Source organism: Mycobacterium sp. NGS49 (genome assembly GCF_059812565.1).
Genome location: NZ_JCALCX010000014.1, coordinates 57514 through 170023 on the forward strand (window position 1 = coordinate 57514; position 112510 = coordinate 170023).

At 67.2% G+C, this 112510-nt stretch carries 107 protein-coding genes, 4 tRNA genes and 2 pseudogenes (2 of these 113 running past the window's edge); 65 read left to right on the forward strand and 48 right to left on the reverse strand.

From position 1 onward, the window contains the following. On the forward strand, positions 1–564 hold the 3' portion of the coding sequence (locus tag AC5Y7D_RS16295; RefSeq protein ID WP_499925747.1) for a restriction endonuclease subunit S. 543 nt of this gene lie to the left of the window's left edge; the window shows 564 of its 1107 coding nt (coding positions 544–1107); the start codon falls outside the window, past its left edge; the stop codon is at positions 562–564. 235 nt (positions 565–799) lie between these two features. On the opposite strand, the gene AC5Y7D_RS16300 is transcribed toward AC5Y7D_RS16295, so the two are convergent. Continuing rightward, positions 800–3169 (reverse strand): PPE family protein, encoded by a 2370-nt coding sequence (locus AC5Y7D_RS16300; protein WP_499925749.1) that lies wholly within the window; start codon positions 3167–3169, stop codon positions 800–802. 366 nt (positions 3170–3535) lie between these two features. Between AC5Y7D_RS16300 and AC5Y7D_RS16305 the strand changes: the two genes are divergently transcribed. The 6 genes and pseudogenes from AC5Y7D_RS16305 to AC5Y7D_RS16330 all read left to right on the forward strand — a co-directional run bounded on the left by AC5Y7D_RS16305 (position 3536) and on the right by AC5Y7D_RS16330 (position 14394). Further along, positions 3536–8710, forward strand: coding sequence for a PE family protein (locus AC5Y7D_RS16305; RefSeq protein ID WP_499925751.1), 5175 nt, complete (start codon positions 3536–3538; stop codon positions 8708–8710). 117 nt (positions 8711–8827) lie between these two features. Continuing rightward, positions 8828–9054, forward strand: a pseudogene (locus AC5Y7D_RS16310) (ISNCY family transposase); the annotation flags it as partial. Between the two features lie 68 nt (positions 9055–9122). Then, complete coding sequence (locus AC5Y7D_RS16315; protein ID WP_499925753.1) at positions 9123–10742, forward strand: class I SAM-dependent DNA methyltransferase; 1620 nt, start codon at positions 9123–9125, stop codon at positions 10740–10742. 261 nt (positions 10743–11003) lie between these two features. Continuing rightward, complete coding sequence (gene thyX / locus AC5Y7D_RS16320) at positions 11004–11756, forward strand: FAD-dependent thymidylate synthase (RefSeq protein ID WP_499925755.1); 753 nt, start codon at positions 11004–11006, stop codon at positions 11754–11756. A 51-nt stretch (positions 11757–11807) separates the two neighbouring features. Further along, positions 11808–12710 (forward strand): 4-hydroxy-tetrahydrodipicolinate synthase, encoded by a 903-nt coding sequence (gene dapA / locus AC5Y7D_RS16325; protein WP_499925757.1) that lies wholly within the window; start codon positions 11808–11810, stop codon positions 12708–12710. A 7-nt stretch (positions 12711–12717) separates the two neighbouring features. Then, on the forward strand, positions 12718–14394 hold the full coding sequence (locus AC5Y7D_RS16330; protein ID WP_499925759.1) for a ribonuclease J: 1677 nt from the start codon (positions 12718–12720) through the stop codon (positions 14392–14394). Positions 14395–14476: 82 nt separating this feature from the next. On the opposite strand, the gene AC5Y7D_RS16335 is transcribed toward AC5Y7D_RS16330, so the two are convergent. Genes AC5Y7D_RS16335 through AC5Y7D_RS16345 form a run of 3 tightly spaced genes read right to left on the reverse strand, consistent with a single transcriptional unit; the run spans position 14477 to position 16490 of the window. Then, positions 14477–15349, reverse strand: a complete 873-nt coding sequence (locus AC5Y7D_RS16335) for an SAM-dependent methyltransferase (protein ID WP_499925761.1) — start codon at positions 15347–15349, stop codon at positions 14477–14479. Between the two features lie 8 nt (positions 15350–15357). Further along, positions 15358–16179, reverse strand: coding sequence for a mycofactocin-coupled SDR family oxidoreductase (locus AC5Y7D_RS16340; RefSeq protein ID WP_499925762.1), 822 nt, complete (start codon positions 16177–16179; stop codon positions 15358–15360). Further along, complete coding sequence (locus AC5Y7D_RS16345; protein WP_499925764.1) at positions 16176–16490, reverse strand: putative quinol monooxygenase; 315 nt, start codon at positions 16488–16490, stop codon at positions 16176–16178. The genes AC5Y7D_RS16340 and AC5Y7D_RS16345 overlap by 4 nt, the downstream gene beginning before the upstream one ends. A gap of 256 nt (positions 16491–16746) precedes the next feature. Between AC5Y7D_RS16345 and AC5Y7D_RS16350 the strand changes: the two genes are divergently transcribed. Continuing rightward, the gene (locus AC5Y7D_RS16350) at positions 16747–19305 is read left to right on the forward strand and encodes a DNA translocase FtsK (RefSeq protein WP_499925765.1); all 2559 of its coding nucleotides are present in this window, start codon (positions 16747–16749) and stop codon (positions 19303–19305) included. 125 nt (positions 19306–19430) lie between these two features. On the opposite strand, the gene AC5Y7D_RS16355 is transcribed toward AC5Y7D_RS16350, so the two are convergent. Next, positions 19431–19955, reverse strand: a complete 525-nt coding sequence (locus AC5Y7D_RS16355) for an amino-acid N-acetyltransferase (protein WP_499925767.1) — start codon at positions 19953–19955, stop codon at positions 19431–19433. Positions 19956–20013: 58 nt separating this feature from the next. Here AC5Y7D_RS16355 and pgsA point away from each other — a divergent pair, with 58 nt between their 5' ends. From pgsA to pspM, 4 genes are all read left to right on the forward strand, one after another. After that, positions 20014–20610: a CDP-diacylglycerol--glycerol-3-phosphate 3-phosphatidyltransferase gene (pgsA, locus tag AC5Y7D_RS16360; RefSeq protein ID WP_499925769.1), complete on the forward strand. Its 597-nt coding sequence runs from the start codon at positions 20014–20016 to the stop codon at positions 20608–20610. Between the two features lie 77 nt (positions 20611–20687). Then, the gene (gene clgR, locus AC5Y7D_RS16365) at positions 20688–21005 is read left to right on the forward strand and encodes a transcriptional regulator ClgR (protein ID WP_499925770.1); all 318 of its coding nucleotides are present in this window, start codon (positions 20688–20690) and stop codon (positions 21003–21005) included. A 133-nt stretch (positions 21006–21138) separates the two neighbouring features. Then, entirely contained in the window at positions 21139–21948 is an 810-nt protein-coding gene (gene pspA, locus AC5Y7D_RS16370; RefSeq protein WP_499925772.1) for a phage shock protein PspA, read from the forward strand. Between the two features lie 7 nt (positions 21949–21955). Beyond that, complete coding sequence (gene pspM, locus AC5Y7D_RS16375) at positions 21956–22777, forward strand: phage shock envelope stress response protein PspM (RefSeq protein ID WP_499925774.1); 822 nt, start codon at positions 21956–21958, stop codon at positions 22775–22777. Positions 22778–22781: 4 nt separating this feature from the next. On the opposite strand, the gene AC5Y7D_RS16380 is transcribed toward pspM, so the two are convergent. Continuing rightward, entirely contained in the window at positions 22782–23216 is a 435-nt protein-coding gene (locus AC5Y7D_RS16380) for a limonene-1,2-epoxide hydrolase family protein (RefSeq protein WP_499925776.1), read from the reverse strand. 43 nt (positions 23217–23259) lie between these two features. Here AC5Y7D_RS16380 and AC5Y7D_RS16385 point away from each other — a divergent pair, with 43 nt between their 5' ends. Both AC5Y7D_RS16385 and AC5Y7D_RS16390 read left to right on the forward strand, forming a co-directional pair. Continuing rightward, positions 23260–24426, forward strand: a complete 1167-nt coding sequence (locus tag AC5Y7D_RS16385) for a glycosyltransferase (protein ID WP_499925778.1) — start codon at positions 23260–23262, stop codon at positions 24424–24426. Positions 24427–24448: 22 nt separating this feature from the next. Beyond that, a complete protein-coding gene (locus AC5Y7D_RS16390; RefSeq protein ID WP_499925780.1) occupies positions 24449–24643 on the forward strand; it encodes a DUF3046 domain-containing protein in 195 nt (64 codons plus the stop codon). Between the two features lie 96 nt (positions 24644–24739). Here AC5Y7D_RS16390 and AC5Y7D_RS16395 read toward each other — a convergent pair whose 3' ends face one another. Beyond that, a complete protein-coding gene (locus AC5Y7D_RS16395) occupies positions 24740–25393 on the reverse strand; it encodes a (2Fe-2S)-binding protein (protein ID WP_499925782.1) in 654 nt (217 codons plus the stop codon). 169 nt (positions 25394–25562) lie between these two features. On the opposite strand from AC5Y7D_RS16395, the gene recA reads away from it, so the two are divergent. The 4 genes from recA to AC5Y7D_RS16415 all read left to right on the forward strand — a co-directional run bounded on the left by recA (position 25563) and on the right by AC5Y7D_RS16415 (position 29314). Next, a complete protein-coding gene (recA, locus tag AC5Y7D_RS16400) occupies positions 25563–26603 on the forward strand; it encodes a recombinase RecA (protein ID WP_499925784.1) in 1041 nt (346 codons plus the stop codon). Further along, positions 26569–27087 (forward strand): recombination regulator RecX, encoded by a 519-nt coding sequence (recX, locus tag AC5Y7D_RS16405; protein ID WP_499925786.1) that lies wholly within the window; start codon positions 26569–26571, stop codon positions 27085–27087. The genes recA and recX overlap by 35 nt, the downstream gene beginning before the upstream one ends. Before the next feature lie 82 nt (positions 27088–27169). Next, on the forward strand, positions 27170–28687 hold the full coding sequence (gene miaB / locus AC5Y7D_RS16410; protein WP_499925968.1) for a tRNA (N6-isopentenyl adenosine(37)-C2)-methylthiotransferase MiaB: 1518 nt from the start codon (positions 27170–27172) through the stop codon (positions 28685–28687). A 6-nt stretch (positions 28688–28693) separates the two neighbouring features. Further along, entirely contained in the window at positions 28694–29314 is a 621-nt protein-coding gene (locus AC5Y7D_RS16415; protein ID WP_499925970.1) for an Rv2732c family membrane protein, read from the forward strand. Here AC5Y7D_RS16415 and AC5Y7D_RS16420 read toward each other — a convergent pair. Together AC5Y7D_RS16420 and AC5Y7D_RS16425 are read right to left on the reverse strand one after the other, a co-directional pair. Beyond that, entirely contained in the window at positions 29311–30684 is a 1374-nt protein-coding gene (locus AC5Y7D_RS16420) for a DUF349 domain-containing protein (protein ID WP_499925788.1), read from the reverse strand. The two genes, AC5Y7D_RS16415 and AC5Y7D_RS16420, sit on opposite strands and share 4 nt — an antisense overlap. Positions 30685–30853: 169 nt before the next feature. Continuing rightward, on the reverse strand, positions 30854–32635 hold the full coding sequence (locus AC5Y7D_RS16425) for a serine/threonine-protein kinase (protein WP_499925790.1): 1782 nt from the start codon (positions 32633–32635) through the stop codon (positions 30854–30856). Positions 32636–32950: 315 nt separating this feature from the next. Here AC5Y7D_RS16425 and AC5Y7D_RS16430 point away from each other — a divergent pair, with 315 nt between their 5' ends. The 7 genes from AC5Y7D_RS16430 (at position 32951) to AC5Y7D_RS16460 (ending at position 40486) form a co-directional block, all read left to right on the forward strand. Beyond that, positions 32951–33868 (forward strand): DMT family transporter, encoded by a 918-nt coding sequence (locus tag AC5Y7D_RS16430; protein ID WP_499925792.1) that lies wholly within the window; start codon positions 32951–32953, stop codon positions 33866–33868. Positions 33869–34142: 274 nt separating this feature from the next. Then, positions 34143–35117, forward strand: a complete 975-nt coding sequence (locus AC5Y7D_RS16435; protein WP_499925794.1) for a DMT family transporter — start codon at positions 34143–34145, stop codon at positions 35115–35117. A gap of 50 nt (positions 35118–35167) precedes the next feature. Then, positions 35168–35857, forward strand: coding sequence for a class III extradiol ring-cleavage dioxygenase family protein (locus AC5Y7D_RS16440; protein WP_499925796.1), 690 nt, complete (start codon positions 35168–35170; stop codon positions 35855–35857). Then, positions 35854–36774: a tRNA (adenosine(37)-N6)-dimethylallyltransferase MiaA gene (gene miaA / locus AC5Y7D_RS16445; RefSeq protein WP_499925798.1), complete on the forward strand. Its 921-nt coding sequence runs from the start codon at positions 35854–35856 to the stop codon at positions 36772–36774. The genes AC5Y7D_RS16440 and miaA overlap by 4 nt, the downstream gene beginning before the upstream one ends. A gap of 4 nt (positions 36775–36778) precedes the next feature. Beyond that, complete coding sequence (dapF, locus tag AC5Y7D_RS16450) at positions 36779–37651, forward strand: diaminopimelate epimerase (protein WP_499925800.1); 873 nt, start codon at positions 36779–36781, stop codon at positions 37649–37651. A gap of 46 nt (positions 37652–37697) precedes the next feature. Beyond that, positions 37698–39131 (forward strand): GTPase HflX, encoded by a 1434-nt coding sequence (gene hflX, locus AC5Y7D_RS16455; protein WP_499925802.1) that lies wholly within the window; start codon positions 37698–37700, stop codon positions 39129–39131. Positions 39132–39325: 194 nt separating this feature from the next. Then, positions 39326–40486: an acyl-CoA dehydrogenase family protein gene (locus AC5Y7D_RS16460; RefSeq protein ID WP_499925804.1), complete on the forward strand. Its 1161-nt coding sequence runs from the start codon at positions 39326–39328 to the stop codon at positions 40484–40486. On the opposite strand, the gene AC5Y7D_RS16465 is transcribed toward AC5Y7D_RS16460, so the two are convergent. Further along, the gene (locus AC5Y7D_RS16465) at positions 40483–41664 is read right to left on the reverse strand and encodes a TerC/Alx family metal homeostasis membrane protein (protein ID WP_499925806.1); all 1182 of its coding nucleotides are present in this window, start codon (positions 41662–41664) and stop codon (positions 40483–40485) included. The two genes, AC5Y7D_RS16460 and AC5Y7D_RS16465, sit on opposite strands and share 4 nt — an antisense overlap. 302 nt (positions 41665–41966) lie before the next feature. Between AC5Y7D_RS16465 and AC5Y7D_RS16470 the strand changes: the two genes are divergently transcribed. Further along, positions 41967–44249 carry an LGFP repeat-containing protein gene (locus AC5Y7D_RS16470; RefSeq protein WP_499925808.1) on the forward strand — a complete coding sequence of 761 codons (2283 nt, stop codon included), beginning with the start codon at positions 41967–41969 and terminating at the stop codon, positions 44247–44249. A 26-nt stretch (positions 44250–44275) separates the two neighbouring features. Here AC5Y7D_RS16470 and lexA read toward each other — a convergent pair whose 3' ends face one another. Beyond that, on the reverse strand, positions 44276–44965 hold the full coding sequence (gene lexA / locus AC5Y7D_RS16475; protein WP_499925810.1) for a transcriptional repressor LexA: 690 nt from the start codon (positions 44963–44965) through the stop codon (positions 44276–44278). Between the two features lie 289 nt (positions 44966–45254). Between lexA and AC5Y7D_RS16480 the strand changes: the two genes are divergently transcribed. From AC5Y7D_RS16480 to AC5Y7D_RS16490, 3 genes are all read left to right on the forward strand, one after another. Continuing rightward, on the forward strand, positions 45255–45761 hold the full coding sequence (locus AC5Y7D_RS16480; protein ID WP_499925812.1) for a LysM peptidoglycan-binding domain-containing protein: 507 nt from the start codon (positions 45255–45257) through the stop codon (positions 45759–45761). Between the two features lie 159 nt (positions 45762–45920). Next, on the forward strand, positions 45921–46382 hold the full coding sequence (gene nrdR / locus AC5Y7D_RS16485; protein ID WP_499925971.1) for a transcriptional regulator NrdR: 462 nt from the start codon (positions 45921–45923) through the stop codon (positions 46380–46382). A gap of 21 nt (positions 46383–46403) precedes the next feature. Beyond that, entirely contained in the window at positions 46404–46889 is a 486-nt protein-coding gene (locus AC5Y7D_RS16490; RefSeq protein WP_499925814.1) for a peroxynitrite isomerase, read from the forward strand. Positions 46890–46898: 9 nt separating this feature from the next. Here the strand turns inward: AC5Y7D_RS16490 and AC5Y7D_RS16495 are convergent, their stop codons facing one another. The 4 genes from AC5Y7D_RS16495 to sthA all read right to left on the reverse strand — a co-directional run bounded on the left by AC5Y7D_RS16495 (position 46899) and on the right by sthA (position 51269). Next, positions 46899–47585 carry a PhzF family phenazine biosynthesis protein gene (locus AC5Y7D_RS16495; protein ID WP_499925816.1) on the reverse strand — a complete coding sequence of 229 codons (687 nt, stop codon included), beginning with the start codon at positions 47583–47585 and terminating at the stop codon, positions 46899–46901. 22 nt (positions 47586–47607) lie between these two features. Beyond that, positions 47608–48633 carry an alpha/beta fold hydrolase gene (locus AC5Y7D_RS16500; protein WP_499925818.1) on the reverse strand — a complete coding sequence of 342 codons (1026 nt, stop codon included), beginning with the start codon at positions 48631–48633 and terminating at the stop codon, positions 47608–47610. A gap of 40 nt (positions 48634–48673) precedes the next feature. Then, complete coding sequence (locus tag AC5Y7D_RS16505; RefSeq protein WP_499925820.1) at positions 48674–49651, reverse strand: proteasome assembly chaperone family protein; 978 nt, start codon at positions 49649–49651, stop codon at positions 48674–48676. A 211-nt stretch (positions 49652–49862) separates the two neighbouring features. Beyond that, entirely contained in the window at positions 49863–51269 is a 1407-nt protein-coding gene (gene sthA, locus AC5Y7D_RS16510) for a Si-specific NAD(P)(+) transhydrogenase (RefSeq protein WP_499925973.1), read from the reverse strand. 112 nt (positions 51270–51381) lie between these two features. Between sthA and AC5Y7D_RS16515 the strand changes: the two genes are divergently transcribed. Further along, positions 51382–52437: a DUF4192 domain-containing protein gene (locus AC5Y7D_RS16515; protein WP_499925822.1), complete on the forward strand. Its 1056-nt coding sequence runs from the start codon at positions 51382–51384 to the stop codon at positions 52435–52437. Between the two features lie 13 nt (positions 52438–52450). Here the strand turns inward: AC5Y7D_RS16515 and AC5Y7D_RS16520 are convergent, their stop codons facing one another. The 3 genes from AC5Y7D_RS16520 to AC5Y7D_RS16530 all read right to left on the reverse strand — a co-directional run bounded on the left by AC5Y7D_RS16520 (position 52451) and on the right by AC5Y7D_RS16530 (position 54817). After that, the gene (locus AC5Y7D_RS16520) at positions 52451–53143 is read right to left on the reverse strand and encodes an iron-dependent transcriptional repressor DtxR (RefSeq protein ID WP_499925824.1); all 693 of its coding nucleotides are present in this window, start codon (positions 53141–53143) and stop codon (positions 52451–52453) included. A gap of 147 nt (positions 53144–53290) precedes the next feature. Next, complete coding sequence (sigB, locus tag AC5Y7D_RS16525; RefSeq protein WP_499925974.1) at positions 53291–54262, reverse strand: sigma-70 family RNA polymerase sigma factor SigB; 972 nt, start codon at positions 54260–54262, stop codon at positions 53291–53293. A gap of 147 nt (positions 54263–54409) precedes the next feature. Beyond that, complete coding sequence (locus AC5Y7D_RS16530; protein ID WP_499925826.1) at positions 54410–54817, reverse strand: DUF3099 domain-containing protein; 408 nt, start codon at positions 54815–54817, stop codon at positions 54410–54412. 77 nt (positions 54818–54894) lie between these two features. Here AC5Y7D_RS16530 and AC5Y7D_RS16535 point away from each other — a divergent pair, with 77 nt between their 5' ends. Then, on the forward strand, positions 54895–55134 hold the full coding sequence (locus AC5Y7D_RS16535) for a DUF3039 domain-containing protein (RefSeq protein WP_055578417.1): 240 nt from the start codon (positions 54895–54897) through the stop codon (positions 55132–55134). Here the strand turns inward: AC5Y7D_RS16535 and AC5Y7D_RS16540 are convergent, their stop codons facing one another. Together AC5Y7D_RS16540 and AC5Y7D_RS16545 are read right to left on the reverse strand one after the other, a co-directional pair. Beyond that, a complete protein-coding gene (locus tag AC5Y7D_RS16540) occupies positions 55135–56130 on the reverse strand; it encodes a YihY/virulence factor BrkB family protein (RefSeq protein WP_499925828.1) in 996 nt (331 codons plus the stop codon). It lies immediately after the preceding gene. 65 nt (positions 56131–56195) lie between these two features. Further along, positions 56196–56381, reverse strand: a complete 186-nt coding sequence (locus tag AC5Y7D_RS16545; protein WP_499925830.1) for a DUF7455 domain-containing protein — start codon at positions 56379–56381, stop codon at positions 56196–56198. Between the two features lie 126 nt (positions 56382–56507). Here AC5Y7D_RS16545 and AC5Y7D_RS16550 point away from each other — a divergent pair, with 126 nt between their 5' ends. After that, positions 56508–56888 (forward strand): DUF952 domain-containing protein, encoded by a 381-nt coding sequence (locus tag AC5Y7D_RS16550; protein ID WP_499925832.1) that lies wholly within the window; start codon positions 56508–56510, stop codon positions 56886–56888. On the opposite strand, the gene AC5Y7D_RS16555 is transcribed toward AC5Y7D_RS16550, so the two are convergent. Further along, positions 56873–57244 carry a RidA family protein gene (locus AC5Y7D_RS16555; protein WP_499925834.1) on the reverse strand — a complete coding sequence of 124 codons (372 nt, stop codon included), beginning with the start codon at positions 57242–57244 and terminating at the stop codon, positions 56873–56875. The genes AC5Y7D_RS16550 and AC5Y7D_RS16555 overlap by 16 nt on opposite strands. Before the next feature lie 62 nt (positions 57245–57306). Here AC5Y7D_RS16555 and AC5Y7D_RS16560 point away from each other — a divergent pair, with 62 nt between their 5' ends. Then, complete coding sequence (locus AC5Y7D_RS16560) at positions 57307–57756, forward strand: DUF4352 domain-containing protein (RefSeq protein ID WP_499925836.1); 450 nt, start codon at positions 57307–57309, stop codon at positions 57754–57756. Between the two features lie 4 nt (positions 57757–57760). On the opposite strand, the gene AC5Y7D_RS16565 is transcribed toward AC5Y7D_RS16560, so the two are convergent. Both AC5Y7D_RS16565 and ppgK read right to left on the reverse strand, forming a co-directional pair. Continuing rightward, positions 57761–59239 carry an RNA polymerase sigma factor gene (locus tag AC5Y7D_RS16565; RefSeq protein ID WP_499925838.1) on the reverse strand — a complete coding sequence of 493 codons (1479 nt, stop codon included), beginning with the start codon at positions 59237–59239 and terminating at the stop codon, positions 57761–57763. A gap of 178 nt (positions 59240–59417) precedes the next feature. Further along, on the reverse strand, positions 59418–60212 hold the full coding sequence (ppgK, locus tag AC5Y7D_RS16570; RefSeq protein ID WP_499925840.1) for a polyphosphate--glucose phosphotransferase: 795 nt from the start codon (positions 60210–60212) through the stop codon (positions 59418–59420). Positions 60213–60328: 116 nt separating this feature from the next. Here ppgK and AC5Y7D_RS16575 point away from each other — a divergent pair, with 116 nt between their 5' ends. Further along, complete coding sequence (locus AC5Y7D_RS16575) at positions 60329–61192, forward strand: inositol monophosphatase family protein (protein WP_499925841.1); 864 nt, start codon at positions 60329–60331, stop codon at positions 61190–61192. Positions 61193–61197: 5 nt separating this feature from the next. Here the strand turns inward: AC5Y7D_RS16575 and cei are convergent, their stop codons facing one another. Further along, positions 61198–61851 carry an envelope integrity protein Cei gene (gene cei, locus AC5Y7D_RS16580; protein ID WP_499925843.1) on the reverse strand — a complete coding sequence of 218 codons (654 nt, stop codon included), beginning with the start codon at positions 61849–61851 and terminating at the stop codon, positions 61198–61200. A 191-nt stretch (positions 61852–62042) separates the two neighbouring features. Between cei and AC5Y7D_RS16585 the strand changes: the two genes are divergently transcribed. After that, positions 62043–62345, forward strand: coding sequence for a DUF4193 domain-containing protein (locus AC5Y7D_RS16585; protein WP_003919098.1), 303 nt, complete (start codon positions 62043–62045; stop codon positions 62343–62345). A gap of 9 nt (positions 62346–62354) precedes the next feature. Here AC5Y7D_RS16585 and AC5Y7D_RS16590 read toward each other — a convergent pair whose 3' ends face one another. Beyond that, complete coding sequence (locus tag AC5Y7D_RS16590) at positions 62355–62831, reverse strand: DUF3093 domain-containing protein (RefSeq protein ID WP_499925844.1); 477 nt, start codon at positions 62829–62831, stop codon at positions 62355–62357. Between the two features lie 25 nt (positions 62832–62856). Here AC5Y7D_RS16590 and dut point away from each other — a divergent pair, with 25 nt between their 5' ends. Then, positions 62857–63321: a dUTP diphosphatase gene (gene dut, locus AC5Y7D_RS16595; protein ID WP_499925846.1), complete on the forward strand. Its 465-nt coding sequence runs from the start codon at positions 62857–62859 to the stop codon at positions 63319–63321. 47 nt (positions 63322–63368) lie between these two features. Continuing rightward, positions 63369–64124, forward strand: a complete 756-nt coding sequence (locus AC5Y7D_RS16600; RefSeq protein ID WP_499925848.1) for a DUF3710 domain-containing protein — start codon at positions 63369–63371, stop codon at positions 64122–64124. On the opposite strand, the gene AC5Y7D_RS16605 is transcribed toward AC5Y7D_RS16600, so the two are convergent. Further along, positions 64121–64822 (reverse strand): alpha/beta hydrolase, encoded by a 702-nt coding sequence (locus AC5Y7D_RS16605; RefSeq protein WP_499925850.1) that lies wholly within the window; start codon positions 64820–64822, stop codon positions 64121–64123. The two genes, AC5Y7D_RS16600 and AC5Y7D_RS16605, sit on opposite strands and share 4 nt — an antisense overlap. A 155-nt stretch (positions 64823–64977) precedes the next feature. Between AC5Y7D_RS16605 and AC5Y7D_RS16610 the strand changes: the two genes are divergently transcribed. Both AC5Y7D_RS16610 and AC5Y7D_RS16615 read left to right on the forward strand, forming a co-directional pair. Beyond that, positions 64978–65346, forward strand: coding sequence for an OB-fold nucleic acid binding domain-containing protein (locus AC5Y7D_RS16610; protein ID WP_055578430.1), 369 nt, complete (start codon positions 64978–64980; stop codon positions 65344–65346). Between the two features lie 34 nt (positions 65347–65380). Further along, complete coding sequence (locus AC5Y7D_RS16615; protein ID WP_499925852.1) at positions 65381–66046, forward strand: DUF3159 domain-containing protein; 666 nt, start codon at positions 65381–65383, stop codon at positions 66044–66046. Between the two features lie 6 nt (positions 66047–66052). Here AC5Y7D_RS16615 and AC5Y7D_RS16620 read toward each other — a convergent pair whose 3' ends face one another. Together AC5Y7D_RS16620 and AC5Y7D_RS16625 are read right to left on the reverse strand one after the other, a co-directional pair. Next, positions 66053–66715 (reverse strand): potassium channel family protein, encoded by a 663-nt coding sequence (locus AC5Y7D_RS16620; RefSeq protein WP_499925854.1) that lies wholly within the window; start codon positions 66713–66715, stop codon positions 66053–66055. Positions 66716–66823: 108 nt separating this feature from the next. Further along, positions 66824–67495 (reverse strand): potassium channel family protein, encoded by a 672-nt coding sequence (locus tag AC5Y7D_RS16625; RefSeq protein ID WP_499925856.1) that lies wholly within the window; start codon positions 67493–67495, stop codon positions 66824–66826. Positions 67496–67609: 114 nt separating this feature from the next. Here AC5Y7D_RS16625 and AC5Y7D_RS16630 point away from each other — a divergent pair, with 114 nt between their 5' ends. From AC5Y7D_RS16630 to dxs, 4 genes are all read left to right on the forward strand, one after another. Beyond that, positions 67610–69601, forward strand: coding sequence for an APC family permease (locus AC5Y7D_RS16630; protein WP_499925858.1), 1992 nt, complete (start codon positions 67610–67612; stop codon positions 69599–69601). Then, on the forward strand, positions 69598–70824 hold the full coding sequence (locus AC5Y7D_RS16635) for a class I SAM-dependent RNA methyltransferase (RefSeq protein ID WP_499925860.1): 1227 nt from the start codon (positions 69598–69600) through the stop codon (positions 70822–70824). The genes AC5Y7D_RS16630 and AC5Y7D_RS16635 overlap by 4 nt, the downstream gene beginning before the upstream one ends. A 190-nt stretch (positions 70825–71014) precedes the next feature. After that, positions 71015–72478 (forward strand): cation:proton antiporter domain-containing protein, encoded by a 1464-nt coding sequence (locus tag AC5Y7D_RS16640; RefSeq protein ID WP_499925862.1) that lies wholly within the window; start codon positions 71015–71017, stop codon positions 72476–72478. Positions 72479–72527: 49 nt separating this feature from the next. Next, positions 72528–74444, forward strand: coding sequence for a 1-deoxy-D-xylulose-5-phosphate synthase (gene dxs, locus AC5Y7D_RS16645; RefSeq protein ID WP_499925864.1), 1917 nt, complete (start codon positions 72528–72530; stop codon positions 74442–74444). A gap of 337 nt (positions 74445–74781) precedes the next feature. Here dxs and AC5Y7D_RS16650 read toward each other — a convergent pair. From AC5Y7D_RS16650 to AC5Y7D_RS16665, 4 genes and pseudogenes are all read right to left on the reverse strand, one after another. Continuing rightward, positions 74782–75989, reverse strand: a pseudogene (locus AC5Y7D_RS16650) (IS110 family transposase). 124 nt (positions 75990–76113) lie between these two features. Beyond that, positions 76114–77421: an HRDC domain-containing protein gene (locus AC5Y7D_RS16655; protein WP_499925866.1), complete on the reverse strand. Its 1308-nt coding sequence runs from the start codon at positions 77419–77421 to the stop codon at positions 76114–76116. A gap of 1 nt (position 77422) precedes the next feature. Next, on the reverse strand, positions 77423–77959 hold the full coding sequence (locus AC5Y7D_RS16660) for a DUF3000 domain-containing protein (protein WP_499925976.1): 537 nt from the start codon (positions 77957–77959) through the stop codon (positions 77423–77425). A gap of 105 nt (positions 77960–78064) precedes the next feature. Beyond that, positions 78065–78871 (reverse strand): enoyl-CoA hydratase/isomerase family protein, encoded by an 807-nt coding sequence (locus AC5Y7D_RS16665; protein ID WP_499925868.1) that lies wholly within the window; start codon positions 78869–78871, stop codon positions 78065–78067. 58 nt (positions 78872–78929) lie between these two features. Between AC5Y7D_RS16665 and hemE the strand changes: the two genes are divergently transcribed. The 4 genes from hemE to AC5Y7D_RS16685 are packed head-to-tail and all read left to right on the forward strand — an operon-like array spanning position 78930 to position 82805. Further along, entirely contained in the window at positions 78930–79994 is a 1065-nt protein-coding gene (gene hemE, locus AC5Y7D_RS16670) for a uroporphyrinogen decarboxylase (RefSeq protein WP_499925870.1), read from the forward strand. After that, entirely contained in the window at positions 79991–81343 is a 1353-nt protein-coding gene (locus tag AC5Y7D_RS16675; protein WP_499925872.1) for a protoporphyrinogen oxidase, read from the forward strand. The genes hemE and AC5Y7D_RS16675 overlap by 4 nt, the downstream gene beginning before the upstream one ends. 5 nt (positions 81344–81348) lie before the next feature. Continuing rightward, positions 81349–82056 (forward strand): hydrogen peroxide-dependent heme synthase, encoded by a 708-nt coding sequence (gene hemQ / locus AC5Y7D_RS16680; protein ID WP_499925874.1) that lies wholly within the window; start codon positions 81349–81351, stop codon positions 82054–82056. Then, positions 82053–82805: a class I SAM-dependent methyltransferase gene (locus AC5Y7D_RS16685; RefSeq protein WP_499925876.1), complete on the forward strand. Its 753-nt coding sequence runs from the start codon at positions 82053–82055 to the stop codon at positions 82803–82805. The genes hemQ and AC5Y7D_RS16685 overlap by 4 nt, the downstream gene beginning before the upstream one ends. 90 nt (positions 82806–82895) lie before the next feature. Here the strand turns inward: AC5Y7D_RS16685 and msrB are convergent, their stop codons facing one another. The 4 genes from msrB to AC5Y7D_RS16705 are packed head-to-tail and all read right to left on the reverse strand — an operon-like array spanning position 82896 to position 87067. Continuing rightward, positions 82896–83315 carry a peptide-methionine (R)-S-oxide reductase MsrB gene (gene msrB, locus AC5Y7D_RS16690; protein ID WP_499925878.1) on the reverse strand — a complete coding sequence of 140 codons (420 nt, stop codon included), beginning with the start codon at positions 83313–83315 and terminating at the stop codon, positions 82896–82898. A 2-nt stretch (positions 83316–83317) separates the two neighbouring features. Continuing rightward, complete coding sequence (aftC, locus tag AC5Y7D_RS16695) at positions 83318–84634, reverse strand: arabinofuranan 3-O-arabinosyltransferase (protein WP_499925880.1); 1317 nt, start codon at positions 84632–84634, stop codon at positions 83318–83320. 39 nt (positions 84635–84673) lie between these two features. After that, positions 84674–86233, reverse strand: a complete 1560-nt coding sequence (locus AC5Y7D_RS16700; RefSeq protein WP_499925882.1) for an alpha/beta hydrolase — start codon at positions 86231–86233, stop codon at positions 84674–84676. 45 nt (positions 86234–86278) lie between these two features. Beyond that, positions 86279–87067 (reverse strand): pyrimidine reductase family protein, encoded by a 789-nt coding sequence (locus AC5Y7D_RS16705; protein ID WP_499925884.1) that lies wholly within the window; start codon positions 87065–87067, stop codon positions 86279–86281. Here AC5Y7D_RS16705 and zapE point away from each other — a divergent pair. Beyond that, the gene (gene zapE / locus AC5Y7D_RS16710) at positions 87066–88160 is read left to right on the forward strand and encodes a cell division protein ZapE (RefSeq protein WP_499925886.1); all 1095 of its coding nucleotides are present in this window, start codon (positions 87066–87068) and stop codon (positions 88158–88160) included. The two genes, AC5Y7D_RS16705 and zapE, sit on opposite strands and share 2 nt — an antisense overlap. Here the strand turns inward: zapE and AC5Y7D_RS16715 are convergent. From AC5Y7D_RS16715 to AC5Y7D_RS16725, 3 genes are all read right to left on the reverse strand, one after another. Next, positions 88138–88635 carry a GNAT family N-acetyltransferase gene (locus AC5Y7D_RS16715; RefSeq protein ID WP_499925978.1) on the reverse strand — a complete coding sequence of 166 codons (498 nt, stop codon included), beginning with the start codon at positions 88633–88635 and terminating at the stop codon, positions 88138–88140. The two genes, zapE and AC5Y7D_RS16715, sit on opposite strands and share 23 nt — an antisense overlap. 1 nt (position 88636) lies before the next feature. Next, the gene (locus AC5Y7D_RS16720) at positions 88637–89161 is read right to left on the reverse strand and encodes a hypothetical protein (RefSeq protein ID WP_499925888.1); all 525 of its coding nucleotides are present in this window, start codon (positions 89159–89161) and stop codon (positions 88637–88639) included. Positions 89162–89240: 79 nt separating this feature from the next. Beyond that, positions 89241–89972: a Clp protease N-terminal domain-containing protein gene (locus tag AC5Y7D_RS16725; RefSeq protein ID WP_499925890.1), complete on the reverse strand. Its 732-nt coding sequence runs from the start codon at positions 89970–89972 to the stop codon at positions 89241–89243. Between the two features lie 133 nt (positions 89973–90105). Here AC5Y7D_RS16725 and AC5Y7D_RS16730 point away from each other — a divergent pair, with 133 nt between their 5' ends. From AC5Y7D_RS16730 to AC5Y7D_RS16750, 5 genes are all read left to right on the forward strand, one after another. Continuing rightward, positions 90106–90435, forward strand: coding sequence for a DUF732 domain-containing protein (locus AC5Y7D_RS16730; protein ID WP_499925891.1), 330 nt, complete (start codon positions 90106–90108; stop codon positions 90433–90435). 557 nt (positions 90436–90992) lie between these two features. Beyond that, positions 90993–92465: a PE family protein gene (locus AC5Y7D_RS16735; protein ID WP_499925893.1), complete on the forward strand. Its 1473-nt coding sequence runs from the start codon at positions 90993–90995 to the stop codon at positions 92463–92465. A 580-nt stretch (positions 92466–93045) separates the two neighbouring features. Continuing rightward, a complete protein-coding gene (locus tag AC5Y7D_RS16740) occupies positions 93046–94284 on the forward strand; it encodes a tyrosine-type recombinase/integrase (protein ID WP_499925980.1) in 1239 nt (412 codons plus the stop codon). A 146-nt stretch (positions 94285–94430) separates the two neighbouring features. Then, positions 94431–94658, forward strand: coding sequence for a helix-turn-helix domain-containing protein (locus AC5Y7D_RS16745; protein ID WP_499925894.1), 228 nt, complete (start codon positions 94431–94433; stop codon positions 94656–94658). Between the two features lie 56 nt (positions 94659–94714). Then, on the forward strand, positions 94715–96235 hold the full coding sequence (locus AC5Y7D_RS16750) for a hypothetical protein (protein WP_499925896.1): 1521 nt from the start codon (positions 94715–94717) through the stop codon (positions 96233–96235). A 118-nt stretch (positions 96236–96353) separates the two neighbouring features. Here AC5Y7D_RS16750 and AC5Y7D_RS16755 read toward each other — a convergent pair whose 3' ends face one another. Then, positions 96354–96962, reverse strand: a complete 609-nt coding sequence (locus AC5Y7D_RS16755) for a recombinase family protein (RefSeq protein ID WP_499925898.1) — start codon at positions 96960–96962, stop codon at positions 96354–96356. Between the two features lie 244 nt (positions 96963–97206). Between AC5Y7D_RS16755 and AC5Y7D_RS16760 the strand changes: the two genes are divergently transcribed. Further along, positions 97207–98265: a hypothetical protein gene (locus AC5Y7D_RS16760; RefSeq protein ID WP_499925899.1), complete on the forward strand. Its 1059-nt coding sequence runs from the start codon at positions 97207–97209 to the stop codon at positions 98263–98265. A 30-nt stretch (positions 98266–98295) separates the two neighbouring features. Here the strand turns inward: AC5Y7D_RS16760 and AC5Y7D_RS16765 are convergent, their stop codons facing one another. The 4 genes from AC5Y7D_RS16765 to AC5Y7D_RS16780 all read right to left on the reverse strand — a co-directional run bounded on the left by AC5Y7D_RS16765 (position 98296) and on the right by AC5Y7D_RS16780 (position 99757). Further along, the gene (locus AC5Y7D_RS16765) at positions 98296–99399 is read right to left on the reverse strand and encodes a hypothetical protein (RefSeq protein WP_499925901.1); all 1104 of its coding nucleotides are present in this window, start codon (positions 99397–99399) and stop codon (positions 98296–98298) included. A 92-nt stretch (positions 99400–99491) separates the two neighbouring features. Further along, positions 99492–99566 (reverse strand) — tRNA-Val (locus tag AC5Y7D_RS16770). Positions 99567–99583: 17 nt separating this feature from the next. Continuing rightward, positions 99584–99654 (reverse strand) — tRNA-Cys (locus AC5Y7D_RS16775). Between the two features lie 30 nt (positions 99655–99684). Continuing rightward, positions 99685–99757: transfer RNA gene (locus AC5Y7D_RS16780), tRNA-Gly, on the reverse strand. A 170-nt stretch (positions 99758–99927) separates the two neighbouring features. Between AC5Y7D_RS16780 and AC5Y7D_RS16785 the strand changes: the two genes are divergently transcribed. The 7 genes from AC5Y7D_RS16785 (at position 99928) to AC5Y7D_RS16815 (ending at position 104174) form a co-directional block, all read left to right on the forward strand. After that, positions 99928–99999: transfer RNA gene (locus tag AC5Y7D_RS16785), tRNA-Val, on the forward strand. 277 nt (positions 100000–100276) lie between these two features. After that, positions 100277–101107, forward strand: a complete 831-nt coding sequence (locus AC5Y7D_RS16790) for a polysaccharide deacetylase family protein (RefSeq protein WP_499925903.1) — start codon at positions 100277–100279, stop codon at positions 101105–101107. A 25-nt stretch (positions 101108–101132) separates the two neighbouring features. Then, on the forward strand, positions 101133–101501 hold the full coding sequence (locus AC5Y7D_RS16795; RefSeq protein WP_499925904.1) for a SpoIIAA family protein: 369 nt from the start codon (positions 101133–101135) through the stop codon (positions 101499–101501). 64 nt (positions 101502–101565) lie between these two features. Then, positions 101566–101859, forward strand: a complete 294-nt coding sequence (locus AC5Y7D_RS16800) for a putative quinol monooxygenase (RefSeq protein ID WP_499925906.1) — start codon at positions 101566–101568, stop codon at positions 101857–101859. 39 nt (positions 101860–101898) lie between these two features. Beyond that, the gene (locus AC5Y7D_RS16805; protein ID WP_499925908.1) at positions 101899–102189 is read left to right on the forward strand and encodes a hypothetical protein; all 291 of its coding nucleotides are present in this window, start codon (positions 101899–101901) and stop codon (positions 102187–102189) included. Positions 102190–102393: 204 nt separating this feature from the next. Further along, positions 102394–103269: a hypothetical protein gene (locus AC5Y7D_RS16810; protein WP_499925911.1), complete on the forward strand. Its 876-nt coding sequence runs from the start codon at positions 102394–102396 to the stop codon at positions 103267–103269. A gap of 122 nt (positions 103270–103391) precedes the next feature. Continuing rightward, entirely contained in the window at positions 103392–104174 is a 783-nt protein-coding gene (locus AC5Y7D_RS16815; protein ID WP_499925913.1) for a sulfite exporter TauE/SafE family protein, read from the forward strand. A 36-nt stretch (positions 104175–104210) separates the two neighbouring features. Here AC5Y7D_RS16815 and AC5Y7D_RS16820 read toward each other — a convergent pair whose 3' ends face one another. Beyond that, positions 104211–105317, reverse strand: a complete 1107-nt coding sequence (locus AC5Y7D_RS16820; protein WP_499925914.1) for a carboxylate-amine ligase — start codon at positions 105315–105317, stop codon at positions 104211–104213. 209 nt (positions 105318–105526) lie between these two features. Here AC5Y7D_RS16820 and AC5Y7D_RS16825 point away from each other — a divergent pair, with 209 nt between their 5' ends. Continuing rightward, complete coding sequence (locus tag AC5Y7D_RS16825) at positions 105527–106186, forward strand: TetR/AcrR family transcriptional regulator (protein ID WP_499925916.1); 660 nt, start codon at positions 105527–105529, stop codon at positions 106184–106186. Between the two features lie 21 nt (positions 106187–106207). Here AC5Y7D_RS16825 and AC5Y7D_RS16830 read toward each other — a convergent pair whose 3' ends face one another. After that, on the reverse strand, positions 106208–106627 hold the full coding sequence (locus AC5Y7D_RS16830; protein WP_499925918.1) for an anti-sigma factor antagonist: 420 nt from the start codon (positions 106625–106627) through the stop codon (positions 106208–106210). A gap of 157 nt (positions 106628–106784) precedes the next feature. Here AC5Y7D_RS16830 and AC5Y7D_RS16835 point away from each other — a divergent pair, with 157 nt between their 5' ends. Further along, positions 106785–107417, forward strand: a complete 633-nt coding sequence (locus AC5Y7D_RS16835) for a TetR/AcrR family transcriptional regulator (protein WP_499925919.1) — start codon at positions 106785–106787, stop codon at positions 107415–107417. Between the two features lies 1 nt (position 107418). Here AC5Y7D_RS16835 and AC5Y7D_RS16840 read toward each other — a convergent pair whose 3' ends face one another. Then, positions 107419–108081: a DedA family protein gene (locus tag AC5Y7D_RS16840; protein WP_499925921.1), complete on the reverse strand. Its 663-nt coding sequence runs from the start codon at positions 108079–108081 to the stop codon at positions 107419–107421. 109 nt (positions 108082–108190) lie between these two features. On the opposite strand from AC5Y7D_RS16840, the gene AC5Y7D_RS16845 reads away from it, so the two are divergent. Continuing rightward, the gene (locus AC5Y7D_RS16845) at positions 108191–109828 is read left to right on the forward strand and encodes an acyl-CoA synthetase (protein WP_499925923.1); all 1638 of its coding nucleotides are present in this window, start codon (positions 108191–108193) and stop codon (positions 109826–109828) included. Positions 109829–109929: 101 nt separating this feature from the next. On the opposite strand, the gene AC5Y7D_RS16850 is transcribed toward AC5Y7D_RS16845, so the two are convergent. Then, positions 109930–110595, reverse strand: a complete 666-nt coding sequence (locus AC5Y7D_RS16850) for a phosphotransferase-like protein (RefSeq protein WP_499925925.1) — start codon at positions 110593–110595, stop codon at positions 109930–109932. A 262-nt stretch (positions 110596–110857) separates the two neighbouring features. Here AC5Y7D_RS16850 and AC5Y7D_RS16855 point away from each other — a divergent pair, with 262 nt between their 5' ends. Next, positions 110858–112510 carry the 5' portion of a PE family protein gene (locus AC5Y7D_RS16855; RefSeq protein ID WP_499925927.1) on the forward strand. The gene runs 705 nt beyond the window's last position, so only the first 1653 of its 2358 coding nucleotides appear in the window; the start codon lies at positions 110858–110860; its stop codon lies off the right edge, out of view.

A 112510-nucleotide genomic window follows, 5' to 3' on the forward strand; every position in this document is an offset into this window, starting at 1 on the left:
CCGCGTGGCATGCAGGGTGTTGTAGCCCATTACAGTCTCCCTGCATTCGATGCGGGTGTGCGGCCCACGCTGGTCAATGCCCCGACGATCAAAAGCACCAAGTTTCTGTTGACCGAGCCGTGCGTATTGTTCTCGCGAATGAATCCGAGAATCCCGCGGATCTGGAATGTCGCCACTCTTCCCGCCGAAACAGCCTTGGCGAGCACCGAGTTCGTCGTGCTGCGGCCGATCGGCGTCCACCCAACGGTGTTATGGGCGGCGTTGAGACAGCGGGGAGTCCTGGCCATGGCGCAACAGATGGTCGAGGGCGTGACGGGTAGCCGCCAGCGGATCCGGCCGCACGAGTTGCTCAGTGCTGGGGTGCGGGATGTTCGCAGGTTGAGCGCCGAGTCCGCGCGCTCGATTGCGACACTGGGAGAACAATGCGAGCGGCGTCGATTTGAATCGCAGAAGTTGGCGGCAGCGCGTGACGAGTTGCTATCGGTGGTGATATCCGGCGACGCAACTCTAGCGGCCGGCGAGCCGGGCAAATCGCTCACGGCGCGGGTGGGTGGGCGAACGTAGACCTCGGCGGCATGACCGTCCGGACGTCTTCGCCCCAACCTCGTCAAGATCAGCCATCTTGCCGTCGGCGAAACCACCCGACAAGCGAGCTGGTACCTCCGACACCCACCACCGCAGCCGGCCGCCGGTTCGGCAAACGAGTCTTTCAGAGACTAGGGCTACTCGCCCTAGGCGACCGAAACCCGTCCACTCAACTCAGTGCTGAAAAGAGATGTGACCGGCTCGGGCCGACAGTTCACAGCGGAATGGCGGGGACCAATGTGAAGCTCGGCAGGATGGTTTGCGTGAGGGTGATCGGTGGGATGACGACGGGGCCTGGCGTGCTGAACCCGCCGATCTGGATGCCGCTGATGTCCAGCTGCGGCAGGTCGAAGCCGCCTAGCCCACCCACGGTGGTGGGGGGCACGGTCAGTGCGGGAAGGGTGATCGCGCCCAGATTGATGGGGTTGGTCAGAATGTCGGTCAGCTGCACCGCCGGCCCGTTGAGCGCGAGGTTGAAAGCGTCGACCGAGATGGGTGGCACGCTCAACGCGCCCAGGTTTCCGTTGAACACGAAGCTGAACGGGTTCAGCGGGTTGGCACCGTTGACCAATGTCAACGGCGGGATCTGGGTCGCCGGAACCCCCAAGTGCACCTGGGTATTGAACGGGTTGGGGACGATGGTGATCCTCGACCCGGTCAGGTCGACGTATGCCCAGGTGTTGAGGTCCAGCCCGAAAGTGTTCACCGGATTGGCCGGGTTGTAGATCGATATGGCCGGTGTGGTGATCGTCGGCACGTTGACGGTGGGTAGGGCGAAGGCGCCCGTCGTGATCGTCGGAGTTGTGAACTGGCCCAACGAGATGCTGGGCAACTGCGGTGTGATGGTGACGTTCGGGATACTGATCGCTCCGACGTTGGCCCCGTTGATCTGGATGTTAGGTACAGATACCTGGCCCAGGCTGAACGGGGACACGCTGATCGGCGGCACGGACAAGGCGTTGAGATTGAACGGGGGGATGACGATCGGGGGGATCGTGATCTCGGGCGCATCGATGGAGACGGTGACTTGCGGTGTCTCCAGCGGGCCCAGGTAGGGGCCGGCGGGACCGGGGTTGATCAACCCCTCGAACGGGTTGGTCCAATCGATGCCGATGCGCGGGATCAAGTTGAGTAGGCCGATATCCAGGGAACCGGTGCCGGTGATGGGGCCGGGGGTGGTGAACGCGCCGACGTCGATGCCGCCGACACCGATGCTGGGTATCTGGAAGTCTGTGATGCCGATCGGCGGAATGGTGACCGGACCGACACTGAATCCCGACACGTCGATCGACCCGACATCAAGGGTCAGACCGGGATTGGTCAGGGTGATCTCCGGGGTCTGCCAAGCCGGAATCGAGATATCCGGGATGGTGAAGCCGGAGACGCTGATGGGCGGCAGGACGAACCCGGTACTCGAGGTGAAGCTTCCGGTGCCCAGGTTGAAGTCGCCGATATAGATACCAGGGGTGGCTGTGGGCCCCAATACTTGAACCGCCCAGTTGATGTAGATGGTGGACGGGATTCCGAGATCGATAGTGATGCCCAAAATTCCTGAATTGACACGAATGTTCGGCACACCGGACAGCACGACGCTGGCGTAGTTCAGAGACGGGACATTGCTCGTCAGCTGGGCCGGATTGCTGGCGATATTGGCGCCGCCGAAGGGAATCCAGAATCCACTGGCGGGAATCTGCAGCGAGGGCAGGACCAGAGGGGCCGTGGCCAGCTGGGGGGTGGAGAACCCGCCCAGGGTTACTCCCGGTATCGAGATCGCAGGAAACGAGAAAGAGGGAATCGTCAACGAATTCGCAGTAGCGGACACGGATATCGGTGGCATTTGGAAGTTGCCGGTGGAAATCTGCGGGATGTTGATCGCGGGCAGCGTGAAGTTCCCGACCGTCACATTCAGAATGTCGAGCGACGGCAGGAGGAACCGGGGAATGGTGAACGGCGGTATGGTCACCTCTGGCAGGCCGACTGCCAAAGCCGGAAGCGGCCCGAGGGGTGCGGGAACCACCGCCGCGACCAACGCGCCGGCCGCCTGAGCCGGCACGCCGGCGAGGTTGGTCAGCGGCGTGGCAAACGGCGCCAACGCCGATGCGATTTCCGAAGCCTCACCGTGGTAGCCCAACATCGCGGCAATATCCTGAGCCCACATCAACTCGTATTCGGACTCGGCAGCGGCGATGGCCGGGGCGTTGAACCCGAACAGGTTTGACAGCACCAGCGAGACCACCCGGTTGCGGTTGGCAGCGATCGCCCCCGGGTGAACGATGGCTGCCTGCGCCGCCTCGAAAGCGCTGGCCGCCGCCCGGGCCAGGGTCGCAGCACTGTCGGCTTGGGCGCTGGCCGCGCCCAGCCACGTCAGGTACGGTGCGGCCGCGGCCGTCATCGCCGATGCGGCCGCGCCCTGCCACGCACCTGCCACGAGCTCGGTGGTCACAGACTCGAATGACGTTGCTGCCGAGCCTAATTCGCTGGCCAGGTTGGTCCAGCCCCCCGCGGCCGACAACAGCGGTGCCGACCCCATGCCGCTGAACATCTGCATCGAGGTGATCTCGGGTGGCAGTATCTGGATGTTCATTGCACAAGCTCCTGGTGTTCATCGCGGGGCCATGCCGCTTCCGGCGGCAATGGACATCGCTGACTGACTAGGTGCCGAATGCTATGACACCTACGGCCGAGTTCGAGACGAATTGAAGCATTGACGCCTTTTCGTCCGGGGGCGGGGGCAGGCTCACCGCCGAATTCGTCGGTTGTCCCGCCGCCGTCGCACCATTGCCGGGGTGTGTTGTTACACCCGAATCCGGCTGCAGCCGTTGAGGATCAGCTCGGTGGCCAATTCCACACATGACGAATTGCGTCCTGATACGATCCGCTGACCGATCGGCCCCTGAGCATCACACGACCGTTGAGCGATCCGCACAGCACACTCTGCGAGAGGCAAGCTATGTCGTTCGTCCTTGTCACCCCGGACATGCTGTCGGCGGCTGCGACTGACCTCAACGCTATCGGGTCGGCGTTGAGAGCAGGGACCGCCGCGGCGGCACCGGCGACGACGGGTGTCATCGCGGCGGCCCAGGACGAAGTGTCGGTGGCTTTGGCGGCGTTGTTCGGCCGGCACGCGAACGACTATCAGGTACTGGCCGCGCAGGCCGAGGCAGTTCGTGACCGATTTGTTCGCACCTTGAGCGGCGCGGGGGGCGCGTATGTCGGGGCGGAGGCAGCGAGTGTGGGACCGCTGCAGGCATTGGAAGAGGGCGTGCTTGCGGTGGTGAACGCGCCCACGTTGGCTTTGCTGGGCCGCCCGCTGATCGGCAATGGCGCCAACGCGACCATACCGGGCGGCGCTGGCGGCGCCGGCGGGTTGCTGATCGGCAACGGCGGCAACGGAGCCGCCGGTGCGGCCGGTCAGGCCGGAGGTGCCGGCGGGAACGCGGGGCTGATAGGGATCGGCGGAAACGGTGGTGCCGGTGGGCCCGGTGTCGGGTTGGCTGGTGCAGCTGGCGGCGCCGGTGGTGCGGCCGGTTTGTTGTGGGGTAGCGGTGGAACGGGCGGCAATGGCGGTCACGGTGCCAACAACCTGGCCGGCGCCGGCTTTGCTGGCGGGACAGGCGGCGCCGGCGGCGTCGGCGGCTGGTTCACCAGCGGCGGTGCCGGTGGAACCGGCGGCATGGGAGGCCAGGGCGGGGTCGGTGTGAACGGCGCCGTCAACACGCAAGGCGGTATGGGCTTCACCGGTGGCGCCGGCGGCTCCGGCGGTTCTGGCGGCCACGCCGGACTGCTGTTCGGCCACGGCGGTTCCGGTGGGCACGGAGGGATCGGCGGCGTCGGCGGCACCGGCGGCGTTGGCGGCGACGGTGCGACCCCGGGTACCGGCGGCACCGGCGGCACCGGGGGTGCGGCGGGCCACGGCGGCGCCGGGGGCGCCGGTGGGTTCTTCACTTCCGGTGGCCAGGGGGGAGGCGAGGGCACCGGTGGCACTGGCGGCCTCGGTGGTAACGGAGGCAATGGAATTCAGGGCACCTCCGCCGGGGCCGGCACCGGCGGAGCCGGGGGCATCGGTGTCACCGGTGGCCAGGGCGGCCAGGGCGGTGCCGGCGGGGCTGCGCTGGCCGGCGGCTTCGGCGGAAGTGGTGGAAACGGCGGCAACGGCGGTATCGGTGGGACCGGCGGGGACGGCGGTTCCGGCGTGGTCGGCGGCGGAAACGGCGGTGCCGGCGGTACGGGCGGAACCGGCGGTGCACCCGGACTTGCCGGTATATCCGGCGGTTTCGGCGGTCACGCGGGCAACGCCGGCCTGGCCGGAAACGGCGGAACGGGTGGACAGGGTGGAGCGGCGTCGGCGGCTCCCAATGCCGCGTCCGGCACCGGGCTCGCGGGCGTCGACGGCTATCAGGGTGGTGCCGGTGGTACCGGCGGCAGCGGCGGCGGATTCGGCGGTAGCGGCGGCAATGGTGGTGCCGGTGGTGCCGGTGGTGCCGGGGGAGGTGGCTCTGACGCCGCGGGCCTGTTCGGCAGCGGTGAGGGAGGGAAGGGCGGACAGGGCGGCGCCGGGGGACAGGCCGGTCTCGCCGGTGGGGCGGGGGTCACCAACGGCATCGGCGGGCAGGGCGGTGTCGGCGGCCAGGGCGGACAAGGCGGACAAGGCGCATCAGGGACCAGCTCGTTGGCGCCTACCACTGGCGACCAGGGCGGTAAGGGGGGTTCCGGCGGTACCGGCGGTATCGGTGGTGCGGGTATCGGTGGCGTCGGCGGCGGTGACGGCGGTCAAGGCGGCGTCGGCGGGCAGGGCGGCACCGGCGGAACCGGTGGTGACGACACGGGACTCACCGGCGGTAGTGGAGCGCAAGGCGGGCGAGGGGGAACCGGCGGCGATGCCGGGTTGGGCGGATCCGGCACCGACGGGGGAACGAGCGGGGGTATCGGCACCGGCGGGGTGGGCGGTGATGGCGGCATCGGTGGGCGGGGCGGCCAGGGTGGGGCCGGCAGCAGCTCGGCCACGCCCACAGCGGGGATTCAGGGCGGTTTCGGCGGTGCCGGCGGCGACGGTGGCGCGGGTGGTGTGGGCGACGGCCTCGGAAAAGGCGGCGGCGCCGGCGGCCGGGGCGGCATCGGTGGCCAGGGTGGCACCGGCGGGACCGGCGGCGACAACACCGGTTTCACCGGCGGCAGTGGAGCGAAGGGCGGGCAGGGCGGTACCGGCGGCAACGCCGGTACCGGTGGCGCCGGTACCGACGGTGGCGCAGCTGGCGGCATCGGCACCGGCGGGGTGGGCGGTCAGGGTGGTGCCGGCGGTCAGGGCGGTCAGGGTGAAACCGGCAGCAGCTCGGCCTCGCCCACCGTGGGCATGCAGGGCGGTCAGGGCGGTGCGGGTGGAGCCGGTGGTGACGGCGGCGCGGGTAACGGCGTGACCAACGGCGGCGCCGGCGGTGTCGGAGGTGTTGGCGGCCAGGGCGGTCAGGGGGGGACCGGCGGTAACAACACCGGCGCCAGCGGTCTGGGCGGTAGCGGAGGCACCGGTGGTACCGGTGGTTCGGCGGGTGTGGCGGGCACCGGGACGGACGGCGGCGCCGGCGGCGCCATCGGCACCGGCGGTAAGGGCGGTACCGGCGGCACCGGCGGCCAGGGCTTCAACGGCACCAACGGCACCAGCTCCGGGTCCCCGTCGGGCGGTACGGCGGGCGGTCAGGGCGGGACCGGAGGGCAAGGCGGTGCCGGCGGCGCCGGTGACGGCCTCGGCAGCAACGGTGGTGCCGGCGGGACCGGCGGTAAGGGCGGCGCCGGCGGTTTCGGCGGGTCCGGCGGCAACAACACGGGCAACAATGGCGGCGACGGTGCCAACGGTGCGACCGGCGGTACCGGTGGCAGCGCAGGTGTCGGCGGGGCGGGCACCGACGGCGGCGGGAGCGGCGGCAACGGCACCGGCGGTGACGGCGGCAAGGGCGGTGCCGGCGGCACCGCCGACGCCGGCGCCAACGGCGGTGACAACACCAACGGCGGCAAGGGCGGCAACGGCGGTAACGGCGGTGCCGGCGGCACCGGTGGCGCGGGCATCGGCGGTGTCGGTGGCGGCAACGGTGGCCAAGGCGGGGCTTCCGGCGCCGGCGGCAACGGCGGTAACGGCGGTAACGGCGTGGGCGCATTCCACCGGCCCGGCGGCGTAGGCGGCGGCGGAGGAAACGGCGGTATCGCAGGCCAGGGCGGTGCCGGAGGTGACGGTGGCGGTCATGGTGGTCAAGGCGGGGCTTCCGGCGCCGGCGGTAACGGCGGCAACGGCGGCGCCGGCGGCGGTTTCGGCAGCACCGGAGGTGACGGCGGGGCCGCCGGCGCAGGCGGCGCAGGGGGAACGGCCGGTGCCGGGGGTGTCGGCGGTGCTGGTGGCGGTGACGGCGGCCAAGGTGGTGCCGCGGGCGCCGGCGGCAAAGGCGGCAATGGCGGCAGCGCCAGCTTTGCCGGTTGGTCCGGTGGCAAAGGGGGCAACGGTGGTGCGGCCGGAGTGGCTGGTGCCGGTGGCGCCGGCGATGGCAACGGCGCCGGCGGCCACGGTGGTGCTGGGGGTGTCGGCGGTTCCGGCGGGAATGCGGGCAACAGCCTAGGTGCTGTCGCCGGAAATACCGGTGGTGCGGGCGCTGCCGGCAGTGCGGGCGGCGCCGGTGGCGTTGCCAGCGGCAGCGGCGCGGCCGGTAACGGTGGCAATGGCGGCGCGGGAGGTAATGGCGGGACGGGCGGCCGCGGCGGCAACGTCGTCGGCGGCGCGGGAGGTACGGCGGGCACCGCCGGGGCGGGTGGTGCCGGCGGTGCCGGCGGCAACAACACCGGCACCGGTAACGGTGGCAACGGCGGCAGCGGCGGAGCTGGAGGCAGCGGCGGGACCGGGGGCGACGCCGGCAGCGGCGGCATCGGAAACTCCAACCCGGGTGCCGCCGGTGCCACGGGTGGTCTTGGCGGTGCCGGAGGTGCTGGCGGCAACGCCCTCGGAACCAGTGGCAATGGCGGCAGCGGCGGCAGCGGCGGCGCCGGCGGCGCCGGCGGCACCGGGGGCATCTCTAACGGACTCGGCGACGGCGGCAACGGCGGTAGCGGCGGTGGCGGCGGCACCGCCGGCGCCGGCGGCAACGCCAGCACCGGCGGCGGCACCGGCGGCCAGGGCGGCAACGCGGGAGCCGGCGGACACGGCGGCAACGGCGGCAACGCCACCATCGCCGGCTTCCCGGGCGGCAGCGGCGGCGCCGGCGGCGCGGCAGGAGGTGCCGGTGGCGGCGGCACCGGCCACGTTAACGGCAGCGGCGGCAACGGCGGTGCCGGAGCCAACGGCGGGACCGGCGGTAACGGCGGCCACAGCCTCGGCTCTGTCGTGGGCGGCGCGGGCGGTTCCGGCGGTGCGGGCAGCGCTGGTGGCACCGGCGGCGTCGCCACCGGTAGCGGTGCCGGAGGCATCGGCGGGGCCGGTGGAAACGGCGCCAACGGCGGTAACGGTGGTAACGGCGGCAACACCGTCAACGGCGCCGGCGGCAAAGGGGGCAACTCCGGCGCCGGTGGCGCAGGCGGTGCCGGCGGTAACAACACCGGCACCGGCGACGGCGGGGCCGGCGGAGCCGGCGGCAGCGCAGGGATCGGCGGCACCGGTGGCACCGGCGGCACGGGTGGAGTGGGCAGCAACGGCGGCAACGGCGGCACCGGCGCTCTGGGCGGCGCCGGCGGTGCGGGTGGCGATGCCACCGGCACCAGCGGCAACGGCGGCAAGGGCGGATTCGGCGGTAATGGAGGCAGTGGCGGCACCGGCGGCACCGGCGGGTTAACCGATTCCCATGGTGGCGCCGGCGGCGGTTCCGGCCAGGGTGGCGTCGGCGGGGCGGGCGGCACCAGCACCGGCGGCGCCGGGGGGACCGGCGGCCTCGGCGGCAGTGGTGGGGGCGGCGGGAATGGCGGCAACGCCGGTGCCGGTCTGGGCAACAGCACTGGCAGCGGCGCCAGCGGCAGCAGCGGCGGCAAGGGTGGCGACGGCGGCAGCGGTCAGAGCGGACCGGGCGAGGGTGGCGATCCCGGTTTGGCCGGCAGCGGAAACCAGGGTCAATTGGGCGGCTCCGGTGGACTGGGCGGTGGCGGCGGCGCCGGCGGGTAAGTGCGCAAACGCCCGTCGTGCACTGCCACCGGGGTACTGTCATGCCTCGCACCCAGCAGTGGGTGACCCCGAAACTCGCAGCCCGCGAGCCGGAGTGATGCCGGAATCCGCGCACCCGGAAACCGACACCAGGCCGCACAATTGGCGCCGGCGATCAGACGAATCCGCCGCCAAACAGGACGGCCGCCACGGACGGTGACCGCTGACCGCGGCTACGCTCTGGACTTCGTTGAACGCGGCCTGACTCGACTCGGCGTGCGTAGTGTGGCAATCCTCGCCGGAGCATCGACGGCGCTGGCCGCCGCCAGTTCCAGCAGCGCCCAACCTTCTGCGGAAGGATCAAATGCGAGCCGGTTCACAGGAGGTAGCGCACCAAGGCTCTCAGGGCCGGGAAATAGAAGGGACGCACGCCATGCCGCCGCGGAAGAAGCAGGAGCCGCAAGCACCGTCGACCATCAAGGAGCTCAAGGACACGTTGTGGAAGGCGGCGGACAAGTTGCGTGGGTCCCTGCCTGCCAATCAGTACAAGGACGTGATCCTGGGTTTGGTTTTCCTGAAATACGTCTCCGATTCCTTCGACGAGCGTCGTGAGGCGCTTCGTGCCGTGCCGGTGGCCGACAGCATGGACGATGACCAGGCACCGATCGATGATCCCGAAGATCACTTTGGCTGTGACGTGTTCGTGCTACCGCCGAATGCACGATGGAAGTTTCTCGCGGAGAACGCCAAAGGTAAGGCTGGCATCGACGTCGAGCGTGGCAGGAACATCGGTCAGCTTGTCGACGAGGCCATGGATGCGGTGATGAAGGCCAACCCGACGCTAGCTGGCACGCTGCCGCGCCTGTACAACCGCGACAAGGTCGACCAGCACCGGCTCGCTGAGCTGATCGACTTGTTCACCAGCGCACGGTTCAGTCGTCAGGGTGAGCACAAGGCGCGAGACCTGATGGGGGAGGTCTACGAATACTTCCTCGGCAATTTCGCACGCGCCGAAGGCAAGCGGGGTGGCGAGTTCTTTACCCCACCCAGCGTGGTCAACCTGATCGTTGAGGTACTCCAACCCGCGAAAGGCCGGATATATGACCCGTGCTGCGGGTCTGGTGGCATGTTCGTACAGGCCGAGAGATTCGTCGCCGATCACCACGGCAAGGCGAAAGACATCGCGATCTACGGCCAGGAAAGTATCGAAGAAACCTGGCGAATGGCCAAGATGAACTTGGCCATTCACGGCATCGACCACAATGGCCTAGGTGGCAGGTGGGGCGACACGTTTGCCAGCGACCAGCATGCCGACGCGCAGATGGACTACGTGATGGCCAATCCGCCGTTCAACATCAAGGACTGGGCACGCAACGAGGAGGATCCGCGGTGGCGCTACGGTGTGCCGCCGGCCAACAACGCCAACTACGCCTGGATTCAGCACATTCTGTTCAAGCTCGCGCCCGGTGGTAAGGCCGGAGTAGTGATGGCCAACGGCTCCATGTCATCGAACTCCAACACAGAGGGCGATATTCGCGCGAACCTCGTCGAAGCGGACCTGGTCGCGTGCATGATCGCGCTGCCGACGCAGCTATTCCGCAGCACCGGAATTCCGGTTTGCGTGTGGTTCTTTGCCAAAGACAAGGCTGCTGGTAAGCAGGGGTCGGTCGATCGAAGCGGACAAGTGCTGTTCATCGATGCCCGCGAACTCGGCTACTTGGTGGATCGAGCCGAACGGGCGTTGAGTAACGAAGACGTGGTGCGGATCGCCGGCACCTATCACGCCTGGCGCGGATCGCCGTCTGCTGTCGCGAAACGCATTATTTACGAGGATATTCCGGGGTTCTGCAAGTCGGTGACTCTTGCTGAGATCAGGGCTCTGGACTACGGGCTGGCGCCTGGGCGTTATGTCGGGCCGCCGGCGGCTGAGGACGACGGTGAGCCGATCGACGAGAAGATTGCGCGGCTACAGACGGAATTGCTTGCAGCTTTCGATGAGTCGGCGAGGCTGGAAAAGGAGGTGCGGGAGCACTTGGAGCGGATCGGTGGATGAGTGGCCGCTGACGACCCTTCGGCAGGATCTGCGAGGGATCTGATGGTCATCTCCAAATTCGCAGTGGAGTCGGCTCATTGAGCTGCCAAGCCGTGGGGTTCGGGGCTGATCGCGCCCAGTGCACCGATTTAAGCGCCAGGATTGCGTGACCCGCCACCACAAGACATCCCTGTTGGCGGTGCCTGAGAATGGCGTAACGACGCCACCGGTGGGGACGCACCGCTGCGTGTCTCGCGCAGGACGCCGGTTACGCTGAGCGCCGTGGCCGAGACCGCGCCGCTGCGCGTGCAACTGATCGCCAAGACCGACTTCCTGCCGCCGCCGGAGGTGCCCTGGGCAACCGACGCCGACGGGGGCTCCGCGCTGGTCGAGTTCGCCGGCCGGGCCTGCTATCAGAGCTGGTCCAAGCCGAATCCGCGGACCGCGACCAACGCCGGCTACATCCGGCACATCATCGACGTCGGGCATTTCTCGGTGCTCGAACACGCCAGCGTGTCGTTCTACATCACCGGCATCTCGCGATCGTGCACCCACGAGCTGATCCGGCACCGGCATTTCTCCTACTCGCAGCTCTCGCAGCGCTACGTGCCGGAGCGCGATTCGCAGGTGGTGCTGCCGCCCGGCCTCGAAGACGACCCGGAGCTGCGTGGCATTCTGACCGCCGCCGCCGACGCCAGCCGCGCCACCTACCTCGAGCTGCTGGCCAAACTCGAAGCCAAGTTCGCCGATCAGCCCAACGCCGTGCTGCGCCGTAAGCAGGCCCGCCAGGCGGCCCGCGCGGTGTTGCCGAACGCCACCGAGACCCGCATCGTCGTCACCGGCAACTACCGGGCTTGGCGGCACTTCATCGCCATGCGGGCCAGCGAGCACGCCGACGTCGAAATCCGGCGGCTGGCCATCGCCTGCCTGCGCCGGCTGATCGACGTCGCACCCGCGGTGTTCGCCGACTTCGAGGTTTCCACCCTGGCCGACGGTAGCGAAGTCGCGACCAGTCCGTTGGCTACCGAAGCCTGAGCTGCGCGGCGGTGCTTTGGGGCTTGCCGCAGCCAGGTAACCTTGGGAACCGTGAGCACCGTCGGATTCGATGCCCCAGCGCGCCTGGGAACCCTGCTTACCGCGATGGTGACACCGTTCGACGCTGACGGCGCCCTGGACGTCAGGGCTGCGGCCCGGGTGGCCACCCACCTGGTCGATGAGGGCTGCGACGGTCTGGTGGTCTCGGGCACCACCGGGGAATCGCCGACCACCTCCGACGACGAGAAGCGTGAACTGCTGCGGGTCGTCCTCGCGGCAGTGGGGGACCGGGCCCGGATCATCGCCGGCGCCGGCACCTATGACACCGCGCACAGCATCAAACTGGCCAAGGCCGCCGCCGCCGAAGGCGCCCACGGGCTGTTGGTGGTCACCCCGTACTACTCACGACCTCCGCAGAGCGGGCTGATAGCGCACTTCACCGCCGTGGCCGACGCGACAGAACTGCCCGTTCTGCTCTACGACATCCCGCCCCGGTCGGTGGTGCCGATCGAATTCGACACGCTGCGCGCGCTGGCGGCACACCCCAACATCGTCGGCGTCAAGGATGCGAAGGCTGATCTGCATGGCGCGGGACAGATCATCGCCGAAACCGGCCTGGCCTATTACTCCGGCGACGACGCGCTCAATCTGCCGTGGCTTGCCATGGGCGCCACCGGCTTCATCAGCGTGATCTCGCACATGGCGGCAAGTCAGCTACGGGAGTTGTTGTCCGCCTTCAGTTCCGGGGATGTGGCCACCGCCCGCAAGATCAACCACTCGGTGGGGCCACTTTGCAACGCAATGAGCCGACTGGGCGGCGTGACGCTGTCCAAGGCGGGCTTGCGGTTGCAGGGCATCGAAGCCGGCGACCCCCGATTGCCGCAGGTGGCGGCCACCCCCGAGCAACTCGACGCACTGGCCGCCGATATGCGCGCGGCCTCCGTTCTTCGGTGATGTGACGTTGAACGAGGAGTTAGCCCCGCCCGGTCCGCTGACCGCGGGTGGGCTGCGGGTGACCGCGCTCGGCGGAATCAGCGAAATCGGGCGCAACATGACCGTTTTCGAGCACCTCGGCCGGCTGCTGATCATCGACTGCGGCGTGATGTTTCCCACCCACGACGAACCCGGTGTCGACCTGATCCTGCCCGATCTGCGGCATATCGAGGACCGGTTGGACGACATCGAGGCGTTGGTGCTCACCCACGCCCACGAAGACCACATCGGCGCGATTCCGTTCCTGCTCCGGCTGCGGCCCGACATCCCGGTGGTCGGCTCCAAGTTCACCCTGGCGCTGGTGGCCGCCAAGTGCCGCGAGCACCGCATCAAGCCGGTCTTCGTCGAGGTCAAGGAGGGGCAGAGCAGTCGGCACGGGGTGTTCGAGTGCGAGTACTTCGCCGTCAATCACTCCATCCCGGACGCGCTGGCCATCGCCGTCTACACGGGTGCGGGCACCGTCTTGCACACCGGTGACATCAAGCTCGACCAGCTGCCGCTCGACGGGCGTCCCACCGACCTGCCCGGCATGTCGCGGCTCGGCGACGCCGGTGTGGACCTCTTCCTGTGTGACTCCACCAACGCTGAGCACCCTGGCGTAGGACCGTCGGAGAGCGAGATAGGCCCGACGCTGCACCGGCTGATCCGAGGCGCCGAGGGGCGGGTCATCGTGGCGTGTTTCGCCTCGAACGTCGATCGCGTGCAGCAGATCATCCACGCCGCGGTGGCATTGGGCCGGCGGGTGTCGTTCGTCGGGCGGTCGATGGTGCGCAACATGGGCATCGCCCGTGAGCTGGGGTTCCTACGGGTGGCCGATTCGGACCTGATCGACATCGCCGCGGCAGAAGAGATGCCGCCCGACCGGGTGGTACTGGTCACCACCGGAACCCAGGGCGAGCCGATGGCAGCATTGTCGCGGATGTCGCGCGGCGAGCACCGTAGCATCACCCTGACTGCCGGCGACCTCATCGTGTTGTCGTCGTCGCTGATCCCGGGCAACGAGGAAGCCGTATACGGCGTCATCGACGCACTGGCCAAGATCGGGGCCCGCGTCGTCACCAATGCGCAAGCGCGGGTACATGTTTCGGGTCACGCCTACGCGGGTGAGCTGCTCTTCCTGTACAACGGGGTGCGTCCGCGCCACGTCATGCCGGTGCACGGGACCTGGCGCCACCTGCGCGCCAACGCGAAGCTGGCCGCCAGCACCGGCGTGCCGGAGGACTCGATCATGTTGGCGGAGAACGGCGTCAGCGTCGACCTGGTCGCCGGCAAGGCGAGTATCGCCGGCGCGGTACCGGTGGGCAAGATGTTCGTGGACGGGTTGATCACCGGTGACGTCGGCGAAATCACCTTGGGTGAGCGGCTCATCCTTTCCTCGGGCTTCATCGGGGTGACCGTGGTCATGCACCGCGGCACCGGTAAGCCGGCGGCCATACCGCACCTGCATTCCCGAGGTTTCTCCGAGGACCCAAAGGCACTGGAACCCGCAATCCGCAAGGTCGAGGCCGAGCTGGAACAACTGGCCGCCAACAATGTCACCGACCCGATCCGGATCGCTCAGGGGGTGCGCCGCACCGTCGGCAAATGGGTGGGCGAGACCTATCGCCGGCAGCCGATGATCGTGCCGACGGTTCTCGAGGTGTAAATGGGTCTACGAGTGTGAACCTCACGACGCGACTCGCCGTGATGCGTCATAGATTTCACAATCGACGGCGCGGGTTCGGTCGCTAAACCTTTTCCGCGTATGCCGACCATTCGATCTGCGACGCAGACAGGTTGCGGCCGGTGGGCCGCACGTACCGCGCGACGAGCTCGTCCGGGCCGACCTGCTCCACCAGTCGCCAGCCGTACTCCTCGAGGAAGCCTGCCACTTCGTCTGGTAGCAGGCCGAAATGCCACAGGTGACGACGTCCCCGCACCGAGCGGTACAACATGCGGGAGCCATACCGATTGGTGCCGTCGATGAAGTCGCGCCGGACGTAGCTGAACACCATGCGACTGCCCGGCGCCGTCGGCCGCAGTCCTTCCAGCGTCGTGCGCACGGCCTCTTCGGTGAGGTACTGGGTGACGCCCTCCCAGATGAAAAACACCCGGTAATCGGTGCGGTACCCGTGCTCTGAAAGGGCGGTCAGCAGGTCGTCGCGTTCAAAGTCCAGCGCCACCAGACGAACCGAGAGTGGTAGCTCGCCCAACACCTTTCGGACCGTCCTGGCCTTGCGGGCGATGTTGACCGGCAGATCCACCTCGAAGACGGGTCTGCGGATCTGTCGGGTCAGCCGGTAAGCGCGGGTCTCCAGGCCCGCTCCGAGAATCACCACCGCGTCCATTTCGCTTACGGCCTCGGCGAGCTTGTCCCCGATAAAGCGCTTGCGGCAGGCCAGGTTCGCCCACAATCCAGGACCGGTCCGCTCGGACGCGCCGATGAGTGCCCGTCGGAACACCGCCGACCCGGTAGCGGCGGCCAGCCAGCGCAGCGGTGCCGGCAGGAAGAGCTCGGCCAGGTCGTCGTCGACCAACCTGCGCTCAGCCGGCTCGTTGTGCTCCACCGCGGCCAACAACATCGGTCCGAATGCGGTGCGGGCAGCGGGATTTCGGGCCATGCTTCAGCCTATCGCTTGTTCACCGAGCCCGCGTCGACCGGCAATGTGACGCCGGTGATGTATCGGGCCTGGTCGGACACCAGCCACGCCACGGCGTTGGCGATGTCCTCGGCTTGCAGGATCTGCACCGGCAACGCGTTGGACATGCCCGCAGCCCGGCCGGATTTGCTGACCATATCGGCCAACCACTGGCGGATGAACTCGTTGTTGATCATCGGCGTGTCCACCCCGGACGGGTGCACGGAGTTGACGCGGATATTGTGCGGTGCAAGCAGATTGGCGTAGAGGCGCATCAATCCGACCAGCCCGTGCTTGGCGGCGGTGTAGCCGATCGAGCCGGCGTCGGCGCTACCGACACCCGCCAGCCCCGCTGCCGAGCTGATCAGCACGATCGATCCGCCCTCGCCCTGCTCGATCATGGTCGGCGTCGAGACGTCCACGGTGTGGTATGCCCCGGTGAGATTGACGTCGATGACATCGCGCCAGCCGTCTGCCGACTGCATGGGGGCGATGCCGGCGTTGGCCACCACGATGTCCAGCCGACCGAATTCATCCAGGCCGGCCTGCAACGCCGCGGCCAGTGACTCGCGGTCCCGGACGTCGCCCTGCCTGGCAACGATGCGCCCACCGCCGTCTTCCACGAGTTTGACGGTCTGCGCCAGATCCTCGGCGGTACCCAGCGGATAGGGCACACTGTCGATCCGGCCGCACAGGTCGACGGCAACGATGTTCGCACCGTCAGCGGCCAGCCGAACCGCGTAGGCGCGTCCCTGGCCGCGCGCGGCACCGGTGATGAAGGCTGTCTTGCCTTCCAGTGGCCGCGACATCAAGCGCGGAGCAGGCCCCGGTCCGGGTCGCCGGCCGGAACCGGCGAAAGCATCTTGATGTCGGGCGCTCCGGCCAGGTGCTCACCCACGGCGGTGAACATCTTGCCTACCGCGGGAGCGGTGCTGTGTGCCTTGAGTGCCTCCTCGTCGGCCCACTGCTCGACGAAGACGAAGGTCTCGCCGGCCTGGTGCAGCGAGTACAGCTGGCAGCCCGGCTCGCCGTGCACCTCTTCGACCGCGGTGGTGAGAATGTCGCGGACGGTGTCAACCGATTCCGGCTTGACGGTCAGCGTGGCGACGACGACTACGGGCATGCTGGGCCTCCTGACGGCGGTGTGAGTTGGCGGGCGTACGGGTCTTGGCGCGGTGGGTGGCGATGATTTCGCGCACGCCTTGTCACCCTACTCACCTGATGCCGCCCCGCGGCGTGTCACCCGTTGGGGGACTGCAAGCACCGAGAAACGCCGTCAGGCAACGAGATCGGTAACGGGCCGGGTGAGGGGCGATAAACGCTTCGTTACCAGTGTGGCGGGTGGTGCAGATGTTGTTGATGCGACTACGCTTGCGGGCATGGCCAGTAAGACCGCAGCCCGCTCCGGCGCAAGAACGAGCAGGTCGGGGGCCACTTCGCGGTCCGGGGCCGCAGGTGGGCGATCCGGTACGCCGCCCCGCGCGCCCAAGAAGCGCCCGGGCAAGCCCGTCAAGCGGGTGAGCAGGCCGGCCAAACGCCGTAACCGGTCGCTGCTGGTGCTGACCGGACGCGCCGGCGGCCGGGCCGTGCGTGCCGGCTGGCTGATGGCGGCCCGGGGGACCGGGAGTGCGGCACGGTCGATCGGCCAGGCTCGCAACATCGAACCCGGACATCGGCGCGACGGCATCGCGCTGGGCTTGCTGGGCATCGCCGTGATCGTCGCCGCCAGTTCGTGGTTCCATGCCGCCCGGCCGGTCGGCGTGTGGGTAGACGCGGGCTTGCGGATGTTCGTGGGCTCGGCGGTGGTGCTGCTCCCGTTGGTCGCCGCCGCCGCGGCGATGGTGCTGATGCGCACCGAGCCCGACCCGGACGCTCGACCGCGGCTGATTCTCGGCTCCAGCCTCATCGCGCTGTCTTTCCTCGGGCTGCGCCATCTTTGGGCAGGTTCACCCGAAGAACCCGAGGCGCGCAGGCGGGCAGCGGGGTTCATAGGTTTCGCCATCGGTGGACCGCTCTCCGACGGCTTGACGGCGTGGATCGCGGCACCGCTGTTGTTCATCTGCGCGCTCTTCGGAGTGTTGTTGCTGGCGGGCATCACCATTCGCGAGGTGCCCGACGCGCTGCGTCGCATGTTCGGGACCCGGTTGTTCCAGCGGGAGTACGAAGACGACGAGTACGACGAGTACGACGACTTCGCCGGCGACGACGCGGACACCGTCGAAGTGGCCCCGGCCGAGGATTTCCCGGACGGCTACTACGACGAGGCCCCGCTGCGTCCGGAGGGCGAACCGAAGGCCTGGCCGCCGGCGGCAGAGGCGGCCCTCGACGAACCCATCGAGGACGAAACTCCGACGGTGCCGGAGCCGCGGACCCGCCGGCGCGGCGCCAAAGCCACCGAGAAGCGCGACACCCAGGTGCTGGACCGGGTAGTCGAGGGTCCATACACGCTGCCCTCGCTGGATCTGCTGGTTGCGGGCGATCCGCCCAAGAAGCGCAGCGCCGCCAACACCCACATGGCCGGCGCCATCGGGGATGTGCTGACCCAGTTCAAGGTCGACGCGGCGGTCACGGGTTGCACACGCGGGCCCACGGTCACCCGCTACGAGGTGGAGCTGGGCCCCGGCGTCAAGGTGGAGAAGATCACCGCGCTGCAGAAGAACATCGCCTACGCGGTGGCCACCGAGAGCGTGCGGATGCTGGCTCCGATCCCCGGCAAGTCCGCCGTCGGCATCGAGGTGCCCAACACCGACCGCGAAATGGTGCGGCTGGCCGACGTGCTCACCGCGCCGTCCACTCGCCGGGACCACCACCCGTTGGTGATCGGATTGGGCAAAGACATCGAAGGTGACTTCATCTCGGCCAACCTGGCCAAGATGCCGCACCTGCTGGTTGCCGGCTCGACCGGCTCGGGCAAGTCCAGCTTCGTCAACTCGATGCTGGTGTCGCTGCTGACCCGGGCCACCCCGGAAGAGGTCAGGATGATCCTGATCGACCCCAAAATGGTGGAACTGACGCCGTATGAGGGCATCCCGCATCTGATCACCCCGATCATCACGCAGCCGAAGAAGGCGGCCGCGGCGCTGGCGTGGCTGGTCGAGGAGATGGAGCAGCGCTACCAGGACATGCAGGCCTCCCGGGTACGTCACATCGACGACTTCAACGCCAAGGTGCGATCCGGTGACATCACCACGCCGCTGGGCAGTCAACGTGTCTACCGGCCATACCCCTACGTCCTGGCGATCGTCGACGAGCTGGCCGACCTGATGATGACCGCACCGCGCGACGTCGAGGACGCCATCGTGCGGATCACCCAGAAGGCGCGCGCCGCCGGGATCCACCTCGTGCTGGCCACCCAGCGGCCCTCTGTCGACGTGGTGACCGGCCTGATCAAGACCAATGTGCCGTCCCGGTTGGCGTTTGCGACGTCGTCGCTGACCGACAGCAGGGTGATCCTGGACCAGGCCGGGGCCGAGAAGCTGATCGGCATGGGCGACGGCCTGTTCCTGCCGATGGGCGCGAGCAAGCCGATCAGGCTGCAAGGTGCCTACATCACCGACGAGGAGATCCAGGCCGTCGTCGCCGCCTGCAAGGACCAGGCCGAACCCGAGTACACCGAGGGCGTCACGGCCGCCAAGCCCAGCGGTGAGCGGGCCGACGTCGACCCCGATATCGGCGACGACATGGACGTGTTCCTGCAGGCGGTGGAGTTGGTGGTGTCCAGCCAGTTCGGTTCGACCTCGATGCTGCAGCGCAAGCTGCGGGTGGGCTTCGCCAAGGCCGGCCGGTTGATGGACCTGATGGAGACCCGCGGCATCGTCGGGCCCAGTGAAGGGTCCAAGGCCCGCGAGGTGCTGGTCAAGCCCGACGAACTGGCCGGCACGCTGGCGTTGATCCGCGGCGGCAGCGGCGCCGACGGCAGCGACCCGGCCGAGGACTGACCCGGCCGGGGACCGACCCGGCCGAGCAGTGACCCGGCCGAGCAGACGCAAAATCGCACAAAACCGCTGGTTTTCGTGCGATTTTGCGTCTGCTCGCCGAGCGGGAGGGGCCTGATCAAGCCGCCTCAGAGCACCAGCAGCATCCGGGAGTTGCCCAGAATGTTGGGTTTGACGTAGCTCAGATCCAGGAATTCGGCGACGCCGATGTCATAAGAACGGCACATTTCCTCGAATACCTCGGCGGTGACGGGAGTGCCCTCGATCTCCGTGAATCCGTGCTTGCCGAAGAATTCGGTCTCGAAAGTCAACACAAACAACCGCTCGAGTTGCAACTCCCGGGCCACCTCGAGCAACCGGTTGACGATGGCGTGGCCGATTCCGTGGCCGGTCAACTCCGGATCGACCGCGACCGTCCGGATTTCTCCGAGATCGGACCACAACACATGCAGCGCGCCGCAACCGACCAGTTTGCCGGCGATATCCGGGTCTTCGGCCACCCAGAATTCCTGCACCGACTCATAGAGCGTCACCAGATTTTTTTCCAGCAGAATCTTGCCGGCATAGGTGTCCACGAGTTGTTTGATGGCGGGGACATCAGAGGTGCGCGCGCGCCGAATCACCGGCTGGAAATCCCGTCGACTTTCGCTCACGGGAAAACAGTATCGACATCACTGACCACATGAGCTGGTCAGCCGTTATTCTGTTGCCGTGTCGGGGCAACCGCAAGCGGGTCAGGTAGCGGGTCAGGCCCGCATCGCCAATCTGGCGAATGTACTCACGCTGTTGCGGTTGCTGCTGGTTCCGATCTTCCTGTACGCGCTGTTCTACGGCGACGGCCACCACCCCTACGCCCGGGTGGTGGCGTGGGCGATTTTTGCGGTGGCTTGCATTACCGACCGGTTCGATGGCCTGCTCGCGCGAAACTACGGCATGGCTACCGAATTCGGCGCGTTCGTCGACCCGATCGCCGACAAGACGCTGATCGGTGCGGCGCTGATCGGGTTGTCGATGCTCGGTGACCTGCCGTGGTGGGTCACGGTGCTGATCATGACACGTGAACTGGCGATCACCGTGTTGCGGCTGGCGGTGATCCGCCGCGGGGTGATACCCGCGAGCTGGGGTGGCAAGCTCAAGACCGTGGTGCAGGCGGTGGCGATCGGCTTGTTCGTGTTGCCGCTCAGCGGGGTGCTGCACACCGCGGCCGAGGTGGTGATGGGCCTGGCGATTCTGCTCACCGTCGTCACCGGCATCGACTACGTCGCATCGACGGTCAGAGAAATTTGTCGCGCCAAACGCGACGCCTAGGGAACCATTACCGGCCGTGCCTGCGTTCACGTGAAGTCCCATATTTTCTTGGGGATGACCGGACGAAGGGAAGCACGATGGCGTCACTGGTACGCGAGGTGGTTGGCGACGTGCTGCGGGGGGCCCGGACATCGCAGGGGCGGACGCTGCGCGAAGTGTCCGATTCGGCGCGGGTGAGCCTCGGGTACTTGTCGGAGATCGAGCGCGGCCGCAAGGAACCGTCCAGCGAGCTGCTCAACGCGATTTGTGACGCGTTGCGGGTTCCGCTGTCACAGGTGCTCATCGACGCGGGCGAGCGGATGGCCCGGGAAGAGCGGGCCACGCGGACCGCTGCGGCGATCGATCCCAGCATCAAGGTCGTGATTCCTCCGGTGGCGTCGCTGGCCGTGGCGTGAGCGCCGCGGGTAACCCGCCTGCACGAGATATGCACCATGGGTGGGGCGAGGAGAGCTGACCCACTAAATTGAGCAGCAGGGTATGCGTTGCGCCCATCCGACACACAAGATGAAGCGAAGGCGGAGCTAACTGATGGCCAATCCGTTCGTCAAAGCGTGGAAGTACCTCATGGCGCTGTTCAACTCCAAGATTGACGAGCACGCCGACCCCAAAGTGCAGATCCAGCAGGCCATCGAGGAAGCTCAGCGCACTCATCAGGCGCTGACCCAGCAGGCCGCGCAGGTGATCGGCAACCAGCGCCAGCTGGAGATGCGGCTCAACCGGCAGCTGGCCGACATCGAGAAGTTGCAGGTGAACGTGCGTCAGGCGCTGACCCTGGCCGATCAGGCCGTCGCCAGTGGGGACGCTGCGAAGGCCACCGAGTACAACAACGCCGCGGAAGCGTTCGCGGCCCAGCTGGTGACCGCCGAGCAGAGCGTCGAGGACCTGAAGGCGCTGCATGACCAGGCCCTGCAGGCTGCGGGTCAGGCCAAGAAGGCCGTCGAGCGCAATGCGATGATGCTGCAGCAGAAGATCGCCGAGCGCACCAAGCTGCTCAGCCAGCTCGAGCAGGCCAAGATGCAGGAGCAGGTCAGCGCGTCGCTGAGGTCGATGAGCGATCTCGCCGCCCCCGGCAACACGCCCAGCCTCGACGAGGTGCGCGACAAGATCGAGCGGCGGTACGCCAACGCCATCGGCTCGGCGGAACTTGCGCAGAGCTCGGTGCAGGGCCGCATGCTCGAGGTTGAGCAGGCCGGGGTCCAGATGGCCGGGCATTCCCGCCTCGAGCAGATCCGCGCGTCGATGCGTGGCGAAGCGCTACCGGCCGGCGGCGCGGCCGCATCCGGAGTCACCCCGGCGACCGAGCCCGGCGCGGTACCCGAAAAGCCGTTCGGTCAGTAGGCGGGTGATGGCGGTGAAGTCGAACCGGCGAGGCCTGTGGCGCGGGTTGCTGCAGCGCGGGTTCGACACCGCCGCCGACGTGACCGAGCTGGTAGCCCGGAAGATCAGCGCGGCGAGCGATCCCCGCGCGCGTCTGCTGCGCCGACGGCGGCGCGCGCTGCGGTGGGCCTGGATCTTCACCGCCGGCGTCGTGTTCTGGGGGCTGGTCACCGCGGTGCTGGCGGCCTGGGGCTGGTTCGCGCTGCTGCTGCAGATCACCGGTGCCGTCGCCGTCGTGATGGTGATCCCCGCGACGTTGTTGTTCTTCCGCTACTACTGGTTGAAGTCGGAATCCCTGCCGGCGCAGCGGCCGGCCAACCCCCGGCGCCTGCCCCCACCCGGTTCGGCCGCGCGTCCCGCCATGTATGCCCTGGGTGCCTCCGAACGAGGGTTCTTCTCCCTGCTCGGTGTCATCGAACGGGGCGGGATGCTGCCCGCCGACGAGATCGCCGACCTGACCGACGCGGCGAAGCGGACCTCAGCGGCCATGGCGGCCACCGCGGCCGAAGTGGTGTCCATGGAACGTGCCGCGCACAACGCCGAACCGTCGCGTCAGTACCTGGTGCCGACCATCAACGCCTACACGGCGCAGTTGGGTGCCGGAGTTCGCCAGTACAACGAAATGGTCACTGCCGCCGCGCATTTGGTATCAGCGGTGAGCGGGGACGGTGCGGTTGGGGTGGCTCCGCTGGCCCAACAGCGCTACCGCGACGAACTCACCGGCGCCACTGACAGGTTACTGGGGTGGGCGCAGGCGTTCGATGAGCTCGGCGGCCTGCGCCGGGCATAGCCACCTACAGCGTCGCCCTCAGTGACGGGACGACCATCCCGGCCAGGCCACGCAACGTCGCCTTCAGCATGTCGAAGGTGTCGAAGTAGTCCCGCCACAGCGTGATCCGCCCGTCGCGCAGCTCGAAGATTCCGCAGACCCAGAACTGGATCCGCAGCGGACCGAATATCAGTGCGTCAGTCCGCTCTGTCAGTACCGCGTCACCGTCGGCGGCCACTCGGTGGAACTTCACCTCGAAGCCGATCCGGCCCTCCATCTGACGAAACAGCTTCGCCACCCGCCGCCCGCCGCGGATTTTGGAGAAACCGACGTTCTCGTAGAGCAGGTCGTCGGCCAGGGCGGCATCCGCGGTATCGAAATCCTCGTCCTGCAGCGCATACAGGAACGCCTCGACCGTGCGGATGTTGTCACTGGTTGTTGTCTGAGTCAGCTCGGTCATGGTTGCCAGCGTAGGCGAGACGGGGTGTGGCAGGGTGAAGTGGATGCGCGTCGCCGTTGTCGCCGGACCCGATCCCGGACACTCTTTCCCCGCGATCGCGCTGTGCCGGGGCTTCGTGGCGGCCGGCGATTCGCCCACCTTGTTCACCGGGGTGGAATGGCTGGATATCGCCCGCAGTGTGGGCATCGATGCGGTCGAACTGGACGGTCTGGTCGCCACCGACGAGGACCTGGACGCCGGTGCCCGCATTCACCGGCGTGCCGCGCGAATGGCGGTGCTGATCGCGCCGACGCTGCGCGAACTGGCCCCGGATCTGGTGGTGTCCGACGTCATCACCTCCGGCGGCGGCCTGGCGGCCGAGTTGCTCGGGATTCCGTGGGTGGAACTCTGCCCGCATCCGCTGTACCTGCCGTCGAAAGGGCTGCCGCCGATCGGCAGCGGCCTGGCGCCGGGAACGGGCCTGCGGGGCAGGGTGCGCGACACCGTGATGCGCGCCCTGACGGCGCGGTCGGTGCGGACCGGTCTGCGGCAGCGCGCGGCCGTCCGGGTGGAGATCGGTTTGCCGGCGCGTGATCCCGGGCCGCTACGACGGCTGATCGCCACGCTGCCCGCGTTGGAGGTCCCGCGCCCGGACTGGCCGGCCGAGGCCGTCGTGGTGGGCCCGCTGCACTTCGAGCCGACCGACCGGGTGCTGTCGATCCCGGCGGGCTCGGGGCCGGTTGTCGTGATCGCGCCGTCGACGGCGTCCACCGGCACCACCGGGCTGGCTGAACTGGCGTTGCAGAGCCTGATACCAGGGCAGACACTGCCCGCCGGTGCTCGGCTGGCGGTATCCCGGCTGGGCGGTGCGGAGCTGACGGTCCCGCCGTGGGCGGCGGTAGGGCTGGGGCGCCAAGACGCGCTGCTGGCGCATGCCGATCTGGCCATCTGCGGCGGCGGTCATGGCATGGTGGCCAAGACGCTGCTGGCCGGGGTGCCCCTGGTGGTGGTTCCCGGCGGCGGGGACCAGTGGGAGATCGCCAATCGGGTGGTCCGTCAGGGCAGCGGGCGGCTGATCCGCCCATTGACCGGCGACTCGCTGGTGGCCGAGGTCGGGGAGGTGCTGTCGTCGCCGAAATACTGCGCGGCGGCCAAGGAGGCAGCCGCCAGCATTGCCGGTGTGGCAGACCCGGTGCAGGTGTGTCATGAAGCGCAGGCTTTAGCGCAGTAGATCGCTGGGTATCTTGGCTGGCGTGCGGCTGACCGAGTTCAACGAGCGGGTGGTGCTGCGCTTCGGCGCGGCGTACGGCTCCTCGGTGCTGGTCGACCATGTGCTGACCGGTCTGGGCGGCCGTACCGCAGCCCAGGCGATCGAAGAGGGTATCGATCCTCGCGAGGTGTGGCGCGCATTGTGCGCCGACTTCGACGTACCGCGCGATCAGTGGTGACTGGTGGCGTCGAGCCTGCGGTCCGGGCGTCGATCAACCCGAGAATCGGGTCCTGACCGCAGCGCGGACGCCGCCGGCGCAGGCTGGAAGTCCATCTCAGCGCAGCGCACAGTCGCCGCACGTGCCGCCGCCCGGGATGCGGTAATACAGGCAGCAGCTGTTGCGCCGGAAGTCCAGGTCCGCGCTGGTGATCGCGCCGGTTCCGGCCAGCTTGCCGGTGTGCAGCAGAGCGGAGGTGATCCGTTCGATCGGGGTGCGCAGGTCCGGACGCGCCAGCAGCAGTTGCCGCGACGTGCCCACCAGGGCCGACGCGATGTTGCCGTAGAGCAGGCCGGGCGCGAGCTTGAAGCGCAGGCCCGCCGCGAACGGCTCGAGGTGATCGGATACGACCACGCGATACAACAGCCCGGAGGACAGGGGCCCGATGGGCTCTCCGACGGGTTCGGGCAGCCGCAACCGGGCGCTGTCGTCGGCGCGTTGCAGCTCGGCCAGGTCGGGGATGACGCCGTGGGCCAGCACGCACGCGAGGACCGGCGACCATAGCCGTGCGGCATGTCCTAGGTGCACCAGGGATGCACCGATCCGCGGGTCGGTGATGCGGTAACGCCTGGTGGTGGCGTCGATGAGGTCCGCGTAGCCGTCGGTGTACGACTGCGCGACGTGATGCCACCCCTCGGGGTCTCCGCCCACGGTCAGGGCGAAAAACCCGCCGTAGGTGGACACCTGGGTCAGTTCCGCAGCGATGTTCATGTGTTCGTCGAGGTGATCCTGCCAGACGCGGCGTGTCGAAACTCGAGTCGAACAGGTGTTCGGCTACTGTGGGAATCACTCGGAGATCTCAACTTGTCGGTGGCCTTCTCTAGTGTCGCGGCTAACCGACCGATACCGGTCACCGAACACCGACTACAGGAGAGGCATCATGGCTCAAGCCCCCGATCGCGAGAAGGCTCTCGAACTGGCTATGGCCCAGATCGAGAAGAGTTACGGAAAAGGCTCGGTGATGCGCCTGGGGGACGAGGTGCGCCAGCCGATTTCGGTCATCCCCACCGGGTCCATCGCACTGGACGTGGCCCTGGGCATCGGCGGCCTGCCCCGGGGCCGGGTCGTCGAGATCTACGGCCCGGAGTCCTCCGGTAAGACCACCGTCGCACTGCACGCGGTGGCCAACGCCCAGGCCGCCGGCGGTGTCGCGGCGTTCATCGACGCCGAGCACGCGCTGGATCCGGACTACGCCAAGAAGCTGGGCGTCGACACTGATTCGCTGTTGGTCAGCCAGCCGGACACCGGAGAGCAGGCACTCGAGATCGCCGACATGTTGATCCGTTCGGGTGCGCTCGACATCGTGGTGATCGACTCGGTGGCCGCGCTGGTGCCGCGCGCGGAACTCGAAGGTGAGATGGGTGACAGCCACGTCGGCCTGCAGGCCCGGCTGATGAGCCAGGCGCTGCGGAAAATGACCGGCGCACTGAATAATTCGGGGACCACAGCGATCTTCATCAACCAGCTCCGGGACAAAATCGGAGTGATGTTCGGTTCACCCGAGACGACCACGGGTGGCAAGGCGCTGAAGTTCTACGCGTCGGTGCGCTTGGACGTGCGGCGGATCGAGACGCTCAAGGACGGCACCAATGCGGTGGGTAACCGCACCCGGGTCAAGGTGGTCAAGAACAAGGTGTCGCCGCCGTTCAAACAGGCCGAGTTCGACATTCTCTACGGCAGGGGCATCAGCAGGGAAGGATCGCTGATCGACATGGGTGTGGATCAGGGCTTCATCCGTAAGTCCGGCGCCTGGTTCACCTACGAGGGTGAGCAGCTCGGTCAGGGCAAGGAGAATGCGCGTAACTTCCTGCTCGAAAACGGCGAGATCGCCAACGAGATCGAGAAGAAGATCAAGGAGAAGCTCGGCATTGGTGCAGTGGTAACCGATGACAGCGTCCTGCCCGCCCCCGTCGACTTCTGAGCGTCGCGAGGAGCAGGCGCGGGCGCTGTGCCTGCGCCTGCTCACCGCGCGATCACGAACCAGGGCCGAGCTGGCCGGCCAGCTGGCCAAGCGGGGGTTCCCCGACGACGTCAGCAACCGGGTGCTGGATCGACTGGCCGGTGTCGGGCTGGTGGACGACACCGACTTCGCCCAGCAGTGGGTGCGGTCACGGCGGGCCAACGCGGGCAAAAGCAAGCGTGCGCTGGCCTCTGAGCTGCATACCAAGGGCGTGGACAACGAGGTGATCGACACGGTGCTTGCCGGTATCGACGCCGGTGCCGAACGGGAGCGGGCAGAACAGCTGGTACGGACCAAACTGCGACGTGAGGCGCTGAACGAAGACGACGCACGGGTGACTCGCCGGTTGGTCGGCATGCTGGCCCGCCGCGGATACACCCAGAACGTGGCGTGCGAGGTGGTGCTTGCCGAACTGGCCGCCGAACGGGAGCGCCGGCGGGTCTGAGGGCATGGTCCAGGCGAGGCCACGATGGCCGACGACTAGGGTCTGCGTCGCTCGCCAGTACCATGGCCCCGTGACTTCGACCATGGCACCTGGCGCTGCCGACGATGCCTTGGCCGTGTTCGGTTCGGGCCGCACCTACCAGGTACGCACCTACGGCTGTCAGATGAACGTGCACGACTCCGAACGGCTGGCGGGCCTGCTCGAGGCGGCCGGTTACCGGCGTGCGCCCGAGGGTGCCGACGCCGATGTCGTCGTCTTCAACACCTGTGCCGTCCGTGAGAACGCCGACAACAAGCTGTACGGCAACCTCAGTCACCTGGCACCGCGCAAGCGCAGCAACCCCGACATGCAGATCGCGGTCGGCGGCTGCCTGGCTCAGAAAGACCGGGAAGCGGTGCTGCGCAAGGCGCCGTGGGTCGACGTGGTGTTCGGCACCCACAACATAGGGTCGCTGCCCACGCTGCTCGAACGCGCCCGACACAACAACGAGGCCCAGGTCGAGATCGCCGAAGCGCTGCAGGAGTTTCCCTCGTCGCTGCCGAGTGCCCGCGAATCCGCTTATGCCGCCTGGGTTTCCATCTCGGTGGGCTGCAACAACAGCTGCACCTTCTGCATCGTGCCGTCGCTGCGGGGCAAAGAGGTCGACCGCAGCCCGGCCGACATCCTGGCCGAAGTGCGGTCGCTGGTGGATACCGGAGTGCTCGAAGTCACCCTGCTGGGCCAGAACGTCAACGCCTATGGCGTCTCTTTCGCCGACCCGGCGATTCCGCGCAATCGGGGCGCCTTCGCCGAGCTGCTGCGAGCCTGCGGCGACATCGAAGGCCTCGAGCGGGTCCGGTTCACCTCGCCGCACCCGGCCGAGTTCACCGACGACGTCATCGAGGCGATGGCCCAGACGCCGAACGTGTGCCCCGCCCTGCACATGCCGCTGCAGTCCGGATCGGACCGGGTCCTGCGTGCGATGCGGCGCTCCTACCGCGCGCAGCGCTATTTGGCCATCATCGAGCGGGTGCGCGCGGCGATGCCGCACGCTGCCATCACCACCGATCTGATCGTCGGCTTCCCCGGCGAGACCGAAGAGGACTTCGCGGCCACGCTCGACGTGGTGGCCCAGGCCCGCTTCGCGGCCGCGTTCACCTTCCAGTACTCCCAGCGGCCCGGCACACCGGCCGCCGAGCTCCCCGATCAGCTGCCGAAAGCCGTTGTACAGCAACGCTACGAGCGCTTGGTGGAACTTCAGGAGAAGATCTCCCTGCAACACAACCAGGCGCTGGTCGGCCAGACCGTCGAGCTGCTGGTCGCCACCGGCGAAGGACGCAAGGACAGCCGTACCGCACGGATGAGTGGCCGGGCCCGCGACGGCCGCCTGGTCCATTTCGCGGCCGGGGACCGGGCGGTGCGTCCCGGTGACATCATCACCACGGTGGTCACCGACGCCGCGCCACACCACCTCATCGCCGACGCCGCCATCCTGACCCATCGCCGCACCCGGGCCGGTGACGCACACGCCCCGGGTAGGCGCGGCGTCGGACTGGGTATGCCGGTTGTGGGGCTGTCCAGCACCGCGCCGGCCCAACCGGCCGGCTGCGGCCAACAATGAACGGAGATATCCGACGTGGCGGACTTCGACGCCTACCGGTCTGAAATCGAGGCGGCCGAACGCCGCGTCGCACGCGAAATAGAGCCGGGCGCAAGGGCTTTGGTCGTCGCGATCCTGGTCTTCGTGCTGGTGGGATCGTTCATTCTGCCGCACACCGGCAGCGTCCGGGGCTGGGACGTGTTGTTCACCAGCCACGGCGCCGAGTCCGCCGCTGTGGAGTTGCCCTCACAGGTATTCATCTGGCTGGCACTGGTGTTCAGCGTCGGCTTTTCGATTCTGGCCCTGCTCACCCGGCGCTGGGCGGTGGCCTGGGTGGCGCTTGCGGGCTCCATGCTGGCCAGCGCCACCGGGCTGCTGGCGGTCTGGTCGCGCCAGACCGTGCCGGCGGGCCACCCCGGGCCGGGCATCGGGCTGTTCGTCTCGTGGATCACGGTGATCCTGTTGACGTTTCACTGGGCGCGGGTGGTCTGGCAGCGCACCATCGTCCAGGTGGCCGCCGAGCAGCAGCGCCGCCGCATCGTCGCCGAGGAACAGTCCAGAACGCTGCTGGACACCCTGAACGCCGACAGCGACGGCCCGGACGATCCGCCGGCCGCTGCCACCCGGGCCGATCCCAAAGATCGTTAAGACCTGCGAGTCAACGCCTGTGCAGCGGCGTCCGCCCACTGGCGCCACTGTTCGGCGTTAGCGCTGGCCTCCTCGGCGTCCTTGGTCTTGCCCGCCGCCGCCGCCTTGGCGGCCTGCTGCTCGAATTGCTCGGCTCGGGCGCGGAACTGCTCGGCGCGCATCTGCGCCTGTGGATCTGCCCAGTCCGACTCGCCGGCGTCGCGCACCTTCTTCTCGACCGCGCGCAACCGCCGCTCCAGCTCGGCGGACCGCTCCCGGGGGACCTTGCCGATCGCTTCCCACTTGTCCGCGATGGTCCGCAACGCGGCTCGTGCGGATTCGTGATTGCTGGGGTCTATCTTCTCGGCCTCGGCCAGCAGCGCCTCCTTGGCGGCGGCATTGGCGCGGAACTCGGCGTCCTTCTCGGCGGTGACCGCGTTGCGGGCGGTGAAGAAGGCGTCCTGGGCCGCCTTGAACCGGCGCCACAGGGCGTCGTCGACGTCCTTGCTCGCCCGGCCCGCCGCTTTCCACTCGGTGAGCAACTTGCGGAACTCGGCACTGGTAGCGGCCCAGTCGGTGGAGCCGGACAGCGCCTCGGCCCGCTCGCACAGCCGCTCTTTGGACTGGCGCACGCCGGAGCGCTCCCGGTCCAGTTCGGCAAAGTGAGAACCGCGGCGCCGGTTGAAGATCTCCCGGGCCGCCGAGTAGCGCTTCCACAACGCATCATCGACCTTGCGGTCCAGCCCGGTGATCGTCTTCCACTCGTCGAGAATCACCCGCAGCCGGTCGCCGGCGATCTTCCACTGCGTGGAGTTTTCCGCCAGGTCCTCGGCCTCGGCGGCCAGTGCCTCCTTGCGGGCGGTTTGGGCGGCCCGGAGCGCCTCGCGCCGCGAGCGGTGCGCGGTGACGTAAACGTCGATACGGGCGCGAATGTCGGACAACCGGCCGGCGAGCGCGTCGATGTCGCCCAGCACACACGCGGTCGGCAGCGATTCGAGCAGCGTTCCCGCAGTGGCGTTGATCTTGCGCGGATCTCCGGTGCCGGACACCAACCGCTCTTCCATCAGGGCGATCTCGGTGCTCAGGTCGTCGTATCGGCGGCCGAAATACGCGAATGCCGCCTCGGGGTCGCCCGCCTGCCAGGAGCCGACGACGCGCTCGCCGGAAGCGCTGAGCAACCACACGGTGCCGTCTTCGTCGACGCGTCCGAACCGGTGTGGATCGCTGTGCGGCAGCGACGACGTCGGGTGTGCCGACGGGTGCGGGGCCGCGGGCCGGGCCGGCGCGCCCGGCCGGGGTCCGGGCCGCGGACCTGGGCGGGGCCCCGGTACCGGTCTGGAAACCGGTTCAGCCGTTGCTGCGTCGTTGCTCCGGGGCTGCTCACCCGTCATTGCGCTCGTCACCTACCCTCTGCCAGTAGCGCGGTCGACTCCCCGCGCAGCTGCCGCGCGAAGCGGCACCCGTCCGGTCGGTGGTCGTGGGCGCGGAGGACCCACGTTTCCAACCGGTTTCCAACAAGTATTCAAGCAGCTTGGTCGGCGGTGTGCCGCCACCTTCTGCTCACCGATGCTTTTTCCACCAAGCGTCGAGCTGCTCGAGCGTAGGCCCCTGCGGGTCGCCCTGGGTGAGGGCGATCATCAGTTGGGCCTCATTGGTCCAGACCAGGGACGGGCTGCTCTCCTGGACCGCGCAGAACGCCATGCCGCCGATCTGCGGACTGTCCGCATGATGCCAGTCGGTCGGTGACTTGGCCTCACCAGGGCAGTTGACCATGATGTCGGTGCGCAACAACCCGTCGAAGAACTGCCGCAGCGTCTCGGTTTCCCCGAACATCGTGAAGACCGCCCGGTTGGGGCCGCCGGGGTCGACGTTCTTGTCGCAGATCACCCGGGCCAGGGCGTCTTTCGGCGGCAGGAATGGCTTGCAGGTCCCCGGGGCGTACCCCAACGGCAGCAGGTTGAGCAGGCGGGCCAGTGCGTCCGCCGAACCCGTCGCCGGTGTGGTGGCCGACGCGGTCGTCGTCGACGGGGTCGTGGTCTTGGGTGCGGCCGCGGAGTCCGGACGCAGGCTGAGCCGGACTCCCTGCGCGGCGAACACCAGCAACACCACCAGAGCGATACCTCCGATCAGCACCCAAGGGTTGCGCAGACTCCCGGCCAGCGGTGACGGGCGCCGAGCGGCCGGCGTGGGCTCCGGTATGGGTTCCGGGGTCGGCGGAGGCTGAGCCGGGGGAGCAGGCGGTTCGGCCGGGGGTGCGGGCGTCTCGGGCTGGGCGGTCAGGGGCGGCGCGTACGGCGCACCGCCCGTCGAGGCGATCAGGCCTTTGGGGAAGATCAGCGGTCCGGAGGCGTCCACCTCGCGGTGGGCCGTGAGCGACTCCGGATCCGGCACCGCCTCGGCACCCGGCGGCAGCGGCAGGGACGTCGTCGCGGCCTCCACCGCGTCGTTCTGCCGAGGTCCGGCTTGCTCGCTGCGCTTGAGGATCCGGAACTGCTGCGCCTGATGTGGCGCGCTGAGCGCCTGATGTGCGGCCTCCGCCAGCTCGCCGGCGCTGGCGTAGCGCTCCTCCGGGCGTTTTGCCATGCCCCGGGCAATGACCGCGTCGAACGCCGGGGGAATGCCGGGCCGCAGCTGACTGGGACGCGGAACTGGTGCCATCAGATGGGCGGTGATCAGCATTCCGGCGCTGTCGGCGCGGTAGGGCGGGGTCCCGGTCAGGCACTCATGCAGCACACAGGTCAGCGAGTAGATGTCGGCGCGATGGGTCACTTCGGCGTCCGAGAAGCGCTCGGGGGCCATGTAGCGCCAAGTCCCCACAGCCGTGCCGATCTGGGTCAGTTTCTCGTCGGTGGCCGCGCTGGCGATGCCGAAATCAACTAGGTAGACGAAGTCGTCCTGGGTGACCAGGATGTTCTCCGGCTTCACGTCGCGATGCATGACCCCGGCCGCGTGGGCGGCGTCCAGCGCGGAGGCCACCTGGTGCACCAGGGCGACCGCCCACGGCGGGGTCACCGGCCCGAACCGCTCGAGCAGTAGCGCCAGGTGGGTGCCCTCGATGAGGCGCATGTCGAGGTACAGCTGACCTTCGATCTCGCCGTAATCGTGGATCGGCACCACATGGGGTTCCTGCAACCGGCCCGCATTGCGGGCTTCGCGCTGCATGCGCATGCGGAACACCGGGTCGTGACTGAATCGCTCGGAGAGCAGCTTGAGGGCGACGACACGCTGTCGGACGGTGTCGACCGCCTCGTACACCTCACCCATCCCGCCGCTGCCAAGCTGCCGCTTGAGGAAGTAGGGCCCGAATCGGGTCCCCACTCGCGAACCTCGCGCGGAGCTCATCGTCGACTCCTCAACCCAACGGGCAAATGCACCGGCTACCCCACCGGTCGACTTGACTACGCCAGCGCCTGGCCAAGCAACCATGACGGTAATTCCTCGCCAAACCGGACGCACCAATAATGCAGCATCCGACCCAAGCTGAAACCGTTCCGTTAGCTGTGTTGCGTCCCGGAAGCGTGACTGCGGCGACCGGGCAACCATTTCGGCCGGAAAATCCGGTTGTCCCGCTTATCCGGCGCACACCAGTCATTATTGAACAACTGTCGGAAGTCTTCGGCCCGGAATGTCGGTGGGAGGTCAGCAATGGGCTCAGCAATGACCGAAGGCGAATATGGCGTCGGGTATGCGACGTTGCTGGCACTGGGTGCCGCTCTTCTCGCCGGGGTCAGTTACGTGATCTTGCAGCGGTCGGCGCAGCAGGTCACCGACCAGGAAGTCGGGCACTTCACGCTCTTCCAGATGTCCCTGCGACACCTGCAATGGTGGCTGGGCAGCCTGGCCGCGCTCGGCAGCTTCGTCCTGCAGGCGTTCGCACTGGCCGTGGGTTCGGTGGTGCTGGTGCAGTCGTTGCAGGCCACCGCCCTGTTGTTCGCGTTGCCGATCGACGCGCGGCTGACCCATCACCGGTGCACTGCCAAGGAGTGGATGTGGGCGATTCTGCTGGCCGCTGCGGTCGCCGTCATCGTCCTGGCCGGTGACCCCACCGCCGGTTACGCGCGTGCCTCGCTGCACTCCTGGGTGGTGGTCGCCGCGGTGATGGTGCCCGGTTTGGTGTTGTGCGTGCTGGGTGCGCGATGGGCGTCTTCGGCCACGGTGTCGGCGATATTGCTGGCGCTGGCGTCGGCGGCGTCGCTGGCCGTGTTCACGGTGCTCACCAAGGGGGTGGTCGCCGAACTCGGCGCAGGCTTCTCGCAGCTGGCGCGCGCCCCCGAGCTGTACGCGTGGATCGCGGTGCTGCCGATCGGGCTGATGCTGCAGCAATCGGCGCTGCGCCGGGGTGCCCTGACGGCGACATTGCCGACGATCACCGTGTCGCGACCGGTGATTGCTTCGATCCTGGGGGTGACCGTGCTGGGCGAGGTCGTGCACGCGGGAGAAGGGCAGGTGCTGAGCCTGGTGGCCGCGGTAACCGTGGTGATCGTCGCCACCGTGGCGCTGGCCCGCGACGAAGCCGCCATGATGGCGGGCTCGCACGGCGACGCGAAACCGGCAGGTCAGCTGGCCGTTTCCTGATCGGCGCGACCCGCTGCCGAGGGTAACGAAAGGGTTCCCGTTGAGTTGCGCCCGATAGCTATCGGGCGTGGCCGGGTACCGTTACCTAGGACGCTCCGTTCGGACTTTCACAGCTGCCACATAGCTGATTCTGGGTGGCTCTCAGCTCGGTCAGAAAGCCTGAGTGGGGCAAAATCACTGTTCGGAGCGGGTACAGAGCCATAGAGTAATCGGTGAACTGTCGGCGAACACCGGGGGAACGCTGGCGGCGAAGTTGGGGAATTGAGGGTGCGCCATGTCAATGGTCGGAATCGCCGGAATCATCGCGTTATTCGCGGCGCTGGCATCGGCGACCGGGGATGTGATTCGGCAGCGCTCCGCGCACGAGATCACCGACGAAGAGGTAGGCCACCTCAAGCTGTTCGGCATGTCGCTGCGCGATGCCAGATGGTGGACGGGCGGCATGTGCGCGGTGCTCAATTACAGCTTGCAGGCGCTGGCGCTGGTGTGGGCCTCGGTGATGCTGGTGACCGCGCTGCAGGTCACTGCGCTGCTCTTCGCCTTGCCGATCTACGCCCGTATCGCTCACCACCGGATCACCCGGCCCGAGTGGATGTGGGCAACGACTCTGGCCGCCTCGCTCGCCGTGGTGATCATTGTCGGCGATCCGACGGCCGGCCACGACCGGGCACCGCTGAGCACCTGGATCATCGTGGCGGCGGTGATGGGACCGATCCTGGTGTCGTGTGTGGTCGCGGCGAAGGTGTGGTCCGGTCGTCCCCAGGCCGCGGTGTTGCTGGCGCTGGTGGCGGGATCGTCGTTGGCCCTGTTCGCCGTGCTGACCAAGGGTGTGGTCGACGTTCTGCACCACCACGGTCTCGGAGCGGCGGTGCGCGCACCGGAGTTCGTGCCGTGGCTGGTGGTGATGCTGTGCGGGATGATCTTCCAGCAGTCGGCGTTCCGCGCCGGTGCCCTGACCGCCTCACTGCCGACGATGACGGTCGCCAAACCGGTGGTGGCCACGGCGCTGGGCATCATTGTGCTCGGGGAGACGTTGGAGGCCGCCGGGCCCGAGGCGATCGTGCTGGTCGCCGCGGTCGCGATGGTGATCACCGCGACGGTGGCGCTGGCCCGCGGTGAAGCGGCCGCCGTCGTCGCCGACGCCGGCGGGGACAGCGCCTCGAAACTGACCGAGCCGCCCACCGACCCGGAGCCGGGCGCGGCGGTCACCGCCGCCGACGGCCCGGCCTGGGGACCGACGTCGGGCTGAGCGATTACGGTCTCGAGCGCGTCGGATCGCCGAGACGCTAGTTTGTTGGCGTGCTGAGCGCCATCGCCATCGTCCCGTGCGCGCCGGTGCTGGTTCCCGAACTCGCCGGTGCGGCCGCCGTGGAGATCGCCGACCTTGCGGCGGCCGTCGTCGCCGCGTCCGCGACGTTGCCCACGCGCTGGGTCGCGGTCGGGACAGGCCGGGCGGACGCTGTGGTGAGTGCTGACTCCGCCGGAACGTTTGCCGGATTCGGCGTCGACGTCCCGGTCCAATTGGCGCCGCGCAACGACGCCGGGACGGCCCGGGACATGCCCCTGTGTGCGTTGATGGCCGGCTGGGTCCGCGGGCAGGCGAAGCCCGACGCATCCGTGGAAGTGCGCGTGTACGCCGCCGGCCATGACCTCGGCGCGGCGGTGGCCCGCGGTCGCGAGTTGCGGGCCGACGTCGACGCGCGGCCCGATCCGGTCGGCGTGCTGGTGGTGGCCGACGGCGTGAACACCCTGACCGCCCGGGCGCCGGGCGGCTACCACCCCGGCGGCGCCGCGATGCAGCAGCTCCTCGACGACGCGCTGGCCACCGGCGATGTCGCAACGCTGAGCCGGCTGCCCGAACAGGTACTCAGCCGGGGCGCGTTCGCCGTGCTGGCCGGGTTGACCGAACCCGGACCCACTTCGGCCACCGAGCTTTACCGCGGCGCCCCCTACGGGGTGGGCTATTTCGTCGGGGTCTGGCGGCCGTGATCCCACTGGCCATCATCGGTCCGACCGGCGCCGGCAAATCGCAGTTGGCCCTTGATGTCGTCGAACGGCTCGGCGTGCACGCGGAGATCGTCAACGCCGACGCGATGCAGCTGTATCGCGGCATGGACATCGGGACGGCGAAGCTGCCCGTCGACCGGCGCCGCGGCGTCCCGCATCACCAGCTCGACGTGCTCGATGTCACCGAGACGGCCACGGTGGCCCGCTACCAGCAGGCGGCCGTCGGCGACATCGAGGCGATCCGGGCCAGGGGAGCGGTGCCGGTGGTCGTCGGTGGTTCCATGCTCTACATCCAGTCGCTGCTGGACAACTGGTCGTTTCCCGCGACCGATCCGGCGGTGCGGGCACGCTGGGAGCAGCGGCTGGCCGAGATCGGCGTCGCGCGGCTGCACGCGGAACTGGCGCGGCGCGATCCGGCCGCTGCGGCCGTGATCCTGCCCACCGACGCCCGGCGTACGGTGCGGGCCCTGGAGGTCATCGAGCTGACCGGCCAGCCGTTCGCGGCGTCCGCACCGCGCATCGGCGCCGCCCGCTGGGACACGGTCATCATCGGGTTGGACTGTGAGACAACGGTTCTGGACGAGCGACTGGCCCGCCGGACCGAGTCCATGTTCGCCGCCGGGCTGGTCGAGGAGGTGCGTGCGCTGCTGGGCCGCGGTCTGCGCGTCGGAGTCACCGCATCGCGGGCACTCGGTTATGCGCAGGTGCTGGCGGCCCTGGATGCCGGCGGCACATCAGCGTTGCTGCACGACGCGCAAGAGCAGACCTTCATCGGCACCCGCCGTTACGTGCGACGCCAGCGCTCCTGGTTTCGCCGCGACCACCGCGTCCGCTGGATCGATCCGGCCGGTCCGCACGCGGTCGATGACGTGCTGCGGGCGTGGCGGCACGTAACCTGATCTGGTGATGTTCGCCAAGGGCCACGGTACGCAGAACGACTTCGTGCTGTTGCCCGACTTGGATTGCCGGGCCGGGCTGTCCGCGTCCCGGGTCGCCGCCCTGTGCGACCGCCGCCGCGGTCTGGGTGCCGATGGCGTCCTGCGGGTCACCACCGCCGGCGCGGCGTTGAGCGCCGGTGTGCTGGACCGGTTGCCCGACGGGGTCGGCGAATCCGACTGGTACATGGACTATCGCAACGCCGACGGGTCGACGGCGCAGATGTGTGGCAACGGGGTGCGGGTTTTCGCGCACTACCTGCGGGCCAGCGGTCTGGAGTCGCGCGACGAGTTCGTCGTGGGTTCGCTGGCCGGGCCGCGGCCGGTCATCCTGCACCACGTCGACGCGACAAATGCCGACGTCGCCGTGGACATGGGTAAGGCCAACAAGATGGGTACCGGGCACGCGGTGGTGGGTGGCAGGCGGTTCACCGGCGTGGCCGTGGACGTCGGCAACCCGCACCTGGCATGTGCCGACCCGCAGCTCACCGTCGACGCCCTGGCGGCGCTGGATGTCGGGGCGCCGGTGCAGTTCGACGCGAACCAGTTCCCCGAAGGGGTCAATGTGGAGGTGCTCACGGTGCCGGTCGACGGCCGGGTCTGCATGCGGGTGCACGAGCGCGGCGTCGGGGAAACCCGCTCGTGCGGCACCGGAACGGTCGCGGCCGCCGTCGCCGCTTTGGCGGCCACGGGCGCCGACACCGGGGTATTGACCGTGCGGGTGCCCGGCGGGGACGTCACCGTCACCATCACGGAAGCCACCAGCTTCCTGCGCGGTCCGTCGGTGCTGGTGGCCCGCGGCGAGGTGAGCGAGGAATGGTGGCGTGCCCAAGACCGTTAATTCAGATGCATGACGCCGATTCGGCGTGCAACATTGCTTATTGCCTATGAAACATTCTGAGTCGTATCCCGAATTTCCCGACCACACTGTCGCGGAGCCCAGCACCGGCGAGCTTGCCCTCGAGGACCGGTCGGCACTGCGCCGGGTCGCCGGGCTGTCAACCGAGCTCACCGACGTCTCCGAGGTCGAGTACCGCCAGCTGCGGCTGGAACGCGTGGTGCTGGTGGGCGTCTGGACCGAGGGCAGTTCCGCCGACAATCAGGCCAGCCTGGCCGAGTTGGCGGCACTGGCCGAAACCGCCGGATCCCAGGTGCTGGAAGGGCTGATCCAGCGCCGCGACCGGCCCGACCCGTCGACGTACATCGGTTCGGGCAAAGCCCAGGAGCTGCGCGAGGTGGTGCTGGCCACCGGTGCCGACACCGTGATCTGCGACGGCGAGCTGTCGCCGGCTCAACTGACAGCACTGGAAAAGGCCGTCAAGGTCAAGGTCATCGACCGCACCGCGCTGATCCTGGACATCTTCGCTCAGCACGCCACCAGTCGGGAGGGCAAGGCGCAGGTATCCCTCGCGCAGATGGAGTACATGCTGCCGCGGCTGCGCGGTTGGGGTGAGTCGATGTCGCGGCAGGCCGGTGGTCGTGCCGGTGGCAGCGGCGGTGGTGTCGGTCTTCGCGGCCCTGGCGAGACGAAGATCGAAACCGATCGGCGCCGCATCCGCGAACGGATGGCCAAGCTGAAGCGCGAAATCCGGGACATGAAGCAGGCTCGCGACACTCAGCGCAGTCGCCGTCTGCACGCCGACATGCCGTCGATTGCCATCGTGGGCTACACCAACGCGGGCAAGTCCAGCGTGCTCAACGCCTTGACCGGGGCCGGGGTGCTGGTCCAGGACGCGCTGTTCGCCACGCTGGAACCCACCACCCGGCGGGCCGAGTTCGACGACGGAAGATCATTCGTGCTTACCGACACCGTCGGCTTCGTGCGGCATCTGCCCACCCAGTTGGTGGAGGCTTTCCGCTCCACCCTGGAGGAGGTGGTCGACGCCGACCTGTTGGTGCACGTGGTCGACGGCTCCGACGTCAACCCATTGGCCCAGATCAGTGCCGTCCGCCAGGTAATCTCCGACGTCATCGCCGATCACGGGGCCGACGCGCCGCCGGAGCTGGTGGTGGTCAACAAGGTCGACGCCGCGGGCGATCTGATGCTGGCCAAGCTGCGCCACGAACTTCCCGGCGCGGTGTTCGTCTCGGCGCGCACCGGCGAGGGCATCGACGTGCTGCGGCGGCGGATGGCCGAACTGGCCGCCCCCACCGACATGGCCGTCGACGTGCTGATTCCCTATGACCGCGGTGACCTGGTCGCCCGAGTGCACGCCGACGGGCGGGTACAGCAGGCCGAGCACGCCGCGGAGGGCACCCGGATCAAGGCCCGCGTTCCGGTGGCGCTGGCCGCCGGGCTACGGGAGTTCTCGGCGCAGTAGCGCATGACCGGCGCCGCGGAAGGCCGGTTTGGCCGAACGTCCGCCGCACCGCCACTTCCGCGTCAGCAAACCTGGGTGGCGTTTGCGTCGCGCACGGCGCCGGCCCCGGGAGCAGGTACGACACCGACCAACCGCCCGGTTGGTATATGTTGGGCGGAAGAGTCCCCCACCTATGACAGCCGGAGGTCGCACCCATGGGCAGCGCCGTCAAGTATCAGCGCACACTGTTCGAACCCGAGCACGATCTGTTCCGGGAGTCCTACCGCGCCTTTCTGGATCGCCACGTCGCGCCGTATCACGACGAATGGGCGAAAGCCCACATCGTCGACCGCGGGGTGTGGCTGGAAGCCGGCAAACAAGGCTTTCTGGGTATGGCGGTGCCGGAGGAGTACGGCGGCGGCGGCAATCCGGACTTCCGCTACAACACGATCGTCACCGAGGAGACCACCCGCGGGAGTTACAGCGGCATCGGCTTCGGTCTGCACAACGACATCGTCGCGCCGTACCTGCTGCACCTGGCCAACGAGGAACAAAAGCAGCGCTGGCTGCCCAAGTTCTGCACCGGCGAGCTGATCACCGCGATCGCGATGACCGAGCCGGGCACTGGTAGTGACCTGCAGGGCATCAAGACCCGCGCGATCAAAGAGGGTGACCACTACGTCCTGAACGGGTCGAAAACGTTCATTACCAACGGAATCAACTCCGACCTGGTGATCGTGGTGGCGCAGACCGACCCGGAGAAGGGCGCGCAGGGCTTCAGTCTGTTGGTCGTCGAGCGCGGCATGGAGGGCTTCGAGCGAGGCCGCCACCTGGACAAGATCGGGCTGGACGCGCAGGACACCGCCGAACTGTCGTTCACCGATGTGAAGGTGCCGGTGGAGAACCTGCTGGGCGAAGAGGGGATGGGTTTCATCTACCTGATGCAGAACCTGCCTCAGGAACGGATCAACATCGCCGTCATGGCCGCCACCGCCATGGAGACGGTGCTCGAAGAGACGCTGCAATACACCAAGGAACGCAAGGCTTTTGGCAAGTCGATCGGCAGCTTCCAGAACAGCAGGTTCGTGCTGGCCGAACTGGCCACCGAGGCCACCGTGGTGCGGATCATGGTCGATCAGTTCCTCGCCCTGCACCTCGAGGGCAAGCTGACCGCCGAGCAGGCCGCGATGGCCAAGTGGTATTCCACCGAAAAGCAGGTTCATCTGATCGACCGTTGCCTGCAACTGCACGGCGGATACGGCTACATGCGCGAATACAACGTTGCCCGTGCCTATCTCGATGCCCGGGTGCAGACGATCTACGGCGGCACGACCGAGATCATGAAGGAGATCATCGGCCGCGGGCTGGGCGTCTAGGAGCCTGCTTGCTCATGGGTGTCGTGTACGCGCTGCAGTAGCGCGGCCAGCTCGAGGTCCTGCCTGACTTGCTCGGTGTATCTGGTTGGCAGCGCGTCGATCTCGTCCTCGGCCCGCAGCAACTCTGTGTAGGCCCGGTCGCGTTGCTCGGGATCCTCCTGTGCCGAGGTGAGGTACTCCTGTGCGAGCCGACGAGCCCGGGTCATCGCGTTCTGCTTGCGCCCACGAGACGAAAACAGCGACGCCGCCGTGGTTGTCAACAAGACGGCGACGATCACCAGCAATGACACCGTGATGCTCAACTCCACGACCGGTACCGGCCTGCCGTGGTTGATGAAGGGAAGGGTATTGCCGTGCAACGCCTGCAGGATCAGCTTCACGCCGATGAAGCCCAGTATCACGGCCAGCCCGTAAGTCAGGTAGACCAGACGATCCAACAGGTTGTCGATCAGAAAGTACAACTGGCGAAGACCCATCAGCGAGAACGCGGTCGCGGCGAAAACCAGGTAGATATTCTGGGTCAGCCCGAACATCGCCGGCACCGAATCGAAAGCGAACAGCAGGTCGGTGCCACCGACCGCGACCATGACCAGCACCAGGGGAGTCATCATCCGCTTGCCGTCCTCTAGGACGAACAAACTGTCGCCGTCGTAGTCCTTGGACGTGTGCAAGAAGCGGTTGGCCATCCGGATGATCAGGTTGTCGGCGTTATGGTCTGCTGTCTCTGCTGGTTTGGCGAGCTTGCCGGCCATGATCAACAGGCCGAGGCCGAACAGATAGAACATTGAGTTGAAGCTGTTGATGAGGGCGCCGCCCAGGACGATGAACGCGGTACGCGCGATGAGCGCGAATGCGATGCCGAACAGCAGCACCTTCTGCTGCGCCACCCGCGGTACCCCGAAGCTGCTGATGATCACCAGGAATACGAACAAGTTGTCTACCGACAGGGCCTCGTTGCTCAGGTAGCCCGCGAAGTATTCGATCGCCATGCGGGGGCTGCCCAGCAGCGCAACGCCGATGCCGAAAAGAACCGCAATCCCGATGTAGGCCGTTGACCAGACCGCCGCCTCGCGTAGCGTCGGCACGTGCGTCTTGCGTACCTGAAAGGCATAGTCGAACAGCATCAACCCGGCGATCAGTACGACCGTGATGACCCACACAGGTCCGGAAACGCCCATTCGCGGTGGGTTTCCTCTCACGGGACAGGGCGTCGCGCCAGGCAAGATGTTGTCTCCGGCACGGTAACGCAATATCAGTGCGTGCCGCACCGCGGTTTCTCGCGACACGGGCGCGGCGCGGCATCATTTCGACATCGGCTCGGTATCCGTTTTTGTAATATGTACGATTTGACTTCGTATTTCTCGTTCGCTAGAGCAAAGTTATGCGAGCCCGGTAACGATGCCGATCGTGGCTGGGAAACAGCCCACGGCGGTGAATCCGCCTGCTCGCCAGGTGGGCAGGGCATCGGCTGGGAGGCTTGGTGAACAGGCAGAGGGGTCAATTGAGCAAGTTCGTCGGGCGTGCGCTGGCCGGTTTGACGGCCGCAGCGCTGGCTACCGGTTTGGCCCTGGCGTTGCTGGCGCCTGCCGCATCCGCGTCTCCGATCGGTGACGCCGAGGCCGCCATGATGGCTGCCTGGGACAAGGCCGGCGGCCCGTCGTCGACCCTTGGCGCCAGAAAGGGCGACGTCTATCCCATCGGCGACGGATTCGCGCTGGACTTCGACGGCGGCAAGATGTACTTCACGCCCGCGACCGGCGCCAAGTACATGTTCGGCCCGATATTGGACAAGTACGAGTCACTGGGCGGTCCGGCGAACAGCGATCTTGGGTTCCCGACCATCAACGAGGTCCCCGGGCTCGCCGGACCCGACAGTCGGGTCAGCACCTTCGCAGCCAGCGACAACCCGGTGATTTTCTGGACGCCCGACCACGGGGCGTTCGTCGTGCGCGGCGCACTCAACGCGGCGTGGGACAAACTCGGCAGCTCGGGCGGCGTGCTGGGCGCGCCGATCGGTGACGAAACCTACGACGGTGAGGTCGCTGCGCAGAAGTTCACCGGTGGCGAGGTGTCCTGGAACAGGAAGACCAAAGAATTCGCCACCAACCCGCCGGCGCTGGCCGATCAACTCAAGGGCCTGCAGATAGCGATCGACCCCACCGCTGCGATAAACATGGCGTGGCGCGCCGCCGGTGGCCCTAACGGGCCACTGGGCGCCAAGAAAGACGGACCGAGTCCGATCGGTGGCGACGGCATCGTCCAGGAATTCAACGGCGGCAAGATCTTCTTCAGCCCGGCCACCGGCGCGAACGCGGTGGAGGGGCCGATTCTGCAGAAGTACGAGGCGCTGGGCGGACCGGTCAGCAGCGACCTCGGCTTCCCGATCGCCAACGAGGCCGACGGCGGGATCACCCCGGCCAGTCGGATCGCTACGTTCTCCGCCGCCGACAAGCCGGTCATCTTCTGGACTCCGGATCACGGCGCGTTCGTCGTGCGCGGAGCCATGAAGGCGGCGTGGGACAAGCTCAAGGGAGCGACCGGCAAACTCGGCGCACCCGTTGCGGATCAGACGGTGGACGGCGACGTGGTGTCGCAGAAGTTCACCGGCGGCAAGGTTTCCTGGAACCGCGCGAAGAACACGTTCACCACCGATCCGGCGAACCTGGCGCCGCTGTTGTCCGGGCTGCAGGTCTCGGGGCAGAACCAACCCAGCAATTCCGCGGCGCCCCCGCCGGATGACAAGTTCACGTTCCACTGGTGGTGGCTGGCCGTGGCGGTGCCGGTGCTGCTACTCGCCTTGATGTCCGTGCTGGTGGTGTTGGGGCTGCGCCGCCGGCGCGCCGGCCGGGAGGTACCTGCCTACGACCACGGGCGGGACGCGGCCGGCGAGCTCGACGCCGGACCCGACGGGCACTGGGCGCACGATGAGGTCGACTACGGCTCCGAGCGCTTCCCGCCCGTCGAGCACCATCCCGAGGAGCATGAGGTGCCGGAGTACGGCTCATCGGCGCGGGTCAGCTGGTCCAGAGGAGGCGCGACGGCCGCCGGCCCCGACCAACCCGAGGGCTACCACGACGAGACCGCGTCTTACCACGACGATCACGCGGCCGGTCTGGGCCGGGGCGATGAGTTCGACGAGTACGACGATGTCGACGAATTCGGCGGCGAGGAAGACCTCGATGCGATCGACGCCACCCCGACGACTCCCATTGCGACCCGCGGCGCCGTGGGCCGGCTCGTCGAGGGTGAGCCAGAGGTCCCGGAAACGGTTTCTCCCGAAAGCTATGAGACCGAATCCGCGGTGCCGCCCATCGAGGAGGCACCGGGGGGCGGCCTCGACGTACCGGAAGCCCCGCCGGCAGAGGCATTTCCCGACGTCTTCTATCGGCACGAGGGTGCCGCGGAAGACGAGATGTCCGAGCTGCCATCGCCGGGTGCGGCGGCGGGTTCCCCGGTGCGCAAGGGGCGGCATGCCGCCGCGGACGATCCGGGATACGCCCCGGTGGCAGCGGAGGCGGCCTACGCCGCAGCGCCGCAAGCCGAAGCGCCCGGGGCGGCGGCCAACGCGGCGGTACGCCCGACCATCCACCTTCCGCTGGATGACGATCCCTACCGTGCCCCTGACGGCTATCCGATCAAGGCAAGCGCCCGATTCGGCTTGTACTACACGCCCACCAGCGCGCTCTACCACGACACACTGGCGGAGATCTGGTTCGCCAGCGAGGCGGTCGCGCAAGCCAACGGCTTCGTCAAAGCCGACTGAGGGGCCGGCGCGCGGCCGACTCGCTGCTAGATCTTGCGGATGACCGTGACGACCTTGCCCAGCACGGTCGCGTCATTACCGGGGATCGGATCGAAGGCCGGGTTGTGCGGCATCAGCCACACTTGACCGCCCGCCCGCTTAAACGTCTTCACGGTGGCTTCACCGTCGATCATGGCCGCCACGATGTCGCCGTTGTCCGCGACGTTCTGCTGACGCACCACCACCCAGTCGCCGTCGCAGATGGCGGCTTCGACCATCGAGTCGCCGACCACCTTGAGCAGGAACAGCGTCCCCTCGCCGACCAGTTCCCGCGGTAGCGGGAAGACGTCCTCGACGGCCTCTTCTGCCAGGATCGGGCCGCCGGCGGCGATACGCCCCAGGACGGGCACGTAAGTAGGCTCGGGCAACGCGTCAGAACCGGCCACTTCCGTGGTAGGCGATGTCACCGCGTCGTCGGCCGCGCGTACGTCGACGGCTCGGGGCCGATTGGCGTCCCGGCGCAGGTAACCCTTGCGCTCCAGCGTGCGTAACTGGTGAGCCACCGAGGACGTCGACGTCAGCCCGACGGCGTCTCCGATCTCCCGAATGCTGGGCGGATAGCCGCGGGTGGTGACCGATGCGCGGATGACATCCAGGATGGTGCGCTGCCGCTCGGTCAGCGTCGCTTCGACGGCGTGCAACCGGGTGTCCACCGGGGGGTCGTTGCTGTCGCTCATGGCACTGAATGTAACCGCAGCCGGCCGAAGAATCAAACATGTGTTCGACCGGCGTGTCCGAGCCGCCGGCGGAGCGCCAACAGGCTCGGAACAGCTGAATCACAAGTGTGTAACTTTCGAATCGGTGGGGTATCCGAGATTCATCCAGCTGGTGCACCGACAAACCGTTGTCGGTGCTGAGGTCTACCGTTTTGCTCGTGCGACACGCCTCGCTCAGATGTTCGATATCGAACACTTGAGCGATTAGGGTCGAACACACGAGCGATAGTTAGTCGACCGGAGGCATGAGATGACAATCAGCTACGCGGGCCCGCAGCGCACCTGGAACGCGCAGAGGCTGGTCAACAGGCCTGTGAACAGGCCGATCGAAGCATCGCCCGGCTATCGCCCCGGGCCGTTCCGCCCGGACAGGCCGGGCACTGCCCGGCCCGGTGGCGCGCCGATCCGCTACCACGGCACCGGTGTCGCGATGTCGACGGCGTCGCACCGACGGCAGCCGGTATCACTGCTGACGACGGTGGGACTCGCGCTGCTCGCCGGCATGATCACCCTCTGGCTCGGGTTGATGGCCAACTTCGGAAACATCGCCAATGACGAATCCTCCGACGCCCCCGCCCGGGTGCCCGCAGCGCTCGCCGTGGTGCGGGTGGAGCCCGGAGAGTCGTTGCAGCAGTTGGCGACCCGCGTCGCTCCCGGCGCACCGGTGCGCGATGTCGTGGAACGCATCCGCGACCTCAACGCGCTGGATTCGAACGCGGTGTCCGCCGGCCAGACGTTGATCGCGCCGATCGGCTGATTGCTCGCGGGCCGGTCGAATACCGCTCTGCGCCAACGTTCCTCGGCGATGGCAGACGGGTCACGGATGCACCGTGTCAGCGGTGGCCCCGCCGTGGATGCGCAGGTACTCTCGGGGTGGTTCTGCGGTACCCCGAAGTCAAGCGGCAAAGGAGCGGCCATGCACTGCCCGTTCTGCCGGCACCCGGATTCGCGGGTGATCGACTCCCGGGAAACCGACGAAGGCCAGGCCATCCGGCGCAGACGGTCGTGTCCGGAGTGTGGACGCCGGTTCACCACCGTGGAGACCGCCGTGCTCGCCGTGGTCAAGCGCAGCGGCGTCACCGAACCATTCAGCCGCGAGAAGGTGATCAGCGGCGTCCGCCGGGCATGTCAGGGGAGGCAGGTAGACGACGACGCGTTGAATCTGCTGGCTCAACAGGTCGAAGATTCCGTGCGCGCCACCGGGCCGGAGGTGCCCAGCCATGAGGTCGGCCTGGCCATCCTGGGTCCCTTGCGTGACCTCGACGAGGTCGCGTACCTACGCTTCGCCTCGGTGTACCGGTCGTTCTCCTCGGCCGACGATTTCGAGCGGGAGATCGAGGCCCTGCGTGCCCACCGCAACGTGTCGACGCTCGGCTGATTGGGGCCCTAGGCTCCGTACATGCCGATAGACCTACACCCCGATCTGGAAGCGTTAGCGCCGCTGTTGGGCACCTGGGCCGGAAGGGGCTCAGGCGAGTACCCGACCATTCAGCCGTTCGAGTACTTCGAGGAAATCACTTTCACCCACGTGGGCAAGCCGTTTCTTGTCTACGCGAAGACGACGAAGGCCGCCGACGACGGCCGGCCCCTGCACGCCGAGTTGGGATATCTGCGCGTACCGAAACAGGGGAGTGTCGAGTTCGTCCTTGCGCATCCGAGCGGAATCGCCGAGATCGAATTGGGCACATACTCCGTAGCCGGTGAGGTCATCGAGCTGGAGTTGGCGGCCACCGAGATACGGCTTACCCCGACCGCCAAAGAGGTGACCGCGCTGAGCCGTTCGTTCCGTATCGGCGGTGACGAGCTGTCCTATTCCCTGCGGATGGGTGCGGTAGGCCAACCCGAGCAGCATCACGTGTCGGCTGTGCTACACCGGGAACGCTGACCATCGTCGTCACTGCACCGGCCGGACGCCGTCGTCGACTACTCGGCCGGCGACCTGCACCCAGTTCTGTGGACTCCACACCGTTTCGATGAGCGATCCGCGCCCCTGCGTGATGACCAGGCCGCGGCTCAAGTATTCGGTGATCCGGGCGGCCGCCGAGCCGGTCGCCTCGTCTTCGGGCACCCCCAGGTTGGCGGCGAACATGCGGCTGCGTATCGAATTCGCCTGCTGATCCAGCCAGGCCCACAGGTAGTGGGCGGTGTCGTCGGGAAAATCGCCGGGGTCGGCCTGCAGCACCGCCTCCGGTGAGTCCAAGTCGTGGATGGCGAACTCCGGTGCCCAGTCCGCCGGCGCGGTGATCGCGGTCAGGTCGTCCCGGTGGCTCACCTGCACCAGGCCCGCCGGCGCGCGCAGCGTATTGATCGGCGTTCCGCGCCGGTGCAACCACCACGCCGCACCGATGCTCGGGTGGCCGGCAAAGGGCAGTTCGGTGCGCGGGGTGAAGATGGTGGCCGAGGCGGTCGTTTCCCCCTCGCCGGGGAGATCGACGAAAACCGTTTCGCTATAACCCAATTCGTGCGCCAGTTGCTGGCCGTCATCGGCGTGCACCAGGCGGGCGTCGACTACACCCAGCGGGTTGCCGAAGTTGCCGTCCGGGTCGGTGAAAACCCGCAAGACGGTGACGTCGATGGTCATGGCCTGACGGTACGACTGCCGGTCAGGTGGCGCTGCGCTCGTCGGCTCCGATGGCATTGAGCACAGCGACGCGGGTGTCCGACGGGCCGGAGACCGTCCGCTCACCGCCCCCGGTGCGCAGCAGTTCGCGCAGGGCCGCCTGGTCGTATTCCGGTGGCTCGGTAGTGTCGATGAACCTCTGGACCACATCGAGGAACCGGGCCGGGTCGTCGTGGAAGGGGAAGTGGGCGGAGTTCTCGAAGATCTCGAGACGGGAGCCGGGCATCGCGGCATGCGCCATGTGGGCGTGCCGAACCGGGATCACCGAGTCTTTCTCACCCCAGATGATCTGAACCGGAATGGCCTCCGTCAAATAACATCGGTCGAGCATGGTGACGATCTGGCCGCGCCAGTCCACCACGGCGCGCAGCGTGCGGGTGAACGCCGAGGACGCCGTCGGCTCCGGCAGGTCATCGAGGATGCGCAGCATATTGGGCAGATCCCGGCCGATAGCGGTGGAACCGAGCGCAAATCCCGCCAGCCGCCCCAGCAACTGAACAGTCGGCAGCACCATGGGCAGCCGGAGCAGGGCCAGTGCTTCGGCTCCCATCGGCAACGATGCGAACCGCAAGGCGATGTTGACGTCCTTGGTGACTCCGCCGGCGCCGACCAGGATCAGCCGGTCGACCAAATGCGGGAACTGGTAAGCGAATTGCATCGCGACACCGCCGCCCAGCGAGTGACCGACGATGGTCACCCGTTCGATGTCCAGCACGCTGAGCAGGTCGCGCATCCCGTTGGCATACGCCGCGGTCGAGTAGTCGGCGCGCGGCTTGTCCGATTTTCCGTGGCCCAACAGATCCGGGGCGATGACGGTGAATCGCTGGGCCAGCTTGGCGTGCACGCCGGTCCAAGTGGTCGAGTTGTCACCGATGCCGTGGATCAGCAGGATGGCCGGGCCGGACCCCGCGATCCGGAAAGCCCGCTTGTAGCCGTGAATCGTGCGGTATTGCAGCGACGGGGATGTCACTTCCCGCACCGGGCGAAGATTACGCGTCCGCTCGGTCAATGTCGGCAACCTCGTTGTCGGGCCGGGTAGGCGTATCGGGCTAATTCGAGTCGTCGTCGTCGAACTTCTTCTCAGCCTGCTGAGCCAGGAACCGCTCGAACTCGGCGCCAAGCTCATCGCCGCTCGGCAGATCTTCGTCGTTGGTCAGTAGAGATCTGTTTTCCTGAGCGTCAATGAACGCATCGTACTGGCGCTCGAGTGCGGCCACCACTTGAGCGACTTCCGCACTCGCCTGCACCTGTTCGTCGATCTTGGTCCGGATCTCGTTGGCCGCTTCGGTAAGCGCGGTCAGCGGCAGCTCCAACGATCCGGTCTTTGCCACCTGCTCGAGCAGCGCCTGGGCGGCGGCCGGGTAGTCGGTCTGCGTCAGGTAATGCGGGACATGCACGGTGAAGCCGACGACTTCGTGGCCGTGCTGTGCCATGCGGTACTCCAACAGATTGGAAGCGCTACCGGGAACCTGGATTTCGGAGATCCAGGGCTGGAACTCGCTGATCAGGGCCGCGTTGTTGGAGTGGGCGGTCATCGTGACGGGCCGGGTGTGCGGCACCGCCATCGGAACCGTCCCCAGCCCGATGGTCTGGCGCACCCCCAGCCGTTCGGCGAGCAACCGCACTGCGGTGATGAACCGCTCCCACTTCAGGTCCGGTTCCATGCCGGCCAGCAGCAGAAAGGGGGTGCCGACGGTGTCGCGCAGCGCGTACAGGCTCAACTCGGGGTCGGCGTAATTTGTGAAGTGGTCGGTCTTGAACGTCATCAACGGCCGCCGGGACCGGTAGTCCAACAGCTCGTCGATCGCGAAGGACGCGACCAGTTCGGTGTCCAGCGCCGCCCTCAGGTGGGCAGAAGCCAGCCGGATGGCGTGACCGGCGTCAGAAAAGCCCTCCAGAGCGTGTACCAACACGGGTCCGCGACCATCGGACGTGGACAACACGGGCGCGGGAAATTCCAGTTCGTACATGCCGGGTTGGCCCGGCTGGTATTCCTGCGCCTCATCGGAGTCGTAGTGGTCGGACATGGGTGCTGCCTCCTCTCGGGGGGTCTCGCAAAGTCTTTCCAGGGTGCCCTGTCCAGTGTCGCTCAATCGAGCGAGGTATCCATTATCGAACAGGAATTCCGGTGCCCGGCGACCGCCCGGACACCCCCATGGCCGGCCCGTTCGTCAACGCCGCGCGGGCGCGTTCTATTCGCGCGGAAATCCTGGGCCGGGGGTTGGTCGCTGACGGCCGTTACCGGCGGAACTGGTGCAGCGCGCGCATCTTGTTGGTGACGTCCAGCGCGGCGACCTTGTAGGCCTCGGAGAACGTCGGGTAGTTGAACACCGCGTCCACCAGGTAGTCGACGGTACCTCCGCACCCCATCACGGCCTGTCCGATGTGCACCATCTCGGTTGCGCTGGTGCCGAAGATGTGGGCACCGAGCAGCGTGCGGTCGGTGGTGGAAACCAGCAGTTTGAGCATGCCGTAGGAGTCGCCGGCGATCTGGCCGCGGGCCAGCTCGCGATACCGGCACACGCCCACCTCGTACGGGACCGAGTCCTTGGTCAGCTCCACCTCGGTCTTTCCGACGTAGGACACCTCGGGGATCGAGTAGATCCCGATCGGCTGCAGGGTGGTGATGCCGTCGGTCGGCTCTCCGAACGCGTGGTAGGCGGCCAGCCGGCCCTGATCCATCGAGGTCGCGGCCAGCGCCGGAAAACCGATGACATCGCCTACGGCGTAGATGTGTTCGACCTTGGTCTGGAATTGGTCGTCGACGAAAATCCTGCCGCGATGGTCGGTGTCCAGCCCGGCATTCTCCAGGCCCAGGTGTTCGGTCTGGCCCTCACGGCCCGCCGAGTACATCACCGTTTCGGCTGGAATCTGCTTTCCGCTGGCCAGCGTGGTGACCGTGCCCGCGGCGCCGACGTCGACGGCGGTGACCTCTTCGCCGAAGCGGAACGTGACCGCCAGGTCGCGCAGGTGAAACTTGAGTGCCTCGACGATTTCGGGGTCGCAGAAGTCGAGCATCGTGTCGCGCTTCTCCACGACGGTGACCTTGGTGCCCAGCGCGGCGAACATCGACGCGTACTCGATGCCGATGACCCCCGCACCGACCACCACCATCGATGCCGGCAGCGACCGTAGGTCCAGGATGCCGTCGGAGTCCAGGACCCGGCGCTCGTCGAACTCGATGCCGGACGGGCGCACCGGTTTGGTGCCGGTGGCGATGACGACATAGTCGCCGCTGACCGTCACCCGCTCGCCCTGGGCGTCTTCCTCCACCAGGACCGTGTGCGGGTCGATGAAGCGGCCGTGCCCCAGCACCAGGTCGATCCGGTTGCGCATCAGTTGCGAACGCACCACGTCGACCTGCTTGCCGATCACGTGCTGGGTGCGCGCCAGCAGGTCGGCCGGAGTGATCTTGTCCTTCACGCGGTAGCTCGCGCCGTAGAGTTCGCGCTGACTCATCCCGGTCAGGTAGACGACCGCCTCGCGCAGGGTCTTCGACGGGATGGTGCCCGTGTTGACGCAGACGCCGCCGACCATGCGCCCCCGCTCGACGATCGCGACAGACTTGCCCAGCTTGGCCGCGGCGATGGCGGCCTTCTGGCCGCCGGGCCCGGATCCGATAACGACCAGGTCGTACTCGCGCATCGAAGTCATGAGTAGACGATAAGGCCCACAGTCGCGACTTTCTCCACAAGCGGGTAGCTGAATTGCGTTGCGCGAACACGGAGTGACGGTGGGTGACGTCAGCGTTGACGCCATGACGACGCATGGACCTGACTTCGATCTTGATCGCCCCGCCGCGTTGATTGCCGCGTTGCCGGCCATCCTGGGCTTCGTGCCGGAGAAATCACTGGTGCTGGTGACATTCGAAGGCGGTGGGGTGGGATCGGTGTTGCGCGCCGACCTCTCCGACGAGTTGCCCGACCGGGTCAACGAACTCGCGGCGGTTGCCGCAGCGGCAGCCCCGGACGTCGCGGTGATCGTGATGGTCGATGCCGAAGGGGCGCAGTGTCCGGGGTGCAACGAGGACTACCGCCGGCTTTGGTCGTCGCTCACCGGGGCACTGGCCCGGTACGGCATCGAGCCCCACGCGGCGCATGTGGTGGATCGGATCGCCGCGGGCGGACGCTGGCATTGCGTCGATGGCTGCGGCGCAGGCGGAGAGATCGACGATCCGTCCGCGTCACCCCTGGCGGCAGCCGCGGTGCTGGAAGGCCGACGCCTCTACCCGCGGCGCGCCGACCTGCAGGCGGTGATTGCGCTGGACTCGGCCCGCAGCGCGGCGCTGACGGGGGTCCTCGAGCGCGCTGCGAGCGCGCGCGAGATCGCCCACCGCGCGGACCCCGCGGCCCGCGGCCGTCGCGACGTGGAGAACGCGATGGCCGCCGCCGCGCGGGTGCTCGACGGGCAACAGTTGTCCGACGCCGAGCTGGCTGAGGTGGGCTGCGCCCTGACCGACCTGCAGGTGCGCGACACCCTGTACGCACTCGCCGTGGGGGAGGGTGCCGATGCGGCCGAGTCGCTGTGGATGGTGCTGTCGCGTCTGCTGCCCCCGCCGTGGCGAGTGGAGGCGCTGGTGTTGCTGGCATTCAGCGCCTACGTGCGCGGTGATGGGCCGCTGGCCGGGATGTCGCTGGAAGCCGCGCTGCGCTGCGACCCGAACCATCGGATGGCCGGCATGCTGGACCAGGCGCTGCAATCGGGCTTGCGGCCCAAGGACATTCGCGAACTGGCCGGCACCGGCTACCGACTGGCCGCGCAACTCGGCGTGCGGTTGCCGCCGCGACAGTCGTTCGACAGACGTGCGGGCTAGGCGGTGCGGCGGGTCAGACCTTCTCCACCTTGACCGCGTGCGCCATCTCGCTGGGCAGCGTGACCTTCTCGTGGCCGGGGATGAGGATCGTCACCCCGCCGCTCTGGCCGTTTTCCACGGTGACGCGCGCATTGGGCACCACGCCGGCATCTTTGAGCCGGGTGATCAGGTCGATGTCACCCTGTACGTGCTCGGTGAGCTGGCGGACCACCACGGCGACCGTCGACCCGGGCGGCAGCTCGGTCAAGCGGACCAGGTTGACCTCGTCCGCGCCGGAATCCGGGCCGACGCCCAGGTCGAGCAGGCCCGGGATCGGGTTGCCGAACGGGGATGTCGTCGGATTGTTGAGCACCTTGACCAGTCGCCGTTCGACGTCTTCGCTCATCACGTGCTCCCACCGGCATGCCTCGGCGTGCACTTCCTCCCAGGGCAGCCCGATGACGTCCACCAGGAGGCGTTCGGCAAGGCGGTGTTTGCGCATCACCGAGATGGCCAGTGCCCGGCCCTTGTCGGTGAGTTCGAGGTGCCGGTCGCCGGCGACGCGGAGCAACCCGTCGCGTTCCATCCGGGAAACGGTCTGGCTGACGGTGGGTCCACTCTGCTCGAGGCGTTCGGCAATGCGGGCACGCAGGGGCGTCACGCCCTCCTCTTCGAGGTCGTAGATCGTCCGCAGGTACATCTCGGTGGTATCAACCAGGTCGTTCATTCAGCATCCTCCGTTGCCGCCGAGTCTACTTCGCCAGCCGCGCGAGTGGTTCGTCCAAAACGCGCCACCGCAGCAGTATGCCCGCCGCGCACGCGCGACGGGCACACTGTCTCCCACCAAGCTTGCCAAACTGGCTTGGGCTACACCTCAGCTGGCGTACGACCGCAGGCGGTCGGCCCGCTCGCCGTGGCGCAACTTGCACATCACGTCGCGCTCGATCTGGCGGACCCGCTCGCGGGACAGACCGAACAGCTTGCCGATCTGGTCCAGGGTGCGCGGCTGGCCGTCGTCGAGGCCGAAACGGAGCCGGATCACCTGGTGTTCACGTTCGTCGAGCGTTGCGAGCACACTGCGGATGTCGGTGTGCAACAGCTCCGCGATGACCGCGTTCTCCGCGGACATGGCTTCGGCGTCTTCGATGAAGTCGCCCAACGGGGCCTCTTCCTCGGAGCCGACCGGCATGTCCAGGCTCACGGGGTCGCGGCTGTGCTCCAGCAGGTCGTTGATCTTTTCGATCGGGATGCCTGATTCCTCGGCGAGTTCCTCGTCGGTTGCTTCCCGGCCCAGGTTCTGGTGCATCTCCCGCTTGATCCGTGCCAGCTTGTTGACCTGCTCAACCAGGTGAACGGGCAGCCGGATGGTGCGGCTCTGGTCGGCCATGCCGCGGGTGATGGCTTGCCGGATCCACCAGGTCGCATACGTGGAAAACTTGAAACCCTTTGCGTAATCGAACTTTTCCATCGCTCGGATCAAACCCAGGTTGCCCTCCTGGATCAGGTCCAACAAGGGCATCCCGCGGCCGGTGTAGCGCTTGGCCAGGGAGACGACCAGCCGCAGATTGGCTTCCAGCAGGTGTCGGCGGGCGGCTTGGCCGTCGCGGACGACCGCCGCCAGATCGCGTTTCCGGTTCTCCCCGAGGCGTTTCCGCGTTTCCAGCAGGTGCTCGGCATACAGCCCGGCCTCGATGCGCTTGGCCAACTCCACTTCGTCGGCGGCGTTGAGCAACGCCGTCTTTCCGATGCCGTTCAGGTACACGCGCACCAAGTCCGCGGCTGGGCTTTGAGCATCCAGATCGCCGTCAACCCGGCTTGTGGTGGCCCGTGTAGTGAGTTCGGCCATTACGCCCTCCCGATCGGCTTGTCTTGTCATGTGGTTAACGAGATGCCCGCCGGTTGAGTTCCCACCTGCTCGCTATCTCACACCCCGTGACGTGCAGGAATACGGCGCCGACCTGAGAATGTCCTGAGAAGTGGCGCGCGGGGGAGGTTAGTCGGAACCGTCCGCGTCGATCGTCTGGGAATCTGGCCGCGGCGCGAAGTCTCGCCGCTGCTCCAGGGCCGGCCGTTCTGCGGTCGGGAACAGCGGCGTGCGTTGGCGGGAGTGTTCGAAGCGTCGTGGCTCGTCCGCACTGCGCGGCGGTCGGTCGTTGGCGATCAGGACCGCTATCCAGGGCAACGGTATCGAGGCAGCCACGATCAGCAACGAGATGAGGCCATTGTGCCAGGCCCCGTACGCGAGGGCGGCGAGTAGCAGGGCTGGGATGCGAAAAGCCATGATGCTCAGGTATTTACGCACCCGCGCCCGGTGCTGCACCTCGTAGGACGGTGCGGCAGCAGTGATGAGCACAGGCCGCCCCTCATGGTCGAAGCCGTCAAACTCCGGGGCCCGCTTCATCCTTCTACTGTTGCACACCTGAGCCGATTGCGGTTTCCGCAGTGTCAGGCGCCAGGTCAGGAGGCAGAATGTCAGGGATGGACACCCAGACGATCGAGCGCACCGATACCCGCGAACGCACCGATGACGGGACCGGTAGCGACACTCCCAAGTACTTCCACTATGTCAAGAAGGACAAGATCGCCGAGAGCGCGGTCATGGGTAACCACGTTGTCGCGTTATGCGGCGAGGTATTCCCCGTCACCAAAGCCGCCAAGCCGGGCTCACCGGTGTGCCCCGACTGCAAGCAGATCTACGAGCGGCTCAAGAAGGGCTGATCAGGTCTTCGGTTCCGCCGCGTCGGTCGCGTCCACCGGGGCAGCGTGCGACTCCGCGACTGACGGGTCGGCCGCGCCGGACAGCCCGGAGGTGCGACGGACGAGCCAGTTGCGCAGTCGGTGTGCATGTGTGGCCGGCGCCGGCCATTCCTCCTGGATGGCGGCGTTGAGTTCGGCGCCGATCATGATCGAGAAGCCGCCGAAGAACGCGAACAACAGGAAGGCGATCGGGGTGGCCAGCGCACCGTAGGTGTAGCCGGTGCTGCCGATCCACCTCAGGTAGAACCGCAATCCCAGCGTGGCGACCAGAAACACCACCGAGGCCAGCACGGTGCCGGGGATCAGCCGATGGGTAGGCAACGGTACCGGTAGGGCGACCCGGTAGAGCACAGTCACTCCGGCCATGAGGCCCAGAATCAATGCCGGATAGTAGCCGTAGTGCAGAAGATTCTGCAGGCCCTCAGGGATGTGCTCGCTCACCTTGCGCGGTCCCACCACCGCGACCGGGGCGGTGATGACCACGAAGGCCAGCATCACCAGGTAGAGGAACAGGGCGAAAAACCGCTGCCGCACCGGATGGCGCAGCGGTGTCTGGTCGTGCGCCTCCACCACCGCGTCCACGAAGGACGAGATGGCTGAGGACCCCGCCCAGAGCGAGATCAAAAATCCCAGTGACACCACCTCGCCGCCTGCGGTGGCGGTGATGTCGCGGATCGAGGGTTCGATGATCTCGTTGACGACGTTGGGAGAGAAGAAGTTGCGCGCCATCGACAAGGTGCTCTTGGTGATGGCCGCGAGGGTGTCCGCACCGAAGAGCGGGGCCACCCAGGCCAACGCCCCCAATATCCCGAGCAGCAGCGGCGGCGTCGAGAGACAGGTCCAAAAACCGGCTTCGGCCGATTCGGAGAAAATCGAATCGTCCCACGCTTTGGACAGCGTCCTTCGGCTGATTTGCCAGACGTGGTGGCGGGAGGGTTTTGGAACCTGGTCGCTCATACCCGTCCAGCATTGCCCATCAGAGCTCGCACCGGCGACATTGGGTGGGGCGAGTTCTGCGGCAATTACTGACTGCTGACCTCCAGGACCGCCGCCAGCTCAACCAGCTTCGCCTCGTGCTTGTTGGCGTGGTGCTGGCAGAAGAGGAGCTCAGCGCCGGAAGGCAGCTTGGCACGTACCCGGGCTGCCGCGCCGCAGCGATCGCAGCGGTCTGCGCGAGTGAGCTCGGGACTGGTCAGAGTTGCGTTCATGGCTCCTCCGTTCTGGCGGTAATTTCACTCTGTCAGACGTTCAGAGTTTTCGCCTTGTTCCCTGACCGTTATGAGGTGTGTCGTTTCTCACGAATATTTGCCCACAAATGGGGCAGGGTAATCATCGTGTCGCAAATTGCCAATGTGCTGGTGCGTTTGTGCTCTGAGCAGGAGTGGAGCTCGGCCCGGGACCGGGGTTGGTTCCCGCCCGAATCCGCGGGACCGGAGGCCGAGGCGTTCGTCCACCTCTCGACGATCGAGCAGGTTCATCTGCCGGCCAACCGGCTCTACCACGGCCGCACCGACATGATGCTGCTGTACGTTGACGGGTCCGCACTCGATGCTCCCGTCCGGTGGGAGCCGGGAGTGCCGACTGACCCGCAGTCGATGCTCTTTCCGCATCTGTACGGACCGCTGCCGGTCGACGCGGTCATCAGAGTGGTGCCGTACCAGCCGGCTGCCGACGGCAGCTTCCCGGCGGCCGACACGAATCAGGGGCCGGTGTAAGCGTCGGCTTCGACCTCCACCAGGAGCTCCGGGGCGATCAGGGCCGACACCTCGACCATGGTGGCGACCGGACGGATCTCGCCGAAGAATTCGGCATGAACCGCGGCCACTTCGCGCCACCGGGAAATGTCGGTCAGGTAGATGCGGGTGCGGACGACGTCGGCCAAGGTCGCTCCGGCTTGCCCGAGGGCAGTTTCGATGCGGCGCAACGCATCCCGGGTCTGCGCGACAAGGCCGTCGCCGTTGCCGGTGGTGCCGGCGACGGCCACGAGGGGGCCGACACGCACCGCTCTCGAATAACCGACGACCGCTTCGAACTCGGAATCCGACGGGACGTTCTGGCGGCTCGCTGACATGGCGCCACAGTACGAGGGGGCGCCGCTTTACCCGCGCGCGATGTGCTGGTAGCTGTGCAGGAGTGCGCAGCAACACCGGATTGGCGTCGATTGTGGTTGCCCTGGCGGCCTCCGGCTGCCTGGGCGCACGGCACACCTCCGCACCGTCGCTCAACGACGAGGTTCTAGTCGGCGAACTGGCGTTCACCGTGACGGCGCTGAGCCTCGGGGTGCCGACGACCGGTTATCGAAGCGCGCAGGGCGTCTTCGTAGTCGTCAACTTGATGGTCCAGAACAAGGGCGATCGGCCGCGATCGGTGTACTGCCAGGACCAGGTACTCCGAGATGCCGCGGGCAAAAAGTACGACAACGCCGTGAGCGTCGAGTCCCGCGAGGTCACCGTCGACCCGGGCAACAAGACGCTCCTCAAGTGCGCGTTCGACGTGCCGAACGGCACACTGCCCGCCGCCGTCGAGCTGCACGACTCGCCGTATTCCCGCGGCGCGACCGTGGCGTTGCTGGGCGGTCGGTGACGCTTTAGTCCAGGTAGTCGCGCAATACCTGCGAACGGCTGGGGTGGCGCAGCTTGGACATCGTCTTGGACTCGATCTGACGGATCCGCTCCCGGGTCACCCCGTAGACCTGCCCGATCTCGTCCAGGGTGCGCGGCTGGCCGTCGGTGAGTCCGAAGCGCAACCGAACGACGCCGGCCTCGCGCTCGGACAGCGTGTCCAGCACCGACTGCAGCTGATCTTGCAGCAGCGTGAAGGACACCGCATCCACCGCCACGACGGCTTCGCTGTCTTCGATGAAGTCACCCAGTTGGCTGTCGCCCTCGTCGCCGATGGTCTGGTCCAGCGAAATGGGCTCGCGGGCGTATTGCTGGATCTCCAGCACCTTCTCCGGCGTGATGTCCATTTCCTTGGCGAGTTCCTCGGGGGTGGGCTCGCGGCCCAGATCCTGCAGCAGCTCGCGCTGGATGCGGCCCAGCTTGTTGATGACCTCGACCATGTGCACCGGGATGCGGATGGTGCGGGCCTGGTCGGCCATGGCGCGGGTGATGGCCTGGCGGATCCACCACGTCGCGTAGGTGGAGAACTTGTAGCCCTTGGTGTAGTCGAACTTCTCCACCGCGCGGATCAGACCGAGGTTGCCCTCCTGGATGAGGTCCAGGAACGCCATGCCCCGGCCGGTGTAGCGCTTGGCCAGCGACACCACCAGACGCAGGTTGGCTTCCAGCAGATGGTTCTTGGCGCGGTCACCGTCCCGGCAGATCCACATCATGTCGCGGCGCTGGGCGGCGGGCAGCTTCTCCCCACGATCCGACAGCTCCATCATCAACTGCGTCGCGTACAAGCCGGCCTCGATCCGCTTGGCCAGCTCGACCTCTTCCTCGGCGTTGAGCAGCGCCACCTTGCCGATCTGCTTGAGGTACGCGCGCACCGAGTCAGCCGAGGCCGTGAGTTCGGCGTCCTTGCGCGCCTGGCGCAGCGCCTCCGACTCGTCCTCGTCCCACACGAAGTCGCCGGACGCCTTGTCCTTCTCGGTGGGCTCGGCGATCTCTTCTTCGTCCTCGACCGGCGCGGCGGTGACGACGGCGGCAGTCACCGGCACGCCCTCCTCGGCGTCGACCGGCTCGATTTCGGCGTCCGGAGCAACTTCGTCCAGGTCGTCGAGGCTCAAATCCGCGGCGTCGATCTCGAGGTCGTCGCCGGGCTCCACGTCAATGTCGGTGTCGAGTTCCTCAGCGGTCTCGAGGGTGACGTCGACGTCGCTAGCCAGCACGTCGGCGTCTTTCGGCTTGGCCGCCGCCGGTGCTTTTGCGGCCGCTTTGGCACGGGTCTTCCTCGGGGCCGCGCCCGGCGCGGCGTCCGCCGCGGGTCCGGCGGCTTTTGCGGCCCGCTTCGCCGGAGCGGAGCCGTGGGCGGCCTTGGCCGCCGTGCGCTTGGCGGGAGGCTTCGCAGCGGTGCGCTTCACCGGTTCATCGGTCGCCGCACTTGCCTTGGTCGCTGCCACATACACCCCTTCGGTTGGACGCACTTCCGGTGGGCCTGGGCATGAATGACCGAAAGTGTCTGCTATGTCGAATGTCGGCGTTTGATATCAGCGTGAGTATCGCGCGCTATCGGTTCGGGCGGCCGCCGACGACCATTGTAACTTCACCACGCCCTGGTACTTGCCGAGCGGACAAAATTCAGTGCGTCACGTCGCCGACGGACGCCATGGCCGCGCCGACGATTCCGGCGTTGTTCTGCAACGTGGCCGGCACGACAGGGGTGCGGTTGTTCAGCAGATGCACCCACTTGTCGGCCTTGCGGCTGATCCCGCCGCCGGCGATGAACAGATCCGGCCAGATGGCGTTCTCGATGGCGACCAGCACCCTGGTCACCTGCTTGGTCCACTGTTCGTAGGTCCAGTTGTTGCGTTCCTTCACCGACGACGCCGCCCGCTCCTCGGCTTCCTTGCCGCCGACCTCAAGGTGGCCGAACTCGGTGTTGGGAATCAGCTTGCCGTTATGGATGACCGCCGAACCGATCCCGGTACCGAAGGTGAGCAGGACCACCAGTCCCTCGTGGCCTTTGCCGGCGCCGTAGCGTTCCTCCGCCAGCCCGGCGGCGTCGGCGTCATTGAGGATGGTGACCTGCTGGCCCGCGAGCTCGGCGCTGATGATGTCGCGGGCGTTGGTCCCGATCCAGGCCCTGTCCACGTTGGCCGCCGTCTGCACGATGCCGTGGGTTACCACGCCGGGATAGGTGACTCCGAGCGGGCCGGTCCAGCCGAAACCGTGGACGACTTCGGCGATCGTCTTGGCGACCGCGTCGGGCGTGGCCGGCTGCGGCGTCAGTAGTTTGATTCGGTCGCCGATCAACTGACCAGTGTCCAGATCGACGATCGCGCCCTTGATGCCACTACCGCCGACGTCGATTCCGAATGCTCGGCGCTGCGACGGGGAACCGGCCGTATCGGATCCAGAGGCGATGCTGGTCATCGAAATCTCCTCGGCGAGACTTTTGGGTTCCGCCCACCTTATAGCGACCCGGTGCGCCAACGGGGTAGGGCGGGTTGAGTCGTCGGTGGAGTGCGCGGTTGTGGTGCGATAGACCCGTGATCCGCTCCGCCGAACCGGCTCATCTGCGCGAGGTGGCCGTGACGGTCGCTACCGAGGCGGCTGCGTTCGTGCGGCGCCGGCGCGCGGAAGTGTTCGGCCGCGGAGCCGAATCCGGCCCCGATGCCGACGCGGTTCAGGCCAAGACCACTCCGACCGACCCGGTGACGGTGGTCGACACCGAGACCGAACAGTTGCTGCGTAACCGGCTGGCGGCGCTTCGCCCCGGCGACCCGGTTCTCGGCGAGGAAGGCGGCGGGCCGCAAGGTCCGGCGGCCGGCGCTGCCGGCACGGTCACCTGGGTGCTCGATCCCATCGACGGGACGGTGAATTTCGTCTACGGCATACCGGTCTACGCCGTGTCGGTCGGCGCCCAGGTCGACGGGGTGTCGGTGGCCGGGGCGGTAGCCGATGTCGTTGCGGGACGGGTGTATTCGGCAGCGGCGGGGCTCGGTGCGCATGTCACCGACGAGCACGGCAGGCACGAGTTGCGATGCAGTGCCGCGGCCGAGCTGTCGATGGCGTTGCTCGGGACCGGGTTCGGGTATTCGCCGACGCGCCGGGCCCGCCAGGCCGAGTTGGTGGCGCAGCTGCTGCCGGTGGTGCGTGACGTGCGTCGTATCGGTTCGGCGGCCCTCGACCTGTGTATGGTCGCCGCCGGGCACCTCGACGCGTACTACGAGCATGGTCTGCAGGTGTGGGACTGCGCGGCGGGCGCGCTGATCGCCGCCGAGGCGGGCGCACGGGTGGTGTTGCCACCGCCGGATGCGGACGGCGCCCTGGTGGTCGCGGCGGCGCCCGGCATCGCCGATGCGCTACTGGCGGCCCTGCAGCGCGTCGGGGGTCTGGACCGGATCGACTGACCAGGTCAGCAGCTGTTGGCGTGGATCTTCGCCAGCAGCGCGTGATCGGCCGGCTCGGTAGCCCCGGGTCGAAGGGTGGCCAGGACGGCGTCGATGTCGTCGTTGTGCGCCAGGGAGTTGAAGTCGGTTCCCAGCGCCAGGTCTACGGAGTCGTCACCGCGGCTGTCGTGGAACAGTTCGGTGCACGGCGCCACCAGCCACAGCGCCGCCGCTGTGGCTTGTCCCGCGGTGCCGAACCGGATCTGGCCCTGACAGGTCATTCGAGTGCCGGCATAGATCGGGTCGTTGGCTGAGGTCGGTTGGGCGAAGCCGAGATCCTGTAGCGCACCGGCGATATCGCCGGCCTGACCACCTCGGCCACTGGCGTTGAGGACGCGGACCTTGGTGTCGCTGAGCTTGGCGGGGGTGACGTCGATCATTTCCGTCCGCGTCACCTGCTCACCGAGCTTGGCCGGGGTCTCGGTGCCCGCGGCCGGTGGCGGCGGATTGCAGACCGCGACCCCACGGACGTCCACCGGCCTGGTGAGCGCGACCGTCCACACCACTCCGGTCACCACCAGCAGGAAGATTGCGACGATGATGGCGGGGCGGGGATTGCGTCGCCGGAAGGGCCGACCGTGCTTGTCGAAGGCGGTACCCTCGGTGATGTGTGCAACCACACATGCACTCTAATCGCACCGTAAACACACCGTTTAAGGCCAAGGACAAGGGTCATTCCAACGGTGTGATGCAAATCACACTCGATTCACCCGTAATACGGGCACGAATAGTTTGGTGCACGCGTTCGACGCTGGTACAAAGCGTTCCTTGAGCTTATGAGGGCCCTGAGGGGACAAGGACGGGGAAGAAGATGCCTACCGACTATGACGCTCCGCGGCGTACGGAGACGGACGACGTCTCTGAAGACTCGCTGGAGGAGCTCAAAGCGCGACGGAACGAGGCGGCGTCCGCCGTGGTCGACGTCGACGAATCCGAATCCGCCGAGTCTTTCGAACTACCTGGCGCCGACCTTTCGGGGGAAGAACTGTCGGTGCGCGTGATTCCCAAGCAGGCTGACGAATTCACCTGCTCGAGTTGCTTTCTGGTGCAACACCGCAGCCGTCTCGCCAGCGAGAAGAACGGCGTGATGATCTGTACCGACTGCGCGGCCTGACGGCTGCACTCAGCTCCGCAAGGCCGACAGCACCCGCGCCGGGTGACGGCAACTCACCATCCAGTAGGGCGTCGGGTCGTCGGGATCGTCGAGGACCAGCAACACCATGGGGCCGACCCAGGCCCGATGCAGCACGTACGCGGCCGGGTCGAGTTGCCGGCCCAAAGCCGCCGATTTGGCGGTACGCGCTATCTCGGCGGATCGGGAAACCACGGTGACCGGCAGATGCGCCTCGCCGGCCCACAGTTCGACCACGCCATCCGCGGCGGTGACCCGCACTTCGACGCGGCCCAACCACAGCAACACGCCCGTCGCCACCGCGAACAGAGTCGCGAACGGCAACCAGTCGGGCAGCGTACGTATGCCCAGGTTGACCTCGAACGCGATGATCGCCGCAAGCGAGAAACCCAGTGGCCACCACCACCAGGGCACCCACAGCCGCTCGCGATATCGCACGCTTTGCGGCGCGACGCGCGTATCCGACACGCGGTCAAGGGTAATCTGTGCCCCCGTGTCGACCAGTCTGGCCATAGTCCGTCTTGATCGGGGTCTGCCGATGCCCAGCCGCGCTCACGACGGTGACGCGGGCGTTGACCTGTTCAGCGCCGAGGACGTCGAGCTGGCACCCGGCCACCGCGCCCTGGTGCGCACGGGCATCGCGGTCGCCATCCCGTTCGGCATGGTCGGATTGGTGCACCCGCGTTCGGGACTGGCCTCGCGCGTCGGGCTGTCGATCGTCAACAGCCCGGGCACCATCGACGCGGGATATCGTGGCGAAATCAAGGTCGCGCTGATCAACCTCGACCCCGCCACCCCGATCGTGGTGCGCCGAGGCGACCGCATTGCCCAATTGCTGGTGCAGCGGGTCGAGCTGGTCGATTTGGTGGAGGTTTCGTCATTCGACGACGCCGGGCTGGCCGACACGTCCCGCGGCGATGGTGGTCACGGTTCCTCCGGCGGACACGCGAGTCTGTGATGCCCCGGGAGGAAGATGAAGCGAAGCGATGAGAAGGAGCGGCGCTGATGCCAGCATTCGGTAGACGCACACGCAAGGACGGCGGCGCTTCCGACCAGGGGCCGGCCGCTCAGGCCGAGCAGCCCGTCGAAGACGCCGACGGCGACGAGGCACTCGATGGCCCGTTCGACATCGAGGACTTCGACGATCCGGCGGACGCCGAGGTAGCCCGGCTCGATCTGGGCTCGGTGCTGATTCCGATGCCGGCGGCGGGGCAGGTGCAGGTCGAGCTGACCGAGACCGGCGTGCCGAGCGCGGTATGGGTCGTCACGCCCAATGGGAGATTCACCATCGCCGCCTATGCGGCCCCCAAGACGGCGGGCCTGTGGCGCGAGGTGGCCAGCGAGCTGGCCGACTCGTTGCGCAAGGATTCGGCCAAGGTCTCCATCAAGGACGGGCCGTGGGGTCGCGAGGTGGTGGGCAGCGCATCCGGCGCGGTGCGCTTCATCGGCGTCGACGGTTACCGCTGGATGATCCGGTGCGTGGTCAACGGGCCGCACGAGACCATCGACGCCCTGACTGACGAGGCGCGTGAGGCCTTGGCGGACACCGTGGTTCGACGTGGCGACACGCCGCTACCGGTCCGCACGCCGCTGCCGGTGCAGTTGCCCGAGCCGATGGTGCAGCAGTTGCGCGAGGCCGCGGCCGCCCAACAGGGAGCCGAGCCGGCCGAACCGCAACCGCCTGCGGACGAGCCGACCGCGCGTCGCAGCAGCGACGGATCGGCGATGCAGCAGTTACGCAGCACGTCGACCGGCGGCTAACCGGCATCAGCCAGCGCCGCCAGGCACGCCGCGCCCAGGGCCTCGGGGTGCGCACCCATCTCATCCAGGGTCACCGTGCGTAGCGCTGCCCGTGGTGCGGCGGTCACCCAGTCGGCGCCGACCCGCAGCGGGTGAATCGGATCGTCGACCGCGGCCGCCACGCCCAGCGGCGGCACCAGCCGCATCAGCTCGGCGCAACTGGGTGCGACAAAGCACGCCGCCTGTTCCATGGCGTCCGGCAGTCGCGGCCACTGGCGTTCCCACGACCTGGCCAGCTCGTCGGCCAGCCACGGGGGGCTCGAGGCCCGCATCTGTGCCGTCGTGGCTGCCAGGCCGTCGCGACGCAACTGCGACGCCGTGTACTGCGCGGCGAGGGCCGCGGGGGCTGAGCCGGGTTCACCGGTCCAGGCCGGTAGGGCCGCCAGCACGGCCACGGTGCGACCAGGATTGGCCAGCGCCCACGTCGCGGCCACCGCGGCACCGATCGACACCCCGCCCACCGCGATCGGCCCGCAGCGTGCCGCGTCGTTCAGCGCCGCCAGATAACCGTCGACGAGCCGGTCCGGTAGCGGCGCAGGTGTGACCAACACCGCACCGTGGGCGTGCAGCGGGCCGGAAAACGCCCGGTCAACGTAGTTTTCGTCGGATCCGGTGCCCGGCAACAACACCGTCGTGACACCGCGCAAATCGACTACCACCTCCTCATAGTGCCTGGTGTCGAAGACACCCGAAGATCATTGGTTTCGTCTATGTGGCGTCAGGGAACCAACAGGGCTACGGTGACCGTTGGCATGGTGGAAAATGCTGACTGAACCAGAGCTTTTCTAACGACGTCGAAGTGTCAGGAGTGGCCATGGGGGCCCAAGGGTATCTACGCCGGCTCACCCGTCGGTTGACGGAAGACCCGGAACAACGCGACGTCGAAGAACTCTCCGACGAAGTCCTCAATACCGGCGCGCAGCGCGCCATCGACTGCCAGCGCGGCCAGGAGGTCACGATGGTGGGGACGCTGCGCAGCGTCGAGACGAACGGCAAGGGATGTTCCGGCGGAGTCCGCGCGGAACTGTTCGACGGCAGCGACACCGTCACCCTGGTGTGGTTGGGGCAGCGGCGGATTCCCGGGATCGAGTCCGGACGGACCCTGCGGGTGCGGGGCCGGATGGGCAAGATGGAGAACGGCACCAAGGCCATCTACAACCCGCACTACGAAATCCAGCGTTGACTGTCCTCACCCCACGGCTTTGCGTCGATTTCCCGTGAGCGATAACCGTTTCAGCGCCGACCGCCTGCTGGCCCAGGCAGGCGGCGTAAGCGGCCTCGTCTACTCGACGCTGCCGGTGGTGACCTTCGTGATCGCGTCCAGCGTCGCCGGGCTGCTGCCGGCGATCGGCTGCGCGCTGGGTGTCGCGGCCCTGGTGCTGCTGTGGCGGCTGATGCGCCGAGATTCCGTGCAGCCGGCGGTGTCGGGCTTCTTCGGTGTCGCCGTCTGTGCGCTGATCGCCTACCTGGTCGGGCAGTCCAAGGGTTACTTCCTGCTGGGCATCTGGATGTCGCTGTTCTGGGCTGTGGTGTTCGGGGCGTCGATACTGATCCGCCGTCCGGTGGTGGGTTACCTCTGGAGCTGGGCCAGCGGCCGCGACAACGGTTGGCGTGCGGCGTCGCGCGCGGTGTATGCGTTCGACCTCGCGACGCTGTGCTGGACCCTGGTGTTCATCGCCCGCTTCGCCGTCCAGGGGCAGCTGTACGAACTCGGCAAGACCGGCTGGCTGGGGGTGACCCGGATCGCGATGGGCTGGCCGCTGACCGCGGTGGCGGCCCTGGTGACGTACTGGGCGATAAAGGCCGCGCTACGAGCGATTTCGGCACGGCAGCGCCCGGTCACGGCCGGCGCAGACATCGACGGGGACGCCGTCCGCGACTAGCGGGACTCAGGTGGTCGGCAGCAGCAGCTCGCGCAGGTCCGCTTCCGCCTCGGTGATCGCGACGAACAGCAACTCGTCGCCGCCTTCGAGTGGTTCGTCGCCCTCGGGGACGATCACCCGTGACCCCCGCAGAATCGTCACCAGCGAGACATTGCGCGGCAACTGCAGCTTGCGCACCGGCTTGCCGCCCCACGGCGTGTCGTCGGGCAGGGTGATCTCGACCAGATTGGCCTGGCCCTTGCGGAACTCCATCAGCCGCACCAGGTCGCCCACGGCGACGGCTTCCTCGATCAGCGAGGCCAGCATGCGTGGCGTCGACACCGCCACGTCGACCCCCCACGCGTCGGTGAACAGCCACTCGTTGCGCGGGTCGTTGACCCGGGCAACCACCCGGGGGACCGCGAATTCGGTTTTTGCCAGCAGGCTGAGCACCACGTTGACCTTGTCGTCACCGGTGGCGGCGACCACGACGTCGAAATCCTCGAGGTGCATCTGCTCGAGCAGGCTCAGTTCGCAGGCGTCACCCAACAGCCAGTGCGCGGCGGGGATGGCGTCGGTGTCGAGGTGGTCGGCATTGCGCTCGATCAGCGTCACGTCATGTGAGTTGGCGACGAGCTCCCGGGCCACGGAGCGCCCCACTGCGCCGGCCCCGGCGACGGCTACCTTCATTTGCGCCACTCTCCCCCGCAAGCGGGTGGTACCCCCATAACCCCGGCTCCGCCGGCGTCTTCGTCGTCGCCGCGCTTCATTTCCTACCCCCGGCGTTGTCAGCACATGTCATTTTTCCAAGTCCTCGCTCGGCGGCAGGGCTGCGATGGCGACGGCTTCAGCGGCGCGCCCGGAGATGGCGGCGACGTACACCTGGTCGCCGGCCTGGAGCACGGTCTTGGGTTCGGGCAGGATGCCGGTGCCGAACCGGATCAGGAACGCCACCCGGGCGCCGGTGGCCTGCTCCAAGTCGGTGGCGCGGCGTCCCACCCAGTCCTCGTGCAGCACCACCTGAGCCACCGCGACGGTACCCGTCGGATCTCGCCACTTGGCTGTCTCGGTCTCCTGTGTCAGGGCGTTGAGCAGTCGGTCGGTGGTCCACGGCACGGTGGCGATCGTGGGGATACCCAGGCGCTCGTAGACCTCCGCGCGTTTGGCGTCGTAGATCCGCGCGACCACCCGACGCACGCCGAAGGTCTCCCGGGCCAGCCGCGCGGAGATGATGTTGGAGTTGTCGCCGGACGACACCGCCGCGAACGCGTCGGCGCCTTCGATACCGGCCCGCAGCAGCACGTCGCGGTCGAAACCCTGACCGAGCACCCGGTCGCCGTCGAACTCCGGGCTGAGCCGGTTGAAGGCGGCGCTGTCGCGGTCGATCACCGCGACGTCATGGCCGATCCGCGACAGACCGTCTGCCACCGACGACCCGACCCGGCCGCACCCCATCACAACCACGCGCACGTAGAGGTCCTTTCCGGACGTTGGTGAACCGATTTCGGTCGTGGCAATTCTCGCCTAGGAATGTTGCCTAGGGAACGCTACCGCCAAACCCACGTGGGCTTACTCTTGGCTCTCGTGTCCAAACTTTCAACCGCTGCGCGCCGTCTGCTCATCGGCCGGCCGTTTCGCAGCGACCGGCTGAGCCACACGCTGCTGCCCAAGCGGATCGCGCTGCCGGTCTTCGCCTCCGACGCGCTCTCGTCCGTCGCCTATGCCCCGGAAGAGATCTTCCTGATGCTCTCGGTGGGTGGCCTGGCGGCGTACGCCCTGTCGCCGTGGATCGGGCTGGCGGTGGCGGCGGTCATGCTGGTGGTGGTGGCCAGCTACCGGCAGAATGTGCATGCCTACCCCTCGGGCGGCGGCGACTACGAGGTGGTCACCACCAACCTGGGCGACAACGCCGGCCTGACGGTGGCCAGTGCCCTGATGGTGGATTACGTTCTCACCGTTGCGGTTTCGACGGCGTCGGCGATGTCGAACATCGGCTCGGCGGTCCCCCTGGTGGCGCACCACAAGGTGTGGTTCTGTGTGGCCGCGATCCTGCTGGTGACGGCACTGAACCTGCGCGGGGTGCGGGAGTCCGGTCTGGCGTTCGCCATCCCCACCTACGCCTTCATCATCGGGATGGCGGGAATGCTGGCCTGGGGGTTTTTCCGGGTCTTCGTGCTGGGCGATCCGCTGAAGGCCGAGTCCGCCCAATTCCACATGCAGGCTGAACACGGCCAGGTGGCCGGTTTCGCGCTGGTGTTCCTGATGGCCCGCGCCTTCTCGTCGGGATGCGCGGCGCTGACCGGTGTCGAGGCCATCAGCAACGGGGTGCCCGCATTCGAAAAACCCAAGTCGCGCAATGCGGCCACGACGCTGCTGATGCTCGGCGCCATCGCGGTGACCCTGCTGATGGGCATCATCGTGCTGGCCAAGAAGCTCGGAGTCCAGTTGGTCAGCGATCCCGCGCGGCAGCTGTCCGCGGTGGATTACTTCCAAAAGACGCTGGTGACCCAGCTGGCGGAGACGGTATTCGGCAGCTTCCACCTCGGGTTCGTACTGATCACCGCGGTAACCGCGCTCATCCTGGTGCTGGCCGCCAACACCGCGTTCAACGGGTTCCCGGTGCTCGGTTCGGTTCTGGCGCAGCACAGCTATCTGCCACGCCAGTTTCACACCCGCGGCGACCGACTGGCGTTCTCCAACGGAATCGGGTTTCTCACGGTGTCGGCGCTGTTGGCGATCATCGCGTTTCGTGCCGAGCTGAGCGCCCTGATCCAGCTCTACATCGTCGGCGTGTTCATCTCGTTCACGCTGAGTCAGATCGGCATGGTGCGGCACTGGACCCGGCTGTTGCGCACCGAAACGGACTCGGCGGAACGACGCCGAATGCACCGCTCCCGGATCGTCAACACCATCGGTTTCATCGCCACCGGCGCCGTGCTGCTGGTCGTGATGGTGACCAAGTTCCTGGCCGGCGCCTGGATCGCCCTCGTCACCATGGCGTTGCTGTTCGCGCTGATGAAGCTGATCCGCCGCCACTACGACAGCGTCCGCCGCGAACTGGCCGAGCAGGCCACCGAACACGGCAACGAGATCGTGCTGCCCAGCCGCAACCACGCCCTGGTGCTGGTGTCGAAACTGCACCTGCCGACGCTGCGGGCCCTGGCCTACGCCCGCGCGACCCGGCCAGATGTGCTCGAGGCCGTCACGGTGAACGTCGATGACGCCGAGACCGCTGAGCTCAGGCACGAGTGGGAGGAGAGCGACATCAGCGTCCCGCTCAAGACCATCGCCTCCCCATACCGGGAGATCACCCGGCCAGTGCTCGATTACGTCAAACGGGTCAGCAAGGAGTCGCCCCGCACCGTGGTCACCGTGTTCATCCCGGAGTATGTGGTGGGACGCTGGTGGGAACAGTTGCTGCACAACCAGAGTGCGCTGCGACTCAAGGGCAGGCTGCTGTTCATGCCCGGGGTGATGGTGACGTCGGTGCCCTGGCAGCTGACTTCCTCGGAGCGGATCAAAGCGTTGCAGCCGCAGTCGGCTCCCGGGGACGCGCGCCGGGGCATCTTCGATTGAACCTTGAATCCGCTTGTGCGGAGCTGACTCTGGAGACCGGCGCTCCCGCGAACGGCGGCAGTTGCATTGCACACCACGAGGGCCGGGTGGTTTTTGTGCGCTATGCGCTGCCCGGGGAGCGGGTGCGGGTGCGGGTGACGGCCGACCGCGGGTCCTACTGGCACGCTGAGGTGATCGAGGTCCTCGAGCCGTCGGTGGACCGCACGGAGTCGTTGTGCCCGATCGCCGGTGTGGACGGCGCCGGCTGCTGTGACCTGGCGTTCGCCACGCCCGCCGCCGCGCGCGCCGTCAAGGCACAAGTGGTCGCCAACCAGCTGGGCCGGCTCGGCGGGCACAGCTGGACCGGCAGCGTCGAACCGCTCTCGGATGCCGGTGCGACCGGTTGGCGCACCCGGGTCCGGCTCGACGTCGGCGCCGACCGACGCCCCGGTTTTCACCGGTACCACAGCGACGAGTTGGTCACCGACCTGCGCTGCGGACAGTTGCCCCCCGGGATGCTGGACGGGCTGTCCGGACCCGACTGGCCTGCCGGCGCCCATGTGCACGTGGTCGTCGACGACGCAGGTGAGCGCCATGTGGTTCGCACCGCCCGGCAGGGCTCCCGAAACCGGGCCCGCACGGTCGCCAAGGTGATCGAGGGCGACTACCACGCGCTTCAGCGGGTGGGGTCGCGCAGCTGGCGGGTGCCGGTGACGGCGTTCTGGCAGTCGCATCGCGATGCCGCGCATGTGTACAGCGGAGTGGTCGCCGACTGGGCCCAACCCGCGTCCGGTGCCACGGCCTGGGACCTTTACGGCGGTGCCGGAGTGTTCGCGGCGGCGTTGGGCGCCGCAGTGGGGGAGTCCGGGCGGGTGGTGACGGTCGACACTGCAAAGGGCGCCTCGGGGGCGGCACGCGCCGCGCTGGCCGATCTGCCGCAGGTCGAGGTCGTCACCGACTCGGTGCGTCGGGCGCTGGCCGCGCAGGGCAGCTGTGCCGATGTTGCGGTGCTGGATCCGCCGCGCACCGGCGCCGGGCGTGAGGTGATTGATCTGCTGGCCGCCGCCGGGGTGCCCACGGTGGTCCACATCGGTTGTGAGGCAGCGTCTTTCGCCCGCGACATCGGCCTGTATCGGGGCCACGGCTACGCCGTCGAAAAGCTCAGGGCGTTCGACGCGTTCCCGCTGACCCACCATGTGGAGTGCGTGGCGCTGCTGACGCGCAGGCCCGCCGCGACCGGCTAGACTCCGTCGCGGTGTGCCGGGAAGTCTGGTCGGCGATGTCGTTGCCGACCGATCGAAAGGCCCGGGTGTCCACCAGTCAACAGCGATTCCCGGTGCGCGGGCCTGCCTGCGACCGCTTGCCGTCATGTCCGTACCTGCTGAAGCCTTGCCGCGCAACGCATTCGGCGGTCGATGACCCGCGGCGGTTGCGGTGAACGAGACGGTTCGTTACGCGCTGATCATCCTGTTCTGCAGTGCCGTCGGTCTGGTCGCCGTGCTGGCCAACCGGCTCACCGAGCGGGTGAAGGTCCCGGTGGCCCTACTCGTGTTGGTGGGCGCTGCCGTGGCGGTGCACACCGTGCCGGCCGTCCAGCCACCGTCCGAGCGGACCGTGGAGCGGGTACTCACCATCGCGCTGGTGCTGGTGCTGTTCGACGGCGGTATGCATATCGGCCCGTCCCGCTTCCGCGCGGCGGCGGTTCCCATTCTCACGGTCGGCGTCGCAGGCACCGGCCTCACCGTCGCCGGCGCGGCGCTGATGCTGCACTACGTATGCGGGATCGGCTGGTTTCCGGCGGTGCTGGTGGCCACCGCGGTGGCGCCGACCGATCCGGCCGTGGTCTTCTCCGTGCTGGGCAAACGTGAGATCGCCGGTCGCAGCAGCACCATCCTGGAGGGCGAGTCCGGTGCCAACGATCCGGTCGGCATTTCGCTGATGGCCAGCCTGATCGCCGCGGGCGGCCTCACCGCGGCCGGTTTCGCCCGCGTGGGTACCCAATTCGCGCTGCAGATGGCGATCGGCCTGGCCGTCGGGGTGGTCGGCGGCCGCGCGCTGCTCGTCTTCATGCGCCGGGTGGCGCTGCCGAGCGAAGGGCTGTACTCGCTTCGAACGCTGGCGTGCTGCCTGATGTTGTACGGACTGGCCACGCTCGCGCACGGCTCGGGTTTCCTCGCGGTGTTCGTCGCCGGCATCGTCATCGGCGACGCGCGCGCCCCCTACAAGCCCGACATCAAGCGATTCCACGCCGCCCTGGCCGGTCTGGCCGAAATCGTCGCGTTCGCGGTGCTGGGTCTGACCGTGAATCTCAACATGCTGGCCCATGCCGATGTGTGGCTCCCCGGGCTGATCCTCGGTGTGGTTCTGACGGTGGTGATTCGGCCCTTGGCGGTGGGCGCCTGCCTGATTCCCGTCCGGTTGCAGCGAAACGAACGCATCTTCGTTCTGTTCGCCGGCCTCAAGGGTGCGGTGCCGATACTGCTCGGTGAGTTCCTGCGGGCCGCCCACTTCCCCGACGCCGAAAGGCTGTACGGGATCGTGGTCGTCGTCGTCGTGTTCTCGGTGCTGGTGCAGGGCAGCTCGGTTCCGGGTGTCGCCAGGCTGTTGAAGCTACCCATGCGGACCGTGGAGACCCAGCCTTGGGAGATCGGGGTCCGGCTGGCGGATGAGCCCCAGGGAGTCCACCGCTTCAGCGTCGCCCCGGGTGCTGCGGCCGAGGGCTGCACGGTCGAGGGCATCAGCGACCGCGTCGGCGACATCTGGGTGAGCATCGTCGTGCGTACCACCGGTCTGGTGCCGGTGCGGGGCCACACGGAACTCCATGCCGGCGACGAGGTCGTCATCCTGGCGGATCCCGAACTTCACGACAACCTGGCCGAACTCTTCGGCGCCCGGTAGGCCGGCCGCATACCCTGCCGTTCTTGCGGTGGCTGCGTAGACTGACGAGATGCTGGAACAGATCCGTGGGCCCGCCGATCTGCAGCACCTTTCCCAACAGCAACTCCGCGACCTGGCTCAGGAGATCCGCGAGTTTCTGATCCACAAGGTTGCTGCCACCGGGGGACACCTTGGTCCCAATCTCGGTGTCGTCGAACTCACCCTCGCGCTGCACCGGGTGTTCGATTCGCCGCACGACCCGATCATCTTCGACACCGGTCACCAGGCCTACGTCCACAAGATGCTGACCGGGCGCGCGCACGACTTCGAGACCCTGCGCAAGAAGGGCGGCCTGTCGGGCTATCCGTCCCGCGCCGAGAGCGAGCACGACTGGGTGGAATCCAGCCATGCCAGCGCGGCGCTGTCCTATGCCGACGGCCTGGCCAAGGCGTTCGAGCTTTCCGGTCACCGCAACCGGCACGTGGTCGCGGTGGTCGGCGACGGCGCGCTGACCGGCGGCATGTGCTGGGAGGCGCTGAACAACATCGCCGGCTCACACCGGCCGGTGATCATCGTCGTCAACGACAACGGCCGCAGCTACGCACCGACGATCGGAGGGGTGGCCGATCACCTGGCCACGCTGCGGTTGCAGCCGGCATACGAGCGGTTCCTGGAGCGGGGCCGCAACGCGATGCAGGCGGTGCCGGTGGTCGGTGAGGTCGCCTACCACTTCATGCACAGCGTGAAGGCCGGCATCAAGGACTCCCTGTCACCGCAGCTGCTGTTCACCGATCTCGGCCTGAAGTACGTCGGACCGGTCGACGGCCACGACGAGCGGGCGGTGGAGGTGGCGCTGCGCAGTGCCCGTGGGTTCGGCGCCCCGGTGATCGTGCACGTCGTCACCCGCAAGGGCATGGGCTACGGCCCGGCCGAGGCCGACGTCGCCGAACAGATGCACTCCACGGTGCCGATCGACCCGATCACCGGGGTGGCCACCAAGGTGGCGGGCCCCGGTTGGACGTCCACGTTCGCCGAGGCACTGATCGACGTCGGCCGTAAGCGGCGCGACATCGTGGCCATCACCGCGGCGATGCCCGGCCCCACCGGGTTGTCGGCGTTCGGGGAGGCGTTCCCGGACCGGTTGTTCGATGTCGGCATCGCCGAACAGCACGCGATGACCTCTGCGGCCGGTCTGGCGATGGGCGGGATGCACCCGGTCGTGGCGATCTACTCGACCTTCCTGAACCGGGCGTTCGACCAGATCATGATGGACGTGGCGTTGCACAAGCTGCCGGTCACCATGGTGCTGGACCGCGCGGGCGTCACCGGCAACGACGGCCCGAGTCACAACGGCATGTGGGACCTGTCGATCCTGGGGGTGGTGCCGGGCATGCGGGTGGCCGCGCCCCGCGACGCCACCAGGTTGCGCGAGGAACTCGGCGAGGCGCTCGATATCAGCGATGGACCGACGGCCATCCGTTTCCCCAAAGGTGATGTAGGCGAAGACATTCCGGCACTGGAGCGGCGCGACGGCGTGGACGTGATGGCGGTGCCGGCCGGCGAGTTGCACCCAGACGTGCTGCTGGTGGCGGTGGGCGCGTTCGCGTCGATGGCGCTCTCGGTCGCCAAGCGTTTGCACAACCAGGGGATCGGCGTGACGGTGATCGACCCGCGCTGGGTGCTGCCGGTGCCCGACGCGGTGCGCGAAATGGCAACGCAGCACAAGCTTCTGGTGACGCTGGAGGACAACGGGGTGGCCGGCGGCGTGGGCTCGGCGGTCTCGGCGGCGCTGCGTGCCGCCGAGATCGATGTTCCCTGCCGCGATGTCGGGCTGCCGCAACAGTTCTACGAGCACGCGTCCCGGGGCGAGGTGCTGGCGGAATTGGGGCTCACCGACCAGGACGTGGCGCGCCGCATCACCGGCTGGGTTGCGGCGCTGGGAACTTCGCCGGTCGAGCAGTCCCAGATCAGCGAACAGCTGGACTAGCTGGCTGTAGGTCGAGTCAAGGTGTGTGGAGGCCGTAGTCGGCCGACACCCTGGTGGGGTGCTGAGTTTCTGTGTGGCTGGTGTTGCTGGTGAGCTGATGGGTGCCTGGCGCCCACGCTGATGTATGCAACCTCGTGGTGGGGTTATCTGGCGTCGTTCGGGCTGCCGTGGAGGCGAAGGGCCGGGTGCCAAGCTAGATGCGGCGTAACCCGGTGAGGGTCCGTCATAGTCGGTTCGGCAGCTGATCCGGACCTTCGTCCCGTCCGCTCAGCGTGGCACTGCCAATGGGAGTTGTGAAGGGGTCCGATCGTTCCTTTCGCTTGGTTGGTGTCCGGATTCAGGCCCAGCGAGACCGTTTGTAGGTGGCGTGGTTGCGCACGAGCGCGTGGGCGATGCGGTTGGCTCGATGGGCCAACGCACAGGCGATGATGCCGCCGCGCTTGCCGCGGTCTTTGAGTCCGTGGGCGTAGTCCTTGGCCGCCGGTTCGTTGAGCCATAACCCGATTCCGAGATCGATCAGCGCGCGGCGCAGCGCGACGCTGCCCTCGCGGCTGATCCCGCCGTCACGGCGTTTACGGGCGGATTCGTACTGCATCGGGGACAACCCCGACGCGCGGTAGATCGTCCTGGCCACCGTTGCGGATCACCCAGGGCGGCAGCGTAATTGGATACCCGGACCACGCCCCAGCCCGGCACCGAAGTCAACGTCGCGTACGGGCTACGCGGCAGCAGTGATCCCAGTGCGGCCTCCGCGGACTGGATCTGGGCGTCGAGATCGGCCAGCAACACGATGTCGGCAGCCAGGATCCGGCGGGCGATCACTGCGTCGCGGGTGGGCAGTGCATCGCGGGCCGCGACAACCAGACGCTCGGCGACCGGGCGACGCAGCTGCAGATCGCGGTTCGCGGCGAACCTGATCAGCCGGTTGACTCCGAGACCGGCCAAGCGGGCCGGGTCGGCGAACTCGGCGGCGATCAGCCTCCCGATCTTGGTGCCCAGTACGTCGGGCAGCGCCAGGGTCAGTCCGGGAAACGCCCGGTCCAACTGTCCGAGCAGCTGATTCTTCGTCGCGGAACGCCTGGCGACCCGTCGACTCCGATGCACCGCCCAGGCACTCACCTCGCCGATGACAGCCTCGCGATCAGCCACCAGGTGTCCGTACCCGGCCAACACCAGATCGGTGATCGCCTCCAAGTCGATCACGTCGGTCTTGATCCGGCGCCGACCCTGCACACGACGCTGCTCGGCAACCTTAGAAGGATTGAGTTCCAACACCTCCCACCCCTCTGGCCATCGATGGTCGAGCACCGGGCGGTGATAATGACCAGCCGCCTCGACACCCACCTTGACCTGCCCCGACGCCGGCACAACGGCCCTCACCCGCGCCACCACAGAGCTCAGACCCGACCCTGTCATCGCGAACTCCGAGGGACCTACCAGCTGATGACAAGCTGCATCGGTCACCGAAAACACTGCTGAGGTCTTGCCGACATCAACAGCGACGACGATCGTGGACGACGTGACTGGAGCTATATGCACAGACACAACAACACCTCCGGGGGGTGTCAGGAGGTCCACGTGCATCAACACACGGACCGCCAAAGGAATCGGTTACAGATCCCTTCCTGACACCTCCGGAGGCATTTGAGAAGGACTAACTCGATCTATATCAGTCGGTCTGGGCGGTGGACTGCGGATCCTGTGTCACCGCCTCGGCCAGCACCGGCACGACCAGTGCGCGTTGCCACGCCCGCGCGTGCCCGGCGCGCAGGTACTCGTCGATGACGGCGACCGGGTCGTTGCCGCGCGTCGCGAGCGTCTCCCACTCCCAGCACAGTCGGCGCACCAGGTCCGGTGAGATCAGGTTCTCGGTCGGGATCGCCACCCGCTGCGACAGCTTCGCCAACGCCGCGCGGACCACCTCCAGCCGGGCGGCCGCGTCGGGTTTGCGTCTGCCCCAGCGCGCCGGTGGGGGCGGTCCGGCCGATTGCTCCGCGACTTCCGGTGGATCCTGACTCTGCCGGGCGGCCTCCAGCGCCGACAACCACATCGGAGCGCTGCGGCGCTGATTGCGTCCGCCGAAGACTGGCAAGGCGACCAATTCGTCGATGGACGCCGGGTCGGCCAGTGCGGCATCGATGATGGCCGAATCCGGCAGGATCCGGCGCGGGGCGATGTCACGGCGCTGCGCGATCCGGTCCCGGGTGGTCCACAGTTCGCGGACGGCGGCCAGCGCCCGACGATCGTGCACCCGGTGGATGCCCGACGTTCGGCGCCAGCGGTCACGCCGGGTCGGGGCGCCGGCGCCACGCTCCCCGGAGGTGCGCAGATGCTCGAATTCCTGTGCGGCCCAGTCGGTTTTGCCCTGCGAAGCCAAGACTTGCGCGACCGCCTCGCGCAGTTCGATGAGCAGTTCGACGTCCAGGGCGGCGTAGTTCAGCCAGGCCAGCGGCAGCGGGCGCTTGGACCAGTCGGCGGCGCCGTGCCCTTTGGCCAGGCCCTGCCCGAGTAGCCGCTCCACCATGGTGGCCAGGTTGACGCGGTCGAACCCGGCCAGGCGCCCGGCCAGTTCCGTGTCGTACAGCGCGGGGGGCCGCATGCCGACCTCGGCCAGACAGGGCAGGTCCTGGTCGGCGGAGTGCAGAATCCATTCGTCCTGGGCAAGCACGTGGGCAACCGGGCGCAACACGGCCAGCGGATCGCCGCCGTGGCTGACCGGGTCGATGAGCACCGTGCCAGCACCGAACCGGCGAACCTGGATCAGGTAGGCGCGGTTGGAGTAGCGAAAGCCCGAGGCCCGTTCGGCGTCCACCGCGAACGGGCCCTGGCCGCGGTCGAGTTGCCTTGCGGCTGAATCGATCTCGTCAGCCGTGACGGACAGCCTGGGCATGCCTTCGGCCGGTTGCAAGAGCAGCGGAACTTCGGGCTCCGTGCTTTCCGGCGGATCGGTCTCCGCCGGAGACGGGTCGGGACACATGTCAGGCGCGTGACCGTGAACTCAGATCGGTAACACCCGCCGGAGGCAGTCCCGCGGCGTGTTCGAGGACGTCGCAGAACGCCTCGACGTGACTGCCCACGTCAGGAGTGGTGGCAGTCCAGGAGGCGCGCAGTTCCAACTGGTGGGCGCGCGGCGGGCCGGAGATGTCGCCGTAGCGCACCGACGTGGTGGCGGTGACCGTCCCGCCCAGAGCGGTCATGTGTTTGGTGTGCGAGTCCAGCGCCTCGGCCAGCCAGCTCCACGCGACTTCCGGCAGCAGGGGGTCGATGGCCTCATGGGAGTCCAGGTCGGCCTGAATGTAGGCGACCAGGCGGATGGTGCCGTCCCAGGCGTCGGAACCTTCCGGGTCGTAGAGCAGGATGAGGCGGCCGAACGCGTCGCCTTCGGACCGCTCGGGAACGATCTCCAGCTCCGGATGCTTGACCTCGGCGCCCAGCGCATAGCTGAAGGGCGCCAGCCGCTGCGGCGGACGAATGGGGCCGAGTTCGATCTCCGGACGCACGGTGACGCCGTTCATCGCCGCAACTGCCGCACGAAACGGCTCGGGTTCGACGGCTGAGGTCACAGCCTTCGACGGTAGACCTATCCGCCGACACGCGTGGACAGGCGCGCCGAATCGGGCTCAGCCCTGCCGATCGCCGTCGAAGCGGGCGGGACGCTTCTCGCGATGCGCGGCCAGCCCTTCACGCACGTCGGGGCCGCTGAAGCCGATGAATTCGAGGCCGAGCGACGTTTCGAAGGCGGGAGCGAACATGCGATACCAGTGGTTCAGGCTGTGTTTGGTCCAGCGGATCGCGTGCTGGGCGCCGGCGGCCAGCTGCTCGGCCAGCCGAGTTGCGGTGGCCAGCACGTCGTCGTCGGCGACACAGGTGGAGACCAGGCCGATTCGTTCGGCTTCTTCACCGGACAGCGTCTCGCAGGTCAGCAGGTAGTACTTGGCCTTGGCCATCCCGGCCAGCAGCGGCCAGCAGATCGCGGCGTGGTCACCGGCGGCGACACCCAGCTTGGTGTGTCCGTCGATGATCTTCGCCGTACTGCCGGCCACCGAGATGTCGGCCAGCAGCGCCACCACCAGCCCGGCGCCGACGGCCGGCCCCCTGATCGCCGATATCACCGGCTTGTCGAAATTCACCAGGTTGAGCACCAGATCGCGGGCTTCGCGCATGATCCGGAGGCGACCTTCATAGTCGCCGATCGTCTCGTCGATCAACTCGAAGCTGCCGCCGGAGGAGAACGCCTTTCCTTCGCCTCGGACCAGCACGACCTTCACGGCGGGATCGCGGTCGATCACCGGCCAGATGTCGGCCAGGTCGCGGTGCATCTGTGGCCCGACCGAGTTGAGTCCGGGCGCGTCGAGCACCAAGTTCAATATTCCGTTGTCGCCGGGCTCGCAGCGCAGGCTGGGGAAGTCGTCATAAGTTGCTGGCATCGGGCCTGATGTTACGCAGCACCGGGGCCGGCCCTGCCTTCTGGCAGCATTGAGCCTGATGAACACGACTCGTCGCGACCTTCCCCAGTCGCCCTACCTGGCCGCCGTAGCCGGCCGCAAACCCAGCCGGGTACCGGTGTGGTTCATGCGGCAGGCCGGCCGTTCGCTGCCCGAGTACCGGGCGTTGCGCAAGCAGCACAGCATGCTGGCCGCCTGCTTCGAGCCGGAAGTGGCCTGCGAAATCACCCTGCAGCCGGTTCGCCGCTACGGTGTGGACGCCGCGATCCTGTTCTCCGACATCGTGGTGCCGCTGCGCGCCGCTGGTGTGGACCTGGACATCGTCCCCGACGTAGGTCCGGTGATCGCCGACCCGGTACGCACCGCCGCCGACGTCGACGCCATGAAACCCCTTGATCTGCAAGCGGTTCAGCCGGTGATGGACACCATCGGACTGTTGGTCGCCGCGTTGGGTGAGGTGCCGCTGATCGGCTTCGCCGGTGCGCCGTTCACGTTGGCGTCGTATCTGGTCGAGGGTGGACCGAGCCGCAACCACGCCCGCACCAAGGCGATGATGCTGGCCGAGCCGGCCACCTGGCACGCGCTGCTGACGAAACTGACCGATCTCACCATCGCTTTCCTGCGCGGCCAGATCCTGGCCGGGGTGGACGCGATCCAGATGTTCGATTCGTGGGCCGGAACGCTGTCGCTGGCCGACTATCGGCAGCATGTGCTGCCGCACAGTTCCCGCGTCTTCGCGACGCTGGCCGAGCACGGCGTGCCGATGACCCACTTCGGGGTCGGCACCGCCGAATTACTGGGCGCCATGTCGGAGGCGGTGGCGCCCGGGCGTGCCCGCGTGGTCGGTGTCGACTGGCGGACCTCGCTGACCGATGCCGCCGGACGGGTCGTGCCCGGCACCGCGCTGCAGGGAAACCTCGACCCAGTGGTGGTGCTGGCGGGCTGGGAGGTGGCGCAACGCGCCGCGCGTGCCGTCGTCGACGACGGGCGGCGCGCCGTCGACGCGGGCGCGGCAGGGCACGTCTTCAACCTCGGCCACGGTGTGTTGCCCGAAACCGACCCCGGGGTGCTGACCGAGCTGGTGGCGTTGGTCCAATCGTTATGACCCGATCGTATTGCGTTGTCGGCGGCGGTATTTCGGGGTTGACGGCGGCATACCGGCTGCGGGTCGCGGTGGGCGACGACGCCGACATCACCCTGTTCGATCCGGCCGATCGCCTGGGCGGCATCCTGCGCACCGAGGTCGTCGGTGGCCAGGCCATGGACCTGGGCGCCGAGGCGTTCGTGCTGCGCCGGCCCGAGATGCCGGCGCTGCTGGCCGAGCTGGGCCTGTCCGACCGGCAACGCGCCACCACCGGTGTGCGACCACTGATCTACAGCCGCGGGCGCCTGCACGCCCTGCCGTCGGACACGGTGGCCGGGATCCCGTCGTCGGCTGCCTCGCTGACCGGATTGGTCGACGATGAGACGCTGGCCCGCATCGAGGCCGAGCCGCTGCGGCCGTTGCACTGGACCCGGGGAAGCGATCCGGCGGTTGGCGAGCTGGTGGCAGACCGGTTCGGCGAGCAGGTGGTCACCCGTTCGGTCGAGCCGTTGCTGGTCGGGGTGTATGCGGGCGCGGCGGCGACCATCGGCCTGCGGGCGGCGGTGCCCAGCGTGGCGGCGGCCCTGGACCGCGGCGCTTCCAGCCTCACCGACGCGGTCCTGCACTGCCTGCCGCCGGTAAACGGCGGACCGGTGTTCGGGTCGTTGCAGGGTGGCTATCGGGTGCTGCTCGATGAACTCGTCGCACGCAGCCGGATCCGGTGGGTGCAAGCGGGGATTCGCATGCTGGAGCCGGGCTGGAAATTGCACGACGACACCGGGGCCAGCTGGCCCGCGGACGCGGTGATTCTGGCCGTCCCGGCGGCAGCGCTCGCACGCCTGGTGGAGACGATCGCCCCGGCCACGGCGGCGGCCGCGCGCCGTATCGTGACCGCCTCGGCGGCGGTGGTGGCGCTCGCGGTGCCGGCCGGCACCGCCTTCCCGCAGTCCTCGGGTGTGCTGGTGGCCAGTAGCGAGCCGTTGCGCGCCAAGGCGATCACCCTGTCGTCGCGCAAGTGGGGGAGCGAGGGTGACGTGCAGCAGCTGCGGCTGTCCTACGGGCGGTTCGGCGACGAGATCGCAGCGCAGACTCCCGACGACGAACTCCTGGCCTGGGCGCGCCGTGACCTCGCCGACGTGTTCGGGCTGTCCGTCGACCCCATCGACGCGCGCGTGCAGCGCTGGATCGACGCGATGCCGCAGTACGGGCCCGGGCACGGCCAATTGATTGCCGAGCTGCGCGCCGGGCTGCCTCCGGCGCTGGGCGTGGCCGGCAGCTACCTCGACGGGATCGGGGTGCCGGCCTGTGTCGGAGCGGCCGGCCGCGCGGTTACCGACCTCTTGGCCGGCAACCCGCGAGTGGCACCATAGGGGTCATGGCACGCCTCGATTTCGACGCCCTCAACGCGACCGTTCGCTACCTGATGTTCTCGGTGTTCTCAGTGCGGCCCGGCGAACTGGGCAGGGGAGGGACGGACTCCCGGGAAGAGGTTATCGACGAGACCGCCACCTTCCTCAAGCAACAGGAAGACGCCGGCGTGGTGGTGCGTGGCCTCTACGACGTGGCGGGCCTGCGTGCCGATGCCGACTTCATGATCTGGACCCACGCTGAGCGCATCGAGGCGCTGCAGGCCACCTATGCCGACTTCCGGCGCACCACCACGTTGGGCCGGGCGTGCACACCGGTGTGGAGCAGTGTGGCGCTGCACCGGCCGGCCGAGTTCAACAAGAGCCACATCCCGGCGTTCCTGGCCGGCGAGGAGCCCGGCAACTACATCTGTGTGTACCCCTTCGTGCGGTCGTACGAGTGGTATCTGCTGCCGGACGACGAACGGCGCCGCATGCTCGCCGAGCACGGCATGGCCGCGCGCGAGTACAAGGACGTCCGCGCCAACACCGTGCCCGCCTTCGCGCTCGGCGATTACGAGTGGCTGCTGGCCTTCGAGGCGCCCGAGTTGCACCGCATCGTGGACCTGATGCGCGAACTGCGGGCCACCGATGCGCGTCGGCACACCCGGGAGGAGACGCCGTTCTTCACCGGCCCGCGGGTGGAGGTCGAGCAGTTGGTGAACGCGCTGCCGTGACGACGCCGTTCGACCCCACCGATCCGACGCGCTTCGAGGAGAGTTACCGCGACGAGCGGGTGGTCCGGGGTCTGCCCGCCGCGACGCCGTGGGACATCGGCGGCCCGCAGCCCGTCGTACAACAGCTCGTTGCTCTCGGCGCGGTGCGCGGCGAGGTGCTCGACCCCGGAACGGGACCCGGTCACCATGCCATTTACTATGCCTCGCAAGGACTTTCGGCGACCGGCATCGACGGGTCCGCCACCGCGGTCGAGCGGGCCCGGGACAATGCCCGCAAAGCCGGGGTGTCGGTGGATTTCCGGGTGGCCGACGCCACCAAGCTCGAGGGTCTGGACGGCCGGTTCGACACCGTCGTGGACTGCGCCTTCTACCACACCTTCATCACCGCCCCCGAGCTGCAGAAGTCCTATGTGCAGGCGTTGCACCGGGCTACGCGGCCGGGGGCGCGGTTGTTCATGTTCGAGTTCGGCGAGCATGACATCAACGGCTTCACGATGCTGCGGTCGCTGTCGGCCGACGACTTCCGGCAGGTGCTTCCGCTGGGCGGTTGGGAGATCACCTATCTGGGGCCGACCACCTACCGGATCAACGTCAGCCCCGAATCGATCGCGTTGATCGCCGCGCGCAACCCCGACATGGCCGGGGAGGCGGAGGCGATGCTCGAGCAGTACCGGGCGATGGAGCCGTGGCTGGTCAGCGGGCGGGTGCACGCGCCGTTCTGGGAAGTGCATGCGACCCGGGTGGACTGACCGGGCGCCGACTGTGAATTTGCGGCGCGACACTCCGCGCGGGCGTAGCGCGATGCACAGTCGGCCAGGCTGACCGGCGAGGCTGAGCCGTCAGGCCTGGTCCGGAACCAGCGTCAGAGAGATCGAGTTGATGCAGTACCGCAGGTCGGTGGGCGTCGGGTAGCCCTCGCCGGAGAACACGTGGCCCAGGTGGCTGTGGCAGTTCGCGCACAGCACCTCGGTGCGGGTGGTGCCCATCGAGTGGTCGGGACGAAGCACCACCGCGTCGGAACTCGACGGGTCGAAGAACGACGGCCACCCGCAGTGGGACTCGAATTTCTCTGTGCTGCGGAACAATTCGGCACCGCAGGCCCGGCACTGGTACACGCCCTTGGTCTTGGTGTCGGTGTACCTGCCGGTGAACGGCCGCTCGGTGCCGGCGCGCCGCAGCACGTCGAACTCCTGCGGGTTGAGTTTCCTGCGCCACTCGTCGTCGGAAAGTTGCAGTTTCGGACGGGCGAGCTCAGTCATCGCTACTCCTCATCGATTGCTTCACTCTCCAAGCTAGCGCGGTCCTTGGCCAGCCACGCCGGATCGATGCCGTCCTCCAGCCTGTTGTCCGCCTTGGCGTCCAGGAATCGGAAATAGAGGACCGTGAACGTCACGATCAGCACCAAGGACCAACCGTAGGTGATCTTGAGGTATTCCAGCGCCCGTCCCCAGCGCATCCAGTTGAACAGCAGCCACCGGTCCAGCGTCATGAAGCCGTAGATCCCCAGCCAGGCGGGCCAATTGCGGATCACCGAGTTGGGCAGCACCACGGTCATCAGGAACGGAAACAGCATCATCGAGTAGTAGCCCTGCGCCAGCGACATCACCAGCCACGACCACAGCAGCAGCACCCCGGAGGAGGTGGTGAACCAGAACAGCTGGTCCCGGGTCCGGTAGTAGCGGTACAGCAGCCACAATGCGCCGATCGCGAGCACGGTGAACAGCAACCGCAGGGTGATGATCAGCCAGAACGGCAGACCGAAGTAGACGCCGTTGCCCTGGATCGAGCTGTTGAAGTAGTCGCGGGTGCCCAGGATGTAGGGCAGCGTGCGGGTGAAGAAGTCCATCGGGTGCGGCACCAGCGGTAGCGCGGCGAGGTTGGCGACCGCGGGAACCAGCAACGCCATCGCCAGCGCCCGCCACTGGCGGTTGAGCAGCGGCAGCAGCAGCAGCGGACCCAGCAGCGGCTTGAGCACCAGCGTGAGCCCGATAGCCAGACCCGCCCACCACTGCCGGCCGGCCCGTCCGTCGAGCAGCCACGTGAGGAACAACACCTCGAGCAGCAGGATGCAACCGTTGATGTTGGTGAAGACCAGAGTGTTGGTGACGGTCTCGGTGCAGAACATGGCCAGGATCAGCGCCGGCGCGGCCACGGAGGACAACGTGAAGTTGAACAGCCGCAGCAGCAGGTAGGCGGCGACCAGGATGGCGACGGTGTTGATCGAGATGAACAGGTAGCGAGACGGCGCGAACGGCAGGTAGCCGAAGGGCGCCATCAGCAGCGTGCCGCCCGGTGGATACAGGTAATGCGGGTCGACGTAGTCGAAATGCTCGTTATAGATGTCCCAGCCGTGCCGGAAGTTCAGCACCGCCCGATAGACCGGCTTGAAATCGTCGGTGATGTTGCCGTTGGTGGTCAGCACGATGCTGCGGTGCAGTACCGACAGGATCGCGGCCGGCCACAGCACGGCCCGCAACACCGATGCCGTGGTGGGTGGGACGGGGCGAAATGCGGCCTGCACGGATGCGCGTAAGCCGGTTCTGGTCGAGTCAGCTGCCGTCACCAGCGCACCGTACACCGATGAGCCGCCGCAAGTCGCAAGCGGTCCGGCGACGGATCAGGCCGGGCAATAGGTGTCGGTGCCGGGCAGCTTGCCGCTGTCCAGATAGCCGACCATCGGTGGAACCGCACACGAGGAGTAGATGCTGGCGCCGTGGCCGATGCCCTGCCACATCACCCGCTTGCTGGCGGCATTGGCGTTGATGACGGTGGCCGCCGTGGCGGCGACGCCCTCGTTGCCGGTGATCGGGTCGCTCTGCACGCCCATCAGCAGCACGTCCAACTTGAGTTCTTTCGGTGCCTGCGGGGTGGAACCACTCGGCCAGTGCACACACTTGACCAGGTTCAGGGCGGCCACGGTGCCGAACTGGGGATACAGCTTGGCCCAGGCCACGACCAGCTCGCGCACCCGGTCCGGGGTGGGTCGGTTCACCGCGTCGCTGCAGGTGTTGACGAATTGGCCATCGCTGTCGCGCAGGCTTTCGGCGCGGTTGATCAGGTTGTTCAGCCCGTTCATGTCACCGGAGCGGGCGGCGGCCAGGGCATTGGCCAGGCTGGTGGTGTTGCCGACGCCATCGCCGACGGGAAAGCCCAGGGCCGCGGTGATCGCGCCGACCACCGACGCCAGAGATGCGCCGCCGAGACCCTGGCCGCCTCGTGCGCTGGTCAGCAGCGCGGTGACCGCGGCCTTGGGATCGGGACCGAGTGCGCAGCCGATGGCCACGCATTGCGCGGCGAAGGCGTCCAGCGCGGCCTGCTGGCCCTTGACCTGCTGTTCGGCGGCGGCCTCGGCACTGGCGCCGATGGCGACGGGGGAGTCGACGATCAGCCTGGCGACCTTGTCGGAACGAGACCCGGCATAGGTCAGTGCGACCTGGGCGCCGTTACCAATCCCGATTAGCGCAACCGCCGGAACATCCCAGATGTTGCGGAGCCGTTCGATGTCGGACGCGGCGTGGGTGTTGTCGTATGCGGAATCGCCGGGCGCGATGGCATCCGTGCAGTTGGTGGTGGCGGTTTTGGAGATGTCGGAAAGGTTGGCGACCGGATCGTCGCCGGTCTGGAACTGGGCTTGGTCGCGCATCTCGTCGCGATCCAGGCGGTCGCGGCAATCGATCGGGCTCGACATGCCGATGCCGCGCCGGTCGATGGCGACGATCGGGTGTGTGTCCAGCACGTCGGCGCCCGCGTGCGACAACCAGATCGGCAACTGGGTGGAGGAGGCGATGTCCGAACCGGTGGTGAAGACCAGGGGCCCGGCGTCCTTGGGCGTCTTCGGCGAGCGGGCGCGGACGACGCCGATGCTCACCGATCCCGAGGCGCCGTTGACCGGGTCGAGATCGGAGTCGAAATTGGCGCAGTCCAGCCTGACTCCCGGCGCGCCGGGAACACCCGCGTCCGCGTTGACCTTCGCCGTGCAGTCGCGCCACGACAGGTCGTTTTTCGGAGCCGCGATGGGCGGCGGGCCGCTTGGCGGCGGTTTGGTGGTAGCGGCGCCCTGCGGGCGGGCACCGGAATCGGTGGCGAAACGCGGGTCGGCACCGAATACCGGAATACAGCCGGCCAGCACCGTACTCACCGCCGCCAGGGCCGTGGCGGACATGATGTGCCGACGCATGCCGACCACAGTAGCGGGAACCGTCAGCCGGCCCGGATGGCCCGGCTAAACCTTGACGTAGCGCGTATACAGATAGCCGCCGTCGTCGGTGAGCACATGGGCACACCGCATCCGGGTCTGCACCTGCTCCGCTCCCGAGGTGATCCGTTGCGCCTGCCCACCGACCACGATGGGCGCGATCGTCAGGCACAGCTCGTCGAGCAGGTCGGCCTCGATGAACGCGCCGAGCAGCGTGGGCCCGCCTTCGGTCAGCACACAGTGCAGACCACGGTCGGCCAGGGTGCGCACGATTACCGCGACGTCGACCTCGCCCGGATCGTCGCCCGAGCAGTCGATCACCTCGGCCAGTCCGACAAGGTGGCGCCGGGTGTCGTCGGCGGCCGCGGTGCAGGTGAGCAACAACGGCGGCACCTCGGTGCGGGTGAACACCGCCAGATCGCGGTCCAGGCGACCGGACTTGGTGACGATAGCGATCGGCGGGATTTCGCTCTGGTCGCGGGCCCGACGTTGTTGGCGCTGGGCGGCGCTCAGGTGCGCACCCGAGTAGCCCTCGGAACGCACCGTCCCCGCACCGACCACGATCACGTCGGCGAGTTCGCGCACCACGACGAAGACGGCTCGGTCACCGGGACTGGCCAGGGCGCCGGAGAGGCCCTGCACGGTGGCGCCGCCGTCCAGGCTGGTGATGAAGTTGGCCCGCACCCACGGACGGGTGCCGGGATAGCCGTACAGCTGCGGAAGTTCACCGTGGCCGAGCACGCGTTGCTCGCCGAGCAGCTTCAGGGACGTCTCGGCGGCCAGACCGGATTCGATACCGGCCTCGAAGTCGGGCATGTGGTCGATTGCAGCACGTCGCTACAGTGCCACCATGCACGGGTCCACCTCTTCGGCAGCGGTGGGTCACCTGGTGGATCGGCACCCGGCGGTGTCGCCGGAGCGGTTGATCGCCCAGCTGCGGCCACCGCCGACGTTCGCCGATGTCAGTTTCGACAGTTACCGGCCCGACCCGGCGGAGCCGACGCAGGCCGCGGCCGTGCTGTCGTGTCAGGAGTTCTGCCGGCAGGCGCAGGAGCGGCGGGCCGGGCGCAAGAAGCTGTTCGGGCGCCGCGAGGTACTGCCCGGTGTCGGCCTGTACCTGGACGGCGGTTTCGGCGTGGGCAAGACCCACCTGCTGGCCTCGGCGTATTACCAGCTGCCCGGTACCGGGCCGGGCGTGCGGGAAAGTCCCAAGGCGTTCGCGACGTTCGGTGAGCTGACCCAGTTGGCCGGGGTGTTCGGTTTCGCCCAGTGCATCGACATGCTGGCCGATTACACCGCGGTGTGCATCGACGAGTTCGAGTTGGACGACCCGGGTAACACCACGCTGATCTCGCGGATGCTGTCGTCGTTGGTCGAGCGGGGCGTCTCGGTGGCCGCCACCTCCAATACCCTGCCTGAGCAACTGGGCGAAGGACGCTTCGCCGCCCAGGATTTCCTGCGCGAGATCAACACGCTGGCAAGCATTTTCAACACCGTGCGGATAGAAGGTCCCGACTACCGGCATCGTGATCTGCCGCCGGCGCCACCCCCGTTGGCCGATGAGGAGGTGGCCGCACGTGCCGCCGAGGTTGCCGGGGCGACGCTGGATGACTTCGACGCGTTGTGCGCGCATCTGGCCACCATGCATCCGTCGCGCTATCTGACGCTGATCGAAGGCGTGACGGCGGTGTTCGTGACGGGCGTCCACGGCCTGGATGACCAGAACGTCGCGTTGCGGCTGGTGGCGTTGACCGACCGGCTCTACGACGCCGGCATCCCGGTGGTGGCGTCCGGCGCCAAGCTGGACGCCATCTTCAGCGAAGAGATGCTGGCCGGTGGCTACCGCAAGAAGTATCTGCGGGCGACCTCCCGGCTGCTCGCATTGACTACCCGACCGCCCGGGTCATGACGTAATCGTTCTCCAGGTGGGGACCGAGCCGAAACGTCCTGGTGCCGCTGACCGCGAAGCCGGACTTGGCGTAAAAACGTTGGGCGCGCTGGTTTTTCTGGTTGACGCCCAACCATACGGTGCGCGCACCCCAGTCGGCGGCCTTCCCGAGCACCGCCTCCATCAGGGCCGCGGCGACCCCCGCGCCGTGAAAATCAGACAGCGCGTACAGCTTTGACAGCTCGGCAGTGTCGTCGGCGGCGCCGCGAATCAGCATGGCGTAACCGATGATTCGGCCACCGCGCCGGGCCGCCAGAACCGCCCGGTGCGGGTCGGCCAGATACTCGGCGAACCGCGACGGGGACAGGTTGGCGTCTATGAACGCGGCGACGTGCTCGGACGCCACCGAACGCGGGCATGCCAGCGGGAAGGTGCGCGCGGCGAGCGCGGCCAGTTCGTCGGCGTCTGCGGGATCGGCGCTGTTTACGTGGTGCAGCTCAGAGGTTCCACTGCGCGAGGTGTTCACCGGTCTTGCGGTCCAGCAGCACCACCACGGATACCGGGTCGCGGTAGGCGTCCCAGTACACGCCGCCCCGCACGACCGCGCCCTGCGGCGCGTTGCCGAGAGCGGCGTCGAGCCAGTCGGGTGCGTCGCAGGGCCGGGGCTTGTACGCGTCGGCGAAGGGCGTGACACCGTCGAAGCTGAAGTTGCTCGCCATGATGTAGGAGTTGGGCACCCGGACCGCGCGTACCACCACGTCGGCACGGGCCACCGAGCTGTCCGGGAAGCTCTTGACCGGGACGCCGCTGCGCGTGTAGCCGAAACCCGGCGGTGGGTCGACCGGTACCACGCTGGTGACGGTGACGTCGGCGACGTAGGTGCCGGTGTCCACCCGCAAGGTGTCGCCGAGGTGGCCGATCGGTGCGTCCCCGGCCCGCGCGCGGGGGAGCGCCGTGTCCACCGGCAGCATGCCCGCCGCAGTGACGAGAAAAGCGGAAAGGACGATCAGCCAGCGGTGCATCGTTGCCTCCTGGGCTGTCTGTGCTCCGGATATTCGCATGATTACATACCCGGCTTTGTCGCGGGGAGGGTTGGCCCCTTCAGCCCCGGGCGTTCGCGGCATTGGTGATGGATTCGAGGGCCGCGGCGAGATCTGTTTCGACGCGCTGCTTTTCCGCCCCGGCTTGGTGCAGGGGCCCGGCGCCGTCTTCGAGTTCGAGCAGTGCCAGAAGGAGGTGTTCGGTCCCGATGTAGTTGTGGCCCAACCGAAGTGCCTCACGGAAGGTCAACTCGAGGACCTTGCGCGCCGGGCCGCTGAACGGAACCAGCGTGGGAGTTTCCCCGTGGGGGGCGGGCAGCTGCACCGACTGGCGCAGGGCTTCGGTGTCGACCTTCTGCAGATGAAGCAACACCGTGGCCAGCGCCGCGGGATCACCGAGCAACCCCAGCAGCAGATGGTCGGGGGTGATCTCGTTGTTGGCGGCTTCGTGCGCAATATTCTGGGCTGCCACCACCGCATCGCGTGCTCTGGGGGTGAACCGGCCGAAGCCCTGCTCGGGGTCGAGCGTGGTGGCCTCCGACTTGGGCACGAATCGCTTCTGGGCGGCCTGCTTGGTGACGCCCATGCTCTTGCCGATATCTGTCCAGGACGCTCCCGAGCGGCGGGCCTGATCGACGAAGTGCCCGATGAGGTGGTCGGCCACTTCGCCGAGGTGCTCGGCGGCCAGTACGGCATCGGTCAGCTGGTCCAGGGCGTTGGTGTGCACCTTCTTGATCGCGTTGATCAACTCGTCGAGGCGGACGGGATAGGCGATGTGGTTCGGTTCAGCCATGCCGTCAACGTTAGGTTGACGATAGGCGGTGTGTCAACCTCAGGTTGACGAAGGGTCGCCGGAAAAAGTTCACTGTCCGTTTGCCCTCGCTCGACATGCGGGGTCACCGCCCGTTTGGGAGGATTTCGGTGCCATGAGAATTCTTCCCTTCGCAGCCTGTGCGGCGGCCGTCGTCGCCGTGGCGGCGCCCGCGCAGGCGGACGCCAACCAGGATCAGGCCTTCCTGGTGTCGCTGGGTGCCGCCGGCATCACCTACCGGGACGTCCCTAGCGCCATTGCGGCCGGCAAGATGGTGTGCGACATGGCCAATCAGGGCAGGTCGGGGCTCGAGGTCGTCAAAGTACTGCAGGACGGGAACCCCGGGCTGACGCAGGAGAACGCCGCCCGGTTCACCGCCATCTCGGCCGGCGTGTACTGCCCGGCGCAACTGCCTCCTGCGCAGCCGGCGTCCGGCGGCGTTTAATCGGTGGTCGATCGAACTAGCCTGCGGCCCAGCGGGTCTAGGTTCGGCTCGGCCCATCTTCGCCGGATTGTTGCTGCGTCGACGGCTGCTGCGTAGGTGCTTTTCTCATGGGATGTCTGCCGACGTTGAGTCAAATCGGATGATGCGGCGCTCCTGCACCTAGTCGAATCTTGTTATGAATTCAAGGATCTGATGACTTCGGCCAGCTCTTCGGCAGCCTCCCAGTTCAGCAGGTGACCGGCGTCGCACCGCCCCACGCACCGCCCACCGCGAATCCCTGGAAACGCAACGCCACCAACAGGGCCGGAGCCGAGTATCGAGCGAACATCAATGCATTTGGAAGTCATCCGGTTTGTGCGGCCCTGAGGTGAGCGGCGCACCTCTCACAGCTGCGGCATCCAGGCGATAGTCGCGCAAAGGAGCGCATTGGTCTACCCAGGTATCCAAATACTGCCGTTCGGGAGTTGAACGGAAATTATACTGCGGCCCAAACGGCTCCAAAGCGGTGGTCATTCACGCTCACCGTTGGGTGGCTGTCGTGCAACGAGGAGTGTTCGATGTCGTTTGTGACTGCAATCCCTCAGATGGTGGCGGCAGCAGGACACGATGCGGCAGGCATCGGTTCGTCGCTGAGCGCGGCCAACACTGCTGTTGCGGCCGTCACGACCCAGGTGTTGGTGGCCGGTACCGATGAAGTGTCGGAGGCAGTGGCCTCGCTGTTCAATGATTACGGGCGGCAGTATCAGTCGGTGAGTGCACGAGCTGCCGAGTTTCATCACCGTTTCATTCGGGCGCTGCACGCGGCCAGCGAGGCGTATGCAGGGGCGGAGGCGGCAGGTGCGGCGCCGTTGCAGGCGTTGGAGCAGAACCTGTTGGGCATGGTCAACGCGCCCACTGAGTCGTTGTTAGGACGGCCCCTGATTGGCAACGGCGCCAATGGAACTGCGGCCAGTCCCAACGGCGGTGCCGGCGGACTCCTTTACGGCAAGGGGGGAGACGGTTTCTCGCAGACAACGGCCGGTTTGGTCGGTGGTGCGGGCGGCGACGCCGGCCTCATCGGCAACGGTGGCAACGGTGGCAACGGTGGGGCCGGTGCCGCCGGCGGGGCTGGCGGCACCGGCGGTTGGTTGGGCGGTAACGGTGGCAGCGGCGGTTCCGGGGGCTCGACGTCCAGTGCGGCGCCAGGCGGCGCGGGCGGGCCTGGCGGCAACGCGGTACTGGTTGGATTGGGCGGCGTAGGTGGGTCGGGCGGTAATTCAGGGAGCGGAACCGGCGGTGCAGGCGGTGCCGGGGGCGCCGGCGGTCGCCTGGTTGGAGTAGGAAACTATGGGGGTGACGGCGGAGTCGGCGGCATCGGTGGCGCCGGTGGTGACGGCGGGGCCGCACAAAGCCTGTTAATCGGCGTGGCTGGCACCGGCGGCAATGGTGGCGTCACCGGCGCCGCCGGCGGTGCCGGTGGCAACGGCGGCGCAGCGCACGGCTTGCTGGTGGGCTGGGGCGGTAACGGTGGCGGTGGAGCCTTGGATCCCGGCTACGCCGGCGGTGCTGGTGGTGCCGGCTTTGCCGCGTTCGGCTTTGCCTGGGGCGGGGCCGGTGGTTCGGGCGTCACCCCCGGTACGGGCGGTTCGGGGGTTGCACTCGTCGGCTTCGGTCTCGGTGGTGTGGGCGGAAGCGGCATGGGGCCCTCGGGTGCGCAGGGCGGTGCGGGCCAGACGCTCGTCGGTCTGGCTTTTGGCGGTAGAGGTGGTGCTGTAGAGCCCAAATTTTTTGAGATGGTAACGGGCGGCTCGGGAGGTGATGGTTTTTCGCTGCTGGGCGTGGGAGTCGGCGGCCTCGGCGGCAGCACCCCCTTCGGCGGGCCCGTCGACGGAGGCGCAGGCGGAAATGCCAGAGCGCATCTGAACGGCTCCTTCTTCCCGGCGCCGTTCGGTAACGGTGGTGATGGGGGCGATGGCAGGGACGGTGGTGTGGGTGGTGCTGGTGGTAGCGGCGGCCTGATCGGTGCTAATGGGGCTCATGGACGGCCATAGCCGACGCTGAGCAGCAACCTCGACTTCATCCTCGAGTTGACACCAAGGTCCTCGCAAGAGCCTGACCAGGTCACGCGGCCGCGCGAAGCAAAGTCTGTTACTAACGCAGCATCGCGAGATACGAACAGGCTGCGCCACAAACGGATCGGCGACCTGCGGCCGGTGCGTCAATGTGGCAGCTGGCGCGCTCGGTTCCCTCCGTCACCGACTCCGCGACCCGGTGAGTGTGTTGTCGCTGGATTCGGCGGCCGCCTGGGAGCAACGGCGATTCTGGACGCCGCATCCAAGCGGGTGCAGCAACTTTGTTCGCAAGGGCGAATTCGAATCCGATGCAGCCCCTGGCAAAGATCTGGTGGCAGTGGGAATTGGGGCCATGTAATCAAGCGCTGCACAACGGTATCAACGCAGTCCAGCTGCACAAACTCTGGTGCGCGATACTGGGATTGAAGATGTATCCAAGCAAACTTTGCGCCAAGCTCTCTAGCGGCATGAATAGCGCCTTCAAGTGCCGAAATACGAAAAGTTATCGCTGGACAATATTGGACAAAGTTACCCATCCGATGGCACTGTTATTGCGCGTATGTTGCGCGCGGCATCGGGAAGGGAACATTGGGTGGCACGACAGCGGCGGGGGTTCGGGCGTATTCGGCAGTTCAGATCGGGTCGCTGGCAGGCTTCCTACACCGGACCTGATGGCCGGGTATACATCGCACCCGAGACCTTCGCGGCGAAGATCGACGCCGAAGGCTGGCTAACGGACCGTCGCCGCGAGATCGACCGGGAACTGTGGTCACCTCCCGCGACCGCCGAACAGAAGCAAGCCAAGCGCACAGCCGAAGTCAAGTTCGGCGACTATGCCCGTAAATGGGTGGCGACCCGCACTGTGAAGGGCCGCCCACTACGTCCGCGCACCCGCGAGCACTACGAACAATTGTTGGAAGCTCACATCTACCCGACGTTCAAGAGCAAGGCTGTCCGCGACATCACAATGGGGTCCGTTGATCGCTGGTACGCCAAGGTTGCTCCCAATGCGCCGACTACCCGCGCCCATGCTTACGGGTTGTTGCGAACGATCTTGGAGACGGCCCGCAAGCGTGACCGGCTGATTGAGGTCAACCCGTGTGAGATCGTCGGCGGCGGCAGCACTGAGCGTAAGAGCAAGACCAAACCAGCGACATACGCAGAGATTGAAATCATCGTCTCCGAGATGCCTGAACACCTTGCGGCAATGGTTGTGCTGGCTACCTGGTGCGCGATGCGGGACGGCGAGCTGGTCGAGTTGCGGCGCAGCGACATCAAAATCTACGACCGCGTAGAGCGTGACAGGGAAGGCAATGAGGCAAAAGTTCGGGAGGGTGTGATTCACATACGTCGGGCAGCGTCCCGGATCAAGGGCGGCTGGGAAATTGGGCTGCCAAAGAGTGAGGCCGGTATCCGCGACGTGACCATTCCGCCGCATGTACTGCCAACGATAGAGGCACATCTAGCATCCAAATATGTTGAATCGGAGAAGGATTCATTGTTATTTCCTCCTCAGCAAGGGGAAACTGACGAGAACGGCCGCCCCCTGCGATTGCAGCCATCCACGCTGTACCGGCACTACTACAAGGCTAGGGTCGCGGCCAAGCGCGCAGACCTGAGGTTCCACGATCTACGGCACACCGGAGCGACGTTATATGCGCAGACGGGGGCGACTTTAGCGGAACTGATGGACCGCATCGGGCACTCAACACCGCAGGCCGCGATGCGCTACCAGCACGCTGCGCAGGGGCGAGACGCGAAGCTCGCGGCAGCAATGTCGAAGCTTGTCCAGCCGTGACACGCCGGGGCGTAACGGCCTCGAAAACGTCGAACGTGTGTGCTAATGTCTCCGGCGTAGGTTTGTAGGCTCGTACAGCAACGAAACTTCCCGGTGAGCAACGAACGGTTTGACCGGGCGCGTCTAGTCGAAGTAGGGCACCTTTCATGTGGTGCCTGACTGGACACGTTGCGGAGTACACATTGAGTCCCACTGATCTTCCCTTGAGGCCGACTATTGCTCAGGCCGCTGCTCGGCTGAACTGCTCGGACAAGACTGTCCGGCGAATGATCGCGGATGGCCGCTTGAAGGCTTACCGGATCGGTGGCCGCTCCACCATTCGCGTTGACCGCGATTCGTTGCTGACGCTCGAAAAGCCGATGTTCGCAGCTTAGGTTACATAAGCCCATTAGGTATTGCTTAACTCCTTTAGGTATCAAAGGTAAAAACTATGAATGATGATGAAGCTATTTTTTTAACGTCCGGTAGTGAGCAGTTGAAGAACGTTCACGGTTGGGCGCAAGCGCGTATGGTGTCGCCGAGGGCCGCTTTATTCGGGGTGCTATTGCGCGTGGCTGCCAGCGTTCCGCCAATCGTGCAGTTGCCGCCAGTCATCGGTGGCCGTGCCAGCTTGAACCTGTTGTGTGCCTTCGTAGGTAGGTCTGGGACTGGGAAGGGCAACACGACGAAAGTTGCAGCCCTCGCTTGGCCCACCGACATCCTCACGCTGCCAATTGGGTCCGGGCAAGGAATCGCCGAAGTATTCACCAAGAGGAACGGGGCAGATGAGATTCACCCGGTGATCTTCGATATACCGGAAATAGACACGATGGTCGGCCTATCGCGTACTCAGGGAAGCGTGCTGCTACCGACGCTAAAGAGTATGGCCATGGGTGAACAGCTCGGCCAGGCTAACGCGACCAAGGATTCCCGCAGGAATGTTCTGGCGCATTCTTATAGGGCCTGCCTATCAATTGGCGTGCAACCGGGGCACGCCGGTGTCATCTTCGATGACGCGAGCGGAGGCACGCCCCAACGTTTCTTGTGGGTGCCGGTCACTGACCCGAATATCTCAGACCGGGTGTTCAGGGACCCCAATCCGTTGGTGACCGATATGCCTAAGTGGACGCCGGGAATCGACGGTGTCGTGGAGATCGTCTATGCAACGCCGGAGATTGAGCGGTCCATCCGTGAGAGCCACCTCGCTCGCCAGCGCGGCGGCGGCGACGCGCTTGACGGCCACGCCCTACTCACGCGCTGCAAGGTGGCCGCGCTACTGGCGATCATGCACCAGCGCGTTGAGGTCACAGCATGGGAATGGAATCTGTCAGGGAAGGTCATGGCGGTGTCTGACCAAACCCGTGCCTCGTTGCTAGAGCAAGAGGCCGAGATTCGCGCCGCTGCACTTCGCGAGCGTGGCAAGAACGACGCGCTGCGCCACGAGGGGCGGGAGGATTACCATCTCGCGTCGGTGAAGGCCAGTATCGTCGCCGTCCTGATCAAGCGGGGTGGTAGTGCATCGGCCAGCGACTTGAACTCCGCACTGGGCAAGCCGCATCGCCGAAAGCTGCTTCCTCAAGCGCTTGCCGAGTTAGCTGACGAGGGTCAGGTGGTAGCAATTTCCGTTCCTGGCGGCACTCGCCACCAGCTAACGTGGCCCGTTCAGGGTGAACAATGCGTTCAGGGTGAATTGCCGCAGGTCAGCGGGGATGAACAGTGTGTTCAGGATGAACAGTCCGCGAGCGTCGTAAGTTTGGATACGCACAGGTCGCAAAAGTCAGACGGTTTGAAACTGTCATGCCAGAAATGGCTTGACGGTCACCTAGCTCGACAACGCGCCCAAGGGCACGAGACCGTGGAAGCCGTTGCCGTGCGCGCAGCTGGGCAGGCCGAGGGCTACACGCTGAACAGCTTGTATGTGGCTGCCAACAAGCTTGGGTTGAAGGGAACCACCTGGTCGCTGACCGGCTGATTTGCGACGGAGAGAGAGGGCGCGCTGGCGGTACAAGGCGGGGTGGTGGACACGGTGGGGGTCACCCCCCACCCTTTGTCATCCCAGTGTTCGGGTGCTTAGAACTCACCGCGAGAATCTATAGCTGAGATTCCGGCAACTCCGCCAGGACCCGGTACACCGTTGCTCTGCTCACCCCCAACGTTTGCGCGATGGTCGTGGCTGACTCGCCGCTGGCGTGCATTCGTTGCGCCAGAGCAGCTTTGGGCGCATCCAAAGCCTTCGGGCGGCCAATCGACTGACCGCGTGCGCGTCGCGCCTCACGGGCCGCTGAGCGCCGTTCTCGACCCAACTCCAACTCAAGCTCCGCGAGGCTAGCCAGCACGCCGGCCACCATGCGCCCAGTCGCGTTGGAGGTGTCGATGCCTTCACGGAGGGAACGCAAGACGATTCCACGCTCACCTAGCTCACGGATGGTCGCCATCACCTCGGCGGCGTTGCGCCCCAAGCGGTCGATACCTACCACCACGATGGCGTCGCCCTCGCGGGCGTAGTCCAAGAGCGCGGCAAGTCCGGGGCGCTGCTCGCGCGTGGAGGTTCCTGAAAGCTTGTCGCTATAGACACGAGTCGCATCGACACCGGCACGGGTAATCGCATCGACTTGCTGATCCAGGCTTTGATGCCCGGTGGAAACGCGGGCGTAGCCGAGCTGGCTTCCGGTTGTGACAGGGGCGGTGGTCGTTGCCATACGTCGAGTGTCTCAAAATTCGCAAAACTCGTCAATATGAGACGGGAATTTTGATCCACTTTTTGAGACACCACGGCCTGGCGATTCGCTACGTTCAACGCATCCCGCGCATCCCGTCTCAATTGTTTAGATTTGAGACAGAACCCCGTACAAAGCCACCCCATTAACTTCTATATATGGCACCTGAGATGCGCTGAAACCAAACGAGCTGAACCCGCAGCCGCAGTGAGGTGATACTGCTTGTGTGGCGACAGCGGCTCAGTACGAGGCTCGCGCAGTCGACCGGATACGCGAAATCCTGTCGACTGAACATGCGGTCGTTCGCCGTGAGGTCGAAAGCCGCATTTGTGAAGGCTACTTTCAGAGTTCAGACCAAAACATTGACCCACACCACGTCACCAACGCATTGCGCTTCCTAACAGAACAGCGGCGAGAGATGGCGTGGGTGACGGCGACCACCAGGGGACAAGGAAAGCAACCGGTCCCGACTTTACAACCGGTCGACCGCACCGGACGTGCGACAAAGATAGAGCAGGCTGCCGCGCGTAAGCGGCTGCTGTACGGACGATATATGGGTTGGGCGTCGGGAACTCAGCGCTATCCGCACGGTTTTATTGGGCCCGCCGGAGAAGCGGCTACGCGCGGCGGAATCATGCAGTCAGGAGTGGTCGTCCCAGTCGTCAGCGACGCTGGCGCAGTACCGAACGTGCTAGGGGTAGACGTACCGGGACCGCTCGACAGCGCGGGCTTCATCGTGCCTCTAAACGCGGACGGATTGCCGGGTGCGCCGGTGACCTTGCTGTTCGAGGTAAAAAACCTACGTCAGTTCATCTACCCAGGTGCTGCGGAGGTGTACCAACTACTGGGAAAGGCGGTAGTGGTTCAGCTAGCCAGGCCCAACGCAGCAGTGGTGCCGACCTTGGTTTGCAGGCGGGCACATCGAACTCTTTTCTGGATGGCAAGCCAACTCGGCCTTTTCGTCATCCCGATGGATCGCCAGTTCATTGGCCCACAGGTTGAGGAACCCAGGTACCTAGAGGTGCGCAATGAATTGCACTTCCACGACCTAACACTGGGAAACGGCCCCAGCTTGCGCGTCCGTGACCGCCTCAGGGGTGCGGTGCGCGAAAACTGTGTCGAGTTCGCGGCAAGATGGCAGCGCACGGTGAGTGACGCAAGGATCGCCGCGACCTTGCTCGAACTCTCACGCACAATCGACCGTTCTGACCGCGCAAGATTGGCCGAAACGGTGAAGGACCTCGTAGTGGCCAACGGCTGGGGAGACGGTTGGCCAGTAGGCTAGCTGCACGTTGCGTGAAAGGCCGGCTCGTCGTCAGCTACCGCTTGCGGCCTCATCGCGAAGAGATTGAATCTGGTGCTCAAGAGCAGCGATTGAGTTAGCGGTAAATCTGATCATCGACTCATTGCCGTTACGTACCCACGATTTGTGGACCTCCCGAACCGCCTCTAGCTGCGCCTCGCATATCGCGACAGGGTCGAGGTCGTCGAAATCCCCTACATCATGGCCGGGATGATTAGTCCAACCGCACTCGCTGCAATCCTCAAAGTGCCCTCCATCAGGTGCAATGTCGGCATCGAAAAAGCTGCGTACCGCGCGTGACTCGCAGCGGGGACACTGGTCGGTGTGGTCCCAGCGCTCTCTAGTGAGAGTATTGGCCATGTGAACCACGATGGTTTCAACCGCACGTTTAGCGATTAGGGCTGCGGTTTTGTTGGCGTTCCGATGGTGAGTCAACCAGTTCACTAGGTCCCAGGCTTTGTCAGTTGTTGCCTTGAGGTACCCCCGCACGTCCTTGTTAGAGCTGCCAGCGTAGTAACGCCCGTAAAGAAGTTCGCCCCATCCTTTGACGTTGGAATCCTGCGGTCGCTCGGTGTCTTCCGGTAGATCGGTTCGACGGCGCGCTGCCGCCATGAGTGAGATCATCGCTTCACGCAGTTGCATCCCGACACCTTGAAAGTCCACTACCTCGACTGCCCGGTCGAGGGCATCCTCTGCTTGATCCAGCCGACGAAACACTTCATCGAATGGTGTTGTGCCTCTGGCTACTTGCTCGTCCTTACTTCTAATGCGTGCCATGAGGCCGATATGGAAGGAAAGCGTGTAGTCCAAGCTCGGGAAGTGCTTTTGGGAGTAGAGCATCGTCAGATTTGTGAACACCCAATAGCGGTCTTTGTCGGTCGTCACGTCCCACGCCTCATACGGAACACCCATGACGTACTCGACCTTTACACGCTCAGCGTGCTGCACTGTCTCGTCGTCATGGTGGGCCTGGGTCTCGACGTATTCAGCGATGTCCCTCTCGGCGTAGTAATCACGCTCAGGGCTGTACCGGCCCAACTGGTCTGCGGGGACCGGCTGGTCTGGGGGGAGCGTGCAATCGCCCTCGACTGCCTCATGCTCGGTCTCGGAGCTCACCGGAACCGCATCTCTCTTCTACGTCAGTTGCGCGTATGTTGCGCGCTGACCGATTAGGCGGCCTAGCTACCTATCTTGAACTGCACAAACTCTGGTGCGCGATACTGGGATTGAACCAGTGACCTCTTCCGTGTCAGGGAAGCGCTCTCCCGCTGAGCTAATCGCGCTGGGAGATCGAAATCGGAGGTGGAGACGGGAATCGAACCCGTGTGCACGGCTTTGCAGGCCGTTGCCTCACCACTCGGCCACTCCACCGCTGGGGATTGATGCCAATTCGCACCTTCGAGCGGATGACGGGATTCGAACCCGCGACCCTCACCTTGGCAAGGTGATGCGCTACCAACTGCGCTACATCCGCGCGCAACGGGCGAGATCGTCGCCCGGTGCGAAGCACGACGATAGTCCAGTGAGCGGGCGCACACAAATTGCTTGCTCACGCCGTGTCGAGCCGGTCGCGAGAGCACCTGGCCGGCACGGCCGTCGCGGCGGTCGTGTTAGTCTTCGACGTCGTTCGCTGCCTCTCGGCGCGGTCCCGTGGCTCAGTGGAAGAGCGTCCGCTTCACACGCGGAAGGTCGCTGGTTCGATCCCAGCCGGGACCACTTCCCCAAAGACGTATGGACGTCTGGATAGACCGCCCGCCCCGACCCGGTGACGGTGATTTGGATCCGCCCGTCCGCCGCCGGGAGCTTCGGGCGTCTTGCCGATCGCGACTGACACAGCGAGCGGACCAACTCACGCCGGTGCCGAGCGGGCACCAAGCGCGCAGGTCACAATGTCATAGCTCCGGTCGACACTCCGCGCGACGCCGCCAATCTGCACCGTCCGTCGGCTTAGCCTTGCAGGCATTTGATGAGCACCGCTGGCGCAGGAGTGCACGTGAGCGAACCGGACCGGCGGCGGTTCCTGCTCGCCCTGGCGGCCGCGGCGGTGGTGGCCACGGCGAGCGGGCTGCCCGGCGGGGCGCCGGCGCACGCCGACGTTCTCGGCGCGGCACCCGACCCTCTACTCCCGCAACGGTTGCTACCGCCACCGGATCCGGGCACGCGTGTCGCGCTGGCCCCGGGCGCCGTGCTGAAGCGGCTTCCCGGCGCAGGGGATCTGCTGGCGTGGACTGTCGACGACGGAGCGGACACCGAGGTGGTGCGGCTGTACACGCAATTCGCGAAGGACACCGGCGTTCGGCTCACCTTCTTCGTCACCGGCGCGTATCGCTCCTCGACCGACAACGCGACATCGCTTCGACCGCTCGTCGACTCCGGGCAGATTCAGCTGGCCAACCACACCTGGACGCACCCGGACCTGACCAGACTCTCGCGAAGCCAGATCGCCGACGAACTGAAAAGCACCGACGTGTTCCTGCGGAACACCTACGGCGTGGACGCCGCGCCGTATTTCCGGCCGCCATACGGCCACCACAATCCCTCGGTCAACGCGGTCGCAGCAGATCTTGGCTACCAGAACCCCACGCTGTGGAGCGGCGACCTGCGGGATTCCGCGTTGCTTCCCGAAGACCTCATCGTCAGGCTGGCCCATCAGTTCTTCGCCCCACAGCACATCGTGATAGGCCACCTCAACCACGCGCCGGTGACACACGTCTACGGACAGTTGGTCGACATCATCCGAGCCCGCAGCCTGCGTACCGTGACACTCAACGACGTCTTCTTGCGGCCGGCAATCTTGCGTGGCACAACGGGATTCACCGGTTGAGAATAGGAACAGAAGGGGGAATTCGATGATCGAAATGCTGACGGACATGCCGCAAGGCGTGACGGGAATCCGCGTGTCGGGCCGGTTGGGGGGCGACGAACTGCGCGAAATCAAACCCACACTGGACGAGCAGTTGAAAGCGGGCGAGATCAGGCTTGTCGAGGTCATCGGGTCCGACTATCAAGGCTTCGGGCCCGGCGGCCTGGTCGAGGACCTGAAGTTGGGCTTGGGCACCGTCTTGCCGCACCATTCGGCCTTCAAGCGAATCGCCATCGTGTCCGATATCGAGTGGGTCACTCACGTGTTGCATGCGCTGGCGTGGATGGTCCCGGGCGAGCTCGCAATTTTCGGCCTCGACGAGTTGGAGCGGGCCAAGCAGTGGGCGGCCGGCTGAAGGCCGGCACGTCTGCGTATAACTTGTGTCTGGATCAGCAGGGTGCGGTTGCGAAGGGGAGACGATGGCGGTCACGGTGATTCTCGAGCTCAGGTTCAAGCCCGAGTCGGTGGCTGCCGGACGGCACCTGATGAGCCGGACGCTGGAAGTCACCCGGCGCTTCGACGGCAACCTGCGAACCGACGTCTGGGTCGACGATGATGACGAAGCGCACTGGCTCATCTATGAGGTGTGGGACTCGGTCGAGCATGACGAGGCATACCGCCGTTTCCGGGCCGGTGAAGGCAAGGTGACCGAGCTGCCGCCGCTGTTGGCCGCTCCGCCGGTCAAGACGAGGTTCACCACCGCGGATATCTGAGGCAGGCGAGCCGCGGCGCTTTGGCATACCGTCAGGCGTATGAGCTTCTCCGAAGGCGTCGGCACACTGAAACTCGAATGTCCGCAGGCTCATCCGGTGGGCAGGATCATGCGGGAAACCCCCCATCAGTCGGTCCAGTACGACCCCGGTGCCGCGGTGGGCCCCCGCCGATTCTGGCCGGACGAGACGGAGCAGGCGCGCTTCACCACGAACTGCCGGTTCTGCGACAAGCCGGTAAGCGAAGAGACGGCCGCGCTGCGGAACAAGTTCACTGAGCTGCTCGCCGACGCCGTCGAGACCTATCGGACCACCACGCTGCCCTACCTATAACCTCCCGGAACCCAAGCAGCGCAACCCTTCTCGGGTTCGCAGTGTCAAGGACTCAACGCTAGAAGCACCTCTATTGTGCTCCTGCGCAATAGATGGCGCCTCATATTCACCCATGCTGATAGCTGCGAGTGTTTATTGATTTCGTAAGGTTCATGAGGAAACGTCTACGAAAGCGCACGACACTACGTCCTTCTAGGAGTTCTCATGACGCTATCCCGCAGACACCCGCTGGGCATTCTCGTCGCGATACTGGCGAGCCTGGCCGCGGTCGCCTCATTCGGGGCGCCGACCGCCCAAGCCTTCTACGTGAAGTACCACGAGACGATCACGCGCAACGCCTTGCCCGCCGACCAGGTCAGCCAACTGGCGGTCAACCAGATCCTGATCGGCCCGCCGCCGGGCGGCGGCGCAATGGGCAGTGACGCATTCGCCACCGACGAGTTCCGGCACCTGGACAACTCGATCAATCCGGTCGACATCTGCAACCGGGCCCGCCAGGCGTGGGACGTCTTCTCACCCGTCGTGCTGAGCGGTTCGGTGCTCAACGGCAACGTCGAGGCCGACGGACCCGGTGCCCGCGCGGCGTTCGGTGCCCTGCTCCACACCCAGCAAGACTTCTACGCCCACTCCAACTGGGTCGAGGAGAACGTCGCCATCGGCCAGCTGGATCGGCTGGCGCCGCCGATCTTCCCGACCTGCAACCCGGCCGACTTCCCGGCCGATCTGCACACCGGCTACTACAGCATCAACTTCTCGCAGCAGTTCCCCCTGGAAGGTTGCCCGGCCGGCGGCCCGCCGCCCGGATTCCAGGAATGCCACACCGTCCTGAACAAGGACGGCCCACGCACTCCGCGCGGCAGCCAGGTCATCCCGGGAACCAACATGACGATGTATGACCTGGCGGCGCAGCTGGCCACCCGGGCCAGCACCGATTTGTACAACACGGTGCGGGGCTGGGTCGCCAATGAGAACGGGGAGAACGCCGCCGTCCAGCTGTTCCAGCAGGGTGGCCCGATGCCGTCGCTCTCCAACATCCCGAATCTGCCCAACATCCCGAACCTGCCGTACACCGGCAGCTAAGCCGAGTCAGCGGTTGCCCGGGTCGATCCAGTCGACCCGGGCACACCGCTGATCCTGGCGGCTGCCGCACGCGCCGACGCAACGGTCAGCGGGCAACGGCGCGGTGAGTTTAGGGTCTTCGGGTGTCGGTTTCCCACATGATCTTGATCGGACTCGCGGGGCTCGGTGCCGGCGCGATCAACGCGCTCGTCGGATCGGGCACCCTCATCACGTTCCCCACCCTGGTTGCCCTCGGCTATCCGCCCGTCACTTCCACCATGTCCAATGCGGTGGGCCTGGTGGCCGGCAGCCTTTCGGGCACCTGGGGCTATCGCAGGGAACTGCGCGGGCAGTGGGACCGGCTGCGGTGGCAGATCCCGGCGTCGCTGGCCGGCGCGGTGCTGGGCGCCTACCTGTTGCTGCACCTGCCCGAGAAGGTCTTCACCCGCATTGTTCCGGTGTTGTTGGTATTGGCGATCATCCTGGTGGTGATCGGGCCGCGCATCCAGTCGTGGGCACGCCGGCGGGCCGAAGAGGCGGGCCGCTCTGCCGATCACATCACGGCGACGCGCATGGCGGCGCTGGTGGTCGGCACCTTCCTCGTCGGCACCTACGGCGGCTATTTCACTGCCGCACAGGGCATTCTGCTGGTCGGGGTGATGGGTGCGCTACTGCCCGAATCGGTTCAACGCATGAATGCGGCGAAAAATCTACTCACGCTGATGGTGAATGTCGTTGCGGCGGTTAGCTATACGTTGGTTGCCTGGGAGCGCATCAGCTGGCCGGTGGCCGGGTTGATCGCGGCGGGCTCGCTGATCGGGGGTTTCCTCGGTGCGCGCTACGGACGCCGGCTGTCGCCAAATGCACTGCGCGCCACCATTGTGGTGGTCGGATTGATCGGGCTCTACCGATTGCTCACCGTGTAGCGACGACATCCCCGATCCGCCGCTCCCCACGGAAATTCAGCTGAGCGTCGCCGCCTGGGCATCCTCGATGACATCCAGCGCCGAACCGCGCCGCCGCCAGGCCTGTCGCTGCCGCATCGCGCCATTGCCCAGCGTGGTGACGCGATCGAGTTCGTCGACCACGTGGTGGTACTCACCCAGGGCGTCCAACGCCGGCCGCACTCGTTGCACCAGCGCGCTCAGTTGCTCGCGCACCGGCACCGCCCCGCGACCGTGCACCAAATCCAGCGTGCTGCCGGCCAGTCCGTCGTGGGCGGCCTTCCAGTAAGCGGCGCGCAGCGCGGCCGGCGGCAGCCGGTCGGCGCCGGAATCGCGCTCGTCTACCGCCGTCATCACCGCCGCCCGGATCAGCGTGGCCAGCAACACCGTGTCGGCCACCGTCGCCGGCACATCGGCCACCCGAACCTCGACGGTCGGGAAATCCGCTGACGGACGCACGTCCCAATAAACCATGCCGGTGTCCAGGATTACCCCGCTGTCGACCAGCATGCCCACCGTGCTGTCGTACTCCTCGATCGAGGCGAAGTACGGGGGAGCGCCCGCCACCGGCCAGCGCCGCCACAGCACGCTGCGCCAGCTCGCATAACCCGAATCACTGTTGCGGTAGATCGCGGAGTTCGCCGACAGGGCAAGCAGCGTCGGCAGCCACGGCCGCAACCAGTTGCCGGCGTGGATCGCGGCACCGCGATCGGGCACTTCGACATGAACGTGGCAGCCGCAGATGCCCTGCTCGTGCGCCACCATCCCGAACTGCTCGCCGATCTTCCGATATCGGGGTGAATCGGTGATGGGGAACTCGTGCGGCGTGACCGGCGGTAACCCCAGCGCCAGCAGCCGCACCCCGGCGGCCTCGGCGGCCCGAGCGACCGTGCGCCGCAGGTGGGTGAGTTCCTCCTGCAGCTGTGCGGCGCTGGAAGACACGCTGGAGGTGGTCTCGACCTGGCAGCTGGCCAGCTCCAAGTCCAGGTCCACGCCACGGCGTTGGGCCTCGGCGGCCACGTCGCGGTTGCGCGGCGCCGGCTCCCCGGTATCGGGTTCGACCAGCAGGAACTCCTCTTCCACACCGACCGTCGGAGGGGCACCCGTCGAGCGCCGCGTGCTCATGTCCGCAACCTACCCGAGCGATGGCCCGGCAAACCCGCGGTTGTTGGCGTCGGCCCTGAGAACTTGGCTATGTCGGCGATTTCCCAGTACAAACCTCCTCCGTTGGGGACAATGAGCCAGGAAGGAACCCGGAGTTCGGCCCTCGCGGGTTTGCCGAGCCGGGTTCGGCGTGCGAGCAGTGCACGCCCCAACGAAGGAGCGATCTAGCAGTGTTGAGTCCCCGGGTACACGAGCACGATTACGTCCTGGATGCCACCGAGGACCTGGTTGCTCAGGACGGCATCGAAGCGGTGACCATCCGCGCCCTCACCAAGGCCACCGGCGTTTCCAACGGCGCCATCTACCGCACCTTCGAATCCCGCGGCGGCCTACTCGGCCGCGTCTGGATCCGAGCGGAACGGCGTTTCCTCGACCAGCTCACGGGTTTGATCGGCGACGCGAAGGCCCTACCCGGCAGCGAACCGCTGGACGCGGTCTACGCGGCCGCCGAGACGTCCCTGCTGTACCCGGACCTGTTCCCGGGTTCGTCGGCATGCCTGATGACGGTGCGCCGCGAGGACGTGGTGAGCCAGCCGATGCCGGCAGAGATCGCCGAGCAACTCCGGGCCCTGGACCGGGAACTGGCCGGGGTGCTGGCTCAACTGGCCGAAGGCCTGTGGGGCCGCAGCGACGACACCGCCGTCGACCTGATCGCGACCTGCATCATCGATCTGCCGAAGTGGATCGCGCCGCGCGGCGGGCGGTACAGCCTGCCCGTATTGCGTGACTACCTGCGTGCGGCGGTGCGCTCGGTGCTCGAAGTGGGTCCGCCGCCGGCCGGGGCGGGCCGCGAACTCGCCACTAGCGGCGCGCGCCACGGCGCGGCGTAATCCTCTTCCGCTATCCGAGGGCTATCCGAGGGCTCGGTCGACCGTCGGATAAACCGGCAGCAGCGCGGTCATCCCGCAGGCCTGGACAATCCGGGTGACGATCTGTGCGGGGCTCACCAGCCGCAGTTCGACGCCGCGGCGCCGGCACTGTTCGGCGGCATCGGCAAGCACACCGTAGCCGCAGCACCCCATGAAATCGACGTCCGTGACGTCGACGACAAACGGCCCGGGCGCGGTGGCGGTGGCGGCCGCTTCGCTCACCAGCTGGCGCCAGGTGTTCTCGTTGCAGGCGTCGATTTCGCCGCCGGCGTGAATCACCACCGCCTCGCCGCTGCGGTCGGTGATGGCGCGCAGGGTGCTGCGCGGCTCACCGAGCTGGTACACCAGGCGGGTGCTGAGGGTGAGATGTGTGGAAAATGATTCTGCAATGACCAGGCTCATGGTGCACTCCTAATCGACTGGCGTGAATTACGCCGCGATGGATGCCCGCCCTGCACATCTGAAGACAGACAGATTGATCGCCCTGTAAATATCAGTTCTATAACAAGACAGGGCTGTCTGTCTACATGGGCGGGGTAAGAGTACGGTAAGTCACGCTATGACATCGCCCGACGTCACGGACCCTTTTGTACCCGCCGTGCCCGCCCGCGAACGCATCTTGAATGCCGCCTACGAGCTCTTCAGTCGGCGCGGAATCCGGGCTGTGGGCACCGAGGAAGTGATCGAGCGGGCCGGGGTGGCCAAGGCGACGCTTTACCGTCACTTCGCGACCAAGAATGAACTGGTGCTGGCGGTGCTGGAGCGGCGCGAGCAACTCTGGACGCACGGCTTGATCGAGGAGCGGTCCGCGTTGCTCGGCAACACCGCCGAGGAACAGTTGCTGGCGATCTTCGACGTCCTGCACGAGTGGTTTCAGAGCCGCGACGGCTTCGAGGGCTGCTCGTTCATCAACGTGCTGCTCGAGTTGGGCGCCGACCATCCCGCGGGGAAGGCCAGCATCACCCACATCGACCACGTCCGCGACATCGTCCGGCGCCGCGCACTCGCCGCGGGTCTACGCGACGTCGAAGGTTTTGCGTCGTCCTGGCACATCTTGATGAAGGGCGCCATCATCCTTGCGGCAGTCGGCGACATGGAAGCCGCTCGCCACGCCCAGGCAATGGCCCGCACTCTCATCGAACAACACCGTCCGGCTGACGGTCACAAGCGCGCCGAACGGATCATCCCTTAGTTCAGGCGGCGGTCTCCGGCGCCCCGGTCTTGCGGTAGTGCTCTTCCTCGAGCTCGGCAATCGCACGGGCGGTGCGTTCGCGCAGCAGGATCGCCGCCGTGACGCCGCAGATGACGGCGATCACCAGCGCCACCCAGGAGAACCGCGACATCCATCGCTCGGCCGCCACGCCGGCGAAGTAGACCAGGGCGGTGGTACCACCGGCCCAACAGATGCCGCCGCTCACGTTGGCCGCCAGGAAGCGCGGGTAGGCCATCTTCAGCGCGCCGGCCAACGGTCCGGCGAAAATCCGCAGCAGGGCGATGAAGCGGCCGAAGAACACCGCGCGCACACCCCAGCGGTTGAACGTTCGCTCCGCGAGTGCGACGTGTCCGGGGCCGAAATGCTTGGGGAACCGGCGGCCGAGCCGGTCGAACAGCGGCATCCCGAATCGGCGGCCGATCGAGTAGCCGATCGAGTCGCCGACGACCGCGCCCAGCACCGCTGCGGCGCCGACGCCGACCGGATTCACCCCCAGTTCGTGGTGCGACGACATCAACGCGGCGCTGACGAGCACGATTTCGCCTGGCAGCGGGATGCCCAGGCTCTCGACTCCGACCACTCCGCCGACCAGCAGATAGATGGCAAGCGGCGGAATGGAATGCAGCAGGGCGTCCAGATCCATGGCTAAAGGATGCCTGACCGGTGCCGATTGCGCGGCGCAACGGTGTCAAGCGGATGCCCGGTGTCGATAGGGTCGTGACGTCAAGGCCTCGTACGGCTCGGGAGGTTCGGTGGAATTCAACCTTGCTCAAGTGGTTTCGGCAGTGGCTGCGGCAAACCCGGACCGCGACGCCATCGTGTTCGGCGACCGGCGATTCACATTCGCGCAAACCGACCACCGGGCCAGGCGTTTCGCCCGCGCCCTGCACGGCTGGGGGTTCGGCGCCCACCGGGAACGCTCCGAGTTGGCGCCCCACGAATCCGGCCAGAGCCATCTCGGCCTGTACCTGGCAAACTGCAACGAGTTCCTCGAGGCGATGATCGGGGCCTACCATGCCCGGGTCGCTCCGTTCAACGTCAACTACCGCTACGTCGCCGACGAACTGGTGTACCTGATCGGCAACGCCAATGCGGATGCGTTGATGTACCAGGCGCGGTTCGCGCCGACGCTGGCCCAGGCGTTGGAACGGTCGTCCAGGCCGATTCGGCTGATTCATGTCGAGGACGAGTCAGGAAATGCGCCACTGCCCGGGGCGGTGCGCTACGAGGAACTGCTGGCGTCGGTCTCCGACGAACCGCTGGACGTGGTGCCCTCGCCGGACGACCTCTACATGCTCTACACCGGCGGCACCACCGGCATGCCCAAGGCGGTGCTGTGGCGTCAGCACGACATCTTCATGAACGCGATGGGCGGGCGGACCTTCGGTAGCGGTGAACCGGTGCGCAGCCTGGACGAGATAGTCGAGCGCTCCCGCCCCGACGGACCGGGGTCCATGACGGCCGCACCGCTGATGCACGGCGCGGCGCAGTGGGCGGCGTTCATCAACCTCTGCGCCGGACGGCCGTTCGTGATGGCGCCGACGACGACGCATCTGGATCCCGCCGAAGTGTGGGAGCTGGCCAGCCGCGAACGTGTGGTGTCGCTGTCGATCGTCGGCGACGCGTTCGGCCGGCCGCTGCTCGACGAACTGCAGGCCAACTCCTACGACCTGTCTGGCCTGTTCGTGCTCGTCACCGGCGGGGCGGCGTTGAGCGCCCCGCTCAAGCAGCGGTTCGTGGAACTGCTGCCGCACCTGACGATCCTGGATGCGGGCGGCTCGTCGGAATCCGGTGCCCAGATGGGCCAGGTGTCGAGCGCGGCGCAGCGTGCATCGGGCCGGTTCGCGCCGAACCCCGGTGCGGTGGTGGTCAGCGAGGACTTCACGCGGATTCTGTCGCCCGGCGACGACGAGACCGGCTGGCTGGCCCAGCAGGGCGCGATTCCGCTGGGCTACCTCGGCGACCCGGCCAAGACCGCCCGGACGTTCCCGGTGATCGAGGGCATCCGGCACTCGGTGCCCGGCGATCGGGCCCGCTGGGATGCCGACGGTCAGATCGAGCTGCTGGGCCGCGATTCGGTGACCATCAACTCCGGTGGCGAGAAGATCTTCGCCGAGGAGGTCGAAGCGGCGATCAACGAGCATCCGGCCGTCTACGACGTCGTGGTGACCGGTCGCCCGAGCGTGCGCTGGGGGAGCGAGGTCGTGGCGCTGGTGCAGCTGGCGAAGGGGCAAGAGGCCGACGCGCAGAGCATCATCGCCGAGGCCGCGCGCCACATCGCGCGCTACAAGTTGCCCAAGGAGGTGATCTTCTGCGCCGAGGTGCAGCGTTCACCGTCCGGCAAAGCCGACTACCGATGGGCCAAAAATCAAGTGACACAGAGTAATTGAGGAAGCCGAACGGCCCGTCGGCCCCGGTGGGGCGTCGCGTTGCGAACCAGCCATGATTCCCCGACCACTTGCAACGCGACGCTGGGCAACCGTATCGGGAATCAAGGGGCCATAGGGGCGTTTTCGGTCAAAACGGTGGTCGGCGCAAGGCGCCGGCGCAGCCGGTCGAACGCCTGAGGCTCCGGGCACTCTCTGTACAGCCCGTACAGGCGGCGCGCCAGCACGGCCACCGGAGTGGCGGTGGTGTCCACCTCGATGTCGTACTCGGCGTCGGCGTGGGCCGCGCGAGCGCTGCCACGGTTCCACCCCGGATACCGGTTGCCGCGCTCCTGTTCCCTGCGGGCGCCCTCGGCGTCGGAGACGTGCACCCCCACCATCCACACCTGGCAGCCGTCGAAGATGCGCAGAGCGTCCAGCAGCCAATCGCGCTTCCAAATCACGTCGTCGGCAACGACATTCAACCCGTGGTCCAGGTAAGCCCGGATGGCGTGGTGCCGGGCGTGCATGGCGCGGTCCAGCAACGGTCCGGGATGCACGGTGAAGTACTCCAGGCCGTCGTCCTCGACGGTGCTGTCCCAGGTGTAGTACTCCGGTCGCACCCGGGCCAGGTCGAGCTGTCGGGGCGGCAACGCCATCCAGAAGACGTCGATGCCCAGGTGCATCCAGCATTCGTCAGCCACATCTTGAAACCCCTGGGCAAGGGAAGTCTTCCCGGCGCTGGACCCGCCGTTGAGAACGATCAGCTTGCCGCGTGCCGCATCCGTCATAGCCGCCAGAGGTTAGCGCACAGCCGCGACGAGCGGGCCGGTTTTCGCGGCGCACGGGCCGAGCCGCCCGGTGATTTGCTGCGGGTGACGGTTCCTGCGCCGGCCGCCGTCGAGGAAGGCCGGTCAGCTTGGCGTTTCACCGAAACACGGCCGTTGGTGTTGTGAGCAAATGGCCGTGCAGGTGTTCGCGGCGGGTCTAGGATTTGTTGCTGCCGAGTGCTTCAACAACGCGGCGAGCGTCGGACCCGTCGGAAGGTTGCAGATGTCGTTTGTCACCGTGGTACCGGAGCTGATGTCGGCGGCCGCCTCGAATCTCGCGGGAGTGGGCTCAGCGTTGGCGTCGGCGAATGCCGCGGCCGCGGCACCGACCGCAAGCATCGTCGCGGCCGCTGCGGACGAGGTGTCGGAAGCGATAGCGACACTGTTCGGAGCGCACGCCCGCAGCTATCAGAGCCTGAGTGCCCAAGCCGCGGAGATTCACGGGCAGTTGGTGCGGTCGTTGTCGGCCGGTGCAGGTGCCTACACCGCGGCCGAGGCCGCAAGTGCCTCGCCGATGGATAGCCTGCTGGGGTTGATCAACGCTCCCACCCAGACCCTGTTGGGACGTCCCCTGATCGGTAATGGCGTTGATGCGCCGGACTTTTCGGGTGCCGCGGGCGGGCCGGGCGGGCTGTTGCTCGGCAACGGCGGCAAGGGCGGTTCGGGTGCGGCGGGCCAGGCCGGCGGTCCGGGCGGGGATGCCGGGTTGATCGGCAGCGGCGGAATCGGCGGGGTCGGCGGTACCGGCGTGACCGGATCCGGTGCGGCCGGTGGTGCGGGCGGGCGTGGTGGTTGGTTGATCGGCAACGGCGGCACCGGCGGGCTCGGCGGACCTCAGGGTGCGACAACGGTCGGCGGCGTCGGGGGGGCCGGCGGGGCCACCGGACTATTCGGCAGCGGAGGGGCCGGAGGCCATGGCGGCTTTGGTGCCACCGGCGGGATCGGCGGCACCGGGGGCATCGGCGGCGTCATCGGCAATGGTGGCTTCGGCGGGGGAGGTGGCCCTGGTGCGGCTGGCGGCATCGGTGGCGCGGCCAGTTACTTCGGCTCCGGCGGTATCGGCGGCACGGGTGGCTCCGGGGCGCCGGGGGGCACTGGCGGTGCGGGGGGCCTGGTCATCGGTAGCGGCGGCAACGGCGGGCTGGGTGGAGCCGGCGCGGCCGGCGGCAACGGCGGCGTCGGGGGGGCACTGTTCGGCGACGGCGGCGATGGCGGGCAGGGCGGTCCGGCGATCGAGGGTGTGCTGGGCGGCTCGCCCGGCAACGGCGGTCATGGCGGCAATGCCAATTGGTTCGGCTCCGGCGGTGCCGGCGGGCAGGGTGGCAATGGCCTGACGGGCAAGGCCGGGGTCAATCCCACCCCGACCGGTACGGCGAAGGCCGGCGACGACGGGACTGACCTGGGCGTCACCAATATCGGCGTGATCGTCGGCGGTGTCGATCTCAACGCCGATCCGGGCCAGCCTGGGACCGACGGCGGTGCGGGGGAAACCGGCGGTCCCGGCGGGAGCGGCGGCGATGCGACGTTGACCAACTCCGGATCGATCACCGGCGACATCTTTATCAACGGCGGTGCCGGCGGCAACGGGGGCGCTTCCGGTGGTGCCGGTGGCAACGGCGGCGCCGGTGGCTCCGGAGGGTCGGCGACGTTGACCAACACGGGAACGATCGTGGACAACTCGGCTGTCACCGGTGGTGACGGCGGCAATGCGACGAGCGGCGGGGCGGGCGGCGGCGCGGGCGGACAGGGCGGTGCCGGCGGTGCGGCGGAGAACACCACAACTGGATCCGCGACCGGGGGCGCGGGCGGCAAGGGCGGTGCGGGTACCGATGCCGTCGGAGTCGCCGGCAGCGGCGGTGCCGGTGGCACCGGCGGC

Excerpts from the sequence above, each read along its gene's own strand:
- AC5Y7D_RS16745 (WP_499925894.1), top strand. The coding sequence starts at position 94,431 with ATGTGGTGCCTGACTGGACACGTTGCGGAGTACACATTGAGTCCCACT.
- AC5Y7D_RS16800 (WP_499925906.1), top strand. The coding sequence starts at position 101,566 with ATGGCGGTCACGGTGATTCTCGAGCTCAGGTTCAAGCCCGAGTCGGTG.
- AC5Y7D_RS16555 (WP_499925834.1), bottom strand. The coding sequence starts at position 57,244 with ATGTCAGCGAGCCGCCAGAACGTCCCGTCGGATTCCGAGTTCGAAGCG.
- AC5Y7D_RS16495 (WP_499925816.1), bottom strand. The coding sequence starts at position 47,585 with ATGACCATCGACGTCACCGTCTTGCGGGTTTTCACCGACCCGGACGGC.
- AC5Y7D_RS16530 (WP_499925826.1), bottom strand. The coding sequence starts at position 54,817 with ATGAAGCGGGCCCCGGAGTTTGACGGCTTCGACCATGAGGGGCGGCCT.
- hemQ (WP_499925874.1), top strand. The coding sequence starts at position 81,349 with ATGGCACGCCTCGATTTCGACGCCCTCAACGCGACCGTTCGCTACCTG.
- AC5Y7D_RS16840 (WP_499925921.1), bottom strand. The coding sequence starts at position 108,081 with ATGGATCTGGACGCCCTGCTGCATTCCATTCCGCCGCTTGCCATCTAT.
- AC5Y7D_RS16805 (WP_499925908.1), top strand. The coding sequence starts at position 101,899 with ATGAGCTTCTCCGAAGGCGTCGGCACACTGAAACTCGAATGTCCGCAG.
- nrdR (WP_499925971.1), top strand. The coding sequence starts at position 45,921 with ATGCACTGCCCGTTCTGCCGGCACCCGGATTCGCGGGTGATCGACTCC.
- sthA (WP_499925973.1), bottom strand. The coding sequence starts at position 51,269 with ATGCGCGAGTACGACCTGGTCGTTATCGGATCCGGGCCCGGCGGCCAG.
- pspA (WP_499925772.1), top strand. The coding sequence starts at position 21,139 with ATGGCCAATCCGTTCGTCAAAGCGTGGAAGTACCTCATGGCGCTGTTC.
- AC5Y7D_RS16545 (WP_499925830.1), bottom strand. The coding sequence starts at position 56,381 with ATGAACGCAACTCTGACCAGTCCCGAGCTCACTCGCGCAGACCGCTGC.
- miaB (WP_499925968.1), top strand. The coding sequence starts at position 27,170 with ATGGCACCTGGCGCTGCCGACGATGCCTTGGCCGTGTTCGGTTCGGGC.
- pspM (WP_499925774.1), top strand. The coding sequence starts at position 21,956 with ATGGCGGTGAAGTCGAACCGGCGAGGCCTGTGGCGCGGGTTGCTGCAG.
- AC5Y7D_RS16725 (WP_499925890.1), bottom strand. The coding sequence starts at position 89,972 with ATGGCTGAACCGAACCACATCGCCTATCCCGTCCGCCTCGACGAGTTG.
- AC5Y7D_RS16535 (WP_055578417.1), top strand. The coding sequence starts at position 54,895 with ATGGACACCCAGACGATCGAGCGCACCGATACCCGCGAACGCACCGAT.
- AC5Y7D_RS16300 (WP_499925749.1), bottom strand. The coding sequence starts at position 3,169 with ATGAACATCCAGATACTGCCACCCGAGATCACCTCGATGCAGATGTTC.
- AC5Y7D_RS16380 (WP_499925776.1), bottom strand. The coding sequence starts at position 23,216 with ATGACCGAGCTGACTCAGACAACAACCAGTGACAACATCCGCACGGTC.
- AC5Y7D_RS16830 (WP_499925918.1), bottom strand. The coding sequence starts at position 106,627 with ATGAGCCTGGTCATTGCAGAATCATTTTCCACACATCTCACCCTCAGC.
- AC5Y7D_RS16740 (WP_499925980.1), top strand. The coding sequence starts at position 93,046 with ATGTTGCGCGCGGCATCGGGAAGGGAACATTGGGTGGCACGACAGCGG.
- ppgK (WP_499925840.1), bottom strand. The coding sequence starts at position 60,212 with ATGACCAGCATCGCCTCTGGATCCGATACGGCCGGTTCCCCGTCGCAG.
- AC5Y7D_RS16795 (WP_499925904.1), top strand. The coding sequence starts at position 101,133 with ATGATCGAAATGCTGACGGACATGCCGCAAGGCGTGACGGGAATCCGC.
- AC5Y7D_RS16850 (WP_499925925.1), bottom strand. The coding sequence starts at position 110,595 with ATGACGGATGCGGCACGCGGCAAGCTGATCGTTCTCAACGGCGGGTCC.
- AC5Y7D_RS16675 (WP_499925872.1), top strand. The coding sequence starts at position 79,991 with ATGACCCGATCGTATTGCGTTGTCGGCGGCGGTATTTCGGGGTTGACG.
- AC5Y7D_RS16700 (WP_499925882.1), bottom strand. The coding sequence starts at position 86,233 with ATGCGTCGGCACATCATGTCCGCCACGGCCCTGGCGGCGGTGAGTACG.
- AC5Y7D_RS16425 (WP_499925790.1), bottom strand. The coding sequence starts at position 32,635 with ATGAGCTCCGCGCGAGGTTCGCGAGTGGGGACCCGATTCGGGCCCTAC.
- lexA (WP_499925810.1), bottom strand. The coding sequence starts at position 44,965 with ATGAGCGACAGCAACGACCCCCCGGTGGACACCCGGTTGCACGCCGTC.
- AC5Y7D_RS16585 (WP_003919098.1), top strand. The coding sequence starts at position 62,043 with ATGCCTACCGACTATGACGCTCCGCGGCGTACGGAGACGGACGACGTC.
- AC5Y7D_RS16540 (WP_499925828.1), bottom strand. The coding sequence starts at position 56,130 with ATGAGCGACCAGGTTCCAAAACCCTCCCGCCACCACGTCTGGCAAATC.
- AC5Y7D_RS16350 (WP_499925765.1), top strand. The coding sequence starts at position 16,747 with ATGGCCAGTAAGACCGCAGCCCGCTCCGGCGCAAGAACGAGCAGGTCG.
- dxs (WP_499925864.1), top strand. The coding sequence starts at position 72,528 with ATGCTGGAACAGATCCGTGGGCCCGCCGATCTGCAGCACCTTTCCCAA.
- AC5Y7D_RS16735 (WP_499925893.1), top strand. The coding sequence starts at position 90,993 with ATGTCGTTTGTGACTGCAATCCCTCAGATGGTGGCGGCAGCAGGACAC.
- msrB (WP_499925878.1), bottom strand. The coding sequence starts at position 83,315 with ATGACTGAGCTCGCCCGTCCGAAACTGCAACTTTCCGACGACGAGTGG.
- zapE (WP_499925886.1), top strand. The coding sequence starts at position 87,066 with ATGTGGTCGATTGCAGCACGTCGCTACAGTGCCACCATGCACGGGTCC.
- AC5Y7D_RS16600 (WP_499925848.1), top strand. The coding sequence starts at position 63,369 with ATGCCAGCATTCGGTAGACGCACACGCAAGGACGGCGGCGCTTCCGAC.
- AC5Y7D_RS16720 (WP_499925888.1), bottom strand. The coding sequence starts at position 89,161 with ATGCACCGCTGGCTGATCGTCCTTTCCGCTTTTCTCGTCACTGCGGCG.
- AC5Y7D_RS16345 (WP_499925764.1), bottom strand. The coding sequence starts at position 16,490 with ATGCCCGTAGTCGTCGTCGCCACGCTGACCGTCAAGCCGGAATCGGTT.
- AC5Y7D_RS16755 (WP_499925898.1), bottom strand. The coding sequence starts at position 96,962 with ATGGCAACGACCACCGCCCCTGTCACAACCGGAAGCCAGCTCGGCTAC.
- AC5Y7D_RS16515 (WP_499925822.1), top strand. The coding sequence starts at position 51,382 with ATGACGACGCATGGACCTGACTTCGATCTTGATCGCCCCGCCGCGTTG.
- AC5Y7D_RS16705 (WP_499925884.1), bottom strand. The coding sequence starts at position 87,067 with ATGCCCGACTTCGAGGCCGGTATCGAATCCGGTCTGGCCGCCGAGACG.
- AC5Y7D_RS16435 (WP_499925794.1), top strand. The coding sequence starts at position 34,143 with ATGTCAATGGTCGGAATCGCCGGAATCATCGCGTTATTCGCGGCGCTG.
- AC5Y7D_RS16620 (WP_499925854.1), bottom strand. The coding sequence starts at position 66,715 with ATGAAGGTAGCCGTCGCCGGGGCCGGCGCAGTGGGGCGCTCCGTGGCC.
- AC5Y7D_RS16655 (WP_499925866.1), bottom strand. The coding sequence starts at position 77,421 with ATGTGTCCCGACCCGTCTCCGGCGGAGACCGATCCGCCGGAAAGCACG.
- AC5Y7D_RS16305 (WP_499925751.1), top strand. The coding sequence starts at position 3,536 with ATGTCGTTCGTCCTTGTCACCCCGGACATGCTGTCGGCGGCTGCGACT.
- clgR (WP_499925770.1), top strand. The coding sequence starts at position 20,688 with ATGGCGTCACTGGTACGCGAGGTGGTTGGCGACGTGCTGCGGGGGGCC.
- recA (WP_499925784.1), top strand. The coding sequence starts at position 25,563 with ATGGCTCAAGCCCCCGATCGCGAGAAGGCTCTCGAACTGGCTATGGCC.
- AC5Y7D_RS16730 (WP_499925891.1), top strand. The coding sequence starts at position 90,106 with ATGAGAATTCTTCCCTTCGCAGCCTGTGCGGCGGCCGTCGTCGCCGTG.
- AC5Y7D_RS16665 (WP_499925868.1), bottom strand. The coding sequence starts at position 78,871 with ATGCCAGCAACTTATGACGACTTCCCCAGCCTGCGCTGCGAGCCCGGC.
- hflX (WP_499925802.1), top strand. The coding sequence starts at position 37,698 with ATGAAACATTCTGAGTCGTATCCCGAATTTCCCGACCACACTGTCGCG.
- recX (WP_499925786.1), top strand. The coding sequence starts at position 26,569 with ATGACAGCGTCCTGCCCGCCCCCGTCGACTTCTGAGCGTCGCGAGGAG.
- AC5Y7D_RS16835 (WP_499925919.1), top strand. The coding sequence starts at position 106,785 with ATGACATCGCCCGACGTCACGGACCCTTTTGTACCCGCCGTGCCCGCC.
- AC5Y7D_RS16505 (WP_499925820.1), bottom strand. The coding sequence starts at position 49,651 with ATGTCCGACCACTACGACTCCGATGAGGCGCAGGAATACCAGCCGGGC.
- AC5Y7D_RS16490 (WP_499925814.1), top strand. The coding sequence starts at position 46,404 with ATGCCGATAGACCTACACCCCGATCTGGAAGCGTTAGCGCCGCTGTTG.
- AC5Y7D_RS16315 (WP_499925753.1), top strand. The coding sequence starts at position 9,123 with ATGCCGCCGCGGAAGAAGCAGGAGCCGCAAGCACCGTCGACCATCAAG.
- AC5Y7D_RS16385 (WP_499925778.1), top strand. The coding sequence starts at position 23,260 with ATGCGCGTCGCCGTTGTCGCCGGACCCGATCCCGGACACTCTTTCCCC.
- AC5Y7D_RS16430 (WP_499925792.1), top strand. The coding sequence starts at position 32,951 with ATGACCGAAGGCGAATATGGCGTCGGGTATGCGACGTTGCTGGCACTG.
- AC5Y7D_RS16465 (WP_499925806.1), bottom strand. The coding sequence starts at position 41,664 with ATGGGCGTTTCCGGACCTGTGTGGGTCATCACGGTCGTACTGATCGCC.
- AC5Y7D_RS16460 (WP_499925804.1), top strand. The coding sequence starts at position 39,326 with ATGGGCAGCGCCGTCAAGTATCAGCGCACACTGTTCGAACCCGAGCAC.
- AC5Y7D_RS16420 (WP_499925788.1), bottom strand. The coding sequence starts at position 30,684 with ATGACGGGTGAGCAGCCCCGGAGCAACGACGCAGCAACGGCTGAACCG.
- AC5Y7D_RS16520 (WP_499925824.1), bottom strand. The coding sequence starts at position 53,143 with ATGAACGACCTGGTTGATACCACCGAGATGTACCTGCGGACGATCTAC.
- sigB (WP_499925974.1), bottom strand. The coding sequence starts at position 54,262 with ATGGCCGAACTCACTACACGGGCCACCACAAGCCGGGTTGACGGCGAT.
- AC5Y7D_RS16660 (WP_499925976.1), bottom strand. The coding sequence starts at position 77,959 with ATGAACGGCGTCACCGTGCGTCCGGAGATCGAACTCGGCCCCATTCGT.
- AC5Y7D_RS16610 (WP_055578430.1), top strand. The coding sequence starts at position 64,978 with ATGGGGGCCCAAGGGTATCTACGCCGGCTCACCCGTCGGTTGACGGAA.
- hemE (WP_499925870.1), top strand. The coding sequence starts at position 78,930 with ATGAACACGACTCGTCGCGACCTTCCCCAGTCGCCCTACCTGGCCGCC.
- AC5Y7D_RS16750 (WP_499925896.1), top strand. The coding sequence starts at position 94,715 with ATGAATGATGATGAAGCTATTTTTTTAACGTCCGGTAGTGAGCAGTTG.
- AC5Y7D_RS16335 (WP_499925761.1), bottom strand. The coding sequence starts at position 15,349 with ATGGCCCGAAATCCCGCTGCCCGCACCGCATTCGGACCGATGTTGTTG.
- AC5Y7D_RS16820 (WP_499925914.1), bottom strand. The coding sequence starts at position 105,317 with ATGAGCACGCGGCGCTCGACGGGTGCCCCTCCGACGGTCGGTGTGGAA.
- AC5Y7D_RS16810 (WP_499925911.1), top strand. The coding sequence starts at position 102,394 with ATGACGCTATCCCGCAGACACCCGCTGGGCATTCTCGTCGCGATACTG.
- AC5Y7D_RS16480 (WP_499925812.1), top strand. The coding sequence starts at position 45,255 with ATGACAATCAGCTACGCGGGCCCGCAGCGCACCTGGAACGCGCAGAGG.
- AC5Y7D_RS16395 (WP_499925782.1), bottom strand. The coding sequence starts at position 25,393 with ATGAACATCGCTGCGGAACTGACCCAGGTGTCCACCTACGGCGGGTTT.